General features: G+C 47.1%; 113 protein-coding genes, 1 tRNA gene and 1 riboswitch (2 of these 115 cut by a window edge). Of the genes, 32 read left to right on the top strand and 82 right to left on the bottom strand.

What is annotated here, in order from left to right:
• Positions 1–324, top strand: partial view of a hemolysin III family protein gene (locus DESLBE_RS10690; protein ID WP_026198861.1) — the 3' portion only. Its footprint begins 321 nt before the window's first position; only the last 324 of its 645 coding nucleotides appear in the window; its start codon lies beyond the left edge, outside the window; it ends in the stop codon at positions 322–324.
• 101 nt (positions 325–425) lie between these two features.
• Here DESLBE_RS10690 and DESLBE_RS10695 read toward each other — a convergent pair whose 3' ends face one another.
• The 9 genes from DESLBE_RS10695 to DESLBE_RS10735 all read right to left on the bottom strand — a co-directional run bounded on the left by DESLBE_RS10695 (position 426) and on the right by DESLBE_RS10735 (position 8,827).
• Positions 426–1,616 carry an anaerobic nitric oxide reductase flavorubredoxin gene (locus DESLBE_RS10695; protein WP_144676713.1) on the bottom strand — a complete coding sequence of 397 codons (1,191 nt, stop codon included), beginning with the start codon at positions 1,614–1,616 and terminating at the stop codon, positions 426–428.
• 134 nt (positions 1,617–1,750) lie between these two features.
• Positions 1,751–2,395: a hypothetical protein gene (locus DESLBE_RS10700; protein WP_011461630.1), complete on the bottom strand. Its 645-nt coding sequence runs from the start codon at positions 2,393–2,395 to the stop codon at positions 1,751–1,753.
• 69 nt (positions 2,396–2,464) lie between these two features.
• On the bottom strand, positions 2,465–3,205 hold the full coding sequence (locus DESLBE_RS10705) for a polysaccharide deacetylase family protein (protein WP_011461631.1): 741 nt from the start codon (positions 3,203–3,205) through the stop codon (positions 2,465–2,467).
• A 164-nt stretch (positions 3,206–3,369) separates the two neighbouring features.
• On the bottom strand, positions 3,370–3,696 hold the full coding sequence (locus tag DESLBE_RS10710) for a YnfA family protein (protein ID WP_011461632.1): 327 nt from the start codon (positions 3,694–3,696) through the stop codon (positions 3,370–3,372).
• A 5-nt stretch (positions 3,697–3,701) separates the two neighbouring features.
• Entirely contained in the window at positions 3,702–4,229 is a 528-nt protein-coding gene (locus DESLBE_RS10715; protein ID WP_144676715.1) for a nitroreductase family protein, read from the bottom strand.
• 125 nt (positions 4,230–4,354) lie between these two features.
• On the bottom strand, positions 4,355–6,022 hold the full coding sequence (locus DESLBE_RS10720; RefSeq protein WP_144676717.1) for a PucR family transcriptional regulator: 1,668 nt from the start codon (positions 6,020–6,022) through the stop codon (positions 4,355–4,357).
• Between the two features lie 57 nt (positions 6,023–6,079).
• Positions 6,080–6,841 (bottom strand): (S)-ureidoglycine aminohydrolase, encoded by a 762-nt coding sequence (gene allE, locus DESLBE_RS10725; RefSeq protein ID WP_144676719.1) that lies wholly within the window; start codon positions 6,839–6,841, stop codon positions 6,080–6,082.
• Between the two features lie 274 nt (positions 6,842–7,115).
• Positions 7,116–7,577 (bottom strand): RidA family protein, encoded by a 462-nt coding sequence (locus tag DESLBE_RS10730; protein WP_144676721.1) that lies wholly within the window; start codon positions 7,575–7,577, stop codon positions 7,116–7,118.
• Between the two features lie 20 nt (positions 7,578–7,597).
• Complete coding sequence (locus DESLBE_RS10735; RefSeq protein ID WP_144676723.1) at positions 7,598–8,827, bottom strand: Zn-dependent hydrolase; 1,230 nt, start codon at positions 8,825–8,827, stop codon at positions 7,598–7,600.
• Between the two features lie 463 nt (positions 8,828–9,290).
• On the opposite strand from DESLBE_RS10735, the gene allB (DESLBE_RS10740) reads away from it, so the two are divergent.
• The 6 genes from allB (DESLBE_RS10740) to garR all read left to right on the top strand — a co-directional run bounded on the left by allB (DESLBE_RS10740) (position 9,291) and on the right by garR (position 17,901).
• On the top strand, positions 9,291–10,649 hold the full coding sequence (allB, locus tag DESLBE_RS10740) for an allantoinase AllB (RefSeq protein ID WP_144676725.1): 1,359 nt from the start codon (positions 9,291–9,293) through the stop codon (positions 10,647–10,649).
• A gap of 39 nt (positions 10,650–10,688) precedes the next feature.
• Positions 10,689–12,038, top strand: a complete 1,350-nt coding sequence (gene allB, locus DESLBE_RS10745) for an allantoinase AllB (protein WP_144676727.1) — start codon at positions 10,689–10,691, stop codon at positions 12,036–12,038.
• A 49-nt stretch (positions 12,039–12,087) separates the two neighbouring features.
• Positions 12,088–13,482: an NCS1 family transporter gene (locus DESLBE_RS10750; protein WP_144676729.1), complete on the top strand. Its 1,395-nt coding sequence runs from the start codon at positions 12,088–12,090 to the stop codon at positions 13,480–13,482.
• A 524-nt stretch (positions 13,483–14,006) separates the two neighbouring features.
• Entirely contained in the window at positions 14,007–15,782 is a 1,776-nt protein-coding gene (locus tag DESLBE_RS10755; RefSeq protein WP_005813765.1) for a thiamine pyrophosphate-binding protein, read from the top strand.
• Between the two features lie 30 nt (positions 15,783–15,812).
• Positions 15,813–16,601 carry a hydroxypyruvate isomerase gene (gene hyi, locus DESLBE_RS10760; protein ID WP_144676731.1) on the top strand — a complete coding sequence of 263 codons (789 nt, stop codon included), beginning with the start codon at positions 15,813–15,815 and terminating at the stop codon, positions 16,599–16,601.
• Positions 16,602–16,938: 337 nt separating this feature from the next.
• The gene (gene garR / locus DESLBE_RS10770) at positions 16,939–17,901 is read left to right on the top strand and encodes a 2-hydroxy-3-oxopropionate reductase (RefSeq protein WP_243131392.1); all 963 of its coding nucleotides are present in this window, start codon (positions 16,939–16,941) and stop codon (positions 17,899–17,901) included.
• A gap of 735 nt (positions 17,902–18,636) precedes the next feature.
• Here garR and DESLBE_RS27010 read toward each other — a convergent pair.
• A complete protein-coding gene (locus DESLBE_RS27010; protein ID WP_243131287.1) occupies positions 18,637–18,777 on the bottom strand; it encodes a hypothetical protein in 141 nt (46 codons plus the stop codon).
• A 92-nt stretch (positions 18,778–18,869) separates the two neighbouring features.
• Between DESLBE_RS27010 and DESLBE_RS10780 the strand changes: the two genes are divergently transcribed.
• Positions 18,870–19,160: an Rpn family recombination-promoting nuclease/putative transposase gene (locus tag DESLBE_RS10780; protein ID WP_243131288.1), complete on the top strand. Its 291-nt coding sequence runs from the start codon at positions 18,870–18,872 to the stop codon at positions 19,158–19,160.
• Between the two features lie 137 nt (positions 19,161–19,297).
• On the opposite strand, the gene DESLBE_RS10785 is transcribed toward DESLBE_RS10780, so the two are convergent.
• The 4 genes from DESLBE_RS10785 to cooS form a co-directional block, all read right to left on the bottom strand.
• Entirely contained in the window at positions 19,298–20,533 is a 1,236-nt protein-coding gene (locus DESLBE_RS10785; protein ID WP_018213877.1) for an MFS transporter, read from the bottom strand.
• Positions 20,534–20,977: 444 nt separating this feature from the next.
• Complete coding sequence (gene ric / locus DESLBE_RS10795) at positions 20,978–21,676, bottom strand: iron-sulfur cluster repair di-iron protein (RefSeq protein WP_144676738.1); 699 nt, start codon at positions 21,674–21,676, stop codon at positions 20,978–20,980.
• A 227-nt stretch (positions 21,677–21,903) separates the two neighbouring features.
• Positions 21,904–22,623, bottom strand: a complete 720-nt coding sequence (locus tag DESLBE_RS10800; protein WP_018213880.1) for a Crp/Fnr family transcriptional regulator — start codon at positions 22,621–22,623, stop codon at positions 21,904–21,906.
• Positions 22,624–22,800: 177 nt separating this feature from the next.
• A complete protein-coding gene (gene cooS / locus DESLBE_RS10805) occupies positions 22,801–24,714 on the bottom strand; it encodes an anaerobic carbon-monoxide dehydrogenase catalytic subunit (protein ID WP_144676740.1) in 1,914 nt (637 codons plus the stop codon).
• A gap of 169 nt (positions 24,715–24,883) precedes the next feature.
• Here cooS and DESLBE_RS10810 point away from each other — a divergent pair, with 169 nt between their 5' ends.
• Complete coding sequence (locus DESLBE_RS10810; protein WP_144676742.1) at positions 24,884–25,447, top strand: tyrosine-type recombinase/integrase; 564 nt, start codon at positions 24,884–24,886, stop codon at positions 25,445–25,447.
• A gap of 48 nt (positions 25,448–25,495) precedes the next feature.
• On the opposite strand, the gene DESLBE_RS10815 is transcribed toward DESLBE_RS10810, so the two are convergent.
• Positions 25,496–26,179, bottom strand: a complete 684-nt coding sequence (locus DESLBE_RS10815; RefSeq protein WP_144676744.1) for a histidine kinase — start codon at positions 26,177–26,179, stop codon at positions 25,496–25,498.
• Positions 26,180–26,306: 127 nt separating this feature from the next.
• Between DESLBE_RS10815 and DESLBE_RS10820 the strand changes: the two genes are divergently transcribed.
• The 8 genes from DESLBE_RS10820 to putP all read left to right on the top strand — a co-directional run bounded on the left by DESLBE_RS10820 (position 26,307) and on the right by putP (position 33,761).
• Positions 26,307–28,694 (top strand): Na+/H+ antiporter subunit A, encoded by a 2,388-nt coding sequence (locus tag DESLBE_RS10820; RefSeq protein WP_144676746.1) that lies wholly within the window; start codon positions 26,307–26,309, stop codon positions 28,692–28,694.
• Positions 28,681–29,106 (top strand): Na(+)/H(+) antiporter subunit B, encoded by a 426-nt coding sequence (locus DESLBE_RS10825; RefSeq protein ID WP_005813730.1) that lies wholly within the window; start codon positions 28,681–28,683, stop codon positions 29,104–29,106. Before DESLBE_RS10820 ends, DESLBE_RS10825 begins: the two co-directional genes overlap by 14 nt.
• Positions 29,107–29,445: a Na(+)/H(+) antiporter subunit C gene (locus tag DESLBE_RS10830; protein ID WP_005813728.1), complete on the top strand. Its 339-nt coding sequence runs from the start codon at positions 29,107–29,109 to the stop codon at positions 29,443–29,445.
• On the top strand, positions 29,438–30,925 hold the full coding sequence (locus DESLBE_RS10835) for a Na+/H+ antiporter subunit D (protein ID WP_144676748.1): 1,488 nt from the start codon (positions 29,438–29,440) through the stop codon (positions 30,923–30,925). Before DESLBE_RS10830 ends, DESLBE_RS10835 begins: the two co-directional genes overlap by 8 nt.
• A 35-nt stretch (positions 30,926–30,960) precedes the next feature.
• On the top strand, positions 30,961–31,434 hold the full coding sequence (locus tag DESLBE_RS10840) for a Na+/H+ antiporter subunit E (RefSeq protein WP_005813725.1): 474 nt from the start codon (positions 30,961–30,963) through the stop codon (positions 31,432–31,434).
• Complete coding sequence (locus DESLBE_RS10845) at positions 31,431–31,727, top strand: Na(+)/H(+) antiporter subunit F1 (RefSeq protein WP_005813722.1); 297 nt, start codon at positions 31,431–31,433, stop codon at positions 31,725–31,727. The genes DESLBE_RS10840 and DESLBE_RS10845 overlap by 4 nt, the downstream gene beginning before the upstream one ends.
• Positions 31,699–32,058: a monovalent cation/H(+) antiporter subunit G gene (mnhG, locus tag DESLBE_RS10850; RefSeq protein ID WP_202980544.1), complete on the top strand. Its 360-nt coding sequence runs from the start codon at positions 31,699–31,701 to the stop codon at positions 32,056–32,058. Before DESLBE_RS10845 ends, mnhG begins: the two co-directional genes overlap by 29 nt.
• A 242-nt stretch (positions 32,059–32,300) precedes the next feature.
• Positions 32,301–33,761, top strand: coding sequence for a sodium/proline symporter PutP (gene putP / locus DESLBE_RS10855; protein ID WP_144676752.1), 1,461 nt, complete (start codon positions 32,301–32,303; stop codon positions 33,759–33,761).
• 100 nt (positions 33,762–33,861) lie between these two features.
• Here the strand turns inward: putP and DESLBE_RS10860 are convergent, their stop codons facing one another.
• Positions 33,862–35,295: an NAD(P)/FAD-dependent oxidoreductase gene (locus tag DESLBE_RS10860; RefSeq protein ID WP_005813716.1), complete on the bottom strand. Its 1,434-nt coding sequence runs from the start codon at positions 35,293–35,295 to the stop codon at positions 33,862–33,864.
• Positions 35,296–35,628: 333 nt separating this feature from the next.
• Here DESLBE_RS10860 and DESLBE_RS10865 point away from each other — a divergent pair, with 333 nt between their 5' ends.
• A complete protein-coding gene (locus DESLBE_RS10865; protein WP_144676754.1) occupies positions 35,629–36,882 on the top strand; it encodes a DNA polymerase IV in 1,254 nt (417 codons plus the stop codon).
• A 25-nt stretch (positions 36,883–36,907) separates the two neighbouring features.
• The gene (locus tag DESLBE_RS10870; protein WP_018213891.1) at positions 36,908–37,168 is read left to right on the top strand and encodes a hypothetical protein; all 261 of its coding nucleotides are present in this window, start codon (positions 36,908–36,910) and stop codon (positions 37,166–37,168) included.
• 101 nt (positions 37,169–37,269) lie between these two features.
• Here the strand turns inward: DESLBE_RS10870 and aroF are convergent, their stop codons facing one another.
• The 5 genes from aroF to DESLBE_RS10895 all read right to left on the bottom strand — a co-directional run bounded on the left by aroF (position 37,270) and on the right by DESLBE_RS10895 (position 42,199).
• Complete coding sequence (gene aroF / locus DESLBE_RS10875) at positions 37,270–38,229, bottom strand: 3-deoxy-7-phosphoheptulonate synthase (protein WP_144676756.1); 960 nt, start codon at positions 38,227–38,229, stop codon at positions 37,270–37,272.
• 23 nt (positions 38,230–38,252) lie between these two features.
• Positions 38,253–39,137 carry a hypothetical protein gene (locus tag DESLBE_RS10880; protein WP_144676758.1) on the bottom strand — a complete coding sequence of 295 codons (885 nt, stop codon included), beginning with the start codon at positions 39,135–39,137 and terminating at the stop codon, positions 38,253–38,255.
• Positions 39,138–39,240: 103 nt separating this feature from the next.
• Positions 39,241–39,915, bottom strand: a complete 675-nt coding sequence (locus DESLBE_RS10885; protein WP_005813709.1) for a DedA family protein — start codon at positions 39,913–39,915, stop codon at positions 39,241–39,243.
• Between the two features lie 308 nt (positions 39,916–40,223).
• Positions 40,224–41,159 (bottom strand): cysteine synthase A, encoded by a 936-nt coding sequence (gene cysK, locus DESLBE_RS10890; RefSeq protein WP_005813707.1) that lies wholly within the window; start codon positions 41,157–41,159, stop codon positions 40,224–40,226.
• 128 nt (positions 41,160–41,287) lie between these two features.
• Positions 41,288–42,199, bottom strand: a complete 912-nt coding sequence (locus DESLBE_RS10895) for a LysR family transcriptional regulator (RefSeq protein WP_005813706.1) — start codon at positions 42,197–42,199, stop codon at positions 41,288–41,290.
• 131 nt (positions 42,200–42,330) lie between these two features.
• On the opposite strand from DESLBE_RS10895, the gene DESLBE_RS10900 reads away from it, so the two are divergent.
• The gene (locus DESLBE_RS10900) at positions 42,331–43,368 is read left to right on the top strand and encodes a YeiH family protein (RefSeq protein ID WP_005813704.1); all 1,038 of its coding nucleotides are present in this window, start codon (positions 42,331–42,333) and stop codon (positions 43,366–43,368) included.
• Positions 43,369–43,496: 128 nt separating this feature from the next.
• On the opposite strand, the gene DESLBE_RS10905 is transcribed toward DESLBE_RS10900, so the two are convergent.
• From DESLBE_RS10905 to DESLBE_RS10925, 5 genes are all read right to left on the bottom strand, one after another.
• Positions 43,497–44,786, bottom strand: a complete 1,290-nt coding sequence (locus DESLBE_RS10905; protein WP_172625417.1) for a homocysteine synthase — start codon at positions 44,784–44,786, stop codon at positions 43,497–43,499.
• Between the two features lie 214 nt (positions 44,787–45,000).
• Complete coding sequence (locus tag DESLBE_RS10910; protein ID WP_005813701.1) at positions 45,001–45,444, bottom strand: Rrf2 family transcriptional regulator; 444 nt, start codon at positions 45,442–45,444, stop codon at positions 45,001–45,003.
• 156 nt (positions 45,445–45,600) lie between these two features.
• Positions 45,601–46,266, bottom strand: coding sequence for a P-II family nitrogen regulator (locus tag DESLBE_RS10915; RefSeq protein WP_015943231.1), 666 nt, complete (start codon positions 46,264–46,266; stop codon positions 45,601–45,603).
• A complete protein-coding gene (locus DESLBE_RS10920; RefSeq protein ID WP_005813698.1) occupies positions 46,256–47,749 on the bottom strand; it encodes a DUF1538 domain-containing protein in 1,494 nt (497 codons plus the stop codon). The genes DESLBE_RS10915 and DESLBE_RS10920 overlap by 11 nt, the downstream gene beginning before the upstream one ends.
• Before the next feature lie 29 nt (positions 47,750–47,778).
• Positions 47,779–48,123 (bottom strand): helix-turn-helix transcriptional regulator, encoded by a 345-nt coding sequence (locus tag DESLBE_RS10925; protein ID WP_005813696.1) that lies wholly within the window; start codon positions 48,121–48,123, stop codon positions 47,779–47,781.
• Between the two features lie 303 nt (positions 48,124–48,426).
• Here DESLBE_RS10925 and DESLBE_RS10930 point away from each other — a divergent pair, with 303 nt between their 5' ends.
• Both DESLBE_RS10930 and DESLBE_RS10935 read left to right on the top strand, forming a co-directional pair.
• Positions 48,427–48,732, top strand: a complete 306-nt coding sequence (locus tag DESLBE_RS10930; protein ID WP_011461672.1) for a zinc-ribbon domain containing protein — start codon at positions 48,427–48,429, stop codon at positions 48,730–48,732.
• 317 nt (positions 48,733–49,049) lie between these two features.
• Positions 49,050–49,499, top strand: a complete 450-nt coding sequence (locus DESLBE_RS10935) for a MarR family winged helix-turn-helix transcriptional regulator (RefSeq protein ID WP_144676762.1) — start codon at positions 49,050–49,052, stop codon at positions 49,497–49,499.
• Between the two features lie 101 nt (positions 49,500–49,600).
• Here DESLBE_RS10935 and DESLBE_RS10940 read toward each other — a convergent pair whose 3' ends face one another.
• The 14 genes from DESLBE_RS10940 to DESLBE_RS11005 form a co-directional block, all read right to left on the bottom strand.
• Entirely contained in the window at positions 49,601–50,506 is a 906-nt protein-coding gene (locus DESLBE_RS10940; RefSeq protein ID WP_144676764.1) for a uroporphyrinogen decarboxylase family protein, read from the bottom strand.
• A 28-nt stretch (positions 50,507–50,534) separates the two neighbouring features.
• Complete coding sequence (locus DESLBE_RS10945; RefSeq protein ID WP_015943228.1) at positions 50,535–51,941, bottom strand: M23 family metallopeptidase; 1,407 nt, start codon at positions 51,939–51,941, stop codon at positions 50,535–50,537.
• Positions 51,942–52,045: 104 nt separating this feature from the next.
• Positions 52,046–52,258, bottom strand: a complete 213-nt coding sequence (locus DESLBE_RS10950; RefSeq protein WP_011461676.1) for a DUF3006 domain-containing protein — start codon at positions 52,256–52,258, stop codon at positions 52,046–52,048.
• A 55-nt stretch (positions 52,259–52,313) separates the two neighbouring features.
• Complete coding sequence (locus DESLBE_RS10955; protein WP_144676766.1) at positions 52,314–53,276, bottom strand: ComEC/Rec2 family competence protein; 963 nt, start codon at positions 53,274–53,276, stop codon at positions 52,314–52,316.
• A 130-nt stretch (positions 53,277–53,406) separates the two neighbouring features.
• Positions 53,407–54,948, bottom strand: coding sequence for a phosphoenolpyruvate carboxykinase (ATP) (gene pckA / locus DESLBE_RS10960; protein ID WP_144676768.1), 1,542 nt, complete (start codon positions 54,946–54,948; stop codon positions 53,407–53,409).
• A gap of 206 nt (positions 54,949–55,154) precedes the next feature.
• Positions 55,155–57,506 (bottom strand): hydratase, encoded by a 2,352-nt coding sequence (locus DESLBE_RS10965; RefSeq protein WP_144676770.1) that lies wholly within the window; start codon positions 57,504–57,506, stop codon positions 55,155–55,157.
• A 154-nt stretch (positions 57,507–57,660) separates the two neighbouring features.
• A complete protein-coding gene (locus tag DESLBE_RS10970; protein WP_005813674.1) occupies positions 57,661–58,035 on the bottom strand; it encodes a nuclear transport factor 2 family protein in 375 nt (124 codons plus the stop codon).
• 165 nt (positions 58,036–58,200) lie between these two features.
• A complete protein-coding gene (locus tag DESLBE_RS10975; protein ID WP_144678640.1) occupies positions 58,201–59,115 on the bottom strand; it encodes a class I SAM-dependent methyltransferase in 915 nt (304 codons plus the stop codon).
• A 379-nt stretch (positions 59,116–59,494) separates the two neighbouring features.
• A complete protein-coding gene (locus tag DESLBE_RS10980) occupies positions 59,495–60,109 on the bottom strand; it encodes a Fic family protein (protein ID WP_345788283.1) in 615 nt (204 codons plus the stop codon).
• Positions 60,087–60,278 (bottom strand): hypothetical protein, encoded by a 192-nt coding sequence (locus tag DESLBE_RS10985; protein WP_005813666.1) that lies wholly within the window; start codon positions 60,276–60,278, stop codon positions 60,087–60,089. The genes DESLBE_RS10980 and DESLBE_RS10985 overlap by 23 nt, the downstream gene beginning before the upstream one ends.
• Before the next feature lie 323 nt (positions 60,279–60,601).
• Positions 60,602–60,679, bottom strand: a tRNA-Ala gene (locus tag DESLBE_RS10990).
• 53 nt (positions 60,680–60,732) lie between these two features.
• Positions 60,733–61,068: a cupin domain-containing protein gene (locus DESLBE_RS10995; RefSeq protein WP_144676772.1), complete on the bottom strand. Its 336-nt coding sequence runs from the start codon at positions 61,066–61,068 to the stop codon at positions 60,733–60,735.
• Between the two features lie 136 nt (positions 61,069–61,204).
• On the bottom strand, positions 61,205–62,572 hold the full coding sequence (locus DESLBE_RS11000; protein ID WP_011461680.1) for a PFL family protein: 1,368 nt from the start codon (positions 62,570–62,572) through the stop codon (positions 61,205–61,207).
• Positions 62,573–62,583: 11 nt separating this feature from the next.
• A complete protein-coding gene (locus DESLBE_RS11005; protein WP_011461681.1) occupies positions 62,584–62,886 on the bottom strand; it encodes an ACT domain-containing protein in 303 nt (100 codons plus the stop codon).
• 143 nt (positions 62,887–63,029) lie between these two features.
• Positions 63,030–63,120: riboswitch (glycine riboswitch) on the bottom strand.
• Between the two features lie 199 nt (positions 63,121–63,319).
• Between DESLBE_RS11005 and DESLBE_RS11010 the strand changes: the two genes are divergently transcribed.
• On the top strand, positions 63,320–63,973 hold the full coding sequence (locus DESLBE_RS11010) for a flavodoxin family protein (protein ID WP_144678641.1): 654 nt from the start codon (positions 63,320–63,322) through the stop codon (positions 63,971–63,973).
• Between the two features lie 113 nt (positions 63,974–64,086).
• On the opposite strand, the gene DESLBE_RS11015 is transcribed toward DESLBE_RS11010, so the two are convergent.
• From DESLBE_RS11015 to DESLBE_RS11040, 6 genes are all read right to left on the bottom strand, one after another.
• Positions 64,087–64,722 (bottom strand): hypothetical protein, encoded by a 636-nt coding sequence (locus DESLBE_RS11015; RefSeq protein ID WP_144676774.1) that lies wholly within the window; start codon positions 64,720–64,722, stop codon positions 64,087–64,089.
• Between the two features lie 73 nt (positions 64,723–64,795).
• On the bottom strand, positions 64,796–65,413 hold the full coding sequence (locus DESLBE_RS11020) for a hypothetical protein (RefSeq protein ID WP_144676776.1): 618 nt from the start codon (positions 65,411–65,413) through the stop codon (positions 64,796–64,798).
• Between the two features lie 115 nt (positions 65,414–65,528).
• Positions 65,529–66,719: a methyl-accepting chemotaxis protein gene (locus DESLBE_RS27295; RefSeq protein WP_144676778.1), complete on the bottom strand. Its 1,191-nt coding sequence runs from the start codon at positions 66,717–66,719 to the stop codon at positions 65,529–65,531.
• Positions 66,720–66,888: 169 nt separating this feature from the next.
• Positions 66,889–67,452: a hypothetical protein gene (locus tag DESLBE_RS11030; RefSeq protein WP_015943220.1), complete on the bottom strand. Its 564-nt coding sequence runs from the start codon at positions 67,450–67,452 to the stop codon at positions 66,889–66,891.
• Between the two features lie 23 nt (positions 67,453–67,475).
• Entirely contained in the window at positions 67,476–68,135 is a 660-nt protein-coding gene (locus DESLBE_RS11035) for a permease prefix domain 1-containing protein (RefSeq protein ID WP_144676780.1), read from the bottom strand.
• Positions 68,122–68,493 carry a PadR family transcriptional regulator gene (locus DESLBE_RS11040; RefSeq protein WP_015943218.1) on the bottom strand — a complete coding sequence of 124 codons (372 nt, stop codon included), beginning with the start codon at positions 68,491–68,493 and terminating at the stop codon, positions 68,122–68,124. The genes DESLBE_RS11035 and DESLBE_RS11040 overlap by 14 nt, the downstream gene beginning before the upstream one ends.
• A gap of 205 nt (positions 68,494–68,698) precedes the next feature.
• Here DESLBE_RS11040 and DESLBE_RS11045 point away from each other — a divergent pair, with 205 nt between their 5' ends.
• The 3 genes from DESLBE_RS11045 to DESLBE_RS11055 are packed head-to-tail and all read left to right on the top strand — an operon-like array spanning position 68,699 to position 73,327.
• The gene (locus DESLBE_RS11045; RefSeq protein WP_011461687.1) at positions 68,699–69,304 is read left to right on the top strand and encodes a TetR/AcrR family transcriptional regulator; all 606 of its coding nucleotides are present in this window, start codon (positions 68,699–68,701) and stop codon (positions 69,302–69,304) included.
• A 12-nt stretch (positions 69,305–69,316) separates the two neighbouring features.
• A complete protein-coding gene (locus tag DESLBE_RS11050) occupies positions 69,317–71,992 on the top strand; it encodes a phosphoenolpyruvate synthase (protein WP_144676782.1) in 2,676 nt (891 codons plus the stop codon).
• Between the two features lie 6 nt (positions 71,993–71,998).
• Positions 71,999–73,327 (top strand): MFS transporter, encoded by a 1,329-nt coding sequence (locus DESLBE_RS11055; protein WP_144676784.1) that lies wholly within the window; start codon positions 71,999–72,001, stop codon positions 73,325–73,327.
• Positions 73,328–73,334: 7 nt separating this feature from the next.
• Here DESLBE_RS11055 and nrfD read toward each other — a convergent pair whose 3' ends face one another.
• The 21 genes from nrfD to DESLBE_RS11160 form a co-directional block, all read right to left on the bottom strand.
• On the bottom strand, positions 73,335–74,192 hold the full coding sequence (nrfD, locus tag DESLBE_RS11060; protein ID WP_144676786.1) for an NrfD/PsrC family molybdoenzyme membrane anchor subunit: 858 nt from the start codon (positions 74,190–74,192) through the stop codon (positions 73,335–73,337).
• Positions 74,192–74,857: a sulfate reduction electron transfer complex DsrMKJOP subunit DsrO gene (gene dsrO / locus DESLBE_RS11065; RefSeq protein ID WP_348981682.1), complete on the bottom strand. Its 666-nt coding sequence runs from the start codon at positions 74,855–74,857 to the stop codon at positions 74,192–74,194. The genes nrfD and dsrO overlap by 1 nt, the downstream gene beginning before the upstream one ends.
• Positions 74,854–77,541 carry a molybdopterin-dependent oxidoreductase gene (locus DESLBE_RS11070; protein WP_144676790.1) on the bottom strand — a complete coding sequence of 896 codons (2,688 nt, stop codon included), beginning with the start codon at positions 77,539–77,541 and terminating at the stop codon, positions 74,854–74,856. The genes dsrO and DESLBE_RS11070 overlap by 4 nt, the downstream gene beginning before the upstream one ends.
• Before the next feature lie 49 nt (positions 77,542–77,590).
• Positions 77,591–78,250 carry a molecular chaperone TorD family protein gene (locus DESLBE_RS11075; protein WP_144676792.1) on the bottom strand — a complete coding sequence of 220 codons (660 nt, stop codon included), beginning with the start codon at positions 78,248–78,250 and terminating at the stop codon, positions 77,591–77,593.
• Positions 78,244–78,531 carry a hypothetical protein gene (locus tag DESLBE_RS11080; protein ID WP_144676794.1) on the bottom strand — a complete coding sequence of 96 codons (288 nt, stop codon included), beginning with the start codon at positions 78,529–78,531 and terminating at the stop codon, positions 78,244–78,246. Before DESLBE_RS11080 ends, DESLBE_RS11075 begins: the two co-directional genes overlap by 7 nt.
• Positions 78,532–78,663: 132 nt before the next feature.
• A complete protein-coding gene (locus DESLBE_RS11085; protein WP_018213925.1) occupies positions 78,664–79,107 on the bottom strand; it encodes a hypothetical protein in 444 nt (147 codons plus the stop codon).
• A 12-nt stretch (positions 79,108–79,119) separates the two neighbouring features.
• Positions 79,120–80,259 carry a hypothetical protein gene (locus DESLBE_RS11090; RefSeq protein ID WP_144676796.1) on the bottom strand — a complete coding sequence of 380 codons (1,140 nt, stop codon included), beginning with the start codon at positions 80,257–80,259 and terminating at the stop codon, positions 79,120–79,122.
• Between the two features lie 432 nt (positions 80,260–80,691).
• On the bottom strand, positions 80,692–81,600 hold the full coding sequence (locus DESLBE_RS11095; RefSeq protein ID WP_018213927.1) for a selenium metabolism-associated LysR family transcriptional regulator: 909 nt from the start codon (positions 81,598–81,600) through the stop codon (positions 80,692–80,694).
• 32 nt (positions 81,601–81,632) lie between these two features.
• Positions 81,633–82,880 carry an MFS transporter gene (locus tag DESLBE_RS11100; RefSeq protein ID WP_144676798.1) on the bottom strand — a complete coding sequence of 416 codons (1,248 nt, stop codon included), beginning with the start codon at positions 82,878–82,880 and terminating at the stop codon, positions 81,633–81,635.
• A 209-nt stretch (positions 82,881–83,089) separates the two neighbouring features.
• Positions 83,090–84,196, bottom strand: a complete 1,107-nt coding sequence (locus tag DESLBE_RS11105) for a DUF2275 domain-containing protein (RefSeq protein WP_144676800.1) — start codon at positions 84,194–84,196, stop codon at positions 83,090–83,092.
• Positions 84,193–84,693 carry an RNA polymerase sigma factor gene (locus DESLBE_RS11110; protein WP_144676802.1) on the bottom strand — a complete coding sequence of 167 codons (501 nt, stop codon included), beginning with the start codon at positions 84,691–84,693 and terminating at the stop codon, positions 84,193–84,195. The genes DESLBE_RS11105 and DESLBE_RS11110 overlap by 4 nt, the downstream gene beginning before the upstream one ends.
• Before the next feature lie 141 nt (positions 84,694–84,834).
• Positions 84,835–85,650, bottom strand: a complete 816-nt coding sequence (locus DESLBE_RS27300) for a methyl-accepting chemotaxis protein (RefSeq protein WP_144676804.1) — start codon at positions 85,648–85,650, stop codon at positions 84,835–84,837.
• A gap of 120 nt (positions 85,651–85,770) precedes the next feature.
• A complete protein-coding gene (locus DESLBE_RS11120; RefSeq protein ID WP_144676806.1) occupies positions 85,771–86,748 on the bottom strand; it encodes a uroporphyrinogen decarboxylase family protein in 978 nt (325 codons plus the stop codon).
• 49 nt (positions 86,749–86,797) lie between these two features.
• Positions 86,798–87,430: a cobalamin-dependent protein gene (locus DESLBE_RS11125; protein ID WP_144676808.1), complete on the bottom strand. Its 633-nt coding sequence runs from the start codon at positions 87,428–87,430 to the stop codon at positions 86,798–86,800.
• Between the two features lie 242 nt (positions 87,431–87,672).
• Positions 87,673–88,527 carry a 4Fe-4S binding protein gene (locus DESLBE_RS11130; protein WP_144676810.1) on the bottom strand — a complete coding sequence of 285 codons (855 nt, stop codon included), beginning with the start codon at positions 88,525–88,527 and terminating at the stop codon, positions 87,673–87,675.
• Positions 88,514–89,167 carry a 4Fe-4S dicluster domain-containing protein gene (locus DESLBE_RS11135; protein WP_144676812.1) on the bottom strand — a complete coding sequence of 218 codons (654 nt, stop codon included), beginning with the start codon at positions 89,165–89,167 and terminating at the stop codon, positions 88,514–88,516. The genes DESLBE_RS11130 and DESLBE_RS11135 overlap by 14 nt, the downstream gene beginning before the upstream one ends.
• A gap of 48 nt (positions 89,168–89,215) precedes the next feature.
• Entirely contained in the window at positions 89,216–89,908 is a 693-nt protein-coding gene (locus tag DESLBE_RS11140) for a molecular chaperone TorD family protein (protein WP_243131290.1), read from the bottom strand.
• Between the two features lie 99 nt (positions 89,909–90,007).
• Positions 90,008–90,910 (bottom strand): DmsC/YnfH family molybdoenzyme membrane anchor subunit, encoded by a 903-nt coding sequence (locus tag DESLBE_RS11145; RefSeq protein WP_172625418.1) that lies wholly within the window; start codon positions 90,908–90,910, stop codon positions 90,008–90,010.
• 1 nt (position 90,911) lies between these two features.
• Complete coding sequence (locus DESLBE_RS11150) at positions 90,912–91,487, bottom strand: 4Fe-4S dicluster domain-containing protein (RefSeq protein ID WP_202980545.1); 576 nt, start codon at positions 91,485–91,487, stop codon at positions 90,912–90,914.
• A 2-nt stretch (positions 91,488–91,489) separates the two neighbouring features.
• The gene (locus tag DESLBE_RS11155; RefSeq protein WP_144676820.1) at positions 91,490–94,174 is read right to left on the bottom strand and encodes a molybdopterin-dependent oxidoreductase; all 2,685 of its coding nucleotides are present in this window, start codon (positions 94,172–94,174) and stop codon (positions 91,490–91,492) included.
• A gap of 16 nt (positions 94,175–94,190) precedes the next feature.
• Positions 94,191–94,721, bottom strand: coding sequence for a hypothetical protein (locus DESLBE_RS11160; protein ID WP_144676822.1), 531 nt, complete (start codon positions 94,719–94,721; stop codon positions 94,191–94,193).
• Positions 94,722–95,190: 469 nt separating this feature from the next.
• Here DESLBE_RS11160 and DESLBE_RS11165 point away from each other — a divergent pair, with 469 nt between their 5' ends.
• Complete coding sequence (locus DESLBE_RS11165; protein WP_144676824.1) at positions 95,191–97,224, top strand: sigma 54-interacting transcriptional regulator; 2,034 nt, start codon at positions 95,191–95,193, stop codon at positions 97,222–97,224.
• A 289-nt stretch (positions 97,225–97,513) separates the two neighbouring features.
• Here the strand turns inward: DESLBE_RS11165 and DESLBE_RS11170 are convergent, their stop codons facing one another.
• Positions 97,514–98,410 (bottom strand): LysR family transcriptional regulator, encoded by an 897-nt coding sequence (locus tag DESLBE_RS11170; protein ID WP_243131291.1) that lies wholly within the window; start codon positions 98,408–98,410, stop codon positions 97,514–97,516.
• 215 nt (positions 98,411–98,625) lie between these two features.
• On the opposite strand from DESLBE_RS11170, the gene DESLBE_RS11175 reads away from it, so the two are divergent.
• Both DESLBE_RS11175 and DESLBE_RS11180 read left to right on the top strand, forming a co-directional pair.
• Positions 98,626–100,404, top strand: coding sequence for an FAD-dependent oxidoreductase (locus tag DESLBE_RS11175; protein WP_144676829.1), 1,779 nt, complete (start codon positions 98,626–98,628; stop codon positions 100,402–100,404).
• Positions 100,405–100,449: 45 nt separating this feature from the next.
• Entirely contained in the window at positions 100,450–100,830 is a 381-nt protein-coding gene (locus DESLBE_RS11180) for an FMN-binding protein (RefSeq protein ID WP_144676831.1), read from the top strand.
• 167 nt (positions 100,831–100,997) lie between these two features.
• On the opposite strand, the gene DESLBE_RS11185 is transcribed toward DESLBE_RS11180, so the two are convergent.
• The 4 genes from DESLBE_RS11185 to DESLBE_RS11200 form a co-directional block, all read right to left on the bottom strand.
• On the bottom strand, positions 100,998–101,663 hold the full coding sequence (locus DESLBE_RS11185) for a heme exporter protein CcmB (protein WP_144676833.1): 666 nt from the start codon (positions 101,661–101,663) through the stop codon (positions 100,998–101,000).
• Positions 101,660–102,352 carry an ABC transporter ATP-binding protein gene (locus DESLBE_RS11190; RefSeq protein ID WP_144676835.1) on the bottom strand — a complete coding sequence of 231 codons (693 nt, stop codon included), beginning with the start codon at positions 102,350–102,352 and terminating at the stop codon, positions 101,660–101,662. Before DESLBE_RS11190 ends, DESLBE_RS11185 begins: the two co-directional genes overlap by 4 nt.
• 190 nt (positions 102,353–102,542) lie before the next feature.
• Positions 102,543–103,451, bottom strand: coding sequence for an RsiV family protein (locus DESLBE_RS11195; protein ID WP_144676837.1), 909 nt, complete (start codon positions 103,449–103,451; stop codon positions 102,543–102,545).
• Positions 103,444–103,965, bottom strand: coding sequence for an RNA polymerase sigma factor (locus tag DESLBE_RS11200; protein ID WP_005813613.1), 522 nt, complete (start codon positions 103,963–103,965; stop codon positions 103,444–103,446). The genes DESLBE_RS11195 and DESLBE_RS11200 overlap by 8 nt, the downstream gene beginning before the upstream one ends.
• Before the next feature lie 141 nt (positions 103,966–104,106).
• Here DESLBE_RS11200 and DESLBE_RS11205 point away from each other — a divergent pair, with 141 nt between their 5' ends.
• Positions 104,107–104,616: an RNA polymerase sigma factor gene (locus tag DESLBE_RS11205; RefSeq protein ID WP_144676839.1), complete on the top strand. Its 510-nt coding sequence runs from the start codon at positions 104,107–104,109 to the stop codon at positions 104,614–104,616.
• Complete coding sequence (locus DESLBE_RS11210) at positions 104,616–106,208, top strand: sigma-E factor regulatory protein RseB domain-containing protein (protein WP_144676841.1); 1,593 nt, start codon at positions 104,616–104,618, stop codon at positions 106,206–106,208. Before DESLBE_RS11205 ends, DESLBE_RS11210 begins: the two co-directional genes overlap by 1 nt.
• A 120-nt stretch (positions 106,209–106,328) precedes the next feature.
• Here the strand turns inward: DESLBE_RS11210 and nagZ are convergent, their stop codons facing one another.
• The 5 genes from nagZ to abc-f all read right to left on the bottom strand — a co-directional run bounded on the left by nagZ (position 106,329) and on the right by abc-f (position 110,895).
• Positions 106,329–107,609 (bottom strand): beta-N-acetylhexosaminidase, encoded by a 1,281-nt coding sequence (gene nagZ, locus DESLBE_RS11215; protein ID WP_144676843.1) that lies wholly within the window; start codon positions 107,607–107,609, stop codon positions 106,329–106,331.
• A gap of 118 nt (positions 107,610–107,727) precedes the next feature.
• Positions 107,728–108,078 carry a GIY-YIG nuclease family protein gene (locus DESLBE_RS11220; RefSeq protein WP_005813604.1) on the bottom strand — a complete coding sequence of 117 codons (351 nt, stop codon included), beginning with the start codon at positions 108,076–108,078 and terminating at the stop codon, positions 107,728–107,730.
• A gap of 3 nt (positions 108,079–108,081) precedes the next feature.
• Positions 108,082–108,561, bottom strand: a complete 480-nt coding sequence (locus DESLBE_RS11225; protein WP_015943189.1) for a DUF6530 family protein — start codon at positions 108,559–108,561, stop codon at positions 108,082–108,084.
• Positions 108,562–108,794: 233 nt separating this feature from the next.
• A complete protein-coding gene (locus DESLBE_RS11230) occupies positions 108,795–109,070 on the bottom strand; it encodes a DUF2089 domain-containing protein (RefSeq protein WP_015943188.1) in 276 nt (91 codons plus the stop codon).
• A 172-nt stretch (positions 109,071–109,242) separates the two neighbouring features.
• Complete coding sequence (abc-f, locus tag DESLBE_RS11235; RefSeq protein WP_144676845.1) at positions 109,243–110,895, bottom strand: ribosomal protection-like ABC-F family protein; 1,653 nt, start codon at positions 110,893–110,895, stop codon at positions 109,243–109,245.
• 442 nt (positions 110,896–111,337) lie between these two features.
• On the opposite strand from abc-f, the gene DESLBE_RS11240 reads away from it, so the two are divergent.
• The gene (locus DESLBE_RS11240) at positions 111,338–111,886 is read left to right on the top strand and encodes a hypothetical protein (protein WP_144676847.1); all 549 of its coding nucleotides are present in this window, start codon (positions 111,338–111,340) and stop codon (positions 111,884–111,886) included.
• Between the two features lie 41 nt (positions 111,887–111,927).
• Here DESLBE_RS11240 and DESLBE_RS11245 read toward each other — a convergent pair whose 3' ends face one another.
• The 5 genes from DESLBE_RS11245 to ilvA all read right to left on the bottom strand — a co-directional run.
• A complete protein-coding gene (locus DESLBE_RS11245; protein ID WP_144676849.1) occupies positions 111,928–112,692 on the bottom strand; it encodes a MerR family transcriptional regulator in 765 nt (254 codons plus the stop codon).
• Positions 112,693–112,787: 95 nt separating this feature from the next.
• Positions 112,788–113,465, bottom strand: a complete 678-nt coding sequence (locus tag DESLBE_RS11250; protein ID WP_172625419.1) for an HAD family hydrolase — start codon at positions 113,463–113,465, stop codon at positions 112,788–112,790.
• On the bottom strand, positions 113,462–114,496 hold the full coding sequence (locus DESLBE_RS11255; RefSeq protein WP_144676853.1) for a low specificity L-threonine aldolase: 1,035 nt from the start codon (positions 114,494–114,496) through the stop codon (positions 113,462–113,464). Before DESLBE_RS11255 ends, DESLBE_RS11250 begins: the two co-directional genes overlap by 4 nt.
• A gap of 66 nt (positions 114,497–114,562) precedes the next feature.
• The gene (locus DESLBE_RS11260) at positions 114,563–115,231 is read right to left on the bottom strand and encodes an SOS response-associated peptidase (protein ID WP_144676855.1); all 669 of its coding nucleotides are present in this window, start codon (positions 115,229–115,231) and stop codon (positions 114,563–114,565) included.
• 78 nt (positions 115,232–115,309) lie between these two features.
• Positions 115,310–115,343, bottom strand: the end of a protein-coding gene (gene ilvA / locus DESLBE_RS11265) for a threonine ammonia-lyase (protein ID WP_144676857.1). Its footprint extends 1,181 nt past the window's final position; 34 of the gene's 1,215 nt are visible here — the last part of the coding sequence; its start codon lies beyond the right edge, outside the window; it ends in the stop codon at positions 115,310–115,312.

Here is a 115,343-nt window from a genome sequence, read left to right on the forward strand (position 1 = left end):
ACCCTGGCTGTGATCGGAATCGTTTTAAAGATATGGTTTATTAATGCGCCACGTTATGTATCCACAGCTTTCTATGTAACCCTGGGTTGGATCGCCTTGGTACCCATCGTGCAGCTGGTTCATAACCTCCCCTTGGGTGCCCTGATCATGATGGTGGCCGGTGGCGTGATGTATACTCTGGGAGCTGTTATCTATGCTGCCAAAATCCTGCGGATACCCCGCCTTCATCTTGGCTTTCACGAAATCTTCCATATCTTTATTGCCGCCGGGACTCTGATCCATTTTCTGATGATCCTGATTTATTTTGTCCCTATGACCAGCTGATTTAAACCAGCTAAGCATAAAAAGACAAAAATCCCCCTGGATTGACTGATATCTGCTCAATCCAGGGGGATTACTATTTCCGGAACCTTACCAGGCCTTGCCTATTGGAGACTTGCGGCCAGACGCTTGCCCAGCTCCACGCATTCCAGCAGATTCTCTTCACTGGGGGTCCAAAGACTGCGGACGCCCTCGTCTACAACCTCAAAGCCGGCCTTCTTCAGCTCCTCATTCAGCTGCTTGATCACTTCGCCGCTCCAACCGTAGCTGCCGAAGGGAACTGCTTTCTTATTCTTGAATTTCATGCCTTTAATCTCTTCCAGAATAGCTGCTATGGAAGAGAGATAGCCATTGTTGACCGTTGGTGAGCCTACGGCGATAGCCTTGGAACGGAAGACCTGAGCGATCACCTCGGTACTATCGGAACGGGCTGTGTTGTAAAGCTTGACAGTAATCTTAGGGTTGGCCAGGCGGATTCCCTGGGCAAGGGATTCCGCCATTTTACGGGTGGAATTCCACATCGTATCATAAAGGATCGTAACCTGATCCTCCTGATACTCGGCAGCCCACTCCAAATATTTATGCACAATCTGCAGAGGATTGTCCCGCCAAATGACCCCGTGGCTGGGGCAAATCATGCTGATAGGCAGCTCCATCTTCACGATCTCCTGGATTTTGGCGGTGACCATTTTGCTGAAAGGAGTCAGGATGTTGGCATAGTATTTGAGTGCTTCAGCATAGAGCTCACCGGTATCCACCAAGTCGTTGTACATATGCTCAGAAGCAAAGTGCTGGCCAAAACCATCATTGCTGAAGAGGATATTATCCCCGGTTAAATAGCAGAACATCGTATCCGGCCAATGGAGCATTCTGGCTTCAATGAAAATAAGTTCCCGGCTGCCAATATTCAGCCGATCCCCGGTCTTGACCTCGACGAAATTCCAATCCTGATGATAGCTCCCCTGGAGAATCTTCTTGCCGTTGGCAGTGCAATAAATCGGTGTATTCGGGATCTCCTCCAGAAGGAAAGGCAGAGCCCCGCTGTGATCCACTTCATTGTGGTTCATGACAATATAATCAATCTCGTTTAAGTCGATTTCCTGCTTAAGCTTAGCGATGAACTCACGTCCGAAGGGCTCCCAAACCGTATCGATCAATACAGTTTTCTCATCACGAATGAGATAAGAGTTATAGGAGGATCCCCGCTGTGTGGAGTATTCTTCCCCATGGAAATTACGGAGCTCCCAGTCAATTTTTCCCACATATGTAATGGTGTCGTTGATTTTAAAGGACATACAAAACTCCCCTTTCTCTTATTTGCAATTACTGTAATATAGTTTGTCCGCAAATGCAAGTTTTTCGACAGAAAAGACCGATCCTTCCTCAAGTAAAGATCGGTCTTGATCGGGCTTCCCATTCATCACTTTTTTCAAGGATTGGTGAAGAAAACCAGCCCCATGGTAAAGGAAAAGACTAAGAAGAGTACCTGCAGCCCCACCAGCAACCTGGCTGTAATGGATTCCGGAAACACAGAGCTCCCCGTCGTGGCAAAGTTGGTAATGCTGAAATAAAGAAAGGTCAGCAATTCTTCAATCGGCTCATCTTCGACCTCCGCCGAAAAGCTGCTGTAGTCCAAACGGTAAAGCCAGGTATAGACTGCGGCAAAATAGAGAAGCTGGACGGTAATGGCACCGGCAATAGGCCAGTATACATCCATCAAATGCCCATCTGCTAAAATAAGAACAGAATAAATATAAGCTGATAGTCCTGCCGTAACAATACCCGTATAGACCACGCTGCCAATCTTGCCTGCTACGGCCTTATCCTCTTCTTCCCTTTGCCTTATTCCTCTGAATATCGAAGTGAACAAATAATAGGCCACAGTTCCTGTCATCGCCGGAACCAACAGCCATACATTTGCGTGTGCCGCTCTCTTGGCCTCAAACCGCTCTTCTTCTTCCTGGGGAGGAATCGGCGCAGTCCGTTTAATATGACCAAGAAAGCTGGGTCTTGGATAATTTGAAAGATAAGAATCTGCATAAGATGAGTAATCTGTTATAGATCCATACACCAACCATCCGCCCTTCCTCTCTCTGCTCTATATGGTATTATATTCCTCAAGCAGGGCTGGGTTACCATTTCCTTATTTTTGTACTGGTTTCACGCTTTCAAAATTCCTCAGTTCGGAAACGGTGACAAAACGATAGCCCTGCTCCCTCAGCCGGTCAATGATCGGACCTAAGGCCCGGATGGTTTGCTCCCGCTTCTCTCCCCCGTCATGAAGCAAAATGATCCCTCCCGGAAAGCTGTTGTTGACTACATTTTGAACGATTTGGGCCGGCCCCGGATTCACCCAATCCCTGCTGTCGATACTCCAAAGAGTTAAAATATGCCCTTGCTCCTTAACCCCCGCCAAAACTGCGTTGGAAATAACTCCTCCCGGCGGTCGGTAAAAGGCCGTGCGCTCCTGAAGCACTTCCTGCAAAACCTCATCGGTACGAATCAGCTCTTGAACAAATTTGCTGGGGGTGTAAGTATGAGAATAGCCATGATTGCCAATCTCATGTCCCTCCTGGCGGGCCCGCAGCAATAAATCCGGATTATTCTTAGCACTTTCTCCCAAGACGAAGAAGGTGGCTTTGACATTCTTTTCTTTGAGCACATCGAGTATATATCCCGTATAAAGAGGATCAGGCCCGTCATCAAAGGTCAGGGCCATCACTTTTTCTTCTGTATGAACTAAATAATAGGTTCCCGGATGCTTCGTAATAGCCGGAAAAGCCAAGTCCGTATAACGGATACCGATTCCCAGCAGCACCAGCCCTAGAACCATCATACTCAAACGCAACCCTTTGCGGCTAAAGATAATGATCCGCAAATCCATCCCTCCTCTTAGCCCGATGTTTAAACATATGCATTTATGCCTGTTCCAAACACAATTCTCTAAACAAAAAAAGATATCGACAAGGAAGGGTTTCCTTTTCGATATCTGAAATCAGCATAGTATCAACTATGGCTTTGAAATTATGCTCTGCCGGTTGTCTGAAGCTACTGGCGGGGGGCCCACAGCATCACCGTCACTCCCACCAGGCAAATCGCGGCCCCGATCCAATCGTATGTATCCGGCATCTTCTTGTCCACACCCCATCCCCATAAGACGGCAAGGATGATGAAAACCCCTCCATAGGCGGCATAAACCCTGCCAAAGCTGGGGAATTTCTGCAGGGTGGGGATAATTCCGTAGAATACCAAAATAATGGCTCCAATCACGCCGTACCAATAGGGCCTTGCTTCTCTCAGCCAAAGCCAGACCAGATAACCGCCGCCAATCTCAGCTAACCCGGCCAGAATAAATAAAATCGCTGCCTGAACCATAGGCATTAACCCTTATAAGTATGCCAGTGGATTTTTTCCTTTAGGAGCTCATCCTCTGAAGGCCCTTGCCGTGTTTCTGCAGGATAGCCTAAAGCTACAATAGATTCCACTTGAAGATGGTCAGGAATGTCCAAAAGCTTTTTCACATACGCGCCGGCCGGAGTGCCGTCCTGATAATTCCGTTCCCTAATCTGAACCCAGCAGGAGCCCAACCCCAAATCCTGAGCCTGCAGCTGGAGAATGATGGTGGCGATGGACGTATCCTCAACCCACACATCGCTTTTTTGAGGGTCCGCGCAGACGACAATCCCCAGTGCAGCACCCTTGAGCGGCTGGGCTCCGACTTTAGCCAGGGAAAGCTTGGCCAGGACTTCCTGATCCTCCACCAGGATAAATTCCCAAGCTCTGGTATTGCGCGAGGTCGGGGAGAGCAAAGCAGCGCGAATCAATTGCTCCACTTTTTCCTTCTCAATGGGGGTATCCGCGTACTTGCGAATGCTCCGGCGCTTTTGTAAAAGCTCTTTCATATCCATAGTGATCATTCCTCTCTTGCTTTTGCTTGCCTAGTGCATAGTATTACAGGTGGAGATTACTCCACCTGTAGCTTTATTATAGCACAATTAGCCTAGGCTTACTAAAATTCTCAGAATGCTTATACCTAGCCCAGATTGGAGGCATCCATAAGATGCAGCATCTTCAAGCCCATCTCCAGCTCAAGGCGATTTTTACTGTCTTCCAAATCCAATTGGCCCACTTCCTTGATCCTCTCCAAGCGATAGAGGATGGTTTTATAGTGGATAAACAGTTCTTTGGCAGCCCTGCTGGCATTTCCGTTGCATTCCAGAAATACTTCCAGCGTTTTCAGGAGCTCAGCTTCATTGTCCTTATCATATCTGAGAATCTTCAGCAGAGCCTTAGGAATGAATTCTTCCAGGGAGTTCCGCTCGGCAAATTTACAGAGAATACGGAACACCCCTAACTCCGAAAAAGCCACAATGGAGCTCTCCTTGTTGATCATGCCGCCATAGCTCAAAGCATCCAAGGCTTCTTTATAACTGCGGGGTATTTCCTCCGCGCCGTGAGCTAAATCGCCGATTCCCACTTCCACGATCAGCTTCTTCATCCGCTTCTTGACCTGCTCCTGGGCCTGCTTGGCAATCTTTTTGATTTTCTCCAGAGAATTCTCCTGAGGATTAGCGGCAACCGGCCAAAGCAGCACAATAATATCCACTTTATTGCCGATAATGAAGTCCCGGGTGCGGGTTTTTATGACTCCCGAAATGGTTGAGGTTATTTCCGATTTAATGCTTTGCAAAGCCATTTTTTGCTGGGTGCGATGCTCCACATGATAAGCGTCAAGATTCTTTAAATCAAAAAGAATCACATAGTAGGGACGATTGAGATCCCACTCCATGAGATTAATGCGCTCCTGGGCATTGGTTGAGCTCAATTCCCCGGAAAGGATATGCTCAATCAGATCATTCTTGAATTTATACTCCACTTCTTTAACCGCAAAACGCTTCACCATATCCAAGGTGGTCACCGTAGCGGCCTGTTCAATACTAATAAAATCCATCTCTACAATAGGCTTATTCAGCTCCACTATGGTTAAATATCCCTTGAGCTGATTGAAAGCCTGAATAGGAACGACGACCTGGGGAATACAGCGCCCTTCAAGATCAGGGTAGCATACGGATTGCCGGTAATAGGAAAATTTGTCGTTCAGGTTCTCCCTTAAGGCGAATTCCTCAGGTTCCTCAAACCGTTCTATTTGAGGATTGGTGCTCTGCAGGCATTTAAAATTCTTATCATAGACCACCACCGGATTGCCGACCAGCTCTTCCAGGGTTTGGCAGATGACCGCTAAGCCCTCACATTGCAAAGCTAAGGTTGTAAACCGCTCCTGAACATCTTTATAATACTTGAGCTTCACTACCTGGGAGTTAAAGAGCTGCTCCATCACCGGATACATAATATCCACAAAACGGACACTGCCATCCACTTCAATCACGGGCAGCCCATACTCATTGGCCGCCTCAATAATTTCAGGCGGAATATCGTTGACAAACCGCCGTACTTTGATAGCCAGGGCTGAGACCTCTTTAGTGGCCATTTTATGAATAAATTCCCGATAGTCCATCCCTTCACCCGGACCTGAGTATAAGCTGGTGAGCAGAAGCTCCCCTCCCGATAACCAGTTGACAATATCCGGCGCTTCGATGATGGTAACACCTTTGACTATATTATCAAGCTTCTGATAACCTGCAACCACTTGAGAGGTCTTCAGAGGTCCCACCTTCAGCAGATCTTTGACTGTAATCTCCAATGTTACCACCTCTTGCACCGTATTATTTCCGGGCAGATGCTCTGAGCAGCTTCCCGCTTAAAGCTTAATATCCCGATTGCAATCCTTAGTGTAAATATAGGTAAAGGGAGTGCGTCCCACCCCATAGCATGCTTGGGGAACATAGGGGCCAAACCAAATGAAGTCTTCCTTCTTCACCGGAATCCACCGTTCATCAATGAGATAGACCCCTTCACCTTCCAACAGATAAAGTCCATGCTCCTGAACATGGGTCTCAATAAAAGGATGACATCCTCCCGGCAAAAAGCTTAGGACATGGAAGTTGACATCAAAACCCAAATCCGTAGGCAGCAAATCCTTAATCCGCACATTCTCCATGCTGTCATAGGACGCATAGGGCATATCATTGAGACGGCCCACCACAATCCGCGCCGCATGTCCCTCCACAGGGCGGTAACGCTGTTTATAAAGAAGCAGCTTCCAGGATGCATCCCCGGCATTGCGAAGTTCCACTCCCAGGGAAGCGGGAGCGAAAACATAACCGCTTTCATCGATGCTGTACTCCTGCCCTTCCACCAAGACCTTGCCCTGGCCGCTCAGGCAGTAGACAAAGGTCTCGATTCCCTCTTCCTGAAAGGGCATCACGGTGCCGCCGCCAGGCAGCACCTCCACAGTATACATGGCGAACTGGGGGCCATAATGGGGGGAGGCAATAATACTGACATGACATTGCTCAAGATTAGGAAGAACATTTTTCACCCGTCCCTCAGGAGGAATCAAGGCATATCTTCCATGCTGGACTACAGCTCGTGTGGATAACAGATCATTAGGATAACCCATTTTAACTTCTCCCTTCTATTTTAGCATAAAAACTTTGCCAATTGAGATTATATTCTTAATGTTCGCCATAAAGTCAAGTTCCCCTTTATCCTAAGATGACAAAAACGCACACTTTATAGTCCAGTTATCTTGCCCTTATTTCCTAAAAAAGATGAGAAAATCCCCTTAATTCCCGATCTTTATTTATCCAAAAGTGATAAAAGAAGAAGGGAGCGTGAGACGCTCCCTTCCCGGACTGCCTCACGCTCTGCCCTATCTTATCTTTTCCTAATCCCTATACTTCAACCACGCACATAATTTCCACTGCGGCTCCACCGGGGAGTTGGTTGGTGCCCAAAGCCATGCGGGTGTGTCGTCCTCTCTCCCCAAAACAGGTGAGCAGAAGTTCAGACGCCCCATTCATCACTAAAGGCTGCTGGGTAAAATGTTCCGCACTGCGCACATAACCGATGACCTGAACAAATTGCTTAATCAAGCTCAAGTCCCCCAGATGCTCCTTCAAGGCTGCCAGACAATTGGTCATGGCAATTCTGGCTGCTTCCTGCCCCTGCTCAACGGAAAAATCCTCGCCGACTTTGCCCAGGAACACATACTCCCCTTGGCGTTTCGGGGTATGACCGCAGACATAAAGCAAATTTCCCGTGGGAACGACTCGTGCATAATACCCATCCGGTTCCGAAGGAGCGGGCAATTCCAAGCCATACCTTAGCAGCAAAGTCTCTTCAATCTCCAGCATGAAGCCTCCACTCCTTCAACTTATACCTGTACCGCCGTATCCAGCAGCACATGATACAGCACATTAACACCATCGGCACAGTCTTCGCTGCTGCTCCACTCGGCAGGATTATGACTGATCCCATCCTTGGAACGAATGAAAATCATACCGATAGGGCAGATATTCACCATTTGCATAGCATCGTGGCCCGCACCGCTGGGAAGACAGAAATACTGCAAGCCGATTTTTTCACACGCTTCTTTGGCCGCGATTTGGAATTCCTTGGAACAAGGAGCCGGCGGAATCCGTTGCAGAAGTTCGGTCTCCAACTGAACTCCTCTTTCCTGGCAGATCCTGGCCAGGTCCTTGAATATGGCCGCCTCCACTTGATCGCTGACCTCCTGGGAGGTATCCCGCAGGTCCAGAGTAAATTCCACACGGCCAGGAATAATATTAATTCCTCCTGGAAAAACATTGAGCCGGCCAACCGTTGCTACCGTGCTTCCTGTCTTTTTCGCTTCCCCCTCGATGACTTGAATCATTTCCGCCGCCGCCACTAAAGCATCCTGGCGGAGATTCATGGGAGTGGCGCCGGCATGCCCTGCCTCTCCTTTAACAATAAGTTTCATCCATAGCTCGTTGACAATTCCTGTCACGATCCCTACGGAAAGATTATTGCATTCCAGGACCTTGCCCTGCTCAATATGGAGCTCGATAAAAGCCTTAAGTTCTTCCGGAGAGCGAACGGCGTCTTTGATTCTACTGGGATCATAGCCCTGATTGCGCATAGCTTCATCCACAGTAATGCCGTTTCTGTCTTTGATCTCTAAATCTTTTTCGGTAAGGTCACCAATCACGCCGCGGCTTCCGAACATACTAAAACTAAACCGGGAGCCCTCTTCATCATTGAAAGCGTAAACTTCAATGGGGTGTTCAGTGCTGATTCCCTGCTCATTAAAAGACTGCAGCACTTCGATGGCTCCGATGATGCCAAGTCCGCCATCATAGATTCCGCCATCACAGACCGTATCAATATGAGAACCTGTGAGCACCACCGGTGCCTTGGGATTCCGTCCTTCCCGACGGCCAATCAGATTTCCCACCGCATCTTCCCTGACGATCAATCCGGCTTCCCGCATATAGGATATGACTAGATCTTTAGCAGCCCGATCTTCAGGAGTAAATGCATGCCGTGTCACTCCGCCTGATTCTCTATAGCCTATTTTCCCCAACTCCCGTAAGCGCCGATCAACCCGTTCACTATTAATCATAATGCCACCTCTTCATACTGCTGATAAACATTGAATTATCTTAATATTCTTATCCCTATTTTTTATTAATTTGCACTTATTGTCTTTGGCAACTTTGGATAATTATCTTGCGGTATTTCTATCCTTTTACTGTTCACCCTTGGCCAATTCAAGGCGGACACTTCCTGAAGCCTTATTGCACCCGGATAGGGAAAACCCGGCTTAAAACATCATCTTCTTAGCCCAATCCGCTGAAATTTGCTGAAGAAAGCTCGCTTATAACCCTCAAGTGCCGGAAATTACGGCCTTCCGAGGCCCAAAGCTCCTTGTTTTAGTCTGATTGGATAAACACTGGCTCACTAGATTGTCTCGAAATGATAAAGCCAAATGAAAATATTCAGTATATTCTTAATGTAAATTGGCCAATTAAACAAACCCTATGGTACCTTGCACATCGTTAAGATTACAGTTAGGGGGCATGAACGTGTTTAATCTCGTCATTAAAAACGGTAAGGTTGTGACTGCGGACAAAATTATTGAAGCCAGCTTAGGGATCAATAATGGCAAAATCGCCGCAATCATCGAGGCTGGAACAGAGATTCAAGCCGAAAAAGTCATCGATGCCAAAGGCAATTATGTTTTTCCGGGAGCCATCGATACTCATGCGCATTTAAACGATCCTGGTTATCTCTGGAGAGAAGATTACGCTCACGGTACAGCAGCTGCAGGAGTCGGAGGATTTACCACCATCATCGACATGCCATTGCAAAACGAACCGGCCATGACCGATGGCCAAATTCTCGATAAAAAGCTGGAAGTCGTTTCTCCCAATGCCTATGTAGATTTTTGTTTCTGGGGCGGTTTAGTCGATTATAACCTTAATCAGCTCAAAGAATTGGACGACAAAGGCTGCGTCGCCTTTAAATCCTTCATCGGGCCTGTCTCCCCGGATTATGTATCCCTCACCATCGGCCAGGCCAAAGAGGCCATGGAAATTTGCAAAGAGTTCGACGGCCGGGCAGGCTTCCACTGCGAAGATTATTCCCTGATCAAATGGGAAGAAGCAAGAGCCAAACGCAAAGACACCAACGATTGGCAGGATTTCCTGGACTCCCGTCCCGTGATTGCCGAACTGATCGCCACCCAAAATATTATCGATTTAGCCAAAGAAGTGGGAGCTAAGGTGCATATCTGTCACGTCAGTCATCCCCGTGTGGCGGAAATCATCCGCCAGGCCCAAAACGAGGGTGTGGATGTCACCGCTGAGACCTGCGGCCATTACCTCACCTTTACGGATCAGGATGTCGTCAAAAACGGCAGTCTTTTCAAATGTGCTCCTCCTCTACGTGATGCCGCAGCCGTGGAAGGGATGTGGGAATACGTCAATAACGGAACCCTCTCGGCCATTGCTTCCGACCACTCTCCCTGTGAGCTTAGTGAGAAAAGTGAAGAAAAGCACGGGGTCTTCGGAGCCTGGGGCGGAATCAGCGGCATCCAGAACGTTATGCAGGTGGTCTTCAGCGAAGGGGTCGTTAAGAGAGGCTATTGCCCTACCCTGCTGGCCCGCTCTTTAAGCGAAGGCCCGGCCAAAGCTTTCGGCATCTTCGGCAAAAAAGGTGCCATCCAAGTAGGCTTTGACGCCGATCTCGTGATCCTGGACCCGGAAAAAGAATGGGAGATCACACCCGAATCCCTGTACTATGTCAATCCCATATCAGCCTTTGTGGGCTTAAAGGGCAAGGGACTCCCTGTCTGCACTCTCGTCCGCGGCGAAGTCGTCGCCCAGGACGGACAATTAGTCGGACAAAAAGGCCATGGCCAATACGTAAGAAAAATCAAGTAAGGGCACAATGATTAAAAAGAATAAAAAGGAGGTTCAACCATGAGTCATTATGATCTAATCCTGCGCAACGGAAACGTGGTTTGTCCGGATGGTGTCAGAAAAGCAGACATTGCCGTCAGTGATGGTAAAATTGTGCTCATAGCTGAAGAAATCCCCGGAGATGCCAAGGAAATCATCGATGCCGCCGGAAAGCATATTTTCCCCGGTATCACCGATGGCCATGTCCACTTTAATGATCCCGGCAGAACAGAGTGGGAGACCATTACCACAGGGTCCAGCGCTTTAGCGGCCGGCGGCGGAGTTGCCTACTTTGATATGCCCCTCAACTGCAGTCCCTGCACTCTGGACGCCGTGAACTTTAACAACAAACTAGCCGTAGCCCAGAAAGATTCCTTGGTCGATTACGGTTTCTGGGGAGGGTTGACCTCTGCCAATTTAGATAAATTGGATGAACTGGCCGAGTGCGGAGTCATTGGCTTTAAGGCTTTCGCCTGCCACAGCGGTATCGATGAGTTTCCCAGAATGGATGATTATACGGCTTTAGTCGGTATGGAGAAATTAGCCAAACTGGGCCTGCCCCTTATGGTTCACTGTGAAAACGCTGAGATCACCAAGGAACTTACCGAATTATCCTTAGCCAACAATCGTACCGGCGTACGGGATTATTTCGCCGCCCGCCCCCCCATTACGGAAATCGAAAACGTTTCCCGGATGATTACCTTCGCTGAGGAAACCGGATGCAAATTGATTATCGCCCATATCAGCACTGCCAAAGCCGTGGAGCTTGTAGCCCAAGCCAGAGCAAGAGGTGTGGATGTCTACTGTGAAACCATCGGTCATTATCTCTATCTCACCGGCGATGATGTGGAACGCCTGGGCACCGTAGCCAAATGCTCCCCTCCCATCCGCGACGGTGAAAACCAAATTAAAATGTGGGGCCGGCTCTTTAATGACAACATCGCCTTCGTTTCTTCCGACCACTCCCCCTGTGATCCCAAGCTGAAAAACGGTGAATTCATGCGTGTCTGGGGCGGCATCTCCGCTTGCCAGACCACCTTGCAAGGCTTGCTCACCCATGCTTACCATGACCGGAAATTCCCCTTGGTTAAGATCGCTCAGTTAACTGCCCAGCATGTCAACGAAATCTTCAAGATCAAGGACAAAGGTCAAATCGCCCTGGGCTATGATGCTGATTTTGCCTTGGTCGATCTGAATCATGAATTTACCCTGCAGGCAGAAGATCTCTTCTACAAACATAAGGTGAGCCCTTATGTGGGAGACCGTTTCCGCGGCTCTGTCAGCCAAACCATTCTCAGAGGAACCACGATCTATAAGGACGGAAAAATTGTTTCCCAACCCATCGGTAAACATTTAAAGCCCCATCAATAATCAAAGCCTGAACCTGTAAAGGCAAAACCAAAAGAAGGAAGTGAAGGCGATGTCCTTAAACACTGACAATCATGCCGATGTGCATATTGAACACGCTCCCGGTGTAGAAGAAACCCTTTATCCTAAAAAAGCCAAAGACCGCACCATGGGACCCATCCCCTACATGTTTATGTGGATCGGCGATGGGGTCAACCTGGGTAATATGACCCTCGGCGGCAGCATGATTATTGCCGGAGTGGCTACCTTAAACATCTTCCAAACCTTTGCCGCAGCCATCATAGCCATCGGCATCATTTCCCTTGTTTTTACTTTGAACGACAGGCTGGGCTATCGGACCGGTATTCCTTATGTTATGCAGCTGCGCATGTCCTTCGGTGAGAAAGGTTCCGTTATCTCCTCTCTCTTGCGCGGTATCCCAGCCATCGTCTGGTACGGATTCCAAAGCTGGGTCGGTGGTACTGCTCTGAATGAAATTCTTAAAGTCTTTACCGGCGGGGCCTTTGACAACATTGCTATTTGCTTTGTCGTCCTGCAGCTGGTGCAGATTGTCCTTTCCATGTATGGCTTCCATGCTATCAAATGGGTAGAAACTCTGATCTCAGTCGTCCTCATGGTCGCCTTTGTCTATGTATTCGTTCTTCTGCTCACCAATTACAGTGATGTGATCGCTCAAAAATGGGTCTATACTAAAGGCACTTGGGGCCTTGAATTCTGGGCTTTCATTATGGTCTTAATGGGTAACTACGCCGCCATCTTCCTCAGCGCGGCCGATTACTCCCGTGAGCTCAAGCCAGGGTATGGCGATGTAAAACGCGGCCTCTTCTACTTCTCTCCCATCGTCATTGCCTATGGTGCAGTCATCGTCATTGGTGCCATGCTTGCTTCCGCTACCGGCAACTCCAACCCTGTTAAGGCCTTGGCTATTGTTTTCAACAATGACTTTGTCACCGTCTTCGTCTCCGCCTTTATCGTCATGGGCGCCATTGCGGTCAACATGGTGGCCAATATTATTGCCCCAACCTATGTCATTCAATTGCTCACGAAAATCAAATACAAGCCGGCCGTTGTCATCACTGGTCTCCTTGGCCTTTGCTCCTTCCCTTGGGTACTGGTCCAAGACTCTTCTTCCGCAGGTCTGGCCACGTTCATTCTTATCTACTCCGCTTTCTTGGGGCCCATCGTCGCCATCATTTTAGTTGAATACTATATTCTAAGAAAACAAAAAGTGAATGTAGTAGACCTTTACAGGGCGGACGGTCCTTTCGCAGGCTATAATCCGGCGGCCATCACAGCCATGCTCATCGGTGCCGCAGCAGCCTTTACCCTGGTCGACCTGGCTTGGATCATCGGTCTCGTCGTCGGCGGTCTATCCTACTACCTTCTCACCAAATACGCGTTTAAAGGCTCCAAGTTCAAGGAAGGCACTATTTTTGAAAATAAATAATCCAGTCGGCTTCTTAACTTGAATTTATTGAAAACTGCTTCCGGCACCATGGCCGGAAGCAGTTTTTTTTACACTGTCGGACTCTGATGCCCCATTACGGCATCATTGCTGAATGAAAATTATGTTGCCTTATATCCCCTCAAAACATCAGGCCAACCAACGTAAAGCAGCCAACATAAGGCAGCCAGGCGACCGCTTTCGCCCAAGACAACAAGTGGGCTAATCGTGTCGATCTGGCACCAGCCAAGCCTTCTTGGCACTGCTTATCGCTCTGTAGTAGTACAGTTGGCCAAAACTGTTGAGGTTTTAAGTTCTACCAGTGACCCCTTTATTTCGACTATTGAAAGGAAAGTTATAGACTGGGCAGAGGATATAAAGCATAATAGTATCAAATAATGAAACCGAGTTTTATATTACGAAACAACTCGCACTAACTTCTTACTGCCAGGCGGTTACCCAAACCGCGTTTTCAATATCCATTTTGTGAAACGACGTTTTACAATACAAAACAAGGAGGAGTATTTATGGCCTTATGGGGAAACGAGACAAATGACACCCGCTTGACTGAATCTTTGGCGGCCGGTCGGGTAAGAATGACTGGAGCCCAATTCCTGGCTGCTTTCTTAGCGAAGAAGGGGGTTTCCCAAATCTATGGCATTCCTGGTGCGGCTATTCTGCCTTTCTACGATGCCGTTCGTGAACTCAATATGGAATCCTATAATGTCCGCCATGAACAGGCAGCCATCTTTATGGCTGATGGCTATTCACGGGCCACAGGAAAGGTAGGCGTGTGCGCCGCCACCTCCGGACCGGGCGCCACTAACTTTTTAACAGGTTTATACAGTGCTTACAGCGATTCCGTCCCTCTGCTGGCCCTGACCGGCCAGGTCCCCACTTCCCTGATCGGCAAAGATTCTTTCCAGGAGGCCCCTATGGTTGAAATGGCCCGCCCAGTGACCAAGGCCGCTTACCTGGTGGAGAAAGCGGCGGACCTTCCCCGGATTCTCAAGGAAGGATGGGAGTTGGCCACCACAGGAAAAAAAGGCCCCATCTTGCTGGATCTCCCTTTGGATGTCCAAAAGGGCCTTGTGGAAGTGGATTGGAGTGAATTCGATTTTAGCCCACCCCAGCCCCCCAGGCAGGAGATTGCCCGAGATACATTGAATACAATATTGTCCATGCTCTATGAAGCCAAAACTCCTACCCTGCTGGCGGGCGGCGGCATTGTTCAGGGCAACGCAGCGGAACTGCTGCGGGAAACAGCCGAGCTTCTCCAGATTCCCGTAGTATCCTCCTTAATGGGTAAGGATGCCTTTCCTAATGATCATCCCCTCTATGGAGGGTTGGTGGGCACTATGTGTCAAACTCCCCTGGGCAACAAAACCATCCTGGAGTCCGACCTTATTATCAATTTGGGAGGCCGCTTCGATGGCCGGGGGACAGGAGACAGCCAACGGTTCCAGTCGGGACGAAAAGTCGTCCATGTGAATCTGGATAATAGAGAGCTTTCCCGCCATATCTCTACCGAACTTGCCGTAGCAGCGGATATAAGGGACTTCCTGGAACACTTCCTCGCCTTTCTGCGGGATAAGGGTTTCATTCCTACCCCTCAGGCCCGGCAACGAATTCTCGACTTACAAGAGGAGCGCATCCGCTTGGCCCGCCGCACGAAGTTCGACACCCTTCCCCTCAAGCCCCAGCAAGCCATTGCTGAGGTACGGGAGGCCATGGCCCGGGATGGAATTCTCACCTTGGATTGCGGCATCAGCCAGATCTGGGCTACCCAGCTTTTTGAAGCCTATGTTCCCCGCTCCTTCCTGATTACCGGCCGGGCGGGAACCATGGGATGGGGATTGGGAGCTGCACTGGGAGCCAAGCTTGCATATCCTGACCGGCAAGTGGTTAATCTTCTAGGGGATGCCAGTCTTGGCATGTCTTTGCAGGAACTGGCTACGGCCGCCAAACACAATATTCCCGTGGTGGTGGTGGTCCTCAACAACTCCTTATTCGGACTGATCCGTCAGCAGCAAAATCTGCTCTTTGAGCAGCGCTGTATTTCCACCGATCTTGAGTATGAAAACCATGTGCAAGGTCATTCCCGCGGCTTGGACTTTGTGGCCACAGCACGGGGAATGGGAGTAGAAGCGGAATTAGTCGACGGACCGGATCAAATTCAGGGAGCTCTGGCGCGTGCTTTCAGCCAAAACCGCCCTTACTTGATTGAGGTTCTCGTGGATCCTCTGGCCCAATGTTCCGTTTCCCTTGACGGAACACTCACCGGTGTCTTGGAACTTGAATGAAGACGATGAATATGTTGGGAGGAATTCTACATGCATGTAAAAAAAGACCAACTTGTTGCCAACTTATCCTTTCTCTTTAATGACCTGCCGATGATGGAGCGCTTCCAGGCGGTCAAAGCGGCCGGACTTAAACGGGTGGAGTTTATGTTCCCTTACGATTTGGACCTTGCCCAGCTCAAACAGGAATTGGCGGCCCACCAATTAGAGATGGTTCTCTTTAACCTCCCTGCCGGAGACTGGGGAGCCGGTGAGCGGGGTATCGCCCTTGATCCCAGCCGTCAAGAGGAGTTTAAAGCGGGAGTAGAGAAAGCTGTCGCCCTGGCTCAAGCTCTTCATGTCAAACAAATCAATTGCCTGGTGGGGAAAGTCCGTGAGGATCAATCCCCGGCGGAACAGCGGGCTACTCTGATCGCCAATATCCGCTATGCCGCTGAGCAGCTGCAGCAAGTCGGTGTCAAGCTGCTTCTCGAGCCCCTGAATCGCTTTGACGCTCCGGGATTTTACCTCAATACCACGGAAGATGTCCTGAAGGTCATCACCGAAGTGGGCAGCGAGAATGTTTTCCTCCAGTATGATGTCTATCATGCCGCCCGGGAAGGGGAAGATCTCTTACAGATCCTGCGGGAAAAGCTGCCCCATATCGCTCATATTCAAGTAGCCGATAACCCCGGACGTCATCAGCCGGGTACGGGGGAGATCGATTACCACGCTTTCTTTAAGACCTTGGCGGAAGTCGGCTATTCCTATGCCGTCTCTATGGAATATGTTCCTCAGCCGGATACAGTGGCTTCGTTGGAGTGGATTAAGGCATTTGAATAGGGGCCTGCAAGCAAGGTCTCTGGGCAGGATCTCCAGGATTTTGCTTACAGCGGTCGCTCCATAAGCTGCGCGGACAAAACTAACGCTCAAGCCCTCCGCTCCGAAAGGTGCCCCGCCAAATCGCTCCTGCTCAATGGCGGGTTGGAAACGTCCTGTTTCCAACCTTTCTCCGCTGCAGGCTTTTCGCGAAGTTTTGTTTCCGCTCGCTTAAATTCGCTTCCCTACTGTAAATCAAAATCCTTGGGCTGCTTTTCGGGTCTGAGTGAGCAGGACTTTGTGAGAAGCATGGGGCAAGTTGCCTGACCTGAGCCACTTTTTCCGTCTTTACCGACGCCGCTTGAGGCGGCATGGTCGGCGACCCGAGCAAACCTTTCGTTCTTCCAATAACTTTTACACAGGAGGTATTCACATGAAAATTGGATTCATCGGACTCGGTATTATGGGAAAACCCATGAGCTTGAACCTGCTCAAGGCAGGTCATGAAGTGGTGGTTTATAATCGCAGCCAAAAAGCTGTCCAGGAATGCGTTCAAGCCGGTGCCGAGGCGGGAGCATCTCCTAAAGATGTGGCTGAGCGCTGCCCATTGATCATTACCATGCTGCCCAACTCGCCCCAAGTGAAGGAAGTCATCCTGGGACCTGACGGAGTCCTGGAAGGAGCGCAGCCAGGCGCTATGGTCATCGATATGAGTTCCATTGCTCCCGGGGCCAGCCAGGAAGTGGCACAAAAGCTTGCTGAAAAGAACGTCCGCTTTATGGATGCACCGGTAAGCGGTGGTGAGCCCAAAGCCATCGACGGTACTCTTTCCATTATGGCCGGCGGAAAGTCTGAAGACTTTGAGGAATTCCTGCCTGTATTAAAAGCCATGGGCTCTTCAGCAGTCCTTTGCGGTGATGTCGGTGCCGGCAATGTCACGAAGCTGGCCAATCAGATCATCGTGGCCGTGAATATTGCTGCAGTATCTGAGGCTTTGACCCTGGCCACCAAAGCCGGAGCCAATCCGGAAACGGTTTACAAAGCTATTCGGGGCGGATTAGCAGGCAGCACCGTACTGGATGCCAAAGGGCCGATGATGCTTGAGCGCCGCTTTGATCCAGGGTTCCGCATCAATCTTCATATCAAAGACCTTAACAATGTCCTGGAGACCGGCCATGATATCGGCTCTCCTCTGCCCATAACGGCAACCGTCATGGAAATGATGCAGACTTTAAAAAGCTATGATCTGGATCACCAGGATCATAGCGCCTTAGTTCAGTATTATGAAAAACTTGCCGGTATTGAAGTAAAAAAAGCGGACTAACCCACTCATAGCGTAAGCATAAGTATAAGTATAAGTATCGCTATACTGAATCCGCCTATACTATCCTTACTCAGGGGTGTCGCCAACGGCTTTGTCCATAGCCGGCGACACCTCTTTTCCCTTTTCTCCAAAATCTTCAACGTTGATGATTTTAGAATGTTTACCCCATTTTTATAGTGCTCTTGCTCCTTGGGCCTTTTCACTTTCTTCAAAATCTGAAACGTCTCAGATTCTGGATTTTTCGCCCTATTTTATACACTCTATCTCTCTTTGACCCTTTCTTTGCTGCTTTTGCGCTATGTTTTTCCTAATGGTCAAATTCAGAACATCCTTAATACACTATATGAATTCCATGGCAAAGTGTTCCATTAACCCTGACTATATTTTGAAAAAAAGCGCCGGCCTATGTGGGTTTAAATTTCGTTATCGCGAATTTTATCAAAAACCTGCAACAACTCTGTTTTAGAAGAGGGCGCAATATCCCTAATGGCTTTTTCCAGCTTTCTAAGGTTTTTTTCGATGTACTCCGCTTCAATACCAGGCGAATATACGGTAAAAAAAGAAACGTGCTGTTAAGTTCCATTGCGGCTGTATTTGGCAGTTCTGTACAACCCTGGGGAGATGCCTCCGGCCTTCATGCAGCACTCCAGTTTCCGGGGAGGAAGTTTGAAGATACGTTTATGCATGAATGCAGAAATGCAGGCATAAGGATATCTCCTGTAATGCGTTACTGCTCTATAAAAGATAGCCATACAGATAAACTTCTTGTTGGATATGGCCATTTAAGCCATGAACAAATTCAAGAAAACGTATCAGTGCTTCATCATTTTCTTGCCAAAACTCTATAGCGGCCAGCGCCCCAAGGCGGTTTGGCATCCCCTCGGCATCCCTCCCCTGGGGCCTAATCTAGCTTTTTTGAGAATATCTGGTATACTATTACCAATCCACAAGAAATGGAGGAGATCGCCATGAGTGAACCAGCTATTCGCAAAGCACTAACTGCTGAAGAAATCTTTTTAAAACAAGACAAAGAACGCTATCTGTATGAAATGCGTGAGAAGGCCTTGCTGGATCATGTCTCCGCCATTGAGGGAGCTAAGGAAGAAGGCGTAGCTGAAGGTATCGCTAAAGGTATCGCGGAGGGTAAGGCCCAGGCAAACCATGAAATAGCATTGAAATTATTAGAAATGAAACTGCCTTTATCTGATATTGTTAAAGCTACAGGTCTAACCGAAGAAGAAATCCGTAAGTTGCACTAATTTACTTTTTCTCTCTCAAGCTTGGACTAAATGAAAATTCGGCCGTTTTGAGATCGACTCAGCTAGATGAGTCAATCCAAAACGGCCGAATTTTTGATCTGTGAACCCCTATTCCTTGTTCAGTGCGTCAGCGCTTTCTACTTGGCCATAACCTTCGCTGTCTTCCCGGCTATGTTTTTTTCCCGGTGTTCCAATCCTTTCATCAATAGGGTGAAGATCAGAGTCGAAGCGCCCAAGGCCAGCCATCCTGTTTCCATACTGATATAGCTCAAGGCGATTCCCATTCCCAGAGGGCCTAAGGTATACCCTGAATCCTCAATAATGGCCATGGTCGAAATCATCCTCCCTCTGTGGGAGGCCGGAGTATTATCCACAGTAAAAGGAACTACCGTAATAGCCATCATGATCTCGCCAAGAGTAAAGATAAACGCCCACAGGAATAACCATTCCAGAGAGTTCAGCACCCCAATCATGCCAAAGCCCACAGCATAAAGAATTCCGCCCATGACCCCCCGGCGAAGGTAGGGCAGATGCCCGGCCAATCGAGTGATAATCGGGGTAAAGATGATCACGATCAGACCATTAAAGGCCGCCAAAAATCCAAAATATTGGGATCCTATGACTGGATAATTCTTCATGACCTGCATGGGCAGCATAAAAGACCATTGGGAATAGGTGAAATTATAACCAAATACGATCAGGGCAAAGCAAATGAGCAAAGGCCGCAGCCTAATCACCTTAAAGATGGAGCCTTCCACCCTGCGCTCCAGATAGCGTTCTTCATCCTGAATCTCTTCATGGGCCTTCTCCAAGGTCTCCTTAATAAAGGCGGCGATCAGGACCAGAGACATAAAAATCGCCAGACCTTCCCCTATAAAGACCCAGGGCAGATGGTGCCGATAAAGAAATCCCCCCAAAACAGGTCCAATGGCGAAGCCAATGTTCCAGCCCATATAAGACAAGGCATAAGCTCCGCTCCGATTGGCCGGAGTCGTCAGGTCGGCAATCAATGAATCGTAAGCAGGTTTTGTGGTCGAATTTAAGGCACCTGCCAAGATGATCAGATGAATCATCGTCAAAGAAGGCTCCATAAACCCGATCCGAAAAAAGACCAACACAGCTGAACCTGAAAATAGGAGAATAACTCTTTTTCTTCCAAAGCGATCCACAAGCTTTCCTCCGCAAAGAGCGGCCATAAGGCTGATTCCCCCGGAGAGACTGAGATAAAACCCCGCCTTTCCCTCAGCTAAGCCGATGCTTTGCGTCATAATGATGGTCATGAGGGGGGCTACAAAAGCCCCGATAGCATTGATAATCCGGGCAATAAAAATGACATAGATTTCTTTGGGCATACCTCGGTAAGGATTAAGCATCGTTCGTAATACTGACATCTTCGTTCTCTCTCTTCCGTCAAATAAATAAAGCCACGGACTCCTCCTGCTCGAGGATACCGTGGCTTGCTGAATTACATTAATTAAATACATTAATAAAACAAAAAAGCAAAGTCACGGACATAATAGCCCGTGACCCTATAGTCCATTTCCCTTATTTGTAAGAAGCAATGGTCAAATAGGATAATCCCAGGCCGCGGATGAAGTTACAGGATTTACACCATAAACATCAGCTTGGATGAGCAACATAGTCATAATCACGGCCTCCTTTCTGACCTCGCCAATAATAAAGTTTTCCATGCATCGAAAACTGTATCCAGTATACAATTTGCCGAATCCTCTGTCAACAATTTTATAAGCAAAATGCTTCCTCCGGGGTGCAGTTTTCATCGCTTTACCCTTTAAGGAAGCATTTTGCTCGTAAGATTAACCTAGATATCTGGGAAACAGAATATTATTTTCGAGATGAACATGCTGGAAAATATCGCTTTCCAACTCCGCCAACTTTTGATAGGTGATTCTGTAGGAATTGCAGGCATCCGCCGGCACCGCAAAATCATTGGTAATCGTTCTTAACTCTTTGAGAATGTCTCCAGCCCCATCATGCTCCGCCTTGAGTTCCTGGATGATACGGCGGATTTCTTTTTGAATATTTGCCGAAGGTTTTGTCTCCTGCTCCTTCATCAAGGGGAACTCGATTGCTTCTTCTTTAATAAGGTGCTGTTCCAGCTCCAGCTTTAAATGATGAAACAAACGATGCACCCCTTTAAGTTCCGGATGGCTCTCCCCATGAACCCTTAAAATCATGGTGATCAATTCACTTATTCTGGGAAGCTCTGCATTAAGATAGGCATGATGGGTGTTAACTACGTAGTCACTTAAGGGACCGGACTCTTCTTGACTCCAATCCTGTTCCGTGTCCCTCATGTTTTTGAGCTCTGCATAGAGGTCATTAATTCGCCCTAAAATCTCTGTTTCATTATGACCTTCCCTCTGCAGAACCTCCCTGAGAATCCGCTCTCCTCCGCAGCAGAAGTCAATACGATATTCCTTAAAGATATCTGCCGCCTTGGGAAACCTGGTGACAATATCGCCAATTTTTTGACCAGCATTGAATTGCGTCATGGTAAACTCCTCCTTCATCTCTTCTCTCAGCCCTCTGAATCAATTGACTTATCTTATGTTCATATCATACCTTGCCAGAGTTTTCGACGCTGTGATTGCAGTCAAATCCAATCTTGATTCAAATCAAAAGTAAAAAAACAACAAAAAAGCGCCGCCCTTCCCCTTGGAATCACAGCACTGCTTGAAAATTTTTTGTCCCCTATATTACCCTCTATATTAAATCATTATTACATCATTGCTTCTAAATCTTGGAGACGGTTGATGATAATGCGTTTATTGCCGACCAGTTCCAGGATTCCTTCATCCTGCATCCCGGATAGCTTACGGCTCATGGTCTCCCGGGTCACTCCGATAAAATTGGCCATCTCCTCCCGGGTCAAAGCTATATTGAGCATGACTTTGCCGTCCTTATGTTCCCCAAAATTCTTCGAAAAATTGAATAACAAGCCGGCGATTCTGGCCTCCACATCCTTGGTGCTCAAGGTCTGAACCAAGTTCTCAAGGTTGACAAGCCGATCATGGACACTCTCCAGGATTTTTAAACAAATCTCCGGATTTTCTTTTAAGATCCTATCCAGATCATCTTTGGACAGCGTGCAGACACCGACATCCTCCAAGGCTTCGGCATTATACGGAAAGGCGCTCTTCTTGAGAAGGCTCAGATCACCGATAAAGTCCCCTTCACTAAGAATATAGAGGATTTGTTCCTTACCCTCTCTGGTATGTTTAAAGGTCTTGATTTTTCCGTGATTGATGATGTAGAACTTATCTGACACATCCCCTTCGAAGAAAAGGACCTGGCCCTTTTTATAACGTCGCCTTGTGATCAAGCCGCTGATCACCGCCAGCTGTTCATCAGCAAGCATGGCAAATATCGGAGCCTTAGCGGCGCAGAATTGCCCTTCGGAATGGCATCCACAGCTATGGCAGGCAGGACAAGATTTCATGGATATGCTCCTTAATTCCATATTTGGATTCAATGCTATAATTCCTCAGTATGTTTTAATTATTCGAGAACGTTATGTGATTCTCCTTTACTGCCGCTCAAACATTGGAACCTTCCCTTGCTGATTTCCATGCCCAAAAGAAGCGCCGGCCTATTGGCCGGCGTCTCTGAACTCTTCTTAATGCAAACCCAGCCCTTTTCGTTTCGCCACGATATGGGCCTCGATAGCATTAGCTACTTCCACAGGATCATCCCCTACCGCCACTTTGCCGCCGGTCAGTCCTTCCACATCCTCGGTCAGAAGCTTAACAAGCTGGGGAGCACCCGTGATAAAGGGGGTGGGGGAGAGATGAGTATAGGCTCCATAAGCCACGGCAAAGACACCGTCGATAGTCGCTTTTTGCTCCATCCATTCCGGAGCTGTGACAGCGATGGGGAGCTGGGGGATATCCACATCCAGATGATCCGCCAGAGCGGTCACCAGCATGCTGATTCGTCCCGTATCGGTACAGGTGCCGAAGCTCAGTACCGGAGGAATTTTTAAAGCAGAGCAAATCTCCTGCAGTCCGGAACCGGCTTCCTTAATGGCATCCAAATTGCAAAGCCCGGCTACTTCCAGGGCATGATTCCCGCACCCGCCGGCCACGACCAGAATATCCTTCTTGATCAGCTGCTTCGTCAGGTTGACCGTATTCCAATCCTGAGGACCATTCCTTAAGGTGGAACAGTTGGCCAGAGCCACCACTCCTTTGATCTTGCCGGCAGCGATCACTTCTACCAGAGGGTCCAGCTTATTCCCCAAGGCGCCCAGGACAGCTTCCGTAGAGAAACCGGCAATGGCTTTCGCCTTATACTGAGGAACCTTAGGAGTGACTTTGCCTTTTCTTTTCTTGAAATTATCGATAGCTAAATCGATCAAAGCCTCCACGATTTTATCCGTTTCCGAAGGATCATAAGGAAATTTATGCTGCAAGCCGGGAATATCGATGATGGTGCTGATGGAGACCAGGGTAGCCTGGTATTTCTCTGCATACATATCGATGGCCGGAGGGGAGCAGTTTTCTTCCATAGCCAGGACATCCACTGTCCCAGTAGCCAGCAGAGGCTCGATGGCCAGCCAGTTGCCCATCAAACCTACAAACACATCATCCATCTCGAAGCGCTGCAGGAGCTCTTGTCCGGTCTCAATGGAGCCCACCACACGCAGGCCTTTGGCGCCCGCTGCCCTGGCCTTTTCCTGCACATCCGAGGAGCGGGCTCTTTCAATCATGGCCGCCCCAATCCAGGGTTGGTGTCCATTAAAGACGATGTTGACATGTTCCGGGCACATGATCCCTAAGTCTACATCCACTTCATGGGGCTGAGGGGTGCCAAAAAGGATATCCTGGACCATCTCCAGCCCGATTTGGGAGTTGTAAATCGTCGCCAGACCCAAGCGCAGAGCCTTCAGAGCAAGGGAGGCATAGTTGCCGTCCACATTGGTGAGACAGCTGGCCACACAGTTTTGCTCTTCATGAACGGTTCCGGCGGGGTAAATATTTAAATCCCGCCAAACCTGCTTCCGCTTCTTCGGTGCAAAGACTTCCACCATCAGGTTCTTCTCTTCTACTCCGATCTGCTGTTGATGCTCCAATAGATCGGCTAATTGAATGGCCATCTTATTCATATCCTGATGAGTGTCAATCCCCAGTTTTTCACACATCCATTGGAGTTTCTCCGGCTCCTTGATCTTAAAGGGGGTTTTTCCCTCTCCGGTAGCTTTCAGAGTGCGAAAAGCTTCATAAGCATGGTGGCTGTATGTACCTGCTCCCATGATGTTCTGCAGGAGCAGCTTGCGCATGGCCATAGCATCAGGGCCAATGCCGCAAACGCCCCGATCTTGTTCCCCTTTTTCATTGATTCGGCAAGGACCTTGGGAACATTGCTGGCAAGTTAAACCCTGCAGGCAAAATTTACAGCGGATTTTTTCCTGGGCCTGATAGCGGTCAAAGACGTTGGACATCCCGTCTTCACGTATTCTGACCAGCATCTCCTCCACAGAATCGTGATAACTCACCCGGCCTTCGGTCTTCTCCAGAACCGTTTCACTCATTAATTTCACTCCTTATCGATGGGATGATGCCTTGCTTCATCCTCTATAACCTTCAACAAAGAGTTTGCTCCATTTCCCCTTTTCCTATGTATGGGAGCCAATATGGGTTTGTAATGTTACTCAACTTTTGTTAGAATATGATTATGTAACATTTGGGGGGGCATGGCCTGTGGAGTACGTCGATCCCATTAAAGATGTGGAGAGTATTAATGCGATTAAAAAAATATTGAGTAATCACTCCCAACGGGATCTTTTACTTTTTGTTTTCGGAATTAATACCGGATTGAGAATCAGCGACTTACTGGCTCTCAAGCTCAGCGACGTTTGGGAAGATGGCCGGATTAAAGAGTTCTTGCTGATTCAGGATGAAAAGAGCGGCGAAGAAAAAGCCTACTACATTAATAACAGGATTCAGGAAGAGTTATTGAAATACTTAGCCCTGGCCCGTTTGAACGGAAGCGATTATCTCTTTAAATCCAAAAAAGACAACCTGCCCATTACCCGTCAGCAAGCCTATCGCATCATCAATCATGCCGCGCGGCAGGTGGGTATTCCCGGGAAGATCGGCACTCATACTTTAAGAAAAACTTTCGGCTATCATGCTTTCCGAGCCGGTGTAGCGGTTTCCATCCTGATGAAAGCCTTTCACCATCATTCTCCCTCGGAAACCTTAAAGTATATCGGTATCAATAAAGAAGAAACCCGCTTCATCAAAATCAATGTCAATTTGTAACTTGAAAAGCAAAAACTCCACTGTTGCCAGTGGAGCGTATACCAGGGGTCAGTTTTCATTATTCTCATTGGGTTCCATATCCACATTGGTCAATTCGGTAACCATATCTTCAATGACCTGGACCTGTAAGGTTTCACCATCTTTAATGAGCTTGAAAATCCCGTTATTAAAGTCGGTGCCATATTCTTTAAAAAAGATACCTTCATAGACGATTTCCTTGGTGTGTTTAAAGACCAGCCGGAAGTTTTCCCCTTCCTTCATGAGATAAGCCCGGATACCCTTTTCATAGTTGCAGTCCGGATCTTTAATATAGCGGGCTACCGAGATGATGTGAAGGTCCACGAAAGGGATTTCCTTTAAAAGCAAATTGACAATAGATTCCTTGGTAATCTGCTCCCAGCGGCTTTGAACGGTTTGACCCATGATGATCTGGGTGGCTCTCTTTTCCCGGGCTGTTTCGGCGATTACCTTGTAGACGGGACGCTGCTCATTATCCTTGAGAATAAAACCGTCTGCCTCAACTTCCTTGGCCAGTTTTTTCCACTTGGTGATATACATGGATTTATCCGCATCCAACTCATCAAAAGGTTTGGCATCCACGGTCAATATATAGAGCGGGCAATCAAACATTTTCGCAATCTTGCTGCCACGTCGTATGAGTCGCTCACCGTTAGGGCCATAATAAATACAAACCAGGAGCCCTTCGTCCATATGTTTTTTCTTTTTAAACATTTGTCCCACCTCAGAATCCAGCGACAGGAGCATTTTTCCTCTCACTGATTAACTTAAATATGACTATAGCTCATGAACCCTTTTCAGTCAACCACTATAAGAACATAAAAGAAAAGGAGGAGGATAGATGGTTTGGCTTTATCTTATTTTAGGGATACCCTTTCTGTTTGCTTTCCTGGTTCCGGTCCTACATAAGCGATTCACCCCCCAAATACATACAGGCTGGTTCGTCGTTTGGATTCCCTTGCTGATTTTTGGCATTCTTTTATCTACAGTTCCCACTATATCTTCAGGAGGAATCATTGACCTAAGTCTTCCTTGGATTCCTGCCTATAATATTAATATCACCCTTTTCCTAGATGGTTTATCCCTGATCTTTGGCCTGCTCATCAGTGGGGTAGGATTTCTGGTGATTCTCTATTCTATCTATTATCTTTCCAAGCATAAAGAAGCCTTGCACAATTTCTATATCTATCTGCTCTTATTTATGGGAGCAATGCTGGGGGTTGTGCTTTCCGACAATATCTTTGCCCTTTATGTTTTTTGGGAAATGACCAGTATTTCTTCCTTTTTATTGATCGCCTACTGGTTCGAACGGGAGAAGTCCCGCTCCGGTGCCCGTAAATCACTTTTGATTACGGTTTTTGGCGGCTTGGCCATGCTGGCAGGATTCATCCTGCTGACCATGATGACCGATACCTACAGCATTCGTGAAATGGTCCATAGTCTTGACGGGATTCACTCCCATACCTTATTCCTTCCGGCCATGGTCTTGATCCTGCTCGGCGCCTTCACCAAATCTGCCCAATTTCCCTTCAGCATCTGGCTCCCTGACGCCATGGAAGCTCCCACTCCGGTGAGCGCCTATTTGCATTCGGCCACCATGGTGAAGGCAGGCATTTATCTGGTAGCCCGCTTTACTCCGATCTTCGGCGGGGGAGAAGTCTGGTTCTGGCTGGTTACAGGGATCGGTCTTATGACCTTGTTCTACGGTTCTTTCAACGCCATAAGGCAGACCGATTTGAAAGCTTTATTGGCTTACTCCACCATCAGCCAGTTGGGTCTGATCATGAGCTTATTGGGACTGGGCTCCGCCGGGTTGGCCCCTGAGGCCGGGAATGCCCAGGCTGCCTATGCTCTCGCTGTGTTTACGGGACTCTTTCATTTGGTTAATCATTCTACCTTTAAAGGCTGTCTCTTTATGGTGGTGGGGATTATCGACCATGAAACAGGGACCCGGGATATTCGGAAATTAGGCGGATTAATGCATATCATGCCTATTTCCTTTACCCTGGCTCTCATCGGCTGCTTATCCATGGCCGGGTTGCCTCCTTTTAACGGCTTTTTAAGCAAGGAGCTGTTCTTTACTGCCGTATTGAATGCTTCGGAAATATCTGTACTCATTCCGGTTGTGGCCTGGCTCGCCAGTGTCCTGACCTTTGTCTACTCCCTGATCATGGTCTTTAAGACCTTTACGGGACAGCCCCGGGTCAAATCAGGGAAACAAGCCCACGAAGCCCCCCTGGGCATGTTGCTCCCCCCCATGGTCTTGGCGGCATTGGTTGTGCTCCTCTTTTTCTTCCCCAATGTTCTGGTCCACTATGTATTGGCCCCTGCCTGGGCGGCGGTCCTGCCTTCCCTTGCCCGGGAAAATCTTTTAACCGTTCATGTCAGCCCCTGGCATGGGGTGACTCCCGAACTGCTGATGACCCTGGGCGTCATTGTCCTCGGCGGTACTCTCTACAAAACCCTGAAAAAATGGGTAAAGCTTTATCGCACTTATCCCCAAAGCTTAACCTTGAACCATATCTATGAAACTGCCCTGGAACTCATGGAGTCCCTTTCCCTGGCTCTGACCAAACAGTATATGACAGGCTCCCTTCGGGACTACCTTATCTATATCCTCAGCTTTATCGTGGTGGCGGTGGGCGGAGCCCTGGTCCTGGCCCAGGGGATCGCTTTTGACCCTTCCCATGACGCTGCTTTCAGCATCTACGAGCTGGCCTTGCTGGCGGGCATGGTGGTTTGCGCCATCACGGTTCTCCTGGCTGAAACACGCCTGACTGCCATTATTGCCGTGGGAGCTTTGGGCTTTCTTGTGGTCTTTTTCTTTGTCCTCTTCCGCGCTCCCGATTTAGCCCTCACCCAACTGGTGGTGGAGACCATTACCACCGTCTTATTTTTGCTTTGCTTTTACCATTTGCCCAAGTTGCAAAAAGAAACCACTCCCCTTCCCTCTAAAGTGGTCAATGGTTTGCTTTCCTTGGCCGTTGGCCTGGTTATGACCTTGGTTGCTCTCTCCGCTAACGGCAATCCCCTCCCTGAATCCATTGCCGGTTATTACGGAAATGCTTATGAGCTGGCCGGAGCCAAAAATATCGTCAATGCCATTCTCGTGGATTTCCGGGGATTTGATACCATGTTGGAAATTTTGGTCCTGTCCATGGCCGGCTTAGGGGTCTATACACTGATCAAACTGCGTATGGCGGGAGGGAAAGAGAATGAAAGATCCTAATGATGTCATTTTACGGATGGTCACGAAAGTCGTCGTGATCATTATTCTGACCTTCGCCGTCAACCTTTTCGTTTCCGGCCATCACCACCCAGGAGGCGGCTTTATCGGCGGGCTGGCCTTTGTGGCGGCCATCGTCCTCCTCTTTCTCGTCTATGGAATCGAAAAAGTCCGCCAAAACTTCCCGGTGGATTTTAAAGCCCTGGCCGGAGTCGGCGTGTTGATTTCTGTCTTGACAGGAGCCCGGGGCATGTTCATAGGAGAGCCCTTTTTGACCCAGGCTTTTGGTTATGTCCATCTTCCTTTGTTCGGAAAGACCGAGATGGCCACCGCCGTGTTGTTCGATGTGGGAGTTGCCTTAGCCGTTATTGGCACGTCTTTAACCATTATTATGAGTATAGGTGATGATCGATAAATGGAAACATTGATGGCAATCGTGATCGGAATTTTATTTACTATAGGAACCTACTTAATCCTCTCCAAAACTCTGCTCCGCATTATTTTAGGAACCTCTCTGATCGGACACGGGGTCAATCTGCTGATCCTGACCATGGGCGGCTTGAAAAAGGGCGGTCCTCCGCTGCTGGGCCTGAAGGAGAGTCTTTTCACCGATCCCCTTCCCCAAGCCCTTTTGCTGACGGCTATCGTGATTAACTTCGCCACCACAGCCCTCTTCTTAGTCTTGAGCTATCGTACCTATAACGTGTTGGGAAGCGATGATTCAGAAGCATTAAGGGGGTGTGATGATGAATAATTTAGTAATCCTGCCCCTTGTCCTGCCGGTTATGGCCGGAATGATCATGGTTATCCTGCGCAATCATATCCGCCTTCACCGGTTCCTGAGCCTCCTCACCACTACCCTGGTGGGAATTGTGTCCCTTGTGCTCATGAGACAAATCCAGGCAGCGGGAATCCAAACCCTTCAGCTGGGGGGGTGGGAAGCTCCCTTCGGCATCAGCTTCGTGGCCGATATGGTGGCGATTCTGCTGGTCTTGGTCACCGCCATCGTCACCTTTTGTTGTGTTTCTTATGCTTTCTCTTCCATCGGCAGCCAACGGGAGCGGCATTATTTTTATCCCTTAAGCCAATTTTTGATCGCCGGGGTCAACGGTTCCTTCCTGACCGGGGATATTTTCAACTTATTTGTGTGCTTCGAGGTCATGCTGGTTGCTTCCTATGTACTGATTACCCTGGGGGGCACCAAACTGCAGCTTAAAGAGTCCATTCCCTATATTCTGATCAATATGATCTCCTCTTTTCTCTTTCTGATTGCTCTGGCTTTTCTCTATCGCCTGACCGGCACCTTGAATTTAGCTCATTTATCTGTACGGGTAGCGGAAATCGGACAGGATGGCTTGATGACCGCGGTAGCCTTTTTGTTTCTAATTGTCTTCAGCCTGAAAGCCGGTCTTTTCCTTTTCTTCTGGCTGCCCGGTTCTTATAGCGCTCCCCCTACAGCTATCGCCGCTCTCTTCGCTGCCTTATTGACCAAAGTGGGGATCTACGCCATTATGCGTTTATTCTCCCTGGTTTTTTACCATGAACCCGAAGTTACCCATCTGCTCATCGGGGTTCTCGCTGCCGTGACCATGCTGCTGGGGGCTATGGGGGCCGTTGCTTTTGGGGATATCAAGAGCATCCTCACCTATAATGTGGTGGTTGGGGTGGGCTTTATTCTGGCGGGCTTTGCCTCTTTCACGGAAACGGGCCTGCGGGGCTCCATCTATTATCTGGCTCATGACATGATCGTCAAGGCTCTCCTTTTCCTCTTGGGAGGAACAATCCTTCATCTGACCGGCACGGGAAAGCTTAAGGATATGAGCGGACTCATCCGCTTGCATCCTCAATTGGGCTGGATGTTCTTTGTCGCCGCTTTATCCATATCCGGCATTCCCCCCCTGAGCGGCTTCCTCGGCAAAATCTTTGTCACGGAAGGAACCTTTCGCGCCGGTTACTTCTGGCTCGGCGGCATCGGCCTGCTCACCAGTCTGATGGTTTTGTATTCCATGTTAAAACTGTTCATGAACGTCTTTTGGGGCTACACAAACTTTACCGAGGAAACGGAAAAAGGAACCACCAAAGGGCTGCTCCTTCCCATCGCCCTGCTTACGGCCTGTACCATCGCCTTAGGCCTGGGAGCAGAAGGTCTCCACGGGGTCGTGGACTTAGCGGCAGCGGGGTTGCTGGATCCTCAGACCTATATTGAGGCCGTTTTCCAGAAGAGATACCCATAAGTGCGCATGAAGAAAAGAGGTGATTTCCAGTGCCAATGCAGGTGCTAATCAATTTATTTATCGGGGTTTTATGGATGTTTCTTCAGGATGATTGGAGCATCTTAACCTTTGCCAGCGGGTATTTATTTGGTATATTGGTCCTCTTCATTTTGCGGCGCTTTCTTGACAGCAAATTCTACCTTTTTACCTTGCACGCCGTTATACAGCTCTTTTTTCTCTTTATCTATGAGCTTTTCACCTCCAGCATCCTGGTGCTCCGGGAAATCATCAAACCGCAGATCGATATTAAGCCGGGAATTATATCCTTCGCAACCAGCCTGGAATCGGATATGGAAGTCACCCTTCTGGCACTCCTCCTTACTCTAACCCCAGGCTCCGTGGTGATGGAGATCACTCCGGATAAGAAGCTGTTCTATATCCACGCCATGGATATTCCCGAGCTCAGTGACGCGGTGATCCGCTCTAAGGAAAAGTTCGAAGAAGCTATTAAGAAGGTGACGCGACCATGATCGAGGGAATCTTATTCTGGGTTATATTTTTATCCTTATGTTTCTCAACCCTTTCCATCCTGATAACGATTTACCGTTGCCTCAAAGGGCCCACGGCCTCTGACCGTGTACAAGCCCTGGATGTGCTGGGCATTAACATTATTGCCTCGGTAGCCATTTTTTCCGTGCTCCTCAGGACCACCGCTTTTTTTGAAGTGATTTTATTGATCGGGATTCTGTCCTTTATCGGAACCATCGCTTTCGCACGCTTTATCGAGAGGGGGATTGTCATTGAACGGCAGCACTTTGATTGAGTTAGGTATCGGGATCATTATTTTAATGGGAACCATCTTCGGCTTCCTCAGTGCCATTGGCTTCATTCGTCTCCCGGATGTCTATAATCGTGCCCATGCTCTCGCCAAAAGCTCTACCTTAGGAGTATTATTTGTTCTGCTGGGAACCTTCCTCTTTTTCTTATTTGTGGAGGATTATTTCAGCATCAAATTATTCCTGGGCATTTTCTTTGTGTTTCTGACCACTCCCGTTTCCTCCCATGTGATCTGCCGCTCTGCCTATCGTGCCCAGGTCCCTTTGGCTAAGGCAAGCGTTCGCGACGATTTGAAAGAAGTGCTGGAGAAAGCTTAAATTTTATCACTGAAGGTCTTGTTCAATACCTGAAAGGCAACCACGGACCACTTAAACATTAATTGAGTGGGACCAAGGTTGCTTTTCTTTTCCCAGTTGAAATAATTGAAAAAATATTAAAAAATTATGTATACTTATTCATTGCCTACTTATAAATCTTAAGGTCTTATGATATTATTATGTGTACTATAATAGTTTCTTTATATAGATAAATTTTTAAAATTGAGGAGAGTGATGTTGGAGTGATTGCTTTTTCGGTCATTTTCTATATGGTCATGATGCTGGCCATCGGGTATTATTCTTACAAAAGAACCACAAACCTATCCGATTACATGATTGGCGGACGAACCCTGGGCCCTGCGGTCACAGCTTTAAGCGCCGGTGCCTCAGATATGAGCGGCTGGCTCATGATGGGACTGCCGGGAGCTATGTTCGCTTCAGGAATCAGTTCCGGCTGGATTGTGGTCGGACTTACCATCGGCGCTTATTTCAACTGGCTCTATGTAGCCCCCCGTCTGCGTTCCTACACAGAAATCGCCAGCAATTCCATTACCATCCCTTCTTTCCTTGGCCATCGTTTTCGTGATACTTCCCATGTGATCCGTTTAGTTTCCGCACTTGTTATTATCATTTTCTTTACTTTCTATGTTTCTTCCGGTTTGGTTTCCGGCGCCGTCCTCTTTAATACCACCTTTGGCATCGGTTACCATACGGGGCTTTGGCTGATTCTTCTGGTCATCGTAGGGTATACCTTGATCGGCGGATTCTTAGCGGTCAGCTTTACAGACTTCGTCCAGGGATTAATCATGGTCACCGCCTTAACCATGGTGCCGGTGGTCACCCTCTGGCACAGCGGCGGCCTCGGCTCTTCCTTCACCACCATTCAAACCATTGATCCGGCACTCTTGAATATCTTCACCGGAACCAGTGTCATCGGTATCATCTCTCTTCTGGCCTGGGGTTTAGGCTATTTCGGCCAGCCCCATATTATTGTCCGTTTTATGGCCATCTCTTCGGTAAGCGAAATCAAAAAATCCCGCCGTATCGGCATGAGTTGGATGGTCTTTTCCGAAGTGGGGGCTATGCTTACCGGTCTCCTGGGAATCGCTTACTTTGCCACCCATGGCCTGACTCTGGCCGATCCTGAGACAGTGTTTATCGAGCTGGGAAAAATCCTCTTCCATCCCATCGTCACCGGGCTCCTGATCTCCGCTATTCTGGCCGCCATTATGAGCACTATTTCTTCGCAGCTTCTGGTGACCTCCAGCTCCCTGACCGAGGATATTTACCGGATTCTCTTCCACCGTGAGGCCAAAGATAAGGAATTGGTTTTCGTCAGCCGTCTCTGTGTTTTGCTCGTTGCTCTACTGGCCACCTATCTGGCCTGGACTCAAAACGATACCATCCTCAATCTGGTAGGCTACGCCTGGGCCGGCTTTGGTTCCGCCTTCGGCCCCGTTATTCTCCTCAGCCTTTACTGGAAACGGATGAACAAATGGGGAGCTCTGGCCGGTATGATCGTGGGCTCTGCCACCGTAATCCTTTGGGAGCAGTTCCCGGCCTTCGCCGCCGTCTATGAAATGATCCCCGGCTTTATCATGGGCTTGCTTTCGATCATTATCGTCAGTCTGCTGACCACTGAGCCCTCCCAAGAGATCCTGGATGAGTTTGCTAAATCTGCAGCTGAGACAAAAGGTAACTAAGGGAGCTTAAATTAAACGAAAAAGCGGCTGTCACATTGGATTGTGACCAGCCGCTTTTTCGACTTTCATCTCAATTAAAAATAATGTTTGCAGCCCTTCTTCAGCTGTTTTCCTCAATGATATTGCGCGCGATTTTCACTCCGCAGGCCTCGGCCTGAGCCAGTCCCCGGGTAATTCCCGCTCCGTCTCCCCCGGCATAAAGTCCTGCAATCTCCGTCTCAAAGTTATTTTTCAGCTTGGGACGGGAAGAGTAGAACTTGGCTTCCACGCCATAAAGCAAGGTGTGCTCAGAGGCTATACCAGGCGTCACTTTATCCAGGGCCTCAATCATCTCAATGATGCTCTTCATGGTGGAATAAGGAAGCACCAACCCTAAATTACCAGGTACAGCTTCTTTGAGGGTGGGCTCCACAAAACTTTCTTTCACCCGCTTCTCTGTGGAACGGCGGCCCTTCATGATGTCCCCAAAGGTCTGCAGCAGCACACTGCCGTTGGATAAGTCATTGGCCAGCCGGGAAATATTCTTGGCATACTCCGTAGGCTTGTTGAAAGGATAGGAGAAGTTATGGGATACCAGCAGGGCAAAATTGGTATTATGGCTGCCCAGATTCTTATCTCGGTAAGCATGGCCATTGGCCAGCATAACCCCGGTATGATTCTCAATAACCACATGGCCGGAAGGATTGCTGCAGAAGCTTCTCACCGTAGTCCCTACAGAGGTCCGATAGAGAAATTTCCCTTCATACAAATTCTCGTTAATATCTTCCATGATGGTATCCAGGGTTTCTACCCGAACCCCCACATCCACCTGGTTGCTGCTCATTTCCAGATTGTACTTCTTCAAGACATCCTTGAACCATTCCGAACCATCCCGTCCGGGAACCACGACTACTTTAGGAGCATAATACTCCTCTCCCTTATTGGTACGGATGCCTTTAACCTGCAGGTGTCCTTCCGCTTCAGCGGTCATAATATCGGCGACTTCCGTTTCGAACACCATGTCGATTTTTCCCTTGAGGTACTCATAAATATCCTTAAGAATTTCCAGGTTTAATTCTGTTCCCAGATGGCGGACTTGGGCCCGGAGCAGCTTCAAGCCGGCTCCCAGGGCCTTTCTCTCAATCTCCTTTACCGTAGGAGTGCTGGGATCGGTCAGTGAACTGGTCGCTCCATGCTTTAAGTTAATCTGATCCACATAGTGAATGAGGCTCAACACCTCCGAAGGAGGCAAATACTCGGTGAGCCATCCGCCAAACTCGGTGGTGATATTGAATTTCCCATCAGAATAGGCTCCCGCACCGCCAAAACCGTTGGTAATAGAGCAGGCAGGAGTGCAGCTGGCGAACTCTCTTTGCTTATTGGGGGGCGGACATTTCGAAAGAGTCTTTTTCAAAATAGGACAACTGCGTTTATAGATATCCCGTCCCTTTTCAATCAAAAGAACAGCAGATTCAGGAGCTTGCGTCGCTAATTCATAACTGGCAAAAATTCCGGCGGGGCCTGCCCCAACGATGATCACATCATACTTTTTCAAGGCTTATTCCTCCTCGGTTAAACTTAACGGCAGTCAAAACTTAACAGCAGCCAAACCCTAACAACTATACCTTATGCTCTTTAATAATTCAAGTCTAAAATCCGAACATTTTATTAAAAAATCGACTTTTTGTTTGGATTTTTTGCTCCACTGCCAAATAGCTCCCTTGAATTTAGTATTCAAGGGATTTTATGACAATAATAGAATATTTGTTTCTATTGATGCAGAACATATATTCTATTATAATAGATAGCGCAGACCCTGGCTCCCACTCCATTCACAAAGAGCGCTTCATTATGAATATGGTTTTTCTACATAGGTGGTGATTGGATCTTGAGCAAATCGATTATTTTTCATATTGATGTTAACTCGGCCTACCTTTCCTGGGAAGCCGTCTATCGCCTTCAGCAGGGAGATCCTCTGGATTTAAGGACAGTTCCTTCCGTGGTCGGCGGCGATCCCTTGACCCGGCACGGGATCGTTCTGGCCAAGTCGATCCCGGCTAAGGAATATGCTATTAAAACCGGGGAGACTTTATACTCCGCCCTCGCCAAATGTCCGGACCTGATCATTGCCAGGCCTAATTATCTCCTCTTCCGTCAGTGCAGCGAGGCTCTAAGCCTTATTTTAAGAGACTATTCCCCTCTAATCCAACAGTTTTCCGTGGACGAATATTTTCTGGACTTCACCGCCATGGACCTTCTCTTTGGGGACCCTCTGGCTACCGCTTATAAAATCAAGGAGCGAATCAGGAACGAGCTGGGCTTTACCGTAAATATCGGTATTTCCACCAATAAACTGTTGGCAAAGATGGCTTCCGAACTCCAAAAACCCGACCAAGTCCATACCTTATTCCCTGAAGAGATTGCTGAGAAAATGTGGCCCTTACCCGTGGGGGAACTCTTCATGGTCGGAAGGGCAACCACCCGCCAGCTCCTCTCCCGCAATATCAAAACCATCGGAGAGCTGGCGCACACCGACCCTCGCCTCTTGAAAGGGATCATGAAAAGTCACGGCCTGCTGATTTGGAATTATGCTCACGGCATTGAAAACTCCCCCGTCCGCCCCGGCGGCCGGGTAGCGGTCAAAGGCATGGGCAATTCCACCACCACATCCTTCGATGTAAAAAACCGCAGAGAGGCTCACCTGGTTCTTCTCTCCCTTGTGGAAACGGTCAGCGCCCGCTTAAGGCATGATCAATACTTTGCCCGGCTGATATCCATTTCCTTTCGAACCCATGAATTCCTTTCCTATTCCCATCAACGCAAACTCTCCCACGCTACAGACTGTACCAATGAGCTATGGGAGATTGCCTGCCAGCTCTTTGACGAATTATGGAAAGGTCAGCCCTTGAGACATCTGGGAATCCGGGCCTCTGAGCTCTGTCAAAACGATTTCCTGCAGTTTTCCTTTTTCACTAAGGATTACGAGCGGGATCGGAAAGTGGATCAGGCTGTCGATATCATTCGCCAGCGCTTTGGCTCTCAGGCTATTATGCGCTCCTCTTATCTCCACTCCGGCCTTAAGTCCATGACTGGGGGAGTCATCGCTGAAGAGGAATATCCGGCCATGACCAGCCTGCTTTAGCTCTAAAAAGGAGGGAGTGCTTTTCGTGAAGGTAATGATGCAGCCCCTGGAGATGATCGCCCATTTCAATGATCAGGGCATGCCCCGGCCCCTTAAATTCAAGGCTCACTTCGAAGATAGCCCTGTCGTCATTGCCGTCGACAAAATCATCTCCAAATCCGAAGAAAAACTGGCCGGCAATCCCATGCTTATTTTTCGCTGTCAAAGCATCAGCAACGGACTTCTTAAGATTTATGAGCTGAAGTATGAACTTCATACATGCAAATGGTTTCTCTATAAGATGTGAGCAAAGGGGACCGTGAGCCCCCTTAACCTGCTCTCAGTCCCCCTTGCTTTAAGGTTCATGATTTTATTTTCAGGATCTTTTCTTCCTTTTCCAGCATGGGATCAGGCCTTTGGAGAATGAGCCATACTTCGTCCGACGCTTTGAGCGATGGGCCGGAGCTCTGCGGCGAGCCGGGCAAACTGCTCCGGAGTCAGAGATTGCATCCCGTCGCTTTGGGCTTCCTCAGGATGGGGATGGACTTCGATCAGCAGCCCATCGGCTCCTACCGCTACAGCGGCCTTGGCTAAAGCAGGAATGATATCCACCCTCCCAGCCGCATGGCTGGGATCCACAATGACCGGCAGATGGGAAAGCACTTTCACCAGGCTCACCGCACTGAGGTCCAGGGTATTGCGGGTGCTGGGCTCAAAGGTGCGAATCCCCCGCTCGCAAAGAATCACCTGAGCATTCCCGCCGGCTAAGATATATTCTGCAGCCGCAAGCCATTCCTCCACCGTGGCCGCCAGGCCCCGCTTCAGAATCACCGGGTTTCTTATCTCCCCCAGCAGCTTAAGAAGGTGGAAGTTTTGCATGTTGCGGGACCCTACCTGCAGAATATCCACTTTATCCACCAGCACATCCAGGCTGCGTTCATCCATAACCTCCGTCACAGTAAGAAGTCCATATTCCGCTGCAGCTTCCCTCAGATAGTCTATTCCTTCTTCCCCTAACCCCTGGAAGCTATAGGGGGAAGTGCGGGGCTTATAGACTCCCCCTCTTAAAATCTTGCCGCCGGCTGCTTTGACCCCTTGGGCAGCGGCCCGCATCTGTTCTCCGGATTCCACGGCACAAGGACCGGCCATCAGCACGACCTCACGGGCTCCGATAGTCGTATCCCCTACCCTGATCGTACTTCGTTCATCCTTTAACCCCACTAAAGGCAAATCCATAACTCCAAACCCCCTGATATAATAGTCCACGACGCCCTCTTCCTGAGATGAAAGCCGTGGACTTTCTGTCTTACCGCTCACTGCGCAGAAAAATTTCTTTATATTATATCCTACAAACCATTGCCCATACAAGGTATCGCCAAGCTGTCTCCTTTTTAATAAGGCAACCGTATCATTCCGAAAGGATCTGCTTCCAGGTCAAAGGCTTCTGCCTGACCGTTCCATTTTATACTGAAACTATGCTTTTCTTCGACCTTTCCTACCAGACCATTCCCTCTGCCCAGCCTGACCAGGCCATCAGAACTCAGAGTCTGCCGTATTCCACTGTAACTGCCATAAGCCCCTTCAAGGGTATAGCTAAAAGATTTTATTTGCCCAGGGTCCCCCTTATACTTGGCTACGGCACTCGCTTCACTCCAGCTCTCATACCCCAGCACACCCTGATCATCTTTATAAAATTGGCCAAAGCAGTCAAGCACTACCTCAACCATCCAGTATTGACCCTCTCCCTGGAAAACCAGCCTTTTCCCGCCATTTAAGTCTCTCAGCACCAATTCCCTGATCGCTTTTGAGCGTTGCACATAGGAAGCATAGTCCGGCCCCATCGTCTTTAAGCTTTCTATGTCCAGCAAAGGGCAGTACACGATGAACATATTCTTCGCCGCCAGGGTCTGGAAAAGCTGGCTGTGAGGCAAAAACACCGCCATCATTTCGTCGTTAAGTCTCCAGTAATGCCCGGCCAGCTGCTCCCGCTCCCTATGGGAGGAAAAGGGGTAGATCCATACTAAATCCTCAGAGCCATGGATGCGAAATATCTCAGGTTCAATGCCCAGCAGCACCGTATCCTCAAATCCTTCTCTTGCCACCGCTTCAAGCTTAAGCCCTTTTTGGGCAAAAAGCTTTGTTACCTCGCTCAAGGTCAGGGGACGATACTCCAGCTCTTCTTTGGTCATTCCCGAGGATAACCCTATCGAACCGGCGATCATCAGAAAAATCAAAGTGATGACAGCCAAGGATTGTACCGTTTTCGCCCTGCTCATCATCATGCCCTCCTCTTATCTTATTCTCAGGAAAAAATAAAGGAATTAACACTATTAACCAGTGTTAATTCCTTCTTCTATTTCAGAGCAGCAAAATCCTTTTTTAGTTCGATTCATTATTCGTGCTTACTTTGCGCTGGTTTCTCCCCTGCAGCCAATTCTTAATATAGGCATAAACCGCGGGAACAGCCGATATGCCAATGATCGCAAAGATCACCAAGGTAAAATTATCCTTTACAAAAGGCAGATTGCCAAAGAAATAACCTGCGCAAAGAGCTACCGTAACCCACAATAAAGCCCCTACGAAATTATACGCCAAGAACCTCAGGTATTTCATGGTGCCGACACCTGCCACAAAGGGGGCGAAGGTGCGAATAATCGGCAGAAAGCGGGCAATGATAATGGTCTTACCCCCATGCTTTTCATAAAACCTTTGGGTCTTCATCAGATTCTCATGGTTAAGGAAACGCATTTCTTTGGAGAATACTTTCGGTCCCAGGAAACGGCCGACCTCATAATTCACCGTATCCCCGATGACGGCAGCCGCCAGCAGTAAGAAAAACAAAATCCACACATCCAAGGCACCGCTGGCCGCGAAAGTACCTACCACAAAAATTAAAGAATCCCCGGGCAGAAATGGGGTCACCACCAATCCTGTTTCAGCAAAGATAATCAAAAAAAGAATGAGATATGTCCACACTCCATAAGAAGCTATGATTTCACCAATATGACTGTCCAAATGAATAAAAAAGTCCAACACGGTCTGCAGCAATTCCAAAGTTTAACCCCCTACCATCTTATAGAAAACCCATTTGTCAGCTAGTCCTCTCTTCCGAATTATCATAGCGTTTTATAGAAAAAAAATCAAATAAACTGCTTAAGATTTAAGAAAAGATTAATAAAAAGAAAAAACCGCCTGGAAGAGACGGTTCAGCTTTTGACAAGAGTTACCTCTTGTCTATATAAAAGGTAGGAGAAGAATGTCGTTACTTGTATACTATCACAACACCTTAAACTACAGGTGAAGAAACTGTAAACAAAATGTTAACATTATGTGAAGGAAATTGGCAAAGCCCCTTCACCTTCTCAACCTTCTTGGAATAAGACCGTGGAGAGATATCTTTCCCCCGTATCCGGGAGCAGAACGACGATATTCTTTCCTTTATTTTCCGGTCTCTTGGCGATTTGGGTCGCCGCATAAGCCGCAGCACCTGAGGAAATCCCAACCAGCAGACCTTCCGTCTTCGAAAGTTTTCGAGAGGTCTCAAAAGCTTCCTCATTTTTGACCTGGAAAATTTCATCGATGACTTCTGAGCTATAGACACCGGGGACAAATCCGGCACCAATACCCTGAATCTTATGAGCTCCGGGAGTTCCTCCCGACAGCACCGGTGAATCTGCCGGTTCCACCGCGATAACTTTTACCCCCGGTTTCTTCTGCTTCAGGGCTTCACCCACACCGGTTACCGTTCCGCCGGTGCCCACTCCGGCCACAAAGATATCCACTTCTCCATCTGTATCTCTCCAGATCTCTTCAGCGGTGGTTTGCCTATGAATTTCCGGGTTAGCCGGATTGTTGAACTGCTGTGGTATAAAGGAATTCTTATATTCAGCAGCTAATTCCTCAGCTTTTTGAATAGCTCCTTTCATGCCGGCCGGCCCTGGAGTCAGCACCAGCTCCGCTCCCAAAGCCTTGAGCAGGTTCCTTCTTTCCACGCTCATGGTTTCAGGCATGGTTAAAATCAAGCGATAGCCACGGGCAGCGGATACAAAAGCCAGGGCAATTCCTGTATTGCCACTGGTGGGCTCAATAATGACCGTATCCTTGTTCAGCAATCCTTTCTCTTCCGCGTCTTTGATCATGGCGTAGCCAATTCTGTCTTTGACGCTGGAAAGAGGGTTAAAGTATTCAAGCTTTGCTATGACCTTAGCCTCTAATTCATGGGCCTTATTGTAATTGGACAGTTCCAATAATGGGGTATTGCCAATTAGGTCAGTTAAACTTCTGGCGATTTTCGACATGTGGGTAACCTCCTTAAATATAAAATTAAGCGCTGTTTCCTATACCGTCTCGTTATTCCTAGTATTCTTATTTGTTTTGTTGTCTTTATTGTAATCCTTTACCTGCTCTGCTGTCAATAGAAATTTAACTAAAGACCATTCTCATGAGTATCCTGGCTGTAATGGCTTAATTCCATCAGAAAAGCCTCCGAGGCTTTCGTAAAATAAGTTTGCTGGCCTCTCGCAATAAGGAACTCCCGTGACAGGCGGGGCAAGTTTTCTTCCAGGGGTATAATGGCTATTTCTCCTGCCTTAATCTCTTTTTGAATAATCAGCTTTGATACTAAAGCGATTCCCAGTCCGCTCAGAACCGCTGCCTTAACCCCAGTGTTGCTGCTGAATCCATAAGAATGCTTGACCGGAATCTTCAGTGTTTCGATAAAGCGATCACTGAACTCACGGGTTCCGGAACCCGTTTCCCGTAAAATCCAAACCTGATCCTCAAGATCCTGAGCGGTGACCCCTTTTATTTTTGCCAAGGGGTGACTTGGCAGAGCAATCAAAACCATTTCATCCACCATGAAAGGCTCCAGGATAAACTCCTTACCGGTGATCTTACCCTCGACTAAAGCTACATCCAACCGGTTCTGCCTTAATCCTTGAGCAATCTCTTCCGTATTCCCGATGGTGACATTAATATTGAGATTGGGATACCTTCTGGCCGTTTGACTGACCAATTCCGGCAGAATATATTCCCCGATCGTAAAGCTCGCCCCAATGCGGAGATTTCCGGAAACAATGCTTTGAATCTGGTTGATTTTTTCTTTGGCCTCCTGGTATTGATTGATGATTCTGCAGGCCTGCTCATAGAGGATTTCTCCAGCCGGAGTCAAATCAACATGCTTTGAGGAACGATAAATGAGCTTTGTTCCAAACTCATTCTCTAAATTGCGAATGTGTGAGCTGACAGCCGGTTGGGAAAGGAAGAGATCTTCGGCTGCTTTGGAAAAGCTTTTTTCTTCTGCTACTTTCCTGAAAATTTCTAAGGTTTCTATGATCAATGGGACTACCTCCTGTTTATAAGCATTCGCTATGTATAGTATAACAAATCGGGATTGCGTTTAGTTCCTTGCTAAGGTTAAAGTAGAGATACGTTTTTAATCGGTTTTAATATTTACCTTAGGAGGATATCATGGCCATCATAAATAATCCAGTCGAAAGAACAGAAAGACACTTTCCTTCAGCTAAATTCCCCATCGCTCCCTTCCTGCCGGGACTGCTTTTCACCATGGGAGTTGCCGCCTTCGCCACGGGAATAGCTACCCTACCCGGCATCAGCAAGATTGGCGCCATGCTTTGTGCGATTTTTATAGCCGTTCTTTATCGCAATACTTTGGGCTATCCGGAAAAATGCCGCCCCGGCATCCAGTTTACCGCTCAGAAAATTTTGCGCTTTGCGATTATCCTTTATGGCTTTCGCCTCAATATCCATCTGGTCCTGCAACAAGGCCCCTCCCTTTTGTTTCAGGGGGTATTCACCATTGTCATCGCCGTCTTTACCACCCTTTTGGTGTCTAAGTGGCTTAAGGGTGATCGGCAGTTGTCCCTGCTCCTGGGCATTGGGACCGGTATCTGCGGGGCGGCGGCCATTGCTGCAGTTGCTCCTATCCTCAAAGCGAAGGACGAGGATACCGCCATCGGGGTGGGTATCATCGCCTTAATCGGTACTCTTTTTACCCTTGCCTATACCCTGCTTTATCCTTATCTAGGCTTAACCGCCCTCCAATACGGAACCTGGAGCGGGATCACCTTACATGAGATTGCTCATGCGGCGGCGGCGGCCAATTCAGTGGGAGCCGATGCCTTGACCGCCTCCTTGCTGGCTAAATTGGCCAGAGTCTTCCTCCTTATTCCTGTAAGCTTCGTTCTGCTTTGGTGGGTGCGCCGCCAAAGCAAAGAAACTGAGGACTCGACTCAGAGAGCCTCCTTTCCCTGGTTTCTGTTAGGCTTCATCTTAACCAGTCTCATTGGCACTTATCTCCCTCTGCCCACAGAAGTCTTGAATGCCATTGCCACCCTCTCCTCCTTTTTAATGGCTGCCGCCATGGTCGGATTAGGACTTAATGTTCATTTAGCCAGCCTGCGTTCAAGAGCCCTGCGTCCCCTCCTCGCTATGCTCGTCGCTTCTGTCCTGGTTTCCGCCTTTTCTTATTTCACTCTGATACTTTAACAGCATCATTGCCAATTCATAAGGAACGCCCCTGTGTCTCTCTGCAAGGGTATATCTACCATTACAGATTTGCACAGGGGCAATTTTCTTTCCTTATTCAAGCATCATGAAGAACACACTTCCTATTCTCAGCCGGCGGCTTTTCTTAGGGCCTGCTCGAGATCATAGATGAGATCCTCTGCATCTTCTATACCAATGGAGAGCCTGACCATATCCGGGGTAACTCCTGCCGCCACCAGATCCTCTTCCGATAACTGAGCATGAGTGGTGCTGGCCGGGTGAATGACCAATGACTTGGCATCGGCTACATTAGCCAGCAAGGAGAAGATTTCCAGGCTGTCAATAAACTTCTTGCCGGCCTCGATCCCGCCCTTAATACCAAAGGTAAAGATGGAACCCGCACCTTTGGGAAGATATTTTTGAGCGAGTTCATAGTATTTACTCTCTTTAAGGCTGGGATAGTTTACCCAGGCCACCTGAGGATGATTGCTCAAGAAATCCACGATTTTTTTCGTATTGGCCACATGCCTTTCCACCCGAAGGGAAAGAGTCTCCAGCCCTTGGAGGAACAGGAAGGAATTAAACGGACTCAAGGCTGCTCCCGTATCCCGCAAGAGCTGCACCCTGGCTTTGGTGATATAGGCTGCCGGTCCCAATGCTTCCGCATAGTTTAAGCCATGGTAGCTGGCATCCGGCTCAGTTAAGCCCGGGAATCGGCCGCTGCCGGCCCAATCAAATTTTCCTGAATCCACAATAATCCCACCGATGGAGGTTCCGTGTCCCCCGATGAACTTGGTCGCTGAATGGACTACAATATCCGCCCCAAACTCAAACGGGCGAATCAGATAAGGTGTACCAAAGGTATTATCAACGATTAAGGGCACTCCATATTCATGAGCGATCTGAGCCACAGCCTCAATATCGATAAGATTAATGCCCGGATTGCCTATAGTTTCAATATAGAGAGCCTTCGTTTTTTCGGTAACCGCTTTGCGAAAATTCTCCGGATCATCAGGATGGACGAATACCGTCTTAATCCCCAGCTTAGGCAAGGTTGTTGAAAAAAGATTGTAAGTTCCTCCATAAAGGGTACTGGCTGAGACAATCTCATCTCCCACTCCGGCAATATTTAAAATGGCATAGGTAACTGCAGCCGAACCCGAAGCGACGGCCAATGCTCCCACTCCACCCTCCAAGGCGGCGATCCGCTGCTCGAAAACATCGGTGGTGGGATTCATGATCCGTGTATAGATATTCCCGGTTTCTTTTAAGCCAAATAAATTGGCCGCATGTTCCGCATTATCAAAGACGTAGGATGAAGTCTGGTAAATAGGTACAGCCCTTGAACCTGTGGTAGGATCGGCCGTTTGCCCTCCATGGACCTGTAGGGTATCAAATTTTAATTGTCTCTCGCTCATCATACCGCTCCTTTACCCTCAATCTGGCGCACTCTCAAAGTAATCAAATATGTTTACTCCACTTTAAATAAAGTTTAAGTTCATTCACCTCTTTTGTCAATAGAAAAACCCGATGTATTATATAATTTTTTATTATTTATTTAATCTATATTCTAACAGTTTTTAAGAAGAGAATAAAGAACAACCTTCTGAAAAAGCTCAGAAGGTTGTTGCTTTAGATATAGTACATGATGCCGCTATGGCCGCTCATCACATTATATTCGTGAACAAGATCCTCTAAGGTCAGCGAATCCACCAATTCATTAATGCGCTCAGTCATCTGATCCCACACCTTAACTTGAATACACTCCTGGATGCTTACCCCGCCTTCCTGAGGCAGTTCTTCATTGGCAACGGATAATTCTCCTTCCAGGACTCTGAGAATTGTGCCGACTTTAATCTCAGCCGCTTTGTCCGCCAAGACATAACCGCCCTGAGCCCCTTTTACACTATTGATGATCCCCGCCTTGCGCAATGCGGAAAAAACCTGCTCTAAATAGTTCTCAGAGATATTTTGTCGTTCAGCAATATTGGAAAGGGGCACATGTTCTCCTCGGGAATGAACGGCCAAATCCAGTAATGCCCGCAGCCCGTATCTGCCTTTTGTTGATATTTTCATTCCTTTAACACTCCAAGCTTAAGAATTCAGATGGGTTTAGTTTTAATGTAATACGGATTCCATACTTTGTCAAACCCTGCTCTGAGAATAATAGGGCTTTCCCCTAAAGCTTGATGCTTCAGGGGAAAGCCCTTTGTTCACCTATTATGCCGGCGGTTACTGCCTTAATCCATAAGTCTGAGTCACATCGAGAACAAAAATAATCCCATTCCCCGGTTGTTCAATATGAAGTTCATTGCGTATAGCCGTGACGATAGCCTCTGTGGTTTGGCTCTCCGCCAGGATCATGACAATTTCCTTTTCCGGTTCGATAGCCATGGAGAACAAGGTGTGAGTCTCGTGAATTCCTGAGCCACGGGCATTGATGATGGTTCCACCTCTTGAGCCGGCTTTCGTCGCTGCCTCTATGACCTCTTCAGCCTTACCTCTGTCCACTACAGTATAAATGGCATGATACATAGGAATTTCTGCACCTCGACTTTCTTGTTCACTGCGAAAGGAAAAATGACGGCCTACAAACCCCCTCACCGTAGTTGTAAAGGCAATGCCGTGATTCGGTTTATGCAGCGCTAATTTCTCATTAATCACTTTTAAGGCATACTCAGCTGTGCTTTTTTCTCCGAGCATCAGCACAATTTCTTTGCGGATATCCGTCAAATCCAAAAACTTTAGAATCGGATGATTGACCGTGCCTCGCCCTAAGAAAATCGTTCCTCCGGATATTCCACACTGTTTGGCAAGTTTGATTACTTTGCTGCCAACGCCAAAATTGACGACGAAGCAAATTAACTCAAATTCCTTTCCATCAGAGCTAAGCTTCATTTTCCTTTAATCCTTCCTTCACCGATTTCATCTTAAAAATAAAACCTAACGTTTGTAAAGCAATAATTGGAGTCATGGCAACCATGGCAATTACTCCGAAACCATCCACCATGACATTAGCCCCTTCAATAGCTTCAGCGGCACCTTGGGCAAAAGCCAGGATAAATGTTGCTGTCATCGGTCCAGAAGCAACCCCCCCTGCATCAAAAGCCATTCCTACAAATAATTTCGGCACGAAATACATCATAAGGATGGAGACCACATAACCCGGCAAAAGGAAATGCCATAACTGAAGTCCTGGGATCAAGATTCGAATCATCGATAATGAAACCGCAAAGGCAACTCCAATGGAAAGAGCTATCAAAACCACCGGTCTCTTTACATATCCACTTGTAACATCTTCTATTTGATGTGTCAAGACATAAACTGCAGGCTCTGCCAAAATGACTACCAAACCAAGAATAAAGCCGATGACGACAATGATCCATTTACTATCTAAAACGGCTACATTATAGCCAATCTTGCTGCCAACCTCCATAAAACCTGCATTAACTCCTGTCAGAAACAGAACCAATCCGATAAAAGTATAAACTAAACCCTTTAATACTTTACGGTAAGCCTTTGAAGATAATTTAAAGGAGATTTTTTGAAATAAGAAAAACATAAACATTATGGGCAGTAAGGCTATGAAGATTTCAAATGCTACGACAGGAAGTTTATTAATAAATGGTGCCAAAAGGGAGGACGAGACCTGAACGGACTCCTGAAGGCTCCCTGTGATCTCATCCTGCTTGGATAGGATGCTCATGATCATGACGGCAATAATTGCGCCGGCCGAAGTAACGGCTACAAGACCGAAACTGTCTTTTTCCGAAGCCTTGCCATCCTTTTTTAAAGATGAAACCCCCAAAGCCAAAGCCAGCATGAAAGGTACAGTCAGCGCTCCGGTAGTTGCCCCGGAGGCGTCAAAAGAGATCGCCAGAAATTCCGAGGAGGTGAAAAAACTCAAGCCCAGGATGATCAAATAGAGAACCGTGAGTAACTTATACAAAGGAATATTATATATTATTCGGACTAAGCCAGTTGTGAGCATAACAGCAATCCCAATAGAAACCACCACAACAATGCTCAGCTTCGCTATAACCCCTGAAGTGACCATATCCACTTGCCCGGCAAGGATATGCAGATCAGGTTCAGCAATAGATATAAAAAATCCCAATACTAAACCTGCCGCCACAACAATCCACAATTTGTTGCTCTTCGTTAAAGCTCCTCCCATCAGAGTCCCTATTTTACTAATTCCTATATCCACTCCAAAAAGGAAAATAGCTAACCCCAAAACGATTAATAATGCCCCGAGAAGAAATCGGAAGACCAATAAAGGTTCCATGGGAATAATTGTGAAATTTAGAACCAATACAAGAATGATGATCGGGACGACGGATATTAATACTTCTTTTAATTTCTCTAAAAGTACATTCAAATAAACTTCACTACCCTTCTATCTATGTCTTATTGCGTCTTGGCACGCTTATAACGCAGGTATTCAATAAACTTCTCCACCTCCTCGATTTCATTTTGCGAAAGATCACCACAATCGATTTTTTGGGGATGACCTTCATTAAGTGAACTATCTTCCAGATACCCCGCCGCTTTCATCAGCTCGTTGTAGCTTAAATCCAGGGCGAGAGCAATCGATTTCAGCACACAGGGTGAGGGATGCTTCCGCTCCCCATTTTCCAAACGGTAAATCTCCGTATGGCTCAGCCGGGCAAGCTCCGCAAGTTTGCGCAGAGAAATTTTACGCGCCACTCGCTGAGCCCAAATATAATGGCCTAGATCGACCAATTTCAGCACCTCTTTTTGGGTTAAATAAAGAAAATGTTTTTAATAATAACTTAATAATTATATCACCCTCTGTATCCTTTTGTCACCAAGTCATACCAAAATGGTGACAAAAGGATATATATCAGGACATTTTAAAGATTGATTATATTGAAACTATTCCATACAATTATTGACTACCTTACAAAGATTAGGTATAATGGAAGAAACTCGTTAGTTCTTGTGGATGAAAACCTTCTCGATTGCCTGTGGCTTTGGGGAGCAGGACACTTCCCATACGACGGGTGGAATTTAAATCTTGGAGGTTTTTTTTAAATGTTTGCAGACAAAGTTCTATCCTGTAAAGATTGTGGCGCAGAATTTGTCTTCTCTGCCTCAGAGCAAGAATTCTACGCAGAAAAAGGCTTTACAAATGAGCCTGGCCGCTGCCCTTCCTGCCGTTCTGCCAGAAAAGCTCAAAATCGTAACGGTGGTGGATATTCTTCCCGCCCACAACGGGAAATGTTCCCCGCTACTTGTTCATCCTGCGGAAAAGAAACGACAGTTCCTTTTCAACCTACGGGTGACAAACCTGTCTATTGCCGTGATTGCTACACCCCACGTAAGCGCAGCAACTGGTAATCTATAGCGTACATCGTCAATGAAGAACTTTGAGTCATTACTCAGAGTTCTTTTTATATACTATCTCTTTCTCCTTCGGTTGCCTTTCCAATCCGCCCATTCTTCCGATTGATTTTACTATATTAATTAATTCGAAAAAGATATTTATTCTAATTACAAAAAATAATATATTAATTTTTAGCTATATTAAATATTATTATTTATGCTATATAAAAAATAAATGTTAACTTTCTATGAATTTATTCACAAGTTACTTGCTTATGCAACAAAAAATAGGTATGATAGAGCCATAAGGAACAATATTGTGAGGTTTTATTATGCCAACGTTTCATGAATATACTGCAAGATCGTTCGGATTTCATCTGAATAAGGCAGCACGTCTTATTGCCCAGCGATTGAGTCACAACTTCAAAGAACATGATTTTGAAGTTACAATAGAACAATGGAGATTACTCCTCTATTTATGGCGGGAAGACGGCCAGACTCAAAACAGTTTGGCTCTGAGCAGCAATAAAGATGAGCCCAGCGTTTCCAGGATCATCAACACTATGGAAAAACATAACCTGGTGGTCAGAACCAGGCATCCTCATGATCGGCGGACGAATCTCATTTATCTTACGGAGACCGGAAGAAATCTTAAAGATGGACTTATGGCTATGGGAGACAAAACAAACGAAGAAACCACTCAAGGGATTGGCCTCGAGGATTTAACAGTTTGTATCAGAGTCTTAGACAAGGTTATCGATAATCTTTCCGCTCTTAACTAGTGAAATTAATCATTACTCACCCCAAAGAGGGCTGACTTCAGGATTGGACAATCCTAAAGTCAGCCCTCTTTCTATGGTCTTCTTCATGTATTTAACATATATCAAATACACTTTAGCCCATCAACATAACGATATACCTCCAAGACTGCCCCGGGGGAAAGATTCTCATCAAGGATTCCGGCACTGCTGCCAAAGATATAGCTCCCAGGCAGGACCGTCCTTAATAATTCATCCACCTTGGGGACTCCACCGGCCTCAAACCAGTCCAGCCCATACCCGCCCATAAGACACATATCCCTGCCTACGGCTTCTCTGACTTCCGCAAGATCCATGACAGACTCCAAGGAATGAATCCCCTTAAAGCCCATTTCCTTTAAATCCTGGAGAATAAGCCGGATATCCCCATCTGAATGAAAGAAGATCGGCAGCTCTCTCCCTGCCAATTCCCGGGATGTGCGGCGCAAACTCTGCAGGAGTTCCTTAAGGTACGGAAAAAATATCTCCCGCATAATCCGGGGGGAAATATATAGTCCACGGTTATAGGCGATATCATCAGCGATCAAAATTCCATGAGCCCCGGAAGCGATAGCCTTCCTGCCCAGCTCCAGACTCTTTTGCATCGACTCCTTGACAAGCTCTGCAATTTTTTCTTGATCTCTCACCGTATCCATCAGGAAAGCTGTAAAATCGGCATAACCATGTCCCACACCCTGAAAAGGACCGTCAAGCAAGGCAAAGAGGAAAAAATCACTTTCCTCTTGCCAATGTTGCAGTTCTGCCCATGGTTTATCCGGCTTTTGGGAATCGGCCATAAAAACAAGGGCATCAAGGCCTAATAATTCATAGGCCTTCATCCTCGCCTCAAGGTCAAGGGGGGGCGGGCTGGGGAAGGAGGACTGTTGAAGAAGTTTGGCAACCAGGCCATCCTCAACAAAGAACTCCCCCTTGGGAAGCTTATCCACTGCCTCCCCATCTATCATTGCCAAGACCCTTTTAATCTTCGTCATATTCCCTCCGAGCAACTTACACTCCGTATTATCTCACGTAGTTGGCAGGATTTACGGTATCGCCATTGACGATGATTTCAAAATGGAGGTGGGAGCCTGTGGAACGGCCTGTGGAACCGACCAAACCAATGGTCTCACCCTGAGAAACGGATTGCCCCACCTTAACCAGTATTTTAGAAGCATGAGCATAACGGGTTTGGATGCCATTACCATGGTCAACCAAAATGCAATTCCCATAGTTGCCTTGCCTGCCTGCCGCAACGACTGTCCCGGCGGCCGCGGCCACAAAGGGATCACCGCTGGATCCCGCATAATCAATACCTGTATGGAACTCGCTGCCGCGGTATCCATAATAGGAACTGACATAGCCTCCGTAAGGTCTTACTAAGGCCGGCACTAAACCGCTACCCCGGGAAGCGCTGGCTACCTGAACACGTTGAGGCCCCTTAGTCACCACTTGGGACACCGCTTCCTTAGTCACTTTCTCATCTACGATAGTCTTTGTGACAATTTTATCATTCTTCTGCACATACGAATATGTAACAACCTTTTCACCGTCGGCTCCGGCTTTGGTAACTTTCGATGTACCGCTGGCTAATTTATTGTCAACCTTGGTCTCCACATCAAAGGGTATAGTTTCGGTCGCCGTCTTGGTTCCCTCAAAGACGACGGTAAGATAGGGACTGACCTTCTCAATCGCAATTTTTTCTCCGGGCTTAATGATGGTATCGAGGGTTGCTCCGGGGTTAGCGGCAAGAACTTCCACGGTTTTCAAGTCATTCTTACGGGCGATCAACCACCAGGAATCGTTTTCTTCCACCACATACTCTTCTTTTTGCACATTGCCCTGTTTCAGCACCTCCAAGGCTTCTGCCACGGTGGTAATTGCTTCAGGCAAAGCTTCTACATCCTGAATTTCAACCTCTTCTTCAAAGGTTACCGCAGTCAATTTATTATTCTCATCTTCTTTGACGTACATTTCCTCGTAGGCTTTTAAAAGCTTATCCGCTTCCGCCTGGCTCGCTAAAGTGAACATGGGATGGTCTGCTATTTTTAATTCCACCGCTTCAATAAAGAAAGACAGCTTGCCTTTAAGCTCCTCTTTAGTTAAGGGAGTATAGCCATTATCGATTCGTGCCGTAGTATATTCGATTTGGTCATGGGTCTTGGCGACCTCTCCGACAGGAGCTCCTTCTTCATCAAGGACTTGCTCCAGCAGCTTTTCTCCGTTGTTGACGCTTTCCACTATACCCACCGTTTCACCATTAATGACTACATAGGCCGCAGGAGCTGTGGTATTAAGATAATATCCTCCGCCTCCCAGCGCCAGTAGGACGGCTAAGGCTCCGCCAATCATTTTGGGAGACTTCCATGGTAGTTTATTCAAGGATTCAATCCAGATTTTTGGCTCTAGCTTGATTTTCACAGGCCGCATACTTACCTCCTATTACACAAACAACTCAAAACCATTATACAGGATGGTTGTGATGATTTTGTGAAAATCTTTAAATTTTTTCTGTTTCACTCCTAAGAAATTATCTATTCCCACAATTCTCGACTTAATTCTTCAATTCTTTTTTTCCTTTTTGCGGTTTCCGAAGGATCAATCAGATACTCTCCATTGCTTAAAACCAAACTGTCCCCTTCCTTGGCTTCTCTGGGCAGAGCATGACGGGGAACATTGATGATAACCCGATCTTCTTGTTCAATCACCGCAAACTCACCTTCAAAACGATCAATAATTCCTTTCATTTTCAGGCAACTCCTTTCTAAGATGCAAAGATCCTTCAGGCAGTTTTCTCTTGGCTTATTGAACCTCATGGGTTGTTGTGGCAAATGTGAGTGCGGAACCATTGGCAGTCACTGTTATGGTCCCCACTTGATCGGTTCTGTAAATCCCAATCCCTGCATCGCTTAACCGTTTAAGAACAGTTTCTGTTGGGTGACCATAGCTGTTATCCTTCCCTACAGAGATAATAGCATACTTGGGAACTACAGCAGCGAGAAAATCTTTCGTCGTCGATGATTTACTGCCGTGATGACCTACTTTCAGGACATCAGCCTTTAGATTTACACCAGCGGCCAGCATTTCTTTTTCCGAGACATCTTCCGCATCTCCCGTAAAGAGAAAGGCATGGGGTCCATAGACTAAGCGCAGGACGATGCTGTAATTGTTCATGTCCTCATATTGGCCGGACAGAGGGGCAAGGATTTCTGCTGAAACGGCAGGCATGCCTTCCTCAAGAGGCCCTAAATCCAACTGGACTCCGGCCTTCCCTTCCTTGATTTTCAAGCCTTTCTCCTGGACAGCCAGCAAAACATCCTCAAAGGTCCTGGTAGTGCTGGTCACCTTGGGCATAATCACCTGCCCGATCTTAAACTTCTCGATAACCTTATCCAATCCTCCGATGTGATCCTCATGAGGATGAGTTCCAATCAGGATATGAATTTCCTCAATCCCTCGGTCTTGGAGATACTTGATTAAGAACTCGGCATCGGCATTATTGCCGGCATCGATCAATATATTTTTGCCGTTGGGAATCTGAATCAGGGCTGAATCGGCTTGACCTACATCGATAAAGCTTACCTGCAAAGCCTTAGTATCCGCGTTATCTTTCCCTAAGAAACTTCCGGGGTTTTGCCCTTCTTTAACGCTGTTCCTCTGATCCTGAGAGTTCTGAGGATTAGGATTCGCCAAGTCTGCGCAGCCTATTAACAATATTGACAATAGGAGAACTAAAAGAAAGCTCCCTATCTTATAACCTTTCACAGCATCCCTCTTCTTCTATCTTTTGGAATAATTAAAACTTCTACTCTCTTATCTCTATGTACATCTATCTTATCTCTATATACAACCCAAAGAAGCTCCTGAAGGCTCCACACCATTCAGGAGCTTCTTATTAAGCTTTCGGCCCGGCCTGGCGGATTTCTTCAGCAGTCTGGGCAAATTGCTCGAAGTTCTTTTGGAAGCGCTGAGCCAGTTCCCTGGCATTGATATCATAAGCCTCTTTATTCTGCCAGGTCAATCTTGGATTTAAAACCTCACTGGGTACCCCTTCCACATGGTCAGGAACCAGGACGCCAAAATTCGGATCAGCGGTGAATTCAGCCTGCTCCAAAGTGCCCTGGAGGGCTGCCGTAATCATCGCCCGGGTATAGCCCAGTTTGATACGCTTGCCCACCCCGTAAGCGCCGCCGGACCAACCGGTATTGACCAGATAGACCCGTGTACCATAGGTGTCGATTCTCTCTCCCAGCATTTCCGCATACACTTGGGGTGCCAAAGGAAGGAAGGGAGCACCAAAGCAGGTGGAAAAAGTCGCCTGTGGCTCTGTAATTCCCCGCTCAGTTCCGGCCAGCTTGGAGGTATATCCGGATAAGAAATGATACATCGCTTGTTCCTTGGTGAGTTTGGCGATGGGAGGCAATACACCAAAGGCGTCCGCCGTGAGGAAAACAATCACCTTAGGCTGTCCCCCTACACCGGGGATTACGGCTCCTTCGATATAGTCGATGGGGTAAGCCGCCCGTGTATTTTCCGTCAGTGTGGCATCGTCATAATCGGCAACCTGGGTGTCCGGATGAAGAACGACGTTTTCCAGAACCGTTCCAAAGCGGATGGCCTGCCAAATCTGCGGTTCTTTTTCCTCGGAAAGGTTGATGCATTTGGCATAGCAGCCCCCTTCAAAATTAAAGACCCCGTTTTTTGACCAGCCATGCTCATCATCACCGATTAAACAGCGCTCCGGATCGGCGGAAAGGGTGGTCTTTCCCGTTCCGGATAAACCAAAGAACAGGGCTACATCCCCATCCGCACCGATATTGGCCGAACAATGCATGGGCATGACTTCCCTTAAAGGCAAATAGTAGTTCATGACGCTGAAAATGGATTTCTTCATCTCGCCGGCATAATGGGTCCCCCCAATCAATACCACCCGCTTTTCGAAGGAGCAAATGATAAAGGCCTCGGAATGGGTTCCATGGACTTCCGGATCAGCTTTAAAGCTGGGGGCAGCAATAATCGTAAACTGGGCTTGATGGTTATCTAATTCCTCTGGGGTGGGGCGAATAAAGAGTTGGTGTACAAAGAGATTTTGCCAGGCGAACTCATTGATGACCCGGATGGGAAGCCGGTATTCTTCATCTGCCCCGGCAAAGCCATCAAAAATAAACACTTCTTCTTTAGCTTCTATATAGGCTTGGACTTCATCATAAAGCTTCTCAAAGTATTCCTGGGCAATAGGGCGGTTCACTGAGCCCCAATCGATCCGCTCATGGACCGAAGGTTCATCGACGATAAATTTATCGAGAGGGGAACGTCCGGTATATTTCCCCGTACTTACACGAAATGCTCCACTGGAAGCAAGAGTACCTTCTCCACGCTCAAGGGCCATGTCAACTAATTCTGATACCTCTAAATTATGATGAACAATTTGATCCATGATAACGCTGCTCCTTTTCCGTGATTAAAATATACAAAATACATGGGACGTGCAATACACATTCACCATTATAGCAGTAGCGCATGGAATTTGGCACCCATTTTTTCATTTTTGATGATTAATATACGAAAAAACTATGCAGCGCGGCTGGCTTTCACCAGGCTCTGCATAGTTTTTTTCTATTATCTCATCGGAATGAGGCAGCTTCAGTTGGCGGCATAGTAGTTAATAAGGCTTCCCTGGAGGATAATCTCTCTCTCGTCCTGAGTCAGCGGATTGAGCTGAAGCTTAACCTCTTTAATCCCATGAGCAGTAAACAACTGCCCTGTAACCGTTTCGGCTTCACTGATGATGCTCTGGCGAATTCCCGGGACAAAAAGCACATCATCCACATGGAAAACGATCTCAGGGTCATTATCCCAGGTAAAGGGCAACATTCCCCAGTTGATCAGGTTGCTCCGGTAACGTTTGGTAGCGTACTCCTGAGCGATATTGGCCCATCCTCCCAGGACCTTCTGACAGGATGCAGCCTGCTCCCGGGCTGAACCATCCCCAGGCTTCACGGCATAGATCACTGTACCGATCCCGGTATTGGCCAGTGCCTCCTGCAGCTGGGTATAAGCAGGGGCCGCCTGAAGGATTCGCTCTCCCAACCCGCGCAAACCGTCGCTCAGGCCGGTCAAATCCTTGGCACCGGCCACCAGGCTGCGGCGTTCTTTCTCCAAGGCTTGCACCCCTTTGGCACGTTCCACATACTGAGGCTCTTTCCGGGAAAGGGTAAATTCTGCAAGTCGCAGAGGGTTGGAGCGGTAAGAGGAGGTTTCTCCCGAAGGAATCAACTCATCTGTGGTGGTGACAGGATCGTGAATGACGGCCGCAAATTTCAAGAGAATATTCTCGGGGAGGGCAATCATCTCCGGCCAATCGGCAATATTGGGGCCGAACTTCAATTCCGACTTAAGGAGGGGTTTGCCGAAACCTTGATACACTCTCTTGGCATAGATATCAGCATTAAATTCATAATCAGCTTCTGCGGGAGTAAAATCAATCTCCGTCGCCGGGGTCAGCCGGCCACCGCGAATCACTGTGGCAGCAATAGAACGTGCGTCCATCAAGGCAACTGAAGATATCTGCAGTTCTCCGGGTTTAGAGCCTTCCCGGTTAGGGAAGTTCCTCGTGGTATGACGAATGCTGAATTGGCCGTTGGCGGGTACATCCCCGGCCCCAAAGCAGGGACCGCAGAAGGCTGTCTTGATCAGTGTTCCGGCCTGCATCAGCTTGCCGATAGCGCCCCGCTTAATGAGTTCGTAATAAATGGGCTGACTGGAGGGGTACACGCTGAAGGACAGGTAGTCGTTCCCCACCGATTGGCTGTCCAGGATAGCAGCTACATCCATAATGTTTTCAAAGCTGCCGCCGGCACAGCCTGCCACGATGGCCTGATCCACATGGAGCCGGCCCTTGACGATCCGATCCGTCAGATTGAACTTAATCCGGGGATTATCCAGCTGCTTTCTTGCTTCTGCTTCCACCTGTTTAAGGATATCGTAAGGGTTCTCATTGAGCTCGGCAATGGTAAAGGTATTGCTGGGATGGAAAGGCATGGCGATCATGGGCACGATTTTGCTTAAATCCACCATTACCATACCGTCATAATAGGCCACTTCTCCCGGCTCCAGCTTGGCATAAGCTTCACTGCGGCCATGGATATCATAATACTTCTTCACTTGATCGTCGGTGGTCCAAATGGAGCTTAAGCAAGTGGTTTCTGTAGTCATGACATCAATACCGCTGCGGAAGTCCACTGATAGATTCTCAATGCCGGGGCCCACAAATTCCATGACCTTATTCTTAACAAAGCCATTCTTAAAGACGGCTCCGATAATGGCCAGGGCTACGTCCTGGGGACCTACGCCAGGGCGGGGCTTGCCTTCCAGATAGATGGCCACCACACCGGGATATTTCACATCATAGGTTTTGCTGAGAAGCTGCTTGACCAGCTCCGGTCCCCCTTCCCCCACTCCCATGGTGCCAAAGGCGCCGTAACGGGTATGGCTGTCCGAGCCCAGAATCATGCTGCCGCAGCCTGTCATCATCTCCCTCATATATTGATGGATGACCGCTTGATGGGCAGGAACATAGATACCGCCGTATTTTTGAGCCGCAGACAAACCGAAGACATGATCATCTTCGTTGATGGTTCCACCCACCGCCGACAAACTGTTATGGCAGTTGGTCAGCACATAGGGAATCGGGAATTCCTTCAAGCCGCTGGCCCTTGCCGTCTGCACAATCCCCACATAGGTGATGTCATGAGAAGTTAAGGCATCAAAGCGAATCTTCAGATCATCCATGTTTCCGGAGGCATTATGCCGGGAGAGAATCTGATAAGCCATGGTATTTTTACGGGCCTTTTCACGATCCGGGAATTCTTCCGTGGAAAGCTGCTCCGGATCAACGGTCTGACCATTAAGATCCCAAAGAACATTTGTATCTTTTACCTCCAAGGCTTGCTTACCTTGAATAAGGTATATACCGTTTTCAATTAAACGTATCATGTCCATCCTCCATACTCTAGGTTTTTCCTCCTGCTGAGGCATGGTTTTAATTTACCTACATTTCTTATAAGTATCAACCTTTTTACACCATGTATACAATATTTAACGCCTGATGAGGATTATCCTGCTCTTTTTTGCCAAAACAAACTCTAGCTTATCGAATCGGCTTGCCTATATTTTTATCTATTCTCCATTGAGGAGCTGTGCCATCATCACCCCAGTATTCGTCCAGGACCTTTATCTTATCTTCGCTCATCTCAAAAAATGAAGCCACATGAAAGGAATTTTCCTTTGACCAAACACGTGTAACAGTAATCACACTATTGCCAATGTGTTCTATTCGTTCAACTTCGCCACTCCAGCTTCCAGGATAATCACAATTGGCTCTCAGAAATTCTTTGACATTAAATTGCTCATTTGTATTATGCCATCGGATACAGGCATCTTCGTGAAAATACTTTGGTAATTCTTCTTCGTTCTGGGTAGCAATATGATTCCAGTACTGAGTTACAAATTTGTTTATATCCATTGATATTTCTCCTTGTAAAATTTTTGTTGTCTATGTGATTTGGATGCGAACGCTGAATCCATAATACTGCGCTTTATCTTATAAGAAAAGACATACCCTCCTTGTGAGAAAGTATGTCTTTGGAGAACAATAGTGGAAAAAGTCTTTTCAAGCTGAAGATTATGCTTATTTTCTTACCGCAAGGCAATAATTCACATTGTCAAATGCAGTCATCGGATGCAAAGGATTGGCGTGATTGTAGGCTTCAAAATATTGTCCTGTCACTTCCCCAGGCGTTAGATGCTCATATATCAAGAACCCGTGGGAGGAAAGTACATTCTCCATATCTTCATAAGAATAGCCGGCAAGCATTTTTTCATTGGCCGTCGCTGCCAACATCGCTTGTTTTTTTGCCCGTTCTCCCCCTTTGTCGGTGTAGGTGTTTTCATCAGGATAGTCAAATACAATAGAACTACCCACAGGTAAAAGAGCACTGAGCGCCAAAATCAGATCTACAAATGTTTGCACGGAAAGATAATAGACAACGCCCAAAATACTGCAAAAGCTGATTTGGTTTTTATTAAATTTAATGTTTTGAGTCAAGGCGGTCTGCCATTCTTGTTTCATAAAATCGGCCGTAATATATTGGACATTATCGGGTATGGTTAGCTTGGCCTTTTCCAGTTTAGCCCTTTTATCCTTTGCCGTAGCTGGGTGGTCAATCTCAAAAATCTGTATTCCCTTAGCCCAAGCAGGCTGGCGATAGGCAAAACTGTCATACCCTGCACCCAGAATCAGATACTGTCTTGCGCCGCTTGACACTGCAGCGTAAAGTGCTTTTTCTGTAAATGCCGCTCTGCCAAGGGGTGAAGGAGATAGTTGATTATCCACTACCCATCTTAAAGCCTCATCCGGTGTCCCTTTAAAGGACGGATTAAAAAATCCAATACCTTCCGCCATATTTTTCGATATTTGTCCGTATTCTTCTTCGCTTAAGAAGAGCCTTGCCATACTGTCATTAAAAATTTTCACTTCATTGTTCTCTGCGTGGTATGCCCTGGAAAATGTGCTGACCAGTGCCGTTACACTTTTCTGTTCCATTTTAATCACCTCATATACTTAATACACCTGGAGCCTACTCAGTACAAGGCTTGAAATTTTTCTCATTTTATGGTATATTAAGTACAAGAAATCAAAGAAATTCACATTTCTGTCACATATATTGTGGCAGATTTTTTATTTTTTACACCGGAATAAAATGTCTAAGCTTTCTTTGGTTTGCTTTATCACAGGAACCCCTCCCCTAAAACGAAAAAGACTCGCACAGACGAATTCCAGATAGTAATATATGACAAGGTATGTCTTTTGGGATGGAGATGATGGGACTCGAACCCACAACTTCTCACATGCGAAGCAAGCGCTCTCCCGGTCCGTGCTTAAAGCACCCTCAAAATAGTGCTTGATTGATTGTTAATATTTGTTATTCAGAAAGAGGTTCGGTTATCGCCATCAAAATCTCATTCATTTTAGCATAATCACACAAGAAAGAAGCAGCGCTTGCTTCAACCATCTGCTTGTCGGTCACTTGAGAAAAGTCCACTTGATAACCTATGTTTTCAGCCAGATATTCGATAAAGAGCCTTTGCACTCTACCGTTACCTTCCCTAAAAGGGTGTAGGGCATTAATCTCGCTAAGGTAGAACGCCAAACGAAGTGGAACTTCATCTCGGGGGACGTCTTTAAGGTAGTTTTCTTCTTTTAATTTCCGAAATAGTATATGGGCATTTGGTTCAATAAACTGATAGTTGCAGAACATATTGCCTTTTGCCACGTTAACGCATCGAAGTTCGCCAGCCCATTCGTAAACATCGCCGAATACATACTTGTGGATCGTTTTCAAATGAAGCAGATCAAAATCACCTCGTATAACGTTTAATTTGGCATTTGCAATTCGCAAAGAGGTGATTTCTCTTTCTGCTATGCGCAGTTTTTCCGCATCCTCAATTCTCAGCTTGTTTATCAGCACATTAGAATGGGGATAGCAATATTTGTGATCCCATTCATAACTGTAATCATAATTGTTGTTCATGGTCATAGTCGTGGGCAGCTGTATGCTTTTTAACGAGTTCAGCTATGGTTTTCTCAACCAATTTATCATTTCCTGCACAATATCTGATTCTATCCTTATCAGACTGCGTAAGTGGCATTCCTTCCATCGCCATGGAGCCGTTAACCTCATCAATTAATTTTTCTAAATCTCTCACCTAAAACCACCTCGTCTTATTATACCATATTTTTACTTAAAACTTAAACAATAATCCAGGCTAAACCAATAAGAGCTACACTAGTCGAAAGATATGCCAGAATATTATGCGTTCATATTTACTGGTTAATTTATCTTTATAGCAGTTAGCTTATCTGCATCACTAGATAATTCCCATTTTTAATACAGGAACTCCGATATTATTGGCATGGTTAAGAATTCGTTTTATGCTTTTTGTAGACATATCTGTTAATAAAACAAAGACGGTATAAATCTGAACATACCTAAAAATGGTCAGATATTATACCGTCATTTATTTCATGATAGAGATGATAGGATTCGAACCCACGACTTCTTACATGCGAGGCAAGCGCTTTCCCACAGTGCTAGAGCTACATCCCCACGTCTTTAGCTAAGAGACAGACCAGCGCGTCTGCCTCATCAAAATATTATTCCTAGTACTTAATCACCGTCAAAAGCATTTTAAACCGTTTCCTGGCTTCCAAACCGTGGGGAACGTCGGAGGGCATGATCAGGGTCTCTCCCTCTTTTACAGTCAACAGCTTATCCCCGATGGTGATTTCCGCTTCGCCATCCAGAATCTGCACCATGGCGTCTCCCGAAGTGGTATGGGTGCTGATTCCCTCCCCCTCATCCAGGGAAAATAGGGTAATGCTGACGATAGGAGTCTGAGCAAGGGTGCGGCTGATCACTTGTCCCTGTTGGTAAGTAATCAGCTCTTTCAGGTCCAGAACTTGGGAAAACTCAATATTTTTCATAATTTGTGCCATTATAAAATCCCCCTTTTTCCTGCAGGCCATTTGCTTATGATTCAATCATTTGCTTATGACTTATTCTAACCTGAATTACCCTAAAAAAACGTGATTGGAATCACTTTCCAATTCTCTTTTTCAGCAAAGGACAATTTTAGTTGGATAGACTGGTTATGGGGGCAGGAATTCTGCCGCCCCGCCGGATAAATTCACGGGAAGAGAAGGGGTTCAGCTTAATCACCGGGGCGCTGCCCAGCAGTCCGCCGAACTCAACCCGATCCCCCACCTTTTTGCCGATGGCCGGTATCACCCGTACCGCGGTTGTCTTCTTATTAATCATGCCGATAGCAGCCTCGTCGGCGATAATCCCGGCGATGGTTTCCGGTTCCACATCTCCGGGGATAGCGATCATATCCAATCCCACCGAGCACACACAGGTCATGGCCTCCAGCTTCTCAATGCTCAGGGCGCCGACTTCCACGGCTTCGATCATGCCTGCATCTTCGGAGACAGGGATAAAGGCTCCGCTCAAACCGCCCACATGGGAGGATGCCATGGCTCCTCCTTTTTTCACCGCATCATTAAGCAGGGCTAAAGCAGCCGTGGTCCCATGGGCGCCGCAGCGTTCCAGTCCCATGTTCTCAAGAATTTCTGCTACACTGTCTCCCACAGCCGGGGTCGGTGCCAGGGAAAGATCCACAATGCCGAAGGGAACCTGCAAAGCTTGGGAAGCTTCTCTGCCAATCAATTCTCCCATGCGGGTAATCTTAAAGGAGGTTCGTTTAATGAGGTTGGCCAGTTCTCCCAAATCCGCCTGGGGGCTTTTCTTGACGGCATGGGCAACGACGCCGGGACCGCTGACCCCCACGTTGATCACCGCCTCCGGCTCTCCCACTCCGTGAAAGGCACCGGCCATGAAGGGATTATCCTCCGGGGCGTTGCAGAAGACCACGAGCTTGGCTGCGGCGATGCCATCCTGAGCCGCTGTCCGCCGGGCGCTGTCCAGGATGACTTCCCCCATCCTCAGCACAGCATCCATATTGATTCCGGATTTGGTGGAACCGATATTCACCGAGGAGCAGACAAACTCTGTCTCCGCCAAGGCTTGGGGAATCGCTTCAATTAAGGAGCGGTCTCCCTTGGTTAAGCCTTTTTGAACGAGGGCGGAAAAACCTCCCAGGAAGTTAATCCCCACCGTCTTGGCCGCTCTGTCTAAGGCTTTAGCCAAGCGGACCATTTCTTCGGGATTAAAGTTGGAGCCTAAAAGGGCCACCGGAGTTACCGAGACTCTTTTATTGACAATAGGAATGCCGTAACGAGCGGCTAAGCTTTCCCCTACGCTGACTAAATGCTCAGCTTGACGGGTAATTTTATCGTAGATTTTTTGTTCCACCTGTTGTACATCATCTCCGGCACAGTCCAACAGACTTATGCCCATAGTGATGGTACGGATGTCTAAATTCTCATTTTCCACCATTGCAATGGTTTGCAGTATTTCCTGAGGAGCCAGATGCATTTTCACTATAATCCCCCCTATACTCGATGCATGAATTCAAAAATATCTTCATGCTGGACATTGACCTTTAAGCCCCGGGCTTCTCCCTCGCTTTGCAATTGCTTGGTGAGCTCGGTTAAGGAGGAGGCCGTGGATTGAGTAACATCCACGATCATAATCATGGTGAAAAAACCCTGGAGAATGGTTTGACTGAGATCCAGTACATTGATGGATTTTTCAGCTAAGCGCCCGGTCAGCCAGGCGATAATTCCTATTTGATCCTTGCCTAAGATGGAAATAATCACGCGATTGGACGTATCACGGGTTGGTTCTAAGCTCATTTTTCTTTACCCCTTTTCTTTTTTGTTTTTTTTCCTTTCTTTTCACCAATAAAAAAAAGCCAAATCTTAAGTTTGACTCCGGTACACGAGCATTTGCGAACCCGCTTATTGGCAGTTATCGCCTGCCTTAGCATCGTTCACAAACTATGCGCTCTGTCCTTTTGCCTGAGAGATTGAACAGCTTTGCTGTCTTGCCCCTTCGGCGTCCTTGCGGAACTCTCCAGAGTTCTGTCCGTTTTCAGTTCATCATGGTTAGCTTACCCTGTTCTCCTGAAAACCTCATCCAGTTATTCACTTCTTTTCAGTATTATAAACATCCTTGCTCATAATTGCAAACCTTTGTTTTTAAGACTCTCCCTAATATAATAGGAGTGAAGGCAAATTACTGCTCAATTAAGCAAACCCATTAACATAAGGAGTTGAGGTATTGACTATGAAGGTTATTGCTGTTAATGGCGGCCCCCGCAAGCAATGGAACACGGCTACATTATTGCATAAAGCCCTTGAAGGAGCGCAATCTGTAGGTGCCGAAACAGACCTGTTTCATCTTTATGATCTGAATTATAAAGGATGCATCAGCTGCTTTGGGTGCAAACGCAAGAACTCCAGCCGGATAGGGCATTGTGTCCTTAAAGATGAGCTGACCCCCCTTTTGAAAGAAGTGCTGAAGTGCGATGCCCTGCTGCTGGGTTCGCCCATTTACTTTGGCAATGTCACCGGAGAAATGCGCTCCTTCCTGGAGCGGCTGTTTTTCTCCCTTCTTTCCTATAATGAAGGCCAGCGTACTGTTTTCCCAAGAAAAGTGGCCTCAGGTTTTATCTACACGATGAATGTTCCCGAAGATTTCCTGCCTCAGCTTGGTTACGAAGCGGTTTTTAAAGCCAATGCCCGCAGCCTCGAACTCCTTAATGGACCTTCCGAATATCTCCTGGCCACAGATACCTATCAGTTTGACAACTACTCCAACTATGCATCCTCCCGATTTAATGAGCAGCATAAAGCCCAGGTGCGCCAAGAGCGATTCCCTCAGGATTGCCGGCAAGCCTTTGACCTGGGAGCCAGGCTGTCCGGGCGTAATGCTGAATAGATCGTGAAAACTCTCTCCCCTCCCCTATTTTTAATATATTATGGTTTGGCGGATTGGTTTCCAAACAAAAACGCATCCCAAATTGCGGATGCGTTTTCGCCTGTTTATCGCCTTTAATCCAGATATTGAGATTGGGTCAACCTGATCATCTCCACCTTAGAATCCGGCTTCACATTCGTATTGACCAATTGGTTATCTTCCCTGTTATAGTCGAAGATCATGAGCTGACCATCCTCCAGCAGATAGAAGCCTTCCAGAGGTCCTTCACCATGTCTGCTTTCAAAGGGTTTGTATTTGTCAGCATACACGTCCTTAATTCTCTCAGCGGTATCTCCTACCTTGGCACCGAGGTTGGTGGCGAAGTCCGCGGCAATAGCGTCAATCTCCAGCACTTTGCCGGAATCTTTTCCGACAATGAGCCTGATGCCTTGCTTATACTCTCTGCTGTACCAGGCTTCAGGGAAATGCCCAGGCTCATCATAGAAAGTTTCTTGATAGTCCTTGCCCAAGATTTTCTCTGCCTGGCTGAAGGGATCGCCCAGATGGATGTTTCCCAGGCTGGCACTTTGTTCTGTCTCGTTACCTTGTCCTACACCAGGGCCTGTCTGTCCTTGGTCCCCGACCGGCAAATCCGTCCCTACCTGCTGCCCGGGTTTATCCAGATCAGCATTTTGATCCTGGGGCGTCTTGACCGCACAACCCGCCAGTAAAAGTACTGAAGCCAAAATAATCAGGAATCTCTTAAACACTGTGCATCACCTCGGTAGTTCTTCTTAACAGAGAGTATCTCCATCCCCATTTCTTTTACTCTTTTCACTGGGATTATTTTTTGCTCCGGGAAAGAGTGCGCTTTACTCCAAAAGCCCCTCCTCCCAGAACTACCGCAGCACCTAATCCATAAAGCATAGCGTCGGAACCTTCTCCTTGAGCCTCGTCACTTTTAGCGGAAACACCCTCAGCCTGCGCCTCATTACTTGTCTCCCCACCGGAAGCCAGAGGATTCACAGCCGGCTCAGCTCCACCTGCAGCTGCAGCTAAAGGCGAAGCGAATTCTCCTTCAACCACTTTCACCTTTTCCTTGCCGAACCTATCATAAAGGTATTGAGCACTTTCTTCACTATAAGGCTGGATGCCGATCTCTACATAATCACTCATAAGGCCGGTATGAGTGACAGAAAACCCCTTGTCCCCAAACTCACCGCGATGTTCCTCGAAGATAAATTGATAGATCCCTTTGTTCAGTTCCACCAGTGCCGGATCAACTTCTTGCCCAGGGCTTACCACCGGATCACTGGGTTCAACCATCATGCTCGCCAGGGCCGGCTGGACACCTGAAACCTGGCCCATATCTCTGTCTTCACTTGCATACACCGGAGCGGAAGCGGCCAGAGTCAAGCACATCCCCAACATCAAAGTTCTAGAAATTTTAAATTTAAACAAAGAATCCCCTCCCATTCCAATACCTCGAAGCATCATAGCTGCTACTGGTATATAAGACGGGAGGGGATGTTTCTATCTGACGATTTTCTTCATCCGTTTTTTGGAATTCAAATCATTAGAAACTAAAGGCTATAAACTCATTGGTCAGTTGCTCACTGATCTTCGTAACACGGTTCAAGGCTTCCGATATGGATTTGGCCTCCGTTTGATTGATTGTAGAGCTATTGAGTATTTTATTAATAATTCCATCCATGTCCTTAATTTCTCCGGCTAAGAAGTGGAGCAAAGGAACGGTGCGATGATTGGTTTGTTTTATATTGGCAACCAGCTGCTGGATGAATTGGATGGATTGCTTGCTTCTTTCCGCCAACTTTCTTACTTCATCGGCGACCACAGCGAAGCCTCTCCCCGCTTCTCCGGCACGAGCTGCTTCAATAGCTGCATTAAGAGCCAGCAGATTGGTTTGATCCGATATTTGTTTGATGGTATTAATCAGCTCATCAATCTTCTGGGTATTGGTATTGAGATCATTGGTAACTTCAATGGTTTCGTCGATGCGCTCCACTTGTCTCTGGATGCGGTCATGGGCTTCATGGATACTTGAATTCGTATCCTGCATAAAGTTCACGATACCTTCCATTGAACTCATAACTTCCTGAATATGAGCATTTAAGTCAAAGCTGATCCCTTGGGTGTTGGACAGTATTTGATTAAAGTTAAATTCTACCACCTTTTCGGTCAGATGCAGTATATCCTCAGGTTTAATGGCCCGATTAAATCCGATAATAGATACCCTATGTTTATCAAAGTATTGTCCGTAATGAGTCCAGAGAACTCCCTTAGGTCCTACATAGCCCTGCATGCCAACGATGTAATCAGCTTGCTGCAATATTTCCTTAGCCTGATCATTAGTCATCTCAGTAAATGGGAGAAGACTATAATTTACATGGTCGACCTCATGCTCATGAAGGTATTGCTCTATGGCTTTGGCCTGGGAACCGTTATTGTTAAAGATCACTACATTGGCTCCTGCGGGAAGGCGGGCAACTCTTATGTAAAAAAGGTCTTCGGGAACGAGCTCCAGAGGGAATATCTTTTGTCTGGCCACATATTTAGAGGCTTCCTCCACCCTTGTGGGAAGGACAATATAAAGATCGTCGTTTAAATTGGCCGGAACCTCTTTGATATAATATTTGTTTCTCATCTGGACTTTATGTCCAAAGTATAGAGAGGTGACCCGGTGCAATTCATCAGCGACTGCCTGGGAACTCCCGATGGTAGATATATTCATTAAGCGATTATTCATTTTCCACCCCCATCATGTGAAAGTAACCACAATGATTAACGTATACACAATTTTGACATTTCTCTGCAAAAGTCCTCTATTCTTTCAATATGATTTTTTAATGCTAACGATTAAAATAAATGAGGTTACACCTTCCACGTAAAAAGGGGCTGCTGCGCAATGAAATAGTTCATTTCGCAACACACCCCCGATTAGCACTCCCTAAAGATGCTGCCCCAAATTGCCAGGTAAATCCTTGATAAATTTCTTCTTTACCTTCGATGTGATACAAGTCCATGGGTTTAGTCAGTTCCGGCGGAAACGGATTTTGCAATAAATTAATCTTCATGAGCAGCTCAGAAACAAATTGAGAACAGAAGTAGTGATTTTCTCTGCGCATGGGGATTTTCATGGCGGCAGTAAACAGCCCTAGAAAATTATATCTTAAGAATTGGTCGGCTGCTATAAACCGAGACAGTTCATTGATCAACATCGCGTGTTGAATTTCATTGATTTTTATCCGGTAAACAATACATTCGCAATTGCTTTTTTTTAAAAAAACACCCTTATTAAAATTTTCTCTAATAAAGCCGGCAGAAAATGGATTGTTGGGCGTAACCCGTCCAAAAGAATACATGGTTTTCAAGTCATGGTCAAGGCTGATGGATGTATGAACATATTTTTCCCCAGTAAAAAGAGTCAGAACCCTGGAAAGCCATGTGCCTGTTTTCGAAAACACAAGATAAACATACAAGGTTCGAAACACCTCCGCAGTTACTATCTTTTACGGCGATCCGGTCCGGTCAAAATCAAAAACAGGAACACACCAAAGCCGACGAGAAAAAACATCATCAGTGAAGCTATGGCAATAAACACTTCCCCTGTAGCAAATCCGGCAACTGCAGCCGAAAACATACCAAAGAGCAGCAGTCCCACCGACAAAGCATAAAGCCCTGCTCTTATCTTATTCATAGCATACTTTTGGCGGGTTTCTCTGGTCAATAGGCTGTATGTCAGCAGGGCACCACCGGCAACGATAAATATTCCTGACCCTGATATACTAACAGCATCCAGCTTCATGAAGTATAACATAGCAACATTAAAAAATCCAAATAAAATTATCAGCGACCCTGCTATAGTTCCGGCGAGAGAAATTCTTGCCGTCATGGTGGAATAAACGGCTTGTTTTGCTTTATCCTGGCCAATCTGCCGCATCTCCGCCACCAAACCGCTCAAATCCCCTAAGGACACGATCGCTTCCTTAAACGCCTGGTCTTCACTTATCCCCCTATTTTTATAGTCTAAGGTTTTCTCATTCAGATTGGTCGTTATCTCCTCCTTTAGATCAAAGAGCTGCTGACTTGCCCCCACTCCGGCGAATAAAGCGTCGATATAGGCTGAGATTTTATGCTCCAACTCGTATTCAGTCTGTCTCATGTCCACCCATTCCTTCCTGATCTATCCTATTAAGAACCAACTTATCCAATATCTTTTTCGCCAGGCACCAATCCTTGATATTTTTCTCGTAAGTTTCCAAACCCTTATCTGTAATCCGGTAATATTTTCTTCTGCCGCCGGAGGTTTCGTCTCCCCAATAGGAAACGATACAACCTTCTTGTTCCATGCGCCGGAAAGCTGTATAGAGAGTCGCCTCTTTCAGTTCATATTGATGGCCGCTGAGCTCAATTATCGTCTTATAGATCCCATAGCCATAACTATCCCCTTGGCGCAAAACATTTAAAATAACGGTATCCGTATGCCCACGAATAAGATCGGTAGAAATTGTTGCTGCCATAGACTCTCACCTCTTGATATATAACGTATCACACATTACTATGTGTGTCAAAGTAATATGACAGACACTTTCTCATCAATTTTTTTTTAATCAGTTATTTTTTGCACTATTATTATTGTTAATATTTCTATACGATAGTATAATATTAGTCATAAGGATAAAAATATACTATAGTATATAATCGTTAGGGAGGCTTTACCGAGACATGATGAATAGAAGAGAACGCAAAAAAGAAGAAACCAAATCAAGCATCATCCACTGTGCCCTGGAACTATTCAGGGCGAAAGGCTTCCCGGAAACTTCTATGGAAGAAATCGCTGAAAACGCCGATATTTCCAAAGGCACATTGTACAACTACTTTGAAAATAAGGAGTCCATACTCAGTGCCTATGTTCAATCTGCCATCATGGATTTCGGCGAGGAGATGGAGGCTCAACTCAAGGAGCACAGAGGAATCGCAGCACAGCTTCGGCTCTTGCTGGATTTCAGACATGATTTTTTCGGCAAAGATCCGGAGCTGACAGCCATCTACTTAAGTTTCAGGATGCAGACCCTTTTTAATATTCCCTCAGCCAATCCTTTCAATCATCCCCACCGCAGTGGGTTAGAGAAGGTCATTCTCAATATGATTGCCGAAGCTCAAAAAAACGGGGAAGTGAGGAAGGACATCCCGACTCTGGTTTTGGCCAGGAATTTTCAGCTTATCACCGTAAATTATTTCATCTCCTGCCAGTTTGTTCAGGAACCTGCAGAGCTGGAGCAGTTGCGGGAGCAGCTCATTGAAGTGCTTTTAAGTGGGGCTAAAGCTTAAGGAGGTCACGTTATGGAAGAGCATTACACTTTATTCTTTAATGATATTGATCAAAGGGATCTGCCACTCGTTGGCGGAAAAGGAGCAAACCTTGGAGAAATGACCAAAGCAGGCTTTCCTGTACCCTATGGTTTTTGCGTAACCACCGCAAGTTACCAAGAGTTCCTTAGGGCCAATAACCTCCCTGCCTATATAGCTGAAACCATTAAAGACGCCGGCTTAGAGACGATTAAGACCATTGGCTCAGCCATTCGGGAAAGACTCAGGATGGCGGAGATTCCCCAGTCTGTCAAAGAAGCTGTCCTCCAGGCTCTGCAAAAATCAGGGGCACAACACTACTATGCCGTCCGTTCCAGCGCCACCGCTGAGGACTTGGCTTTCGCTTCCTTTGCCGGTCAACAGGATACCTATCTGAATATCAAAGGTGAAGAAGAAGTTCTGGATGCCCTTCGCAATTGCTGGGCTTCGCTCTTTACGGATCGGGCCATCCTCTATCGTATGCAAAACGGCATTGACCAGGAAAAGGTCTATATGTCCGTGGTGGTTCAAAAGATGATTTTTCCCGAAGTATCCGGAATTATGTTTACTGCCGATCCGGTGTCCGGACACCGGGGTCTTATCTCCATCGATGCCGGCTATGGCCTGGGGGAGGCTCTTGTCTCCGGACTTGTCTCACCGGATATCTATACCTTTAATAAAGCATCAGGCCAGATTCAGAGCAAATCCATCGCCGAGAAAAAGCTGGCTATCCTGCCCGTCCCGGGCGGCGGAACCGAAAAAGTGGCAATCACAGGGGAAAAAGCCACCCGTCAGGTTCTTGATGACTCTCTGATTCAAGACTTGGCCGAACTTGGTAAAGCTATCGAACAGCACTACGGCTGCCCCCAGGACATCGAGTGGTGCCTGAGCTCCGGGCTTTCTGCCGATGGTTCGCCGACGCTGAGCATTCTGCAGAGCCGGGCCATCACCTCCCTCTATCCTCTCCCCACGCCCCTCCCCCAAGATGATGCCTTGCATGTCTATGTTTCCTTAAATCATATTCAGGTTATGACCGATCCTATTTCCCCTCTCGGCATTGATATGCTGCGGCTGATGCTTCCCTTTGACAAAAGTGCCTGCAGTGCTGAAGAGTATCAGCGGGTCAAAGAGGCGGCCGGCAGGGTTTATATCGATATCAGTGAAATCCTGGCTCTTAAAACCGCCCGCAAAGCCTTTCCTCTCTTCTTTAAAAATGTGGACGCTCTGGCTGCCGAGGCTATGACTGAATTGACCAACCGGACCGGCTTTACCGACCGTATCAAAAAGGATGAAAAAACGGTTAAAGCTTTTAAAAGCTTTTTTAAGCCTATTGTCTTTAAGGCTATTCAAGCCATTCTTTTCAAGAGGCCCGAGGGTGCTATCCAATCTATCCATGACTATATTGAAAACCGGGTCAGGGATGCTGAAAAGGCCATAGAGCAAGCCAAGCCGGGCACCGACCGACTGGAAGCGATCAGGAGAACGGCAGATTTTACAGCTGATTTCAAAAATCTCCTGCCCAGACTGATGCCGGCCATCGTAAGCTTCAAGGCTCTGGAGCATTGGGAAGAAAAACTGCTGGGAAGCCGGAACTACACTAGTATCCTTGTCACCGGGCTGGAAGGAAATATCACTACAGAAATGGGGCTTCTCATCGGCGATTTGGCTGATCAGGTACGCCGCTCCCCTGATTTAATTCATGAGTTTGAAAATGAAGATTACGGCACCTTGTTCACTCGTATTCATAACCTCCCCGGGCACGAAACCTTCAAGGAAGCCTTCTGCACTTTTATGGCCAAATACGATATGCGGGCCGCCGGTGAGATCGATATGGCCAAGGACCGCTGGATCGAGCATCCCGAGCCTTTAGCCAAATCCATTCTGGCCATCGTCCATTCTGCTCCGGAAGGCATTCACCGCCAGGAATACCAGCTTACCAAGGAAAAAGCCCTGAAGGCGGCGGATGATCTGGTTAAGGAAGTGGCGGACAAACATGGCCTGCTGAAAGCCAAGCTTGTTCGCAGGCTGATTAGAATAGTCCGCAACTATCTGCCTGTCCGTGAACATCCTAAATATTTGATCATGAAACTGATCCTGCTTTGTAAGCGGGCCTTTTTAGCCGAAGCCAAATACCTGGTAGAAAAAGGTCTGCTGGCAACCGAAAAAGATATTTTCTATGTGAACTTTTGGGAGCTTTATCAAGCCATACAGGATAACCACAGCCTCACCGGGCTGGTGGAGCAAAGGAAAGAAGAGTGCCGCCACTATAAGAAGCTCAGTGCTCCCCGCCTCCTAACCAGCGACGGCGAAGAGCCTAAGGCCAGCTACCAGAGAGAAGATCTTCCCGTCGGCTCCTTGATCGGCATGCCTGTATCCTCGGGGAGGGTTGAGGGCATCGCCAGGGTAGTCACCGACCCTGCCCAAGCCTCTGTCAACAAGGGGGAGATCTTAGTCGCTCCCTTTACAGATCCCGGCTGGACTCCTCTTTTTATCAACGCTTCCGGTTTGGTCATGGAAGTCGGCGGTCTGCTCACCCACGGGACCGTGGTAGCCAGGGAGTATGGCATCCCCGCTGTGGTGGGAATAACGGATGTCACCAAAAAAATCAGGACCGGCCAGAAGATCCGCGTGGAGGGCGATGCGGGCTATGTCCTGATTCTTGATGAATAGGAGGAGATGCTTATTCTTGGCTTTATAGGCTTGCTCTTTGGCATGTTTTCCATTGGGGTGATGCAGCTCATCTTAGCGACGGCCATGCCCTTTATCGTAGAAGAAATCGGAGGAGGCGCTCTGTACGACTGGGTTTTCTCCAGCTACATGCTGGCCTCTATCGCCACCATCCCCCTCTTCGCCAAGTTTGCCGATATCTATGGCAAGCGGAAATTCTTCATCCTGGGCATGTGCTTCTTTGCTTTAGGCAGTCTTTGCGGCGGTTTCGCCGCCACTATGCCCTACTTCATAGGGGCAAGGGTCATTCAGGGTGTCGGGGCTGGAATCATCAGCCCCGTAGCCATGGCCATGGTCTCCGATATGTTTCCAGCTGAGCAGCGGGGAAAAATGATCGGCCTGTTTGGCTTGGTTCAACTTCTCTCCAATCTTCTGAGCCCGCCTCTGGGCAGTTTTATCACCAAGGAATTGGGCTGGTCCTGGATCTTCTTCTTGAACCTGGGGATGATTGCCTTTTCCATGCTCCTGGTGCTTCTGGGAAAAACAGTGCAAGAGAGCAAAAGCGACATGAAGCTTAAGGAGATCGATATCCTGGGTGGTTTGCTTTTTGGGGGCTTCTGCCTTCTCGCCGTCACCCTTGCCAATGCCCTCAGCCATCAGGGCCGGTTCGGCGTGTTAGGAGCCGCCCTTCTCCCGGCTTTGATTTTCACCGGGACAATGCTGGTGCTCAACGAAAGAAAACAAAAGAATCCCATCATCAAAATGGAATTCCTCAAAACCCAAATTATCCGCCGCTCCCTGATCAGTGCCGTGCTGTCGGGAGCCATCATGTACGGTCTGGCTGCTCTCCTTCCCCTCTGTGGGGTCATGCTCAGCCGCCAGGGCTTCCCGCTGGATGAAAGCAAAACTCTTCTGTTCTTTATGGTCAGCCTCACCTCCGGGCTCCTCGGGGGCAGCCGCTTAAACAAGCTTCAGTTAGGGCAGGTGCCCAGATACCTGTGGCTTATTCTTTCCATCAGCTCCGTTTTCCTTTTGTATTCTCTTTATACTGTTAAGATCGTCCCCTTCTGCCTGTTCTTAATCCTGATGGGCTTATCTGCCGGCGGAATCATGGCCACCTTCCTCATCAATTCCCAGAACGCTGTAGAAAGTGAGGATAGAACGGTCCTCAGCGGCCTGGTCCAACTGGGACGGTATTTTGGCGCTTCCATCGGGGTAACCCTGCTGATCGGCATGCTGCCCGAAGTCAGCCTCATCAGCGGAGTCGGGGAATTTATCGGCGCTTTCGGACTCTTAGTGCTACTCTGCCTCGCCGGAGTGATCAACGAGATTCTCTGACAATGAATCAGCTCAGGGGGACAAACACCCCTGCCAAAACAATGGAATAACGCAGGGCAATGCCGCCCACCAAAAGGGCCAAAGCGCAGACCAGCAGGACCTTTTCTTGATGGGAACGCATAAACGTCTCGATAAACAAGGGCAGAAGCAGCCCCACGCCTATAACCAAACCCCAAAAAGGCAGGGCCAGAAATCCCTTGAGGAGAATGTCAACACTGCTCCCTGCCGCTCCGCCGGCCTGCTTTGCCAAGCAAAGCATGACGCTAAGAAGGACTATTTCACAAAGGATCAGGCCTATGTCCAGCTTAACCATAGCCGGCAAGGCAGCAGCAATCTGTTCTTTACGGATCTTTTTACTTGCAACCAGGATCAAGAGGATAAACCCCACACCCGAGGATAATGCTGAAGCCAGGAAGAGCAGAGGGAGGAGAAGGGGGTTATTCCAAAAGGGAATGGCTTTGACTACCCCCAGCAAAAGCCCTGTATAGGTTGCTGTTCCTATGGCCAAGCCAAAGCCCACCCAGTCTAAACAACGGGGTGTGCTTTTTTTGAAGTACAGGTTTTGAACGATCTGGATCAGCCCTAAAAGCAAGAACAGGGAGAGGATAATCGTACCGATGGAGATCATGGAGGAAAAAGGTCTGAGCACGGCTAAGGGAGCTGCCAGAGGTCTTCCTAACTCAAACAGCAAAAAGGCCGTTCCCACAGCCACAAAAGCCGGTCCCCAGAAATACCCGATATTCTGCAAAGAATCGTCCCGGCGCCATAATTTATTGCCCAGAGCAATCAGGTACACCCCTGCTCCTGTACCCGCCAAAAAGAGATACCAAACCACAAGGTCATGCCACACCTGTTGCGGATGCATCAGCCTTCTCTCCTTTCTGCGGCTCCGGATTCAGCTATATAATACACGGCCGGACCGGTTCCCTGGTTCTTGATCAGCTGAAAGGTTTCATGTTCCAGCAGGAGGGTGGAGATTTCGCTTTGGGGATCGTCCAGATCTCCAAAAATCCGGGCACGTCCCGGGCAGCTTACCGTGCAAGCCGGGTCCAACCCCTGATCCACACGCTCATAGCAAAAGCTGCACTTCCCGGGAGTTCCCTTAACATGCTGCTTATATCCCTGCTGCTCAAAAGGCGTCAGCCCATATTCCGCAAAATATCCTTCTGATTTCTTATTAAAGCTTCTTGCCTGATAGGGGCAGGCTACCACACAATATTGACAGCCGATACAGATCTTCTGGTTTACCATAATGATTCCATCCCCTCGTTTCGTCGTGGCACCGGTTGGGCAGACCTTTAAACAAGGGGGATGGGAACAGTGATTGCAGAGAACCGGAGTAAAGGACATCCGGGCCTCGGGATAGTCGCCTTTTTCGGCCACGATGACCCGGTTCCAGGTCACACCTTTGGGGGTTGCATGCTCAGCTTTACAGGCCATAACGCAGGCAAAACAGCCGACACATCGTCTTAAATCGATCAGCATTCCATAGCGGGCCATTCCCTTTCCCTCCCTTTCCTTTGCTGTTATACCTTGCGGATTTTTACTTTAACATCCCGATCCAGATTGATTTTCAGGGGGTTAAAGAGCTCTTCCCCAAGCTTCAGCAAGTCACCAAAGGCGGGGCCGTGTTGGGCTGCGGGGTTAAAGTTAGCTGTCTTAATCCCATAAGCACCGGCGATGCCCAGGACTTTTTTGTGGATAAGGTGTGAGGTTTTCACCTTCCCTTCAATCTTGCCTCCCTTAAAGGATTCGATTGCGATCGTGTCCCCGTCCTTTAAGCCCCGTTCTGCGGCTGTCTGGGCATTGACCATGATATTTAATGAGTAAGGGTCCTGAGCTTCTGTAAGTTCCATAAGCCAGCCATTGCCAATATTGCAGGCAAAGTGATGCTGCATATTCTTGTAGTTGATGCAATAAAGATCAAACTCCTGAGGGGCTTGGTGCTCCGGATGAGGCTCCCAATAGGGAAGAGGTGTAAACTGTTTTAAAACAAAGTCATTGCCGGGTTTACGGGCAATGTTCTTTTCCACGAATTCTTTGGCCAGCCGCAGCCGGTGAGAGGCAAATTCTTCGAGATAGAGGGGCAGCCTGGCTTGGGGGTATTTACTATAACCATAATAGTTTTTAAGATCATAGATATCATAGGCGGCAATTCCGTTCTCTTTAAACCAGCCAAGGTCATATTGGCCGCCGGTTTTGGCCAGGCACATCAGCTCCATCACTTGTTCCCAGGTATAGGTCCTGGTGGTGTCAAGCTGGTAATCCCCCTTCAACCCCAAGCTGAGGTTGAGCCGGGCGAGCACCCCTTCTTTTCCCTTTAAGATACCCAGGGCTTCACTCAGTTCAAGAACGATTTGATTGCCCTCTTTGGTATTGTAAAGGGGCTTTGCTAAAACGGGTTGCTGGATAGCCCAGCCATAATTGCCTTTTTCCTGGAATACATCTGTAAAGGAGGTTCTGGGAACATAGCTGCTCAACCCATAACGCTCCAGCCAGCTGCTTTCAGGCAAGATAATGTCGGCAAATTCGGTGGGTTCATCGAATTCATAGGAAATGGCAAAGGTAAACGGAAAGTTCTTCATAATGGCGTTGACACGCTCAAAATCTCCCAGCAGGGCTTGGGGATTCCCTCCCCATATGCCCAGCACCTCGGGAATATAGTCGAATCCGTAAGATCCGGGATCTGCCAAGGTCAGCCAGGCTAAGCCTGTGGAAGATCCCGGTATGGGCGAGTGTTCAATCAAGGAGATATGCTCAGGGGTTTTTTGGAGTGGAACATAAACAAATTCCTCAGAAGTAGTCACTCCGTCCACAGGATTGATTCTATAAGAAGGGATCCCGGCGCTTTTCGCCGAACCGGGAACCTCTGCCGCTCCCACGATCAGAGCCAGAATTTTGGCGGCATGCACCACCATATAATTATCCACATGGCATTTGGAGCCTTGCTCGGAAATTATGGCCACCGGCCGGTAAGGATAGGTTATCCCCCCCAGGGTTATGGCGCTGCCGATCCGGGCCTGTTCAACCCATTCCCTTGCCAGGCGGCGTACAGTATCCGCCGGAATCCCTGTGATTGCCGCCCCTTTTTCCGGCGTGTACGCTCTGACATGCTCTTTCAGAGCACTAAAGGCTGTGCTATAGCTTTTTCCATTGAGGGCAAAGCTGCCATCCAGGGCCGGCTCTTGCAGGGTAGGATCGTCGAAGGCCTTGGCTTGTTGATCGGCTAGATCCCAGAGGAGGGGTTTGCCCAGCTCTAAACCCCGCACCTCATCCTCATACAGCTCTTCATTGCGTAAGTATAAATGATCTTCCCCAACCAAATAGGGTGAATTGGTCCTTTTTAATAAATAAGCCTGATCATAGATGGCCAGCTCATTAAGAATCACATTGATCATGGACAGCAGGAAATATCCCGTTGTCCCTGGTACAATCGGGACCCATTCATCTGTTTTGGCCAAGGACGGGCTGAGAATGGGGGTAACGTTAACGACCTTGAGCCCCCGGATGCGGGCATCGACAAAGGCATTGACCTCTTCGCTGTTTCCTTTCCCCCCTTGCTGTGAGTTAGCGCCTAAATTAAGAAAGTAGTTGCAGTACAGCAAATCAGCCCTGGCCTGACCTCCGCCATTGATGATCTTGTTGATGGGACTGCTGGATCCCCCGCACCCCACCGAGGTTCCGCCAACAATAACATTGGGAGTGCCGAAGGCCTCGGCAAAAGCTTGTTCTGTATTCATATTCAGGCTGGCCCCATGGCCGGTCAGAAATATAAACCTGCGGGGATCTTCTCCTTGAACCTGCTTAAGCTTCCCGGCAATCGCGGCGATCGCTTCCTCCCAGGTGATCTGAACCCATTTGGGATCGACTCCCCTCCCCTTCTCCGGATTGGTTCGCTTCATAGGGCTTTTAACGCGATAGGGGTTATAAAGCGTCATCAGCGCGGCAGCCGATTTGGCGCAGTTTCGCCCTTGATTGGTCGGAGAAGCAGGATTGCCTTCAATTTTTACCGCCACACCATTGACGCGATGGACCAATAGGTGGCACCGGTTATCTGCGGCACAGGCTTTACAATGGGTCGGTATCCAGACATTTTCTGTTTCATTATGATCAAAGTCCGTAAAAATCTCATCCTCAGCAAGTCCAAAGCCGGCGAGCGCCAGCGTTGCTGCCGCAGCCGATAAGCCGAGGAATTGTCTTCGCTTTAATTGCATTGTTCTCCCCCATTAAAATGATTGTATCCCCTCGCCAACAAACCCTGGTTTAGATACATTCGTCCAGCCAAAGCTGCTCTAACTTTATAAACCCTGCCAGGAAGAGAAGCAGGCCGCGATAAAAGGCTGTTTCTGCCTGCTCCCCTCCTTGGCTGCAGAGCTGAGGCAGCCATGACATATGTTCATGCCAAAAGCCTCTTTCCTGTCTGATGCTCCCCCTAACTTCCTGCACTGCATTTTCATTCCTATAGCTAAGCTCCCGGGACACCAGTTTAGCCATAAAGGCAAATTGTACCCCTGCATAATCAGGCTCTAAATAAGGATGGGCAATTTTCAAGCCCGCCCTGGCATAATATTCAAGGAGGGACTGATTATCATAAACGGCATAGGCCGAGGCTCTTGCCGGCTTAAACCTCTGATCAGGTTTTACCCCTCTGAACAATCTGAGCCATTCCACATTCAGGGCCGTCGTCACTGCGGCGATTCCCTGTGCCTGAACCTCCTGCCTTAACTGCTGCATCCATTGCATTCCTTGAGTAAAGTCAGGACTTAACCCGATGAGGGGATCCGGGGCTCGCTCCAGTACCATTAATATATCGTCTACAAACTCCGAATTGGGCTGCCGGTTCAATGCACCGGAAAACAAATGCCAGCATTGTTGCCTTGTCTTAGTATAGATAAGGATGTCGCTTAAGGTTAAGGTCAACAATTGCAATTTTCCTCTTCGACTGCCGGTGCGCCCGGCTTAGCGGGTTCATTTGTATCGGCAGGCTTTTGTCCCTCTTCAGGTTTTGGGGTCTCAGCTGGTTCCGGTGATTCTGCCGGTTTAACTTCTGGATTGGTTTCTGTGTCAGCCTCCGGTTTAGTTTCCGGTGCTTGATTGCTTTGGTTGCTTGAGGGTGCTTCGGAAGGCTGGCTACCGCAGCCGGTAAGACCGCTTATTAAAAATGTCGCTAAAAGTGCCACAGTGATCTTTTGGTTTAATCTCATGACGTTCACTCCTCATCTCTTATAATTTTTATATGATATTTATAGTCTTTCTCGCCTGCCGGTACTTGCCTGCAGGCGGAGGGGAAACCGCATCTGAGCAAAGATTACGGTTTCCGCCGGCAAGAATATTTTTTAGGCGCCTTTTTTCCTTGTCGCCTGGAAGGCTATGATCCCTATGGCTATAACGGCAATGCCAATGGGCACACTGACAGGAACACCGGTGCTTGCGCTGACAGCGGGTGCGGACGGCTCTGCCGCCGGTGCTGGAGCTGCTGAAGCCAGCTTTTGAATTTGCGCTTGCTGCTCAGTGAGCAGATCCACTTGATAACGGCTTACAAAATGAGCTACGGTGCGGTTTTTAACATTGAGCATCAGATCAATGTTCTTACCTTGAGCACGCTCGGCTAAATTAGGGGTCTTGTTTCCGTTTACATCCTCAACATGCCATGCTTTGACAACCTGGCCATCAAATTCATCGATCACAACTTTAAAATATTCATCCGGACCAACAAACACGTTGTTGGTTGCATCGAGTACGATCTCGTCTTTATTTTCGAGCATCAACTCGATGAGCAAAGAACAGGTGCTTCATGTGTCGGGCCGGGAAATAAACCGTGGATCACTGGCCCAGGTTCCCGGATTTTCAAATTTGACTAAATCGGTATAGCCGACCAGAACGGCTTTGCCGTCCTTGAAGGGTTCGCGCAGGGCATCAAGCTGAACTTGCACGGCATCATTTTCAGGACGCAGCACCAGCGTATTCCGCGTTACCTCATCGGCAGGCAAATATTTCTTGGTCTCTTCAGTTACAGGTCCAAGTTTTTTCTGAATGGTCTGCCCCTCTTTAGAGGTCAATTCAACGGTTACTGAATCTTCAGTGATATCTGTGACGGTGACTGTGTAATCCCCCAGTGCTGCTTTCTCGCCCTTGCCCAGCTGCATTTCAACGGCAGGCTTCTCTGTCAAAAGGCTATAGACAATGGCCCCCGTAGCAAATTCTTTAACATGAGCCTCTTCGGCCGTTACATCCCCAACGACCAGATAGGATTGGCCGCTGGTAGCAACATTTGTGCCGTAGTATTCAACATGGAAGTTCTGACCATCTTGTCCCGGGAGATAGGTTCCTGTGATTCTGCCCGTCCCGTCGTTCAATACACCTTCCGTAATATTGAAAAGTTTGGCATTGGGCGAGACCGGAAAACTCGTTCCATAGTAGTTACCGGAGGGTTTCAGAATTTGGAAGGTCGCGGCAGGTGCAACAAACCCATTGCCATCGATGCCGATACTGGTAAGTTCAAGGTGTTTTGAGCCATCACCAAGGGGCACGGACCCGCCTTTTTTAAGATCAGTAGCGGTAACAACGTCTAACTTGGTTGCGGTGTCAACGATTGTATACTCTTTACCCAAAATAGTGATTTTGTGACCTGTCAGCATCTTGGCCGTTCCCGTCCGCGTTGTGTAATAAAGCCCTGATTTAGGAATGATGATCTTGCCGTTTTCAATACGGCTCTGACGAATGATCAATCCTTCCTGCATTCCCACATCTTTGCCAAGCAGGTTTTTACTCGTTATGTTCTTGAAACCTTCAAGACCGGCAACAAAGGCCGCATCTTTGGCCGGTGCCTTTCTCAAGGCATCATCCTCCGCCCAAACCGGAGCAACGCTGCCCGATAAGGTGAAAACCACCGCAAGCACTAATGCATACGCTTTTTTGGTGAGCTTTCTCATCTCCACACCCTTTCTCAACTTGATAAATGGATCAGGTAACCACTGTCAATTCCGTCCATCCCTCCTTTCCCGGAGGTTACCAAAGACGATTGAGACCATTTTCACTAATCATCTTACAAAATGCTCCCCGGCCCGTATAGCCAAAAATTCCTGCACCTTTTTCTGATTCATAACAAATTGCGGTTTCCAAATTGATTTTAAATTTTAATTCTCTTAAATTCTTCATAAATGTTTAGTTTTGGGGGTCAGATAAATTTTTAATGATGATTATAAATATATTTAATTTCTGTGCTGAGAATTAGCCACTCTTATCTTCTTCTTTCAGCCATAAAGGCCTATAACGCAAATACCCCGTGGGTTGCACGGGGTACTGTTCCAAAGGATATATTGCACTATTTCTAAAAGAAAGTTATTTTAATTCTTGAATTCTTTTCAGCATGTATTATTACCGTAATAATTAAGGATAAATTCTCGGAAAGCAGCTACATTGGGGGAAAGCGGCCGGTTCCGATAAGTCACTAAATAAAACGACCGCTCAAGCTCAAGGCCATCAATACTAAATGCTTGAAATGCTTCTGATTTCAGTTCATTACCCACACTGAGGGATGAAACCACCGCTACTCCCAAACCTTCACTTACGGCATGCTTGATGGCCTCCGTATTGTTCATCTCAGCCACAACCTTGAGCATGTCAGGATCAATGCCTTTTTTCTTAAGCGCCGTTTCAAATTCTTCTCTTGTTCCTGAGCCCCTTTCCCGGAGGATAAATTGCTTCTTCAGCAAACCCTCTACCGCTATACAGGGCCTGTCTGCCGGTTCTATACAATCCCTGGCAGCAATGAGCACCAGGCGATCCCTGGTAAGGATCTCATAATCCAGTTTATCCTCGTCTGTGCGGGTACCGACAATCCCCACCTGATATTTCTTCTCCCGGATTTCTCTTATGACTTGATTGGTATCCCCCTGATGAATCAGAAACTTGATGTTAGGGTTTATTTTCTGAAAACCCATCATAATTTTAGGCAGCAAATACTGACAGGGAATAGTGGAAGCCGCGATCTCCAATCTCCCCTCAATCTGCCGATTATGCTGATTAAGGCTGGAAATAGCACAATCTCTGGTTTCTAACAGATTAACTGCATACTGATAGAAAATATCTCCTGTGTCCGTAGGCATAACCTCCCGACTGGAACGGTCAAATAACTTCACACCTAATTCAATCTCCAGATCGCTGATGTGATTGCTGATGGTCGGTTGGGTCAGAAATAGGGCTTTGCCTGCCCGGGAAAAGTTCCGTAAGCGATAGACTGAAACAAATGCCTCAATTTGCCGAAAATCCATATCATTCTCCCAGTTTTAATTATTAAAGAAGTCTAGTCCAATGGTTCTATAGGCTTAACCGCCGGCTGGCCGGCCTTCAGAAGCACTTTGCTGCCCAAAAGGAAAATGCTCTCCATGAACATGATCACACCGGTGCCGATAAGCAGCACTTCTATGGCCATAACATCCGCTATCGGACCAAAAATGAGCATTCCCAGGGGCATCATGGTGCTGGAGATCATGGAAAGAACTCCGAAAACCCGGCCCAGAAAATCAGGCTCTACCTTCTCCTGAAGCATCACTGTTGCGGGAGTGTTAAAGATCGGCATAGCCACTCCTACACAAGCCATAAAAACCAGGTACAGCCAAAAGATCGGAATGACCCCCAAAGCAACGGTACAGGCCCCGAAGAGCAGCGTTCCCAGGGCCATGGAATGAATCCGGTTCTTAAAGCCACCCCAAGTTGCCATCAGGATGCCACCGATCATCATGCCGACAGAAAAGGTCATTTCAATGGCGGTAAGACGCCATACATGATCCCCAAAGGTCCGGGCGACTTGAAGCGGCGTCAGAAAAGCCGCCGGTGCTGCCATAACCATGAACAAAGCACAAAAGACGAAGAAACTTTTTAGAAAAGCATGTTCCTTGATATACTTCAGCCCTTGCTTCATATCTGCAAAATAACTGACTTTTTGCAGTTCCTGTGCTTTACGATGAGCGGGCACCTGTAAAAAGAACAGCAAAACCGAAACACCCAGAGCTGCCGTAACAACATCAATGAAAAAAATGGCTTCAATGGTGGTAAAAGTCAGCAGGGCCCCGCTTAACATCGGTGATACCAGCATCACAGCTGATTGGATACTTCCGTTTATGCCATTTACCTTGATCAACTTATCCTCCGGCACCAGCTGAGGGATAAAAGCTCCCACCGCCGGCATCTGCACTGCTGCGCCAAGAGCACGGACGGCGGACATCACAAAAAGCAGCCACATCATTTTGTATCCGGCGAAAAACAGCAGAGCCAGAATCAGAGTGGCAATGGCGATCATGGAATCAGCCAGCACAATCAGTATTTTACGGTTATAGCGATCGGCCCACACTCCGGCAAAGGGTGAGAGGAAGAAGGTGGGCAGAAAACCGCAGATAATGGAGATAGTCATCATAATCCCTGACTGGGTCTCTAAGGTGATATACCACATGATGGCATATTGAACCAAAGATGAACCAAAGAGGGATATGGTCTGGCTGGTTAAAAAAAGTATAATATTCTTCTTCCACTCCGGCTTGTTATTCAGAACTATCCGCTCCCATCGTTTCTTTACAAACTTACTTCGTAGTTTGTCTTTGCCTGCTGTCTATTATACTGCATGATATTCACCAGGTATATACTCACGGTCCAACCATGAAGGTATTTGTGCAGCTATGCCTGTTGAAATCCCAAACGTTTGGGATTTTCACCAGGCATAGCTGCGTTAAATAGATAAGAGGCTGTTCACACAGCCCCTTCCCCTTACGGTTCCTGTAAAGTCAGCTCAAAGCTCTCTTCTTCACCATTCCACCGAACAGAGAATTTTCCCGTTTCATTTTTATCGATTGTATGGGTTGTACCGCTATAGATTCCCCAGTACAAGGGTGAGCCTCTATAGAAAGCCGTTTGTTCTTCATCGAAGTTGCCTTGATGGTAACCTTCCTCCGTCAGAGTTGATTTCCCATTAAGGTACTCGAAGCTATAGTTGATATTTTTTATCTCCTCCGGATTACCTTTGTAGTTTACCAAAGGAGTTTTCGTCATATAAAATTTGAACTTTTTATAGCCATCTTCACCTGTCCACCACTCTTCATAAGTGGATACCACAAGCTTAGCTTCCCAATCCTTTCCTTCACCGTAAAGCACCCATTTTTCCCCTTGGTTCAAATCGTAAAAGATCGTTTTACCCAAGGCTTGAGTCATTGGAGCAATTTTATCATAATCACTTTGCCAATTCTCTTCAGAGATATTTAAGACTGCAACTATGACCATATTCTTTGCTGCATAAGCAACACTCGGAATTTGCGAACTTGTGAATGGATCATCTTCCATACTCTTAATGCTTTCGAGAATGTTTCTCCTTGCCAAAGTCGAATCGAACTCATAAATATATAACTGGCCAAGGCCTTCCTCATCTAAACCATAAACCTTTGGCTGCACATCACCCAATCTGCATTCACTTGGATCGATGACCGGAGATGGGCTGGCTTTCAAACTAAGCCCTCCCTTTTTCAATACCCTCACCACATCCTTGGTGCTGATCGTTTCTTTTTCGGCCACAGTCCCGGCTTTATAGCTCACCACACCGATCCCGACAGCTGCCAGTATTAAGACGATCAGCCCCACTATCGCTCCTGCCCTAAGGCGCTTAAACCATTTTTTAAAGGTATCCGGTTCCGGCAGGTTTTCCGGAATATCATCCAGCACAGGTTCCTCATTTTTTAATTCCTTGAGGAAATCCCGGCAAGAGCCGCATTCTTCCAAATGCTTGGCCACTAAATCCTTCGTCTTGGGATCGACATCCTCCTCCACATACAAAGGGAGAATATCCTGAATCAACTCACAAGGGAGAGAAGTTGACTCCTTCATTCTTTTCCCTCCTTTTCAGCATAGTTTTTGCGAAACTGCAGCCTGGCCCGGTGCAACGTGACTTTTACCCAGGACACATTCTTCCCCATAATCACGGCAATCTGCTCATAGGCCAATTCATGCCATTCCCGCAGCCAGAAGACTTCGCGATAGTTCTCGGGGAGTTCCTGGAGCACTCTCCAGGTCAGGGTCAGTTTTTCTTTGAATTCCAGAACCGCGTCCGGCTCATAAGACGCCGGCCCCTTTAACAGCTCTGGCTCCGGCAGCGGATAGCTTACCTTCTGTTTTCTTTTCCACATGCTGTACACATTGCGCGCCACCTTGTACAGCCAGGTGGTCACTTGGGCTTCCCTCCGAAATCCGGAGAAGGTCCTCAAGACCTGAAAAAAGGTTTCCTGAGTCAGTTCCTCAGCGAGATGAGTATTGCCGGTCAGGCCATAGAAGTAGTGGAAGATAGGCTTTTCGTATGTTTTATAGATATCTTCGATGGTTTTCACACTATCTCCCCTCCTCTACCCTATTAGTGCTGACTAAGGTAAAAAAGTTACATTAGAAAGTTACATTAGAAAGTTACATTAGTATAAGAAGATGGTGAACGAGAACCTGTGCTCTTGTTCACCATTCCGAATATCTGTATCTTACTCCATTTTTGCTAGATTTACCAACACTTCGGATGAAGACACAATCTCCTGTAAAGACGATGTTATTTCTTCTGTAGCCGCTGCTTGAGTCTGACTTGCCAAACTGATTTCATGAATTTGCTTGCTTATTTCATTTTCTGCGATTTTTATCTCCATTAAAGTATTGGACACTTTTTGTGAAGATTCACCGCTAACCTGGGCCAGTTTTCTCATCTCGTCGGCGACAACGGAAAAACCTCTGCCCGACACGCCCGCTCTGGCCGCCTCAATCGCCGCATTGAGTGCCAGAAGATTGGATTGGCTGGAGATACTCTTAATTGAGGAAACAATCGTATCAGTTTCCATAATTTTATGGTAGTTTACTTCGCCTAGCTTTGTAATGTTTTCAATTAAAAATGCCAACTTTTGTGAACTTGCGGCAATTTCCTCCAGGCTTGAATTTGTTTGCTGTAAAGACGTGAGAACAGTTTGGGACGCTTCATCGATCCGGGCTTGATGTTCAAGGTTTCTGGCCATCGTCACGGCACCGATAATTTGTCCCATTTCATCCCGGATCGGAAAACACCCGCCTTTGATCGTGATCCCAAAAAATTCTTTTGGCATGATACCGGAAAATTCTCTCCCCGTATTAATCGTTTCCAGCACAGGGTCTCCCGGTGGTATTTGATCTCCAACCTTGATCTTTAAGTCAAAATCCTGTGCAGGATAATACGCAGTAAACTTTGTCTTATCCGTAATGGCTAAAGCAATATCTTCATGGATTATATAGCGAATCAAAGGGAGCACTTCCTGAAGAGAATCAATAATTGACATAAGAGCCCTCCACCCTCCGTCATCGACGGAGATTACTTAAGCAAAAAGCCTCCTTTCGCATGTATCAAAAAGAGGCTTTTTTGTTACCACAAGAATAGTTGCAAACTAGAATAAGCTAAGTCAGAACATTTCTTTGCTTATTCTGTTGATCTCTTTTGTTACGGTTTCATATACGCCCGGGAAAGAATCCACAGGCAACCCGGAAGTCAGACAGGGGATAAAATACTTTTTGCCGTTCGTTCTGCAGGCTTCTTCAACATGCTTTGCGCAATTTTCCGGTGTCCAATCCGGAAAATCAATCAGTCCGCTGTGGAGCCCACCCATAAAGGTAATTTGCCCCCCATATTGCCTGATCAGTTCCGGAATGTTATTCGTGTTCATCATACCCTGCCAAATGTCAATCCCCATTTCGATCATCATCGGAACGAGGTTGGCAGCATAGGAATCGCTGTGATGAACGACCAATTGGACACCGTTAGCTTTATAAAAACCATAGATTTTTTTGTATACCGGAAGGAAAAACTCCCGAAACATGTCAGGCGATATGAAAGAATTCTTCTGACTTCCCCAGTCATCATGGTGAAAAACGGCATCGGGATTTATTTTTTCAATCATCACTTCCGCCCATCCCAGTTCACGCTGGGTAAGAACGTCAATCAGATCATGCATTGCCTCAGGCTCTTCATATAGAGCCATTAAGGCATTCTCAACACCCATCAGGTGATGTGTCATTTCAAAGATTCCTGGTAAAGCCGGCCCTGCAACAAAAAATTCATTACGATCAACAGAATTGGCGCGAGCAATTCCAGCAGCCCATGCTTCGTCAGAAGTCGGAATCGGAGGTATTTGCACATACTTTTTCCACTGGGCAATATCCTTTATCACCGTATGCTCTGCATCATGCACAGGAAACATGCCAAGCTGGCCTTCGGGCCATTGCCAGGTAATTCCCCATTGACATTTCCAGGTCTGACCATAGTTAAACTGAATGCCATGAGGCACTTCCAATATGATGTCCAAAAACTCATATTGATTGACAAAACGATCCGGATTTCCACCTTTAATAGTTGCCAATAAGTTCTGTCTCTTTGTCAGCATCTGATTGTTTCCTCCTTATATTTTAAAGTCTTAATCGATTGGATTTTCCTTAAGCCTTGACCAGCTCTACCGCTTTAACAGCAGCACTTCCGGCATCCGGGGCAAAACCGTCGGCACCGATTTCATCGGCATATTCCTGGGTGACAGGCGCACCACCGACAATGACTTTGACTCCGGAGAGGCCGCTGCCTTTAATTGTTTGTACGGCCTCTTTCATGGCCGGCATAGTGGTGGTCAGAAGCCCGGAACACGCCACCAATGTTACATCTTGATGTTCTTTGATGGCCTCGACCCACTTGGCTGCCGGTACGTCGACACCCAAGTCAACGATGGTAAAGCCCGCACTTTCGATCATCATGGAAACGAGGTTCTTGCCAATATCATGCAGGTCCCCTGCCACGGTTCCGATAATACAGGTACCCATTGCATTGCGGCTGTCGCCGGACAAAAAGGGTTTTAAGACATTTACCCCTTTGGCCATTGCTTTGGCAGCCATCAGCATTTCCGGTACAAAGATATCGCCTGCGGAGAATTTATCCCCTACGACACCCATCGCCTCAACCATAACCTCTAGAATTTCTTTCGCTTCACTGCCTTCATCCAGCGCTTCCTGCACCAGACCGGAAATCAGTTTTGTTTTTCCCGCCTCCACCATTGCTTTGACCTCATTGATTTTTGCCATGTTAAATATCCTCCTTGTAATTTTTTATAAAAACTTATTGGCCCTGCCATCACTTAGAGCAGCTCATTTTTTCTGACCGAATCTTCCGTCTCTAAAAGCGCCGATGTATTCCATGCAGTATTCATCCCGACCTACATTAAACACTAATTTCGGCATTTGTTTACAAATGCAATATTCATACCAAGGGAAAAAACACTGTTAGCAGGCCAACCTAGAGCCAAATATCACAATCTGGTTAGTATTCAAGACTTTTTCCATGGGAATTTAATTGCTTGAACCGGGCAACGATCCGCGCATTCTTTGCACTTGGTACACTCACTGATATCACTTGCGCCGGGGAGCTGCTTGGGATCTAGATTAAAGCTGCAGGCACTCTGGCATTGATGGCAATGTACCTGATTCGTTTCTTCCAAGCAAAGGGATCTGTCCACTGCAGGCATAAATCTGCGGTTGAAGCGGCTGAAGATGCCGAGTAAAGCCCCTACGGGACACCATTTGCTGCACCATTTTTTCAGAAACACAAGTTCAACTATGATTACGATAGGAAAAATAAGCAGATCAAAGGTTGGTTCATTGAATTGGAAAAGGCGCATGAGTGCAAATAAAGTCGCAAAGATCAGCCCGATGGGACAGATGAGACAGAATACAGGAAAGCCAAAGACAGCAGAACTGGCCAGGGATGCTCCAAGTACAGATAGCCCTGTGACAGAATTTTTATCAAAGGCACTTTCCCTTTTAAAAATCGCCGGCGCTGAACTTTCCCTGTCATTGTCTGTTTCTGCCTCCTTACTTTCCTTTGTTTTATTCGTCAACCCGTAGCGCACCAGGGGAACAGGGCAGATCCAGCCGCAGAAGACCTTGCCCAAGAGCACTGTGATCCCGGCGATAACCAGAAAGGAGATGAATAGATGGGGTATAAACGTCCGACTGGCAAGGGTCGTTTCCAAGAAACCCAGAGGGCAAATGGCTGAGATGCTCTTCACTCCAAAGGAAGATAATGTGCCTGTACCGGCACCCCAAACTCCGCCAATAATAACAAGGAGCACAACCACCGCCATCGTCGTCATTCTCAGCGTTCTTGTCCTATTTCCTTCCAAAGAGCTCGCCCCCTCTCCTGGCAATGAGTTCAACTTCTATACCGCGTACTTTGCCGCCCGCATACGATCTCATTACCAGGGCCGGACAGACTTTCACGCATAGACCGCATCCGTTGCATTTCTCAGAATCAACTATAGGGCGGCGTTGCCCATCCAGTATGATGGCATCGTAGGGGCATTCTTCCTGACAGATCGTACAGCCAACCGAATCCCATGCTATGCAGATATCTTTCTTTACTTCCGCAAGTCCTATTTTTACAGTCTCGATATCAAAGGGCTTCAAAGCTTGGGTGGGGCAGACCTCTACACATTTGTTGCAAAAATCACAGTAGCCAAGATGGAATTTCATTACCGGGGTACGGGCATCTAACATGCTGTCTGACAAGTTAGCCAAACCGATCGCAGAAGTAGGGCAGACACTTCTGCAGCGGTCGCATTTAATGCATTTAGAAATAAAATCAGCCTCGTCCTGTCCCCCGGGGGGGCGAAGGAGACCCTCTCGCTTGAGAAATTTGCCGACCCCTCCGATCCCTAGAAGAGCAACAAGGGCTCCTCCCGTGTATTTAAGAAAAGTACGCCGCGAGGAACCAACCCTAAGGTTTCCTTGACACTTTTCGCTCACAAATTTTTGTTCGCTCATCTTTACGTTCCTCACTTGCAGCTTAGTTGGTCAATAAGGCTAGAGCGATTAGACACCACATAAGATTTCGGTATCGATTTCGGCGATCAAATTCTCAAGGAGGCTAAGTTCCAAGTGCAGATAACCCGCCGTGATTTTGGCGATAGCCTTGTAGAAGTCTGTCTCTGCGTGTTTTTCCACATCAGTACAAAAATCGGGAACCCAATTTGACAGGTGATGCGCGAGAAAAGCCCTCTGTTCTTGCAGACTCTTGGCAGCCGCTGCCAGGTTCTGAGCATGAAGTGCTCCTCGAGCCTCCAAACACAGATGAGACATGAATTCCAGTTCAAGGGTGATATGATCTTCCGGAAAGATTGAGGCATTCACGATATCGAGCCCCTTTGCCCGATATAGGGCTACCACTTCGTCCCGAGCATCTTGCATGACCAGCCTCTCCGGACTCGTATAAACCGATTCATAGGGGTAGGCAGCATAGGCGTTGACCATGCCGGCGCCTAGAAAAACTTTGGCATAATCCACGGCCAAATCAGTCACAGGATCTCTCCCAAGCTTTTGAAGATACCCTTCAAGCATCCGGTACCCTTGGTTAAGTTCGGCATCGCTGCTCTCAGCGGGGAATGACATGCCTTGCATTTGCTTCAGGAGATCCTGATTTACTTCAACTCTGTAAAAACGCCCTAGAAATCGATACATAGTTTCTCTGCTCGATAAAAGGCTCGAGTATTCCGATAGCTTATCCACTCTTTTTCCTCCATTTCTAATCTTAAACTTTATGGTAACGGGGAAGAATATGAGATTTCTTCCCCGTTACCCCATTGAGTAAATAATGTGACTTTCTTCTTACAGGAATTGTTTGACGCTGCTACCGAGAGAAAACATCAAGCCACGGAAGACTGCACTGGAAATCAAAATGCAGGCGAAACCGAGTGCTAAAGAAGCAAAGGGCGTTGTAAGATGTGCTTTCTTTTTGTTGAATGGAGATATTAGTGCGACTGGAATCAATAATCCCAGGAGTACCAATCCACCCCAGAATAGGAGTGCCAGATCGCCGGTCAAGACCCGTGCGGCTGAGCGGGTGAAGTCCGGATAAGGAGCAACTGCCAGATGAACCAGGTAGGCAATGATCAGCACCGCATGGATTGTAAGGCTGATGATCATTGCTCGTTTTATCTTTGCCGCTGCAGATGAATTCTCATTTGTGGCAGCAGATTCTTCCGCTGTTGTCGTAAGGGTTGAGTTTGCGTTATTGGTACGCGCGATCAACACACCGAGGCTAAAGCACCCCATCACACCTGCAGAGGCCAGATAAATAAAAGGTAAGATGAGGGTATTCCAAGCGGGCCGGGCAGCTAATACATAGGTGTAGCCGACAGCAAAGGCCAATATGATCGCAGGTATAGTACCTACGGTGGAAATAAGCTTGAGTGTACTGTTCGATGCGTTTCTTCTCATAGCTACCAGGTAAATAATTATGTCCAGAGCGACCAAGCCTAACATCGTCGACTCCATAAAAATTCCGGAAGTTGGATGTCCCAGCGCACCAAATATTCTTTCCGGATGACCAAGATGCAGGACGCTGGAGAAACCGCCGATAGCCAACGCTACCAGGGCTACGATCGAACTTGTTACTCTTACTTGCTTTGCCATGCCAACCCATTCGGTCATGATGACGGAGCTGACAAAGGTTCCGCAGCCCAGGCCAACGAAAACCGTAAAGGCAATCAATGTCCATTCAATACTCATGTTAGCTCTCCTTCCATACAGCCGTTTTGCGATGCATGATGTACCGGGAGGAAGGCTGGTTCCCCACATCCGGCATACTATGCACACTATCGCTGCCGGCTTTTTTGAGCGCCTTCGTTGCATCACTGTTCGGATCGTCTATGTCTCCAAAAAAACGCGCCTTACCCACACAATTCTTGACGCAAGCGGGATTCTCGCCAATAGCCAGTAAATGAACGCAAAGTGTGCATTTCTCTACAACTTTTTGTTCTTCATTGAAGGTTCGGGCTTCATAAGGACAGGCCATGATGCAGTAGCGGCAGCCGATACATTTTTCCTTATCGATCAGGATAATATTCTCTTCATTTATATAGGATGCGCCCGTGGGACAGACCTTGACACATTCCGGACTGATACACTGCTGGCACATCACCGGAAGGAAGTGCATCTGGATATCCGGAAACTTACCTCTCGGACCTATCTGTTTTACTTTATTCCAGTACGACCCCAGAGCAACCCCGTTTTCCTGCTTGCATGCCACCTCGCACGACTTACAGCCGATGCAACGATCCAAGTCAACGACCAAAGTTTTATGCATGATTACACCTCCACATTTTTTGTAGGCTCAGAGGGTTGAGGAAGCCAGGGCTTGAAGTCCTCCGGTTTCAACCAGACCCCTTTCGGTGGACCATCTGCTTTGGAGACCTTCACGAGATAGCCTCGCAGCGTGTAGGTACCGACCACATCATTGAAAGGTGCATCATCTTTGCTTAGTAAATTGACGTTCATTTCCTGCCATCCGTGAGTCTCACTATCTAATGTTTCAGGGAACCAGAAACGTTCCATATAGACCACACCGGGGTTAATCCCTTCGGTCACGTTGGCTTTTCCTTTGGTTTTACCTCTCTTGGACTCGACCCAGACCCAATCCCCGTGGGAAACGCCGTATTTTTGTGCAGCTTCCGGGTGAATCCAAAGCTCGGGGACAGGGTAAATTTCCCTTAGCCAGGGAATATTTTTCAAGGTATTGTGATGGAAGTAGGGTAATCTACCATTGGTCATAACCATAGGGAACTCCTTAGCGAGTTCACTGCCTGGAAGGGGGCTTTCAGCCGGTTCCATGAAATAAGGCAAGGGATCGTAGTCCTTAGAAGCCGGTGGCAACGGATAGGGGGCAAAGGGGGCTCCGGTTCTTCCTAAAGTGATAAAACCTTCACCATAGAGTTCGATCTTCTTGGAGGGTGTAGGGAATCCAACCGGTTGGCCCGTTGCCGGATCAATTTTCTTATAAACGTAATACTCTTTCCAGTCCTTTTTAGTCATATACTCGAAAGGAGCTTTTTCGGTAAACTCCTTCCAAGTCATTTTGACTGCGGAGGTAGTGAAGATATCGAGAAGTTCCTCCATAGAATCCCAATAAGGTAAATCTGCTCCCATAAATTCAGGATCAAACGCTTTCTGGCAATTTTCGTGTCCCAGATCTGCGCAGCGTTTGGCCAGCTTAGACCAGAACAACGTCTCGTCCATTGTCTCCCACAAATGGGTAACAGCCTGGCGGGCGAAGACCATATTAAGAGACTCTACCGGCATATTGGTTTCCAACCATTCTGCTGCCGGAATTAGGATATCGGCATACGCAGAAAACGATGTGGGGTACAAGAACACATGGACAATAAAATCCATCTGGTCAATGCCTTCTTTCCATCTAGCTGCGTTGGCTACAGCCGCCATCTTATTGCCGGAGCGTTCGATCCATATCCGTGGTTTGTAGGGTTTGCCGGTTAGAATTGCCTCGAGAATGGCGGTTGGCTGAGCGGCTGTCCATTGAAGAAGCCCCTTGTGCTCGATAGTACCCAGACGCTTTTTAAATTGCTCTTCGGGAATCAGGTTGATGGCCGGCGGAACAATGTAGGTAAAGATCGGCGCAATACCGCTGGATTTAAAGCGCTGCATCAGTACACCGGGTTTTTCTACATTGCCCATCAATGTATTGAGTACGGTGATGGCCATGGCCGCCTGTACCGAGTTGGGATATTGGTCGGTGGCAACCCCTAAGCTGAGTCCAGCAGGGGAATTGAGGGCATAAAGCCTGATGGCTTCTTCGATTTTATCAGCATCAAGCCAACAGGTCTCGGCAGCCTTCTCAAGGGTGAAGGGTGCGCACCGTTCTTTAAGGAGCTGAAATCCTGTCTTGCACTCTTCACCATTCACCATGTAGGTGCCTTCAAGGGCAGGAGCAAGGCTATCGTTCCAGGGGTAGGCCAGAGGCTGGGCTGAATTGGTCTTCGTATCCCAGACCATAAAGGTTTCGGGGGTTCCTGGGGCAGGTGCTTCACCGGCACGTACCAGCATTTTTGTTTTAACATTCACAAGATAGGGCAGGTTCGTCCACTTCATGACGAAATCCATATCGTAGAGTTTTTCTTCAATAATATAACGGGTCCAAGCCAGCATAAGGGCCACATCGCTTCCCGGCCGGATCGGCAGCCAGACATCGGCTTTGGCGGCATCCGGTGTAAAACGCGGATCAATGACAACGGTGCGGACTCCACGGGCACGCAGTTCGTTTACGGCATTTCCGCCACCGGCAGGGCAGGAATTCGAAGGAGCCGTACCCCACATGACCAGAGTCTTGATTGCCGTATCATCAAGGTCGTAAATCTCCAGACAATTGGAGTCGGCGATGCTGGTATCGGGACCCCCATACATCATTGCCGCAGTTAATGTGCGTGGCAGATAGCACTGGGCACAACCGGGTTCGAACCAGTTGGGCGTACCAAAAGCGCTGCAGAATCGTGTAATGCTCCAAAATTCCGGATTGCCGCCGCCGCCTGTGGAACAAAGCAAACTTTCCGCTCCGTACTTTTCACGGGCTTCCATCAGTTTTTGGGCGATAATATCCAGCGCCTCATCCCAGGAAATGCGTTTCCACTTGTTTTCACCACGGGCACCCACGCGCAGCATGGGATACTTATTACGATTGGGGTGATAGAGGGCTTGTATGCCTGAAAGTCCTTTAGCGCACAGTGTTCCATAGCTCATGGGATACTCGGGATTGCCTTCGATCTTGATGACACGACCATCTTTGACATGGGCCAAAACGCCACAGTTAGCAATACAAGCCCGGCAATTGGTCTTGACAATCTTTGTCGTCGACGCTTCTGCAGCTTTGGCGGGATCATTTGCTAATGCCGCAGCAAACAACGGCCCACCGAAGGCTGCCGCGGCTCCGGTTATGGCTGTTGATTTGAGAAAATTTCTTCGATTTAATACAAGTCGTTCCAATGATTTCCCTCCTCTTTTAATGAGCAATCTTCAATAAGTCCTTCCCTGCCTCCGTTGTTATCCATTTTTTATCCCAGCTGAGACCACCGGCTTTTTCCAGGGACTCGATGAAAAAACTCGGCAATATTCCAGAATTCTCAAGAACTGGGGTTCCGCTGAGTATTGACTCAATCTCGATTCTGGACTTTGGGGATAAACACGCTTTGAGGACTTGCCAGTAAATATCTCCATAGTGTGTTTCTTGGTCGAGCAACCGTACCAGACGATTTTCATAACTCTCTGTCTCAACAACGCTGCGTCCGGCCATTGTGGTACTCCACATCGATTCCTGTTCATTGACAGGAATTTGCTCGATACCGCCTGCCTCCTCCAGCCATCCTAGAAGCGTCAGAGGTGATTGCAATCCTCCTTTCATCTCTGGAAAGGAGAGAATTGTTCTCTCAACATCGCTGCTTAAGCGGGCAGGAGTGCAATATACCAGGATTTTGTAGAGAATGGCACTATAAGCCGGTTCTGCCGACAGTCTTCGCAAAATCTTTGCCGTCACATTATTTCCCCTCCTTCCACCTAGACAGATGAAGCTTACCTTGTCTGATGATCTACACAATGCTAAGCAATATTACGCGAAACAAGTCGTAAGAGCTTACTAAGGTAACCACAGGGTACATGTTTGTAGCGCTAACCCTGCTTATGCTACCTCAGAATCTCCTTTAACTCGTATCACACCCTAATAATGCAAGTTACATGCCAAATGAATTCTTAAATCAGCTTCCAACCGGAGAGCCTTACTATGAAAGACTTCCATAGTACTTCACCCATAGAAAATCCTTAAACACCTTTATGTGAGCGAGAAAACACCCAAAAGATTATTAGCTAGTGTTGAATAATTAAACAAAAGCCCGTGTTTTATGAAAATACTGTCTATATTCCCGACACTCGGGATTGAAAACTCCCTTGAAGGGTATTAAAATATATATTGTGAAGACAAACACTAAGCAGTGAAGGGGGGCGATTCCATGAACTCGGTCGGCAGAACTATTGATGAAAACCAGATAGAAACTCTTACCTCCGTATTAGACTCAATGTATCCCGTACGGGAGAAGATTGCGCGTACGTTGGACCGATTTCTCGCTTATAACGAAGACCCTCGAGAGTGCAATTTTGTTCGTGAGGAAATCGCTGAGTCATGGATACGCTCCCGCAGCTATGGTATTACTCAAGATATTGATCTTTCATCCAAGAGAGTCAAGCCTTCAACATGGAAACGTGTTCTGAAGAACAGTGGAACCTTATTAAGTGTTGCAAAAGAGATTTTACTCAAGGATTTATCCTTTGTAACTCGCCATTCAGACTTCAGTGCTTTTTTGTTTGATGATAAAGGGATCACATTATTGCCGGTTAACGGAGGAAAAACATTCAGCTCCGTCGTTCCCGGTCTGGACGTCTCTGAGGAATCCATCGGAACAAGCAGCCATTCTCTGTGCATTTACCATGATACGCCCACATTTCTGGTCGCTCCGGAAAATTTTAATTGGACTATCCAGGATGTAAGTGCCTCAGTCTCCGTGCCGATTCATTATGAGAACGGAACCCTGGCCGGTGTCTTAACCTTTACCTATAATCGTGATAATGATCTTTATCTAACAAGCAGGGAAATGTTAAGCGGAATGATTGCCTTTCAGTTTTCCTTAGTCCAGAAAATCGAAAATTCGCTGAAGGGATTAGAAGATAATCCGAAAACATCCCCAAGTCAAACACAGAACTATCTACTATTTGAGATCATCCGTTCGTTAACCGATGCCTGTTTAGTAGCGGTGAACAGGAAGGGAGAATTCCTGCATATTAACATAGGTGCCGAAAAACTATTGCAGGCCACCATCAAACAGCTTAAAGGAACAAATATTATAGCGGTAACCGGAAATGAACTACGTTTGATCGATGCACTTAAAAGCAATAAGTCAACACCTGATTTTCCAATCCAACTATTTAGCAATGGCAATCCAATAGATTGCGTAATGCGAGTGGTACCGGTTAATGATAATGAAGCGATCATACGGTTTAAGCAACTTAAATCCTCTAAACCCAATAATTCAGAAAACCTCTCTGCTATTTATACTTTTTCAGATATTGCCGGCGAAAGCCCTGAACTTGCCAGAACCAAGCAACTTGCTCAGAAATTTGCTTCAACTTCCCGCAACATTATATTGTTCGGGCGAAGCGGAACAGGCAAAGAGTTGTTTGCCCAGGCTATTCATAATGCCAGCCGATCTCAAGGCCCTTTCATTAGCATTAACTGTGCTTCCCTTCCCAGAGGACTGGTTGAAAGTGAATTTTTCGGGTATGAGGGAGGTAGTTTTACCGGAGCCGACCGCAAAGGGCGGGCAGGCAAACTGGAACTGGCCGACGGAGGCACTTTGTTTTTAGACGAAATCGGTGATATGCCGCTGGGTTTTCAACCGATTCTGCTGAGAGCACTTGAAAACAAGCAGGTCATGCGTATAGGAGGTAATCAGTATGTTCCCACCAATTTCCGGGTCATCGCTGCTACCAATAAAGATATCCCTGATCTGATTTCTAGAAACCTGTTCCGGGAAGATTTATATTATCGGCTCTCAAGCCTGAAATTATTAATTCCTTCTTTAAAGGAACGGAGAAATGACATCCTTGTCTTGGCCCATTATTTTATCCACAAACAATGTCAGGAGTATAATCTGCCCATACCAACCATAGAACCGGACGTTGAAAAGGCCCTCATCTCCTATGAGTGGCCTGGCAACATTCGTGAATTGCATAACTGTATCGGCACAGCCTTAACTTTGGCTGAAGATGGTGTGATTAAAGTAGAGGACCTTCCTCCCGAGATCCTCTCTCAATCTTATGACGTTAATGAAACGTTTGAGCCAAAGACTCTTGATGAAATGGAAGAAACGGCTATACGTGACGTTATGTTCAGGACGGGGCATAATGTAAGCAAAGCCGCTCGCTTCTTAGGGATAAATCGTACAACACTGTACCAAAAGCTAAAAAAGTACCATATTAGCACTATTTGATTTCTTAATTTAAGCCACGACGTATAGTCACCCAGACACAGGCAGGGCCCGGAGATATGCGCGCGTACTAGACCACATCCCGAAAAAGTATACTAAGGATGATTAAAGAAGAATTTCTTAGACTTCGCAAGAGGTCTAATTTTTATGCCCTCTTTTCAACTAATTGCCAATAAGCCATGGATGCCAAACCCTGGGTACATGAATAAATGAAAAGGACCTGCCGCCCCACGTTTGCCATAAACGCTTCGCGCCAGATCCTTACCCGATTATATCAGTAGTTTCAATATTTTCAGTGTACTTGCCACTCATGCTGCTTACAAAAGTTTTTAAACAAATGGATGGAAGGATTTTTATTGTTGTTGTGCCATGCCAAGACAAAATCTTCATAGACTTTGTCGCTGTCAATATCCACATAAGTTACCGACTGATGACCAGCAATTTTGAACGACCTTGGAATAGGCGCAATTCCCATACCTGCAGAGGCCATGGCAATAGTCGTATCATAATGATCAACCAGTCTGGCGTTTTCCATATCAAACCCGGCCTGACTCAGCCGTTCGTTGATTTGCCTCAAACTTCTCACGGCATTTTTATTATTACTCATGATAATTTTTTCTTTTTTTAAGCATTCAGGTTTGATTTGAGCGTATTGAGCTAATGGGCTGGACTTAGAAACGGCTATTGCCGCATAATCGCGAAACAAAAATACGCTATCAAGTACCGGAATATCGTCAACTTCCGACTGTTCGTTAAACATAACATCCAGCCTGCCATTGACTAAATCATGGGTTAAGGCCCCCCAAGTTGCCACGACCATATCGATCTCGATATAGGAAAACTTTTTATGAAACGCTTGAACCAATTCATGGATATTAGCCCATTCAGTAGGGCCATGGTAGCCGATATATAAATGATTATTTCTGGATTCGCTGATTTTTTTAGCTTCAATTTTAGCCTTCTCATAATACTCAAGAAGATTAGCAAAGTCTTTTTGGGCAGATTCTCCCGCAGGTGTTAACTCCACTTTATGGCGAGTCCGATTGAGCAATTTAACTCCGAAGTCTTCTTCAATGCCATTGATTTTAATACTCATAGAAGGTTGTGAGATAAACATCTCTTTCGCAGCAAGGGAAAGATTTAAATGTTTGGCAACACTTAAAAAGCACTTCAAATCAAATAAATCCACTAGCCTCACCTTATTCGAATTATTTTTCAGAGGTATCTTGTGAAATTAATAGTAAGCCAACCAACCAGTATTGTCAATTAAATCCGCTTTGAAAGAGATTATTATATTTTTTATCTATAACCTTATTGGTTATTCCAAAAACCATTGCATCTCTGGATATGATAACTTATTCACAGAAGGTTGTGAAATAAATACTATAAGGAGGCATTTAATTCATGAGTTTTACGAGAAGAGATTTTCTTAAAGGGGCAACGTTTACGGCCGCAGGTGTCGCTATGACCGGTATTCTCGGAGGCTGCTCCAGTGCAGGCACGTCTAATACTCCCGCTGCCCCCGCCGATAACAGTGCAACTAACACCCCTGCCAAAAGCACCAAATGGTATGATGAAGCCTATTTCCAAAAACCGGCTCCTATTACGGACATTGCCGAAAAAATCGATGTGGATGTAGTGGTCGTCGGTGCAGGAAACGGCGGTTGTATAGCGGCTGTCAGTGCTGCCGATCTGGGTGGAAAAGTCGCCTGGGTTGAACAAAATGCCGGAACCATTACCTGGGCCGGTGAAATTGCCGCTCTGAACTCCAAAGTGGCCAAGGAAAAATTCGGCGTATCCTATACTGAAGAAGAAAAGAATAAGATTGTCAACGATATCTGCCGCTATGCCAGCTATGAAGTCGATCAGCGTTTGGTTAAGCTATGGGCGGATCATTCCGGCAGAACCATGGATTGGTTTGTTGATAAGATGGAAGCCAAAGGTATTCATATGTTTCTGGAGACGGACACCTACAAGAGCAATGTCTATACAGTGCTTCCTGTGACACATACAGTTTATAAAGGCGAATTCGTAGAACTCGGTCCCAATCAGATGGGGTCCCAATTAGCCAATCCTGCCTGGGTGGAATATGCCGAGGAAATGGGAGTGAAAAAACTTTTCGAGCATACCGCCCAGCAATTGGTTCAGGATAGCAGCGGCAAAGTGACCGGAATTATTGTACAGCGCAAAAGCGACAAGGCTTATATCCAAATCAATGCGGCCAAAGGAGTTATTCTCTCCACCGGCGGCTATTCAGGCAATACAGCGATGATGGATGCCTTGCGTTTTCGCGGTAAAGATTTTGTTGCCAATAATCTGGGGGGCGACGGACACAATGGCGACGGCATCAAGATGGCGCTTTGGGCCGGTGCCGCAATTGACCGCAATCAATGCGGGAATGCCTTTAATCGGGCGGCAATTGATTTGGATCATCATGTTGGCGAACCGTTTACCAGTGGCTTGAATGATATCTGGTGGCCGGGAAGCCAGCCTTGGCTGAAAGTTAATACCCGGGGGGAGCGTTTTATGAATGAAGACGGTCCTTATGATTTTCAGATTTATGGCGGCGTCAGCCAGCCCGGAAAATTCTGGTTCCAGATTTTTGATTCCAACTATTGGGATGATGTCCAGGCCTTTCATACCACAATTTGCTCGCGGGTCGTGGCGGCCAAAGGGGCGCGTAATTCTGAAGTACTGCCCGGAGTATTTCCCGCTAAGAGCAAAGAGGAATTTGACGGCGCTTTTATGGCGGCGGCTTTAAAAAGCGGCAAATTGAAAAAAGCAGATACTCTGGAGGATTTGGCAAGCCAGCTTGGCATTCCCGCCGGTGCTTTTGCGGAGACGGTTAAGCGTTATAACCAAAACGCGGAAAACGGCTTCGATACAGATTTCGGCAAGAGTCCGGCGAAAGTCCGGCCTGTAGCCAAGGCCCCCTTCTACGGTATTGCCGTAGGCAGCTGGTTATTGTGCACTTTTAACGGAATCAAGGTTAATACGAATCTGCAAGCCATCAATGAGCAAGGCGATCCCATAGAAGGATTGTATATCACAGGCAATGACAGCGGCGGTTTCTTTGCCAACAGCTATCCCGAATATTACGGCGGATTGGCCCATGGCAGAACCACCTGCTTCGCACGTCTGGCGGCCTTGCACGCCGTCACGGGATCCATTTACGAAAGCTGATTGGAAACCGGAAAATCAAATTTAAATTAAAGGAAGAACTTTAAAATGAAAAAACTAATCGTAAAAAAGCTTGCGGCAATAGTTTTAAGCGTTACTTGTCTGGCATCCATAGCAGGATGCAGTGCCGACAGCGGTGCTGGAAGCGGTACGGCAAACGGCTATAAGGATGGCACTTATGAAGGGGTCAGCCCCAACGGAATCCATGGGGAGATTGCCGTTGTCGTCGAAATAGTAGACGGCAAGATTACTGATGTCAAGGTGACTTCCCACGGTGAAACCGAGGGCATTGGGTCACTGGCCGTCGAACAGCTCCCCGGAAAAATCGTTGAAGCCCAATCCACAGAGGTTGACGGGGTTTCTGGAGCATCGGTATCCTCCGCTGCCCTTAAAGAAGCTGTAAATGACGCTTTGACGAAAGCAAAATAAGCTGCCTTGTCCTGGAATAAAAGTGGTCATGCTGTGCCGATAAAAGCACACATGACCACCTCTACTAATCTAGGATATAAGAAAATGGTGAACGAGAAATTATGCTCTTGTTCACCATTTTGCATACCTCATGGCACCTACGTACTAAGATCTGCCTGCCTATGAGTTCAATCCATATAGTTGGTATCAAAACCCAGGTAGGAAGCTGCTAAAAAGAAAACATCATACAGGAACAGAAAGAGGACTTGAGGCCAAACATCGGGCAGGCTCATTCCCTTAGCTATATCCACCGTCATACTGAGACCGATGAACAGGGCCGGCAGGAATAAAGGGAGTGAGACCACATTGGCCAATAACTCCCGCCCCTGACTTTTAAGGGAAAATAAAGAAACCAACAAACCAATGGCTACAAAGCCTACCGAAGCCAAAAGTGCCGGCACTAAGATCTGGATCATGGCCATAGGAAGGTTAAAAAATAAAATGATGAAGGGAAAGGTGATGAGCTCTACGCTGATGACCAAAAGCAAGTTATACATAAATTTGCCTAAAAAGATGACTCGGGGCGAAACCGGACAGAGGAACAGCGCGTCCCAACAGCCTGCTTCATCCTCCATAGCCAGGGATCTGTTAAGCGTCTGAAAGAGCAGATAAACAAGAATCAGCCAAAGAGTCAGGGCAGCCATCTCTGGTTTAGAGCCGGGGACCTTCGCCGAAACAAGACTGGCAAGAAAAATCAAGGTGAAGGATAGAAAAACCAGGGAAGTAAACAGCTTCTTTTTCCCTGCTTCAATCTGAAGATCTTTATAAGCCAATGCTAAAGCTTGTCTGATCATTGCCCCACCTTCCACCGATAGAACTCTTTAAAGGTCGCTATACTGTCTTGCCAAGGTTCATCAAATACTATGGCGCCTTGGTTAAAAATGATAACCCTTTGTCCTTTCTCAATCTCCGTATTAAAATCATGGGTAGCCGTCACCATGGTCTTATCTTCCACCGAACTTAAAAAACGGGATAGATATTCGGAGGATTCCAAATCCAGCCCTGAGTAGGGTTCATCAAGGAGCAAGAGCTGTGGTTTATGGAGCAAAGCCTTGATGATGAGCAGCCGTTGTCTCATCCCTTTCGATAACTGTGAGACTTTACTGTCCAGTTTCATGTTCAGATTAAACTGAACCAGCAGCTCATGGATTCTTTCCGCCAATTCCGGCTGATCGATACTGTACATTTTTCCATAAAATTCGAGGTTCTGCTTTATGGTCAAAGATTCATATAAATGACCTGATTGGGGGGCAAAACCGATACTGCCCAATAGTTTTGTGCGCATGGCTGGTGGATACCCCATGATCTTGATCGTTCCCGAAGACGGGGTGATCAGGCAGGCCAGAATTTTAAGAAAAGTGGTCTTCCCTGCTCCGTTAGGACCAAAAACAAGAATTTTTTCACCGCGGCTCACCTTAAGGGTTATATTCTGCAATGAGAAACCTGTATCAAATTCCTTACATACGTTTTCCAAAAGTATCATATCAGCCCTCCACGTTGTGGTCCTTAAACAATGCAGGCCCAGCGCGTATTCTTTATAAGTATACTACACATCTCTCCGCTTGAACAAAAAGAGAAACCCGGCAAAACTCAATAGGCCGGGTTTCCCATATTTTTTACATAGTCATCATTCTAACAAAAGCTTGGTTTATTCTGATCCTGACCTACCCTGATCAGGGTTTAACATATTCATCACTGACCAGCAGATCAGCTATGACCTCAGTGGGGATGACGAACTCCTGCATTCCCATAACCCCAGGCCCCACTTCATACTTATCAAAAGAAATCACCAGCTTGTAATCGGAATTAATATAGAAACTTTGCTCCGGCTTAATCTGGGTAAAGGGCTCAAAATAGTTTTCTTCGTCCTTATTCTCATCCGTAACAACCCAGTACATTAAATTAGAATCGGCTTTCATCTTCGCTTTCATCTCATTCACGATATAGTCACTGATCACCTGAACATAGCTGTCATCTTTAAATAAGCTGGGCAGGGTAATCAGGACCTGATTCACCTTGTCAATGGTGTCATACTTAAATACAGTGGAAGAGGACCCTACAGTGTTGACTACATAACGCCCAATGGCTAATAACCGCTCATTATCCGTCTTGATTTCATAACCGCTGTCGACTCCCAAATGTCCATCGCCCAGGGCCTTCATTTCTTCGACATCAGCCATAAAGTCCTCATAGAGTTTTTTGTTTTCCTCTAAATACTTCTGGTTTAAAGCCTGGCCCAGTCCGCTTTCCTCCAACCCGCTGATGGCGGGGACTTCGATATTGGCTTGGTGCCACCCATCATCATACTGATAATCCCGAAAAGTAAGCACTTCGACTATATTTTTCATTCCCGGCACATCGGCTATGACACTGGCCATGGTGGGACTTACATTAATTCCTCCTATAAAAACCACAACGGCGGCGGCGGCTGTTGCGACAATCTTGCGACCCATCATCAATCGACTCCTTTGCTGTTTTTTCTTGCCATCCTCGATCGCTTTCTGAACAACCTGTTCCAGCTCCTTGGGGATCGGCATTTTATGATACTCATCCTTTAGTTGAGAAAGTTGCTTATCATCCATGTTTGATCTCCTCCATAGGTTCTTCCATTTGCACGCGAAGTTTTTTGAGGGTAGCATAGAGACGGGACTTTGTGGTGTTCACATTTTCCTGTAAAACCAAAGCTACTTCCTCAATTTTGAGATCCTCATAATACCGAAGAATGATGCGGCCGCGCTCAGCAGGAGGCAATTTCTCCAGAGCGGAAGCTAAATCCAGATCGGAGCCTTCCTCATAGCCGGCAGCAGGTTCATCGATATATGTACTGATTGTTTCAGAATCCACTACAACCAAGCGTTTTTGCTTACGCAGGAAATCGAGAGCTGTATTGACGACAATGCGATACACCCAGGACTTCATACCCTGAGAGTCCCTTAAAGTGTTCACAGAGGAAATAGCTTTTATGATCGATTCCTGAACTACATCCAAAGCGTCCTCCGGATGTTTAACATAACTGTAGGCAAGCCTATAAATAGTTTCCTGATTGGCGATGAGATAGCTCTCAATCTCCCTTGTTAGCTCTTTCTGATCAAACATACCTGACTCCTTTTGAAGTGCACTTCATCTGAGAAGGTTTTTCTCTCTCTACTATAGAGACGCCGAGAAGATAAAAAAAGTTTTAATAGAACGTGACCTTTTCCTTTCCCGTCTCGTTTAAGTTATTGAGGAGGTGAACATGTGGAATCCAAAATTGGCCCCCCGGCCTCCAGTATGGAGACCTGGTATCAAGAGACCGTAACCAAGCTGTATCGCTTTATTTACTCCCAACTACAAAATAAAGAAGAAACAGAAGACATTACTCAGGAAACCTACTTACGCTGTCTTAAGCAAGCTCCGGACGCTCTCCCGCCTTATCCCTATCTCAAGCAGATTGCCCGCAATCTGATGACCGATCGCTACCGCCATAAATTAGTAGCCCAAAGCCATCTTGAACATCTCCCGGAGCCTGAGCATCCTTCCCTTGAAGAAGAGTGGCTGACCCGAGCCACCCTTCAGGAACTGATGAATCAGCTTCCCTCAGATTATCGTCAGATTTTGGAGTACCGCATTATTCAGGGCTATTCCCGCAAGGAAACCGCCACCCTGATGGGACGCAGTGAAAGCTCCATTCGCGGGCTGCAGTATAGAGCTTTACAGACCCTACGCTCCTACATCCACCTTTATCAACAGAAAGGAGGGGACTTGTGATGAATACCGATCATCCTAAAGGCCATCCCACACCCGAAGAGCTTCTCGACCATTATATCGACATTTTAAATGAAAACGGTTTTCCTGAGGACTATGATACCATAGAAGATGAACAGGGGCTCCACTCACTCGCCAAAAAGGTTAAAACTTTTGCTTCCGAACCCAGCCAGGAATTCATGGCAAGCCTCTGGCAAAAAATTGAACCCATGGCAGCAACGCCCTCTACTATCAATGCACCCGCCACCGCCAATATACCCGCCACCACCAAAGACACTTTAAGAAAGGAAGGGAATTCTCTCAAAATGCCAAAAAAATTCTTCCCCTGGGCAGGCTTTGCCGCCAGCATCCTTGTCTTCCTGCTCCTCTTCTCTCCCTGGTCCGGCTCCAAGCAAAATATCGTCATGGCCATGGAGGAGTCCGTGAAGCAGCTGCAAAACTATCATGGCGTCCTGGAAAAGGTCAGTACCAATGAAGCCGGTGAGCGTCAAGTTCTGATCCGCACAGAAATCTGGTCTGACGGTGAAAACTATGCTACAAAAACACAAGATGGACTCCTTACCGTGAACAACGGGGAAACCCGTTGGAGCACAAACCCCGCTGCCAAAGAAATCACCCTCCTCCCCGTTTACCTGGATCCCCACGATTTTGATCTTCAAAAAGAAGCCGCCAAGGCTTTGCGTTATCCCCACCAAATCATTGGCGACGACACTATCGCCGGACGGGCTGCCACCCGTATTGAAATTCAACCTCCCGGCGGTCTCCCTTATTCGTTATGGATTGACCAAAACACCCATCTCCCCATACAGCTGCAAACCGCCATGCAAAAATCTCTGCAAACCACCTACACCTATGTCAGTCTCGAAACCAACACCTCTCTGGCTGCTGACATCTTTGCTTATCATCCCCCCCAGGATTATAAGCTGATCGACAATAACCCGGATAAAGTTATGGCATCTTTGGCAGAAGCCCTCACTGCCAGCGGCATCAATCCTGTCCAGCTTGCTGAAACTCCCCAGCGGATGTTTGCTTCAGCAAATCGTCTGGTTTTTGACTTTGGCGATACCATCGTCATGCAAACAAAAGCCACGACACCCTTCGTCCCCGATCGCCTCGCCACCCTGGGAAAAGCCGGAGATGGCCCTCTCGAAATCTTACCCAAGAGCTTGCGCTGGCAGCAAGCTGATCTGGAAATCCTTGTTCAAGGAGAACGGGTGGAAGAATTGGCAAAGCAGCTCTCCACAAATCTCGACTTTACACCGCAAGTCGGCCCCCTTCCCCAAGAGGGTGTGATTCCTGTGGAAATTGACAGGGAAGTGGTAAAAAACAGCCAACAGCAAGTAGATGCCGGAAGCAGTCCCTGGCAACTTGATCCCAGCCAAGTGGCCTTTACCTTCGTCGCCCTGAAGATCTCCCCGGAAGGAATCACCGGCGAACCCCCTCTGGACTACAATGCCCTCCAGCTGACTGATAATGATGGCCAAAAAGCTGTCATTCAGGTATCCGAAGGTCCGGTAAAAACCGTCTATCTGGAGCGCTTAATCCGTCAGGATGAGACAGGTATTTGGACCGTCACAGGCTATGTCCCCCGCTGATTCAGCCCTGAAGCCGCAGCCTGCGAAAACACGCAAAGGGAGCAAGCACTTGCACATAGGCAAGGCTTGCTCCCTTTATAACTGTTATGACCTGTATGCTTATACTTATCGCTTCAGGCACTACCCTTTTAAAGCCGGGTAATCCTTATAAAACTGCTCGATTTCGGCATTGATACCTTGTACATCCACCGATTCTTTCTGCCGGTCGGCCAGAGCATACTTCTCTTTCAGCTTTAAGACACGATAAACACTTTCATCGATCCGGTCCGCGGGAATTTTCCCTGTCTCTGCAGCATGAAGGATCTCCTTGAGAACAGCCTCTTCTTTCGCGAAATCATGGCAGACCAGGACAATATCGCTGCCGGCCAGGATGGATTTCACCGCGGCCTCACCGATATTATAATTCTCCACAATAGCCCCCATAGTCATATCATCCGTAATCACGACCCCGTTATAGTCCATCTCTTTGCGCAGGATATCGCGGATAAGAACTTCTGAAAAGGATGCCGGATAATCCGGGTCAAGCTTCGGCAGCAGGATGTGAGCCAGCATAATGGCATCCACATCATTGGCAATGGCTTCTGCAAATGGCCTCAGCTCAAAATTCCTTAATCGTTCCAGATCATAATCAACGCGGGGCAATCCCACATGGGAATCCACCGAAGTATCCCCATGACCGGGAAAATGTTTAACCACAGAGATAATGCCCTGCTCCTGGATTCCCCCCATAGCTTGTATGCCCACTTTACTGACAAGCTCGGGGTTGCTGCCGAAAGCCCGATCACCGATCACTTTATTCTTGGGGTTGCTGAAAATATCGAGAACCGGAGCGAAATTCACATTCATCCCAAATCCCTTGACTTCCCGGCCCAGGATTTCTCCCATCTTCTTCCCTAAAGCACCACTATTCTGGGCTCCGACCTGCTGACTGGAAGGCATCTTCTTGAATTCAGCAGGCATCCTGGATATCCTGCCCCCCTCTTCATCAAGGGCCAGGAATAAGGGAATTCTATTGACTCCATTGGTCTCTTTCAAGGTGTTGATCAAGTTTAACATCTGCCCGCTATCCCTGACATTTTTCTTTAAGAGAACAAAACCGCCCACATGATAATTTTCAATCAACTGCTGAGCATTAGCGTTTATTTCATACCCGTCCACTCCCACCATCACCAGCTGCCCGACCTTCTCTTCCAAGGTCATAGCTTGGATCCGTTCCTGCAGGGGGTCAATCTCGGGGGGCTTTTCTGAGGGTTCAGCCGGATTATTGTTCCCCTGCTGATCGTGTTGACCTGGTATGGGAAGGTTACCCTCCTGGGGATTCAACCTTTGGGATAAAAAGAGAAATCCTAAAACCAAAGCGGCAATAATGATTACGAATATTGCTATCGTTCTTTTGCCCATGTTACCTCTTACCTTTTCACACTATTTTGAAAAGCCTGGCCTTTAGCGCGATGCTGCCTGATATAGCCAAGCTATTCTTAATCTTATTGTAAACCTATTTTCCTTATTCATGTATAGTTTACCGTTTGGCTACCGTGAACCCTTGGTCCAATAATTTTTCTTCCCACTCCATTAATAAGAGGACAAGATCATCGGTGTAATCGGTCTTGGTCTCATCCTTATCATATTCAAGCTGTTCAAGAACTTCAAAGGTAAAATTTTCTCCCCCTTGCTCCTGCCATTTCTTCATCAGCTCCCGACAAGGAAAGAACCCTGCCTCCAGCTTAAACCGTATCCCATTAAGGGCCGCCCGCAGATTTTGACTTCCCTCGATATAACACCAGGCCTCTTTTCCAGACCGAACCCCTACGATTCCCATATCAGGCCTCATCTGCTTATATTGCTCTTTAAGTTCCTTTTTTCTATCCATGACTTAATACCCCATCTCCTTAAGAATTGCTGAAAGAGTCCGCAAACGCTCCCCTAAGAGCTCATCATCATTACAGAGCGCTTGATTAAACAACTTGATATCTTCATTAATTTTCTCATTATCAGTGCAGACAGCCACCGTCATGGCATCACCTTGCAGACCAATTCTGTCAATAACCGGTTTTTCCGGGTCATAGAAATTATCATAACGATAAGCTTCTCGGAAATGAAGCTTAGTCCGGCAAACCAGAATCGCTAAATCAAGAACCCTATGAAGGGGCAGTTCTTCCGATTGTCTGGACCACTTTTCTCCGGTATATCTCCATACTTTAGCGGAAATATCTACTTTACCCCGATCATTCCACTGAGCTAATCCTAAAGAAAGGCCTTTGGCATCAGACTGATAGGCATACCGGCCATCCACGTTTTCATAGTTTTCAGATACGATCACCGGTTTATGCTTTAAACTCGTTGGTATGTTCATGATTAAAACCTCCATCACCAAAATAATATTTGACCATCTATATCAGGCTATACTTATCTAGTAATTTACTAAATTGCTAGATAAGTATAGCCACCACATTACCTTTTGTCAACAAACCCCTTTCCACCATATCGGCGTAAAGGCAGAAACTACTCGACAGTTTGGCCACTCAAAAATAAACAGACCCCGATAACTCAGGGTCTGCTAACCGATGGGCTGAAGACTGGCCGTGCTCACTCTTTCCTCTCATTGCTCAGGGACTGTATTACGCTGTCGAGACGGCTTCGTACAGTCGGGTATGAGATTCCCAATTCCTTTTCAACTTCTTTTATATTTCCCCGGCATTTAAGAAAAGTTTCCACAAAGAGAAGCTGATCATCAGGTAACTTGCAAAATTTACAGGTGTGAAATTCTCCTTCGAGGGTAGTAGAACAATGGGTACAGAACAATTTGGTCACGTGCATCTCATGCTTACAGATCGGACATTGATGAGGAACCTTATAATCCATCTTTGTCACCTCAATTTTTCATCACGGCTGCCATATGCTGGATTCCGAACCTCCTCTCTCCATGACTACCTACTCACATTTTAAATAATTTTATTAAAATTGTTAAGAAAAATAATTAAGAAATTTAGAAAAGTTAGGGCAGGACCGGCCCTTGCCCTAACTTAAATAACTTCTATAGCTCCAACATCCCTTTGAGTCGCTTTACTTCAGTTAAAATAGCATAATATTCTTTATCAAGTTCTTCAACATTATCTTTTTTAGCAGGCATGGAAATTCTGCCAATCACTTCCGACAGACGATTCTGCAAGATAAAGATTTCCTTTTCAATTTCTTCCTTTGCCTTGCCACCCTCTTTGTTTTGCTGTGCCCAATAATCTTCATAGCCTCCCTTGAACATCTTGATCCTATGATTCTCAATAGTCATGATCTGATTGGCCACTGAGCTAATGAAGCGGCGATCATGGGAAACAAACAGCAGGGAACGTTCATAGTTTTGCAGGGCATCCTCGATAACCTCCAGGGAATTGATATCAAGATAATTAGTCGGTTCATCAAGGATTAACAGGTTAAAGTCCTGACAGAGAATCTTGGCAAAAGAGGCTTTGACCCGCTCCCCTCCGCTCAGCACATTCACTTTCTTATACACTGCATCCCCTTTAAAAAGCAGCCGGGCCAGCAATTGTCTTACAAAGCTCTCCTCATAGATGCTTTCTCCCATCACATTGGCCAATATACTGGTCTCTTCGTCAAGTATACTTAAATCCTGACTAAAGTAGCCGATTCTGGCACTGGGAGCAACCCTTATGGAATCTTCCCGGTTGATGATCATTTTAAGCAGGGTACTCTTTCCGCAGCCATTAGGCCCCATCAAAGCCACCTTGGCCTCATTCTCAATACGAAACTCCGCATTCTGGAAGATGACTTTACCGTCAAAGGCTTTGTTGAGCCCCTTCCCCTCGATAATAACCTTACTATGCAGCTTCTGGGCATCAGCGATATCCAGCTTGATCTTCGCGGTTTGCTTAGGTTTTTCCTTAACTTCCAGCTGCTCAATTCTCGTTTCCACACTTTTTTTGGCCCGGTCAAGATTAGCCTTGGCTTTTTGATTCCCCATCTTATGGAGTCTGGCCTCAGAATTTCCCATTCGCCGGGGAGTCTTACGCACCGATTTGGATTTTTCGCCGGTTTCGATCACGACTCTCTCCAGCCGCTTTTTTTCGGAAACGTAGTGCTCATATTCAAACTGGGCTCTTTCTCTTTCCCTGACCTTTTGCTCACTATAGCTGCTGTAATTGCCCGGGTAAATCTTAAGCCGGCCATCTTCCAGTTCCAGAATCTTAGTGCATAAACTGTCAAGGAGAGTACGGTCATGAGAAATGAGGAATAATCCTCCGGAATACTTCGCAAAATAGTGCTCGATCAGTTCGATTCCCTCCAGATCCATATTGCTGGTGGGTTCATCGGCAAAGATCATGGTGCTGTTTTGGCTCAGGCAAGCGGCCAGCTTAAAGCGGGTCTTTTCCCCACCGCTCATACTCTCGCTATAGGTCATGGGGATGTTGAATTTCGACGCCATTTCCTGACTGATCTCTTCATGCTCAGGCGGCTCCAGCTGGGAAATCGTTGAGGACTGGCCATAGGCTTTCACCCATCCTTCATCAGGTGCAAGCTTCTGGCTGAGAAGGTTGAGCAAGGTGGTTTTACCCACTCCATTAATGCCCACGATGCCGATTCTATCTTCAGAATAAAGGCTTAATTTTTTGATATCAAGGATCAAACGGTCTCCAAAGTATTTTTTTACATTGCTGCATTCTACTAATAAAATAAAAAACCCCTCCTAGTGTTACCGGAGAGGATAGTGTCATTTCAGATTACAACGCAATAAACCATACTTCTACCTATGTCTCAAAACCGTTTTCGGTCACAAGGCATTTTAGAATATATAGTAAGATCCCGTTATATGAAAAGCTATCCACAGAGAATAATCACTATCCACTCACAGTTAAAAATGCATAGGTTTCAAGCCGTTGCCACGACTTTTCTCAAAGCATATTTTCCTTGTTAAGTGAATTATTTGCGCATTTTCTGCAGATACCTTACCTTTCATTGGCATGAGTCTGTTCCAGACTTCCTTTTATATTATAAAGTCGCTCCACCCCGATGTCAATTCAGTTTATTTCCGGAGGTGTATTTTTGTCTACTTTTGTGACATTTTTCTATTGAATATCATCCATAATATGTTATATTATTGGTAAGGTGGTGATCGAGTGGATCAGGAGATGCGCGAAATCCTTAATAAGATACTTCATGGCCAGACAGCAATGAGTGAAAATATTGGTTTACTGCAGAAGGATGTCAGCTCCATGAAGAGCGACATCTCAATTCTGCAAAAAGACGTCGGCTCCCTGCAACAAGATGTCAGCTCTATGAAAGGCGATATCTCAGCCCTGCAACAAGATGTCGGCTCCATGAAAGGCGATATCTCGGCCCTGCAACAAGATGTCGGCTCCATGAAAGGTGATATCTCAGTCCTGCAGACTCAGGTGGCTAAAAATACGCTCTTATTGGAAAGCACCCGGAAAGATATCCAAATCATCGCTGAAGTTCAACAAAGCCATTATGAGCAAAACCAACGGGCACATCAGGAAATACTCACTGTTATAGATACCCGATCAAGCACCATCGAATCAGCGGTTAAATCTATATCCTCTACCCTAGGTGAAATTCAGGAAGATAATCAATCCTTTGACACAATAATCGGGCGGCATGCCCGCTCTATAGAAACCATACAAAGAAAATTAGCAAAGGCACTCTAAACGAGTGCCTTTAGCATTTCTTAATAGTGTATTCCTCTCTTTTACTTCTTCATCCCGGTATAGATGAAGACTGCATCTCTAAGGAATTCTGCGGCTCCCGGCTGCCGCTCATCATAATAAACTGTAAATCTCGGATCATCCACATACATCTGAGCCAGTCCGGCATGAGCCTCCTTAGAGTAGCTGGGCCAGGAGTAGGTGAGCCACTGGCGATGGAGATCGGCCGTTTTCTGAGCCAGCTCCCCGGCAGGATCTCCGGTTTTGAAGGCCTCACAAAGGGTGACCAACACCTCTTCTCCAAGCTTGGTGAACTCAGCGTACTGCTCCTTGGTCATGTTCATCAGCTTCCGGTTGGATTCCTCTACAGTCTCTTCACCATACTTTTCCCGGATTTCCTCACCGTATTTGGCTTCATTCTCCTCAATCATCTTACGTTTAAATCCTTCAAACTTTTCTTTGTCGGACATAGTGATTCTCCCTTCTTTTTGAGCAATGGTTTTTTCAACATTGACAATGAGCTGCTCCAATTGCTCTCTTTTTTCCAGAAGCTTCTCACGATGTTCCCGCAGTGCCTTTGCTCCATCAAAATCAGGAGAGGTTACCATATCTTTAATACCCTCCAAGCCCATCCCCAACTCCCTATAGAATAAAATTTGCTGCAAGCGGTCAACTTCTTGTTGTCCATAGATCCGATACCCTGAAGAAGAGATTCTGGCCGGCTTAAGAATCCCGATCTCATCATAGTATCTGAGGGTTCGTGAGCTGACTCCTGCTAAATGAGCCAATTTCTGCACTGTGTATTCCATGTGATCACCTCCTGACGAAATTAAGAATACACCTTAACGTAACGTCAATGTAAAGAGGGAAAATGAAAAAATTTATTAAAAATTATCGATAATAATCAACTTAAAATTCCCAGCAATTGTTCAAAGCTATCCATGGCTTCAGTATAATTTTCCACACGGCCAAAGCCATAGCTTGCATAGATAAAAGGAATCCCAGCCACTTGAGCCGCCTTGGCATCTCCCAGGGTATCTCCCACGTAAACCGGATTCTTCAGCTTATTGCGCCTCATGATCAGCTGAATGTTTTCACCCTTGGTCAGACCCGTTCGGCCCGGATTTTCATAATCCACAAAGTACTTCTCCAATTGATGAGCGAAGAAGAAGGTCTCAATATAACCCACCTGGCAATTGCTGACGATAAAAAGCTTATATCTTTGGGCAAGAGTTGCCAACGTCTTCTCCACATGAGGATACAAAATCCCCCCATGCTTCTTCAAGTACTCGCATTCGATCTCACCGCCCCGCTCCATGATTTTACTCCGAGCCTCTTCTGAAAAAGAAGGGAAGAGCTTCCTCCCGATCTCGGGAATCTGAAGCCCCATCACTCCTTTGATTTGGTCGATGGACAGTTCATCGGTGGGCAGCCCCTGCTCACGGCCATATTCTTTTAAGGCCTTATTCCAGGACACCCGCACCGGCTCAGTAGCATCCCATAACGTTCCGTCCAAATCAAAAATAATACCATCACTATCCTGCAATTTTTTCATATCATACTCACTTTCCTGCCAAGTCATTGGGGTTGAAGTATCCGACGGATATCCTTGACAAAGGCAGTCACCGCTTCCTCCTTTGTCGCCCAGGATGTCACCAAACGAATAGCAGTGTGCCTCTCATCTACTTTGCCCCAAATTTCAAAATGATAACTCTCTTTCAACTCTTGTACCACTTCGTTGGCGAAAATAGGGAAAATCTGATTGGAGGGGGATCCCGAAAGAAAGCTGACTCCTGCTTCTTTTAAACCATCCCACAGCTTATACGCCATACTATTGGCGTGGGTCGCCAAGTCAAAATACAGATTATCGCGGAACAGCTCCAGGAATTGAATCCCCAGGACCCTTCCTTTGGCTAAAAGGGCACCCTTTTGCTTCATATGATAGCGAAAATCCTGTTTTAATTCCTCATTGCACAGCACCAAGGCTTCCCCCAGCAGTGCCCCGTTTTTTGTCCCGCCGATATAAAAGGCATCTACCAAGTCGGGCAATTCGGATAACGTCAAATCATTTCCGGCAGAGCACAAAGCTGAACCGAGTCTTGCTCCATCCATAAAGAGGTAGAGCTTCTTCTCCCGGCAAAATTCACTGAGAAGCCTAAGCTCCTTTTTAGTGTAAATCGTTCCTACTTCCGTGGCGTTGGAGATATAGACCAGCTTAGGCTTCACCATATGTTCATCGGTATGAGCATTGAGGATTTCTTCCACGTGGGCAGGGGTTAACTTGCCATCCTTCACCTCGGCTGTCAGAACCTTATGACCAGTGGCCTCGATGGCTCCCGTCTCATGGACAAAAATATGGCCGGTATGAGCCGCGATAGCAGCCTCATGAGGTCTCAAAAAAGCGGCAATCGCGATCAGATTGGTTTGCGTGCCTCCAGCCAGAAAGTGAATATCTACTGCATTGTTCCCCAGTTTTTTACGGAGAATCTCTGCGGCCGCTTGGCAATAGCTGTCTTCACCATATCCACTCTCCTGGACATAATTCGATGTCAGCAAAGCCTCCAGAATTTGCGGATGAGCACCTTCGCTATAGTCGTTTTTAAAACTGATCATGACTTCTCCTCCATTGCTTTCCTAAATAATTGCGCTTCTTAAAATATTAGCCCTGCTATTTATTACCTAGAACAATCTGGGCAGAGCTGCAACCAAACACTCCGGATCATCGAATTTCGGGGAGTTGACCCGGCTTGTCACCTCGTAAAGAGACATCTGGTCAGCCGGATAAGGGGTAAGAAGACTTTTTAAGAGCCGGCTGTCCGTCACCTGGGGATCTAACCAGATAGATTCAGCTTCTCTGGACAGAATCACAGGCATCCGATCATGCAAAGGCTGGATCAGCTCATTGGCTGTGGTAGTAATGATCGTGCAGGAATGGATCATTTCCCCGTCCGGGGATTTCCAGGTATCCCATAGACCGGCTAAGCCAAAGAGCTCATTGTTTTTCAAGGTAATCCGGTAAGGGTACTTGCGGCGTCCCTCTCTCCTCCACTCATAAAAACCATCCGCCACAACCAGACAACGCCTCCGCGGCAGACTGTATTTAAAGCTCGGCTTCTCATCCACAGTTTCCCCTCGGGCGTTGATCAATGTATTGCCTATGCTTATATCTTCAGCCCAGTAGGGTATAAGCCCCCATCTGTACATAACTAAACGATTCGAGCCATCGTTAATGATGACCGGAATATCTTGTGAAGGCGCCATATTATAGCGTGGTACCAGGTTGTCTGCAGAGACTTGGAAACGCGCCAGAATATCCATAGGATTAAAAAGAATCAAACGTCCGCACATGATTTCGGCACTCCTTTAATTAAGTCCTACAGCTATTCTACCGGATCATCCCTGATCAGTAAAAGCATCAATTTGCTGTCAGTTAACAGTCAAGGGATACCCGGCACCTTCT

This window comes from Desulfitobacterium sp. LBE (assembly GCF_007830365.1).
GTDB lineage: Bacteria > Bacillota > Desulfitobacteriia > Desulfitobacteriales > Desulfitobacteriaceae > Desulfitobacterium > Desulfitobacterium hafniense.

Coding starts and splice junctions, on each gene's coding strand:
- DESLBE_RS10785 (WP_018213877.1), bottom strand. CDS start 20,533: ATGCTTAATCCTTACCGAGGTATGCCCAAAGAAATCTATGTCATTTTT.
- DESLBE_RS10880 (WP_144676758.1), bottom strand. CDS start 39,137: ATGAGCAGGGCGAAAACGGTACAATCCTTGGCTGTCATCACTTTGATT.
- DESLBE_RS10755 (WP_005813765.1), top strand. CDS start 14,007: ATGGCCTTATGGGGAAACGAGACAAATGACACCCGCTTGACTGAATCT.
- ric (WP_144676738.1), bottom strand. CDS start 21,676: ATGACGCAATTCAATGCTGGTCAAAAAATTGGCGATATTGTCACCAGG.
- DESLBE_RS11125 (WP_144676808.1), bottom strand. CDS start 87,430: ATGGCAAAAATCAATGAGGTCAAAGCAATGGTGGAGGCGGGAAAAACA.
- DESLBE_RS10980 (WP_345788283.1), bottom strand. CDS start 60,109: ATGACCATGAACAACAATTATGATTACAGTTATGAATGGGATCACAAA.
- DESLBE_RS10840 (WP_005813725.1), top strand. CDS start 30,961: ATGCAGGTGCTAATCAATTTATTTATCGGGGTTTTATGGATGTTTCTT.
- DESLBE_RS11190 (WP_144676835.1), bottom strand. CDS start 102,352: ATGATACTTTTGGAAAACGTATGTAAGGAATTTGATACAGGTTTCTCA.
- hyi (WP_144676731.1), top strand. CDS start 15,813: ATGCATGTAAAAAAAGACCAACTTGTTGCCAACTTATCCTTTCTCTTT.
- DESLBE_RS10695 (WP_144676713.1), bottom strand. CDS start 1,616: ATGTCCTTTAAAATCAACGACACCATTACATATGTGGGAAAAATTGAC.
- DESLBE_RS10750 (WP_144676729.1), top strand. CDS start 12,088: ATGTCCTTAAACACTGACAATCATGCCGATGTGCATATTGAACACGCT.
- DESLBE_RS10905 (WP_172625417.1), bottom strand. CDS start 44,786: ATGAGCGAGAGACAATTAAAATTTGATACCCTACAGGTCCATGGAGGG.
- DESLBE_RS11150 (WP_202980545.1), bottom strand. CDS start 91,487: ATGCATAAAACTTTGGTCGTTGACTTGGATCGTTGCATCGGCTGTAAG.
- DESLBE_RS10915 (WP_015943231.1), bottom strand. CDS start 46,266: ATGAAGCTTAGCTCTGATGGAAAGGAATTTGAGTTAATTTGCTTCGTC.
- DESLBE_RS10800 (WP_018213880.1), bottom strand. CDS start 22,623: ATGAAATCTTGTCCTGCCTGCCATAGCTGTGGATGCCATTCCGAAGGG.
- DESLBE_RS11185 (WP_144676833.1), bottom strand. CDS start 101,663: ATGATCAGACAAGCTTTAGCATTGGCTTATAAAGATCTTCAGATTGAA.
- DESLBE_RS10825 (WP_005813730.1), top strand. CDS start 28,681: ATGAAAGATCCTAATGATGTCATTTTACGGATGGTCACGAAAGTCGTC.
- DESLBE_RS11120 (WP_144676806.1), bottom strand. CDS start 86,748: ATGCTGACAAAGAGACAGAACTTATTGGCAACTATTAAAGGTGGAAAT.
- DESLBE_RS27010 (WP_243131287.1), bottom strand. CDS start 18,777: ATGCCAAACCGCCTTGGGGCGCTGGCCGCTATAGAGTTTTGGCAAGAA.
- DESLBE_RS10965 (WP_144676770.1), bottom strand. CDS start 57,506: ATGATACGTTTAATTGAAAACGGTATATACCTTATTCAAGGTAAGCAA.
- DESLBE_RS10715 (WP_144676715.1), bottom strand. CDS start 4,229: ATGGATATGAAAGAGCTTTTACAAAAGCGCCGGAGCATTCGCAAGTAC.
- DESLBE_RS10820 (WP_144676746.1), top strand. CDS start 26,307: ATGGTTTGGCTTTATCTTATTTTAGGGATACCCTTTCTGTTTGCTTTC.
- DESLBE_RS11220 (WP_005813604.1), bottom strand. CDS start 108,078: ATGGATAGAAAAAAGGAACTTAAAGAGCAATATAAGCAGATGAGGCCT.
- DESLBE_RS27300 (WP_144676804.1), bottom strand. CDS start 85,650: ATGTCAATTATTGATTCTCTTCAGGAAGTGCTCCCTTTGATTCGCTAT.
- DESLBE_RS10995 (WP_144676772.1), bottom strand. CDS start 61,068: ATGGCACAAATTATGAAAAATATTGAGTTTTCCCAAGTTCTGGACCTG.
- DESLBE_RS27295 (WP_144676778.1), bottom strand. CDS start 66,719: ATGAATAATCGCTTAATGAATATATCTACCATCGGGAGTTCCCAGGCA.
- DESLBE_RS11210 (WP_144676841.1), top strand. CDS start 104,616: ATGAATACCGATCATCCTAAAGGCCATCCCACACCCGAAGAGCTTCTC.
- DESLBE_RS11095 (WP_018213927.1), bottom strand. CDS start 81,600: ATGGATTTTCGGCAAATTGAGGCATTTGTTTCAGTCTATCGCTTACGG.
- allB (WP_144676727.1), top strand. CDS start 10,689: ATGAGTCATTATGATCTAATCCTGCGCAACGGAAACGTGGTTTGTCCG.
- DESLBE_RS11200 (WP_005813613.1), bottom strand. CDS start 103,965: ATGTTTGATCAGAAAGAGCTAACAAGGGAGATTGAGAGCTATCTCATC.
- DESLBE_RS11245 (WP_144676849.1), bottom strand. CDS start 112,692: ATGGAATACACAGTGCAGAAATTGGCTCATTTAGCAGGAGTCAGCTCA.
- DESLBE_RS11035 (WP_144676780.1), bottom strand. CDS start 68,135: ATGAGACAGACTGAATACGAGTTGGAGCATAAAATCTCAGCCTATATC.
- DESLBE_RS10845 (WP_005813722.1), top strand. CDS start 31,431: ATGATCGAGGGAATCTTATTCTGGGTTATATTTTTATCCTTATGTTTC.
- DESLBE_RS10945 (WP_015943228.1), bottom strand. CDS start 51,941: ATGCGGCCTGTGAAAATCAAGCTAGAGCCAAAAATCTGGATTGAATCC.
- DESLBE_RS10730 (WP_144676721.1), bottom strand. CDS start 7,577: ATGCTGGAGATTGAAGAGACTTTGCTGCTAAGGTATGGCTTGGAATTG.
- nagZ (WP_144676843.1), bottom strand. CDS start 107,609: ATGGGCAAAAGAACGATAGCAATATTCGTAATCATTATTGCCGCTTTG.
- DESLBE_RS11050 (WP_144676782.1), top strand. CDS start 69,317: ATGGAAGAGCATTACACTTTATTCTTTAATGATATTGATCAAAGGGAT.
- DESLBE_RS11180 (WP_144676831.1), top strand. CDS start 100,450: ATGAAAAAACTAATCGTAAAAAAGCTTGCGGCAATAGTTTTAAGCGTT.
- DESLBE_RS11045 (WP_011461687.1), top strand. CDS start 68,699: ATGATGAATAGAAGAGAACGCAAAAAAGAAGAAACCAAATCAAGCATC.
- DESLBE_RS10815 (WP_144676744.1), bottom strand. CDS start 26,179: ATGTTTAAAAAGAAAAAACATATGGACGAAGGGCTCCTGGTTTGTATT.
- DESLBE_RS11105 (WP_144676800.1), bottom strand. CDS start 84,196: ATGAAGGAGTCAACTTCTCTCCCTTGTGAGTTGATTCAGGATATTCTC.
- DESLBE_RS11080 (WP_144676794.1), bottom strand. CDS start 78,531: ATGAGATTAAACCAAAAGATCACTGTGGCACTTTTAGCGACATTTTTA.
- DESLBE_RS10975 (WP_144678640.1), bottom strand. CDS start 59,115: ATGGAACAGAAAAGTGTAACGGCACTGGTCAGCACATTTTCCAGGGCA.
- DESLBE_RS10780 (WP_243131288.1), top strand. CDS start 18,870: ATGAGTGAACCAGCTATTCGCAAAGCACTAACTGCTGAAGAAATCTTT.
- DESLBE_RS10910 (WP_005813701.1), bottom strand. CDS start 45,444: ATGAAAATATCAACAAAAGGCAGATACGGGCTGCGGGCATTACTGGAT.
- DESLBE_RS10970 (WP_005813674.1), bottom strand. CDS start 58,035: ATGGATATAAACAAATTTGTAACTCAGTACTGGAATCATATTGCTACC.
- DESLBE_RS11255 (WP_144676853.1), bottom strand. CDS start 114,496: ATGATCAGTTTTAAAAACGACTATAGCGAAGGTGCTCATCCGCAAATT.
- DESLBE_RS11145 (WP_172625418.1), bottom strand. CDS start 90,910: ATGAGTATTGAATGGACATTGATTGCCTTTACGGTTTTCGTTGGCCTG.
- DESLBE_RS10935 (WP_144676762.1), top strand. CDS start 49,050: ATGCCAACGTTTCATGAATATACTGCAAGATCGTTCGGATTTCATCTG.
- DESLBE_RS11230 (WP_015943188.1), bottom strand. CDS start 109,070: ATGGATTATAAGGTTCCTCATCAATGTCCGATCTGTAAGCATGAGATG.
- DESLBE_RS10830 (WP_005813728.1), top strand. CDS start 29,107: ATGGAAACATTGATGGCAATCGTGATCGGAATTTTATTTACTATAGGA.
- DESLBE_RS10950 (WP_011461676.1), bottom strand. CDS start 52,258: ATGAAAGGAATTATTGATCGTTTTGAAGGTGAGTTTGCGGTGATTGAA.
- pckA (WP_144676768.1), bottom strand. CDS start 54,948: ATGGATCAAATTGTTCATCATAATTTAGAGGTATCAGAATTAGTTGAC.
- DESLBE_RS10705 (WP_011461631.1), bottom strand. CDS start 3,205: ATGGATTTGCGGATCATTATCTTTAGCCGCAAAGGGTTGCGTTTGAGT.
- DESLBE_RS11260 (WP_144676855.1), bottom strand. CDS start 115,231: ATGTGCGGACGTTTGATTCTTTTTAATCCTATGGATATTCTGGCGCGT.
- DESLBE_RS11055 (WP_144676784.1), top strand. CDS start 71,999: ATGCTTATTCTTGGCTTTATAGGCTTGCTCTTTGGCATGTTTTCCATT.
- DESLBE_RS10940 (WP_144676764.1), bottom strand. CDS start 50,506: ATGACGAAGATTAAAAGGGTCTTGGCAATGATAGATGGGGAGGCAGTG.
- cooS (WP_144676740.1), bottom strand. CDS start 24,714: ATGAGTGAAACGGTTCTGGAGAAGACCGAAGGCCGGGTGAGTTATCAC.
- DESLBE_RS11040 (WP_015943218.1), bottom strand. CDS start 68,493: ATGGCAGCAACAATTTCTACCGATCTTATTCGTGGGCATACGGATACC.
- DESLBE_RS10930 (WP_011461672.1), top strand. CDS start 48,427: ATGTTTGCAGACAAAGTTCTATCCTGTAAAGATTGTGGCGCAGAATTT.
- DESLBE_RS11070 (WP_144676790.1), bottom strand. CDS start 77,541: ATGCAATTAAAGCGAAGACAATTCCTCGGCTTATCGGCTGCGGCAGCA.
- DESLBE_RS10710 (WP_011461632.1), bottom strand. CDS start 3,696: ATGGTTCAGGCAGCGATTTTATTTATTCTGGCCGGGTTAGCTGAGATT.
- allE (WP_144676719.1), bottom strand. CDS start 6,841: ATGGGTTATCCTAATGATCTGTTATCCACACGAGCTGTAGTCCAGCAT.
- DESLBE_RS11165 (WP_144676824.1), top strand. CDS start 95,191: ATGAACTCGGTCGGCAGAACTATTGATGAAAACCAGATAGAAACTCTT.
- DESLBE_RS11175 (WP_144676829.1), top strand. CDS start 98,626: ATGAGTTTTACGAGAAGAGATTTTCTTAAAGGGGCAACGTTTACGGCC.
- DESLBE_RS11090 (WP_144676796.1), bottom strand. CDS start 80,259: ATGAGAAAGCTCACCAAAAAAGCGTATGCATTAGTGCTTGCGGTGGTT.
- nrfD (WP_144676786.1), bottom strand. CDS start 74,192: ATGCATCCGCAACAGGTGTGGCATGACCTTGTGGTTTGGTATCTCTTT.
- DESLBE_RS11225 (WP_015943189.1), bottom strand. CDS start 108,561: ATGAACATACCAACGAGTTTAAAGCATAAACCGGTGATCGTATCTGAA.
- DESLBE_RS10900 (WP_005813704.1), top strand. CDS start 42,331: ATGGCCATCATAAATAATCCAGTCGAAAGAACAGAAAGACACTTTCCT.
- DESLBE_RS11010 (WP_144678641.1), top strand. CDS start 63,320: ATGAAGGTTATTGCTGTTAATGGCGGCCCCCGCAAGCAATGGAACACG.
- DESLBE_RS11135 (WP_144676812.1), bottom strand. CDS start 89,167: ATGAGCGAACAAAAATTTGTGAGCGAAAAGTGTCAAGGAAACCTTAGG.
- cysK (WP_005813707.1), bottom strand. CDS start 41,159: ATGTCGAAAATCGCCAGAAGTTTAACTGACCTAATTGGCAATACCCCA.
- DESLBE_RS11250 (WP_172625419.1), bottom strand. CDS start 113,465: ATGACTTGGCAGGAAAGTGAGTATGATATGAAAAAATTGCAGGATAGT.
- DESLBE_RS11195 (WP_144676837.1), bottom strand. CDS start 103,451: ATGGATGATAAGCAACTTTCTCAACTAAAGGATGAGTATCATAAAATG.
- DESLBE_RS10735 (WP_144676723.1), bottom strand. CDS start 8,827: ATGATTAATAGTGAACGGGTTGATCGGCGCTTACGGGAGTTGGGGAAA.
- DESLBE_RS10835 (WP_144676748.1), top strand. CDS start 29,438: ATGAATAATTTAGTAATCCTGCCCCTTGTCCTGCCGGTTATGGCCGGA.
- DESLBE_RS11005 (WP_011461681.1), bottom strand. CDS start 62,886: ATGAGCTTAGAACCAACCCGTGATACGTCCAATCGCGTGATTATTTCC.